This window comes from Serratia ureilytica, from assembly GCF_017309605.1.
GTDB classification, from domain to species: domain Bacteria; phylum Pseudomonadota; class Gammaproteobacteria; order Enterobacterales; family Enterobacteriaceae; genus Serratia; species Serratia ureilytica.
The window spans coordinates 2,794,187-2,908,644 of sequence record NZ_CP071320.1; the positions used below are offsets into that span (position 1 = coordinate 2,794,187).

109 protein-coding genes, 1 other RNA gene and 1 other annotated feature (2 of these 111 running past the window's edge) are annotated in these 114,458 nt (G+C 60.4%); of the genes, 59 read left to right on the forward strand and 51 right to left on the reverse strand.

The annotated features are described in order from the left end of the window. On the forward strand, positions 1-797 hold the 3' portion of the coding sequence (gene ydiK, locus J0X03_RS12995) for an AI-2E family transporter YdiK (protein ID WP_042784360.1). 304 nt of this gene lie to the left of the window's left edge; the window shows 797 of its 1,101 coding nt (coding positions 305-1,101); its start codon lies beyond the left edge, outside the window; its stop codon occupies positions 795-797. Between the two features lie 260 nt (positions 798-1,057). Beyond that, an RNA gene (gene rprA, locus J0X03_RS13000) (antisense sRNA RprA) lies at positions 1,058-1,167 on the forward strand. Between the two features lie 109 nt (positions 1,168-1,276). Here rprA and ppsA read toward each other — a convergent pair. Continuing rightward, positions 1,277-3,655: a phosphoenolpyruvate synthase gene (gene ppsA, locus J0X03_RS13005; protein WP_033642901.1), complete on the reverse strand. Its 2,379-nt coding sequence runs from the start codon at positions 3,653-3,655 to the stop codon at positions 1,277-1,279. Between the two features lie 458 nt (positions 3,656-4,113). Here ppsA and ppsR point away from each other — a divergent pair, with 458 nt between their 5' ends. The 9 genes from ppsR to J0X03_RS13050 all read left to right on the forward strand — a co-directional run bounded on the left by ppsR (position 4,114) and on the right by J0X03_RS13050 (position 13,055). After that, positions 4,114-4,974, forward strand: a complete 861-nt coding sequence (gene ppsR / locus J0X03_RS13010) for a posphoenolpyruvate synthetase regulatory kinase/phosphorylase PpsR (protein ID WP_160880175.1) — start codon at positions 4,114-4,116, stop codon at positions 4,972-4,974. 196 nt (positions 4,975-5,170) lie between these two features. Then, complete coding sequence (locus J0X03_RS13015; protein WP_047576003.1) at positions 5,171-6,217, forward strand: 3-deoxy-7-phosphoheptulonate synthase; 1,047 nt, start codon at positions 5,171-5,173, stop codon at positions 6,215-6,217. 105 nt (positions 6,218-6,322) lie between these two features. Continuing rightward, positions 6,323-6,808: a glutathione peroxidase gene (locus tag J0X03_RS13020; RefSeq protein ID WP_033642898.1), complete on the forward strand. Its 486-nt coding sequence runs from the start codon at positions 6,323-6,325 to the stop codon at positions 6,806-6,808. A 172-nt stretch (positions 6,809-6,980) separates the two neighbouring features. After that, positions 6,981-7,163 carry a hemin uptake protein HemP gene (gene hemP, locus J0X03_RS13025; protein WP_016927944.1) on the forward strand — a complete coding sequence of 61 codons (183 nt, stop codon included), beginning with the start codon at positions 6,981-6,983 and terminating at the stop codon, positions 7,161-7,163. Between the two features lie 94 nt (positions 7,164-7,257). Beyond that, a complete protein-coding gene (locus J0X03_RS13030) occupies positions 7,258-9,342 on the forward strand; it encodes a TonB-dependent hemoglobin/transferrin/lactoferrin family receptor (RefSeq protein ID WP_069100236.1) in 2,085 nt (694 codons plus the stop codon). A 66-nt stretch (positions 9,343-9,408) separates the two neighbouring features. Beyond that, positions 9,409-10,446: a hemin-degrading factor gene (locus J0X03_RS13035; protein ID WP_033642896.1), complete on the forward strand. Its 1,038-nt coding sequence runs from the start codon at positions 9,409-9,411 to the stop codon at positions 10,444-10,446. Beyond that, positions 10,443-11,273 carry a heme/hemin ABC transporter substrate-binding protein gene (locus J0X03_RS13040; RefSeq protein WP_033642895.1) on the forward strand — a complete coding sequence of 277 codons (831 nt, stop codon included), beginning with the start codon at positions 10,443-10,445 and terminating at the stop codon, positions 11,271-11,273. The genes J0X03_RS13035 and J0X03_RS13040 overlap by 4 nt, the downstream gene beginning before the upstream one ends. Continuing rightward, complete coding sequence (locus J0X03_RS13045; protein ID WP_033642894.1) at positions 11,273-12,277, forward strand: FecCD family ABC transporter permease; 1,005 nt, start codon at positions 11,273-11,275, stop codon at positions 12,275-12,277. Before J0X03_RS13040 ends, J0X03_RS13045 begins: the two co-directional genes overlap by 1 nt. After that, a complete protein-coding gene (locus J0X03_RS13050; RefSeq protein WP_033642893.1) occupies positions 12,270-13,055 on the forward strand; it encodes a heme ABC transporter ATP-binding protein in 786 nt (261 codons plus the stop codon). The genes J0X03_RS13045 and J0X03_RS13050 overlap by 8 nt, the downstream gene beginning before the upstream one ends. A gap of 740 nt (positions 13,056-13,795) precedes the next feature. On the opposite strand, the gene J0X03_RS13055 is transcribed toward J0X03_RS13050, so the two are convergent. The 15 genes from J0X03_RS13055 to J0X03_RS13125 form a co-directional block, all read right to left on the reverse strand. Beyond that, on the reverse strand, positions 13,796-15,238 hold the full coding sequence (locus J0X03_RS13055; RefSeq protein ID WP_033642892.1) for a protein adenylyltransferase SelO: 1,443 nt from the start codon (positions 15,236-15,238) through the stop codon (positions 13,796-13,798). 244 nt (positions 15,239-15,482) lie between these two features. Beyond that, positions 15,483-16,214, reverse strand: coding sequence for an EAL domain-containing protein (locus J0X03_RS13060; RefSeq protein WP_033642891.1), 732 nt, complete (start codon positions 16,212-16,214; stop codon positions 15,483-15,485). A 511-nt stretch (positions 16,215-16,725) separates the two neighbouring features. Then, a complete protein-coding gene (gene lplA / locus J0X03_RS13065) occupies positions 16,726-17,739 on the reverse strand; it encodes a lipoate--protein ligase (RefSeq protein WP_033642890.1) in 1,014 nt (337 codons plus the stop codon). Between the two features lie 59 nt (positions 17,740-17,798). Then, positions 17,799-18,263: an NlpC/P60 family protein gene (locus tag J0X03_RS13070; protein WP_016927954.1), complete on the reverse strand. Its 465-nt coding sequence runs from the start codon at positions 18,261-18,263 to the stop codon at positions 17,799-17,801. Between the two features lie 176 nt (positions 18,264-18,439). Beyond that, positions 18,440-18,832 carry a 4-amino-4-deoxy-L-arabinose-phosphoundecaprenol flippase subunit ArnF gene (arnF, locus tag J0X03_RS13075; protein ID WP_033642888.1) on the reverse strand — a complete coding sequence of 131 codons (393 nt, stop codon included), beginning with the start codon at positions 18,830-18,832 and terminating at the stop codon, positions 18,440-18,442. After that, positions 18,829-19,173, reverse strand: coding sequence for a 4-amino-4-deoxy-L-arabinose-phosphoundecaprenol flippase subunit ArnE (arnE, locus tag J0X03_RS13080; protein WP_033642887.1), 345 nt, complete (start codon positions 19,171-19,173; stop codon positions 18,829-18,831). Before arnE ends, arnF begins: the two co-directional genes overlap by 4 nt. After that, on the reverse strand, positions 19,170-20,834 hold the full coding sequence (arnT, locus tag J0X03_RS13085) for a lipid IV(A) 4-amino-4-deoxy-L-arabinosyltransferase (RefSeq protein ID WP_122004172.1): 1,665 nt from the start codon (positions 20,832-20,834) through the stop codon (positions 19,170-19,172). Before arnT ends, arnE begins: the two co-directional genes overlap by 4 nt. Further along, complete coding sequence (arnD, locus tag J0X03_RS13090) at positions 20,831-21,736, reverse strand: 4-deoxy-4-formamido-L-arabinose-phosphoundecaprenol deformylase (RefSeq protein ID WP_033652453.1); 906 nt, start codon at positions 21,734-21,736, stop codon at positions 20,831-20,833. Before arnD ends, arnT begins: the two co-directional genes overlap by 4 nt. Continuing rightward, complete coding sequence (arnA, locus tag J0X03_RS13095) at positions 21,733-23,715, reverse strand: bifunctional UDP-4-amino-4-deoxy-L-arabinose formyltransferase/UDP-glucuronic acid oxidase ArnA (protein ID WP_033644264.1); 1,983 nt, start codon at positions 23,713-23,715, stop codon at positions 21,733-21,735. Before arnA ends, arnD begins: the two co-directional genes overlap by 4 nt. Continuing rightward, positions 23,715-24,695, reverse strand: a complete 981-nt coding sequence (gene arnC, locus J0X03_RS13100) for an undecaprenyl-phosphate 4-deoxy-4-formamido-L-arabinose transferase (RefSeq protein ID WP_033642884.1) — start codon at positions 24,693-24,695, stop codon at positions 23,715-23,717. Before arnC ends, arnA begins: the two co-directional genes overlap by 1 nt. After that, positions 24,682-25,836, reverse strand: a complete 1,155-nt coding sequence (arnB, locus tag J0X03_RS13105) for a UDP-4-amino-4-deoxy-L-arabinose aminotransferase (protein WP_047026209.1) — start codon at positions 25,834-25,836, stop codon at positions 24,682-24,684. Before arnB ends, arnC begins: the two co-directional genes overlap by 14 nt. Before the next feature lie 401 nt (positions 25,837-26,237). Beyond that, complete coding sequence (gene btuD, locus J0X03_RS13110) at positions 26,238-26,993, reverse strand: vitamin B12 ABC transporter ATP-binding protein BtuD (RefSeq protein WP_033642882.1); 756 nt, start codon at positions 26,991-26,993, stop codon at positions 26,238-26,240. Between the two features lie 5 nt (positions 26,994-26,998). After that, the gene (locus J0X03_RS13115) at positions 26,999-27,550 is read right to left on the reverse strand and encodes a glutathione peroxidase (protein ID WP_033642881.1); all 552 of its coding nucleotides are present in this window, start codon (positions 27,548-27,550) and stop codon (positions 26,999-27,001) included. Between the two features lie 45 nt (positions 27,551-27,595). After that, complete coding sequence (gene btuC, locus J0X03_RS13120; protein WP_129993128.1) at positions 27,596-28,603, reverse strand: vitamin B12 ABC transporter permease BtuC; 1,008 nt, start codon at positions 28,601-28,603, stop codon at positions 27,596-27,598. A 179-nt stretch (positions 28,604-28,782) separates the two neighbouring features. Continuing rightward, positions 28,783-29,199: a DUF2502 domain-containing protein gene (locus J0X03_RS13125; protein WP_049271951.1), complete on the reverse strand. Its 417-nt coding sequence runs from the start codon at positions 29,197-29,199 to the stop codon at positions 28,783-28,785. A gap of 232 nt (positions 29,200-29,431) precedes the next feature. Between J0X03_RS13125 and J0X03_RS24260 the strand changes: the two genes are divergently transcribed. Beyond that, positions 29,432-29,563 (forward strand): hypothetical protein, encoded by a 132-nt coding sequence (locus J0X03_RS24260; protein WP_046686953.1) that lies wholly within the window; start codon positions 29,432-29,434, stop codon positions 29,561-29,563. 188 nt (positions 29,564-29,751) lie between these two features. On the opposite strand, the gene ihfA is transcribed toward J0X03_RS24260, so the two are convergent. From ihfA to J0X03_RS13175, 10 genes are all read right to left on the reverse strand, one after another. Continuing rightward, a complete protein-coding gene (ihfA, locus tag J0X03_RS13130) occupies positions 29,752-30,048 on the reverse strand; it encodes an integration host factor subunit alpha (RefSeq protein WP_004931414.1) in 297 nt (98 codons plus the stop codon). A gap of 4 nt (positions 30,049-30,052) precedes the next feature. Next, positions 30,053-32,440 carry a phenylalanine--tRNA ligase subunit beta gene (gene pheT / locus J0X03_RS13135; RefSeq protein WP_089196984.1) on the reverse strand — a complete coding sequence of 796 codons (2,388 nt, stop codon included), beginning with the start codon at positions 32,438-32,440 and terminating at the stop codon, positions 30,053-30,055. Positions 32,441-32,454: 14 nt separating this feature from the next. Continuing rightward, complete coding sequence (gene pheS, locus J0X03_RS13140) at positions 32,455-33,438, reverse strand: phenylalanine--tRNA ligase subunit alpha (protein ID WP_043143373.1); 984 nt, start codon at positions 33,436-33,438, stop codon at positions 32,455-32,457. A gap of 187 nt (positions 33,439-33,625) precedes the next feature. Further along, positions 33,626-33,748 (reverse strand) — a sequence feature (Phe leader region). Further along, complete coding sequence (gene pheM / locus J0X03_RS13145; protein ID WP_121626058.1) at positions 33,700-33,744, reverse strand: pheST operon leader peptide PheM; 45 nt, start codon at positions 33,742-33,744, stop codon at positions 33,700-33,702. It overlaps the preceding feature by 45 nt. A gap of 113 nt (positions 33,749-33,861) precedes the next feature. Next, the gene (rplT, locus tag J0X03_RS13150) at positions 33,862-34,218 is read right to left on the reverse strand and encodes a 50S ribosomal protein L20 (protein WP_004931417.1); all 357 of its coding nucleotides are present in this window, start codon (positions 34,216-34,218) and stop codon (positions 33,862-33,864) included. A 43-nt stretch (positions 34,219-34,261) separates the two neighbouring features. Beyond that, entirely contained in the window at positions 34,262-34,459 is a 198-nt protein-coding gene (rpmI, locus tag J0X03_RS13155) for a 50S ribosomal protein L35 (RefSeq protein WP_004931418.1), read from the reverse strand. A 98-nt stretch (positions 34,460-34,557) separates the two neighbouring features. Next, the gene (gene infC, locus J0X03_RS13160; RefSeq protein ID WP_048233542.1) at positions 34,558-35,109 is read right to left on the reverse strand and encodes a translation initiation factor IF-3; all 552 of its coding nucleotides are present in this window, start codon (positions 35,107-35,109) and stop codon (positions 34,558-34,560) included. Positions 35,110-35,112: 3 nt separating this feature from the next. Continuing rightward, complete coding sequence (thrS, locus tag J0X03_RS13165; protein WP_025159696.1) at positions 35,113-37,041, reverse strand: threonine--tRNA ligase; 1,929 nt, start codon at positions 37,039-37,041, stop codon at positions 35,113-35,115. Between the two features lie 218 nt (positions 37,042-37,259). Then, positions 37,260-37,883: a hypothetical protein gene (locus tag J0X03_RS13170; protein ID WP_160204212.1), complete on the reverse strand. Its 624-nt coding sequence runs from the start codon at positions 37,881-37,883 to the stop codon at positions 37,260-37,262. A gap of 239 nt (positions 37,884-38,122) precedes the next feature. Continuing rightward, positions 38,123-39,172 carry an AAA family ATPase gene (locus J0X03_RS13175; protein ID WP_033642876.1) on the reverse strand — a complete coding sequence of 350 codons (1,050 nt, stop codon included), beginning with the start codon at positions 39,170-39,172 and terminating at the stop codon, positions 38,123-38,125. A 265-nt stretch (positions 39,173-39,437) separates the two neighbouring features. Here J0X03_RS13175 and J0X03_RS13180 point away from each other — a divergent pair, with 265 nt between their 5' ends. Further along, positions 39,438-39,623, forward strand: a complete 186-nt coding sequence (locus J0X03_RS13180) for a hypothetical protein (protein ID WP_052133797.1) — start codon at positions 39,438-39,440, stop codon at positions 39,621-39,623. A 107-nt stretch (positions 39,624-39,730) separates the two neighbouring features. Continuing rightward, positions 39,731-40,417 carry a MarC family NAAT transporter gene (locus J0X03_RS13185; protein WP_046686950.1) on the forward strand — a complete coding sequence of 229 codons (687 nt, stop codon included), beginning with the start codon at positions 39,731-39,733 and terminating at the stop codon, positions 40,415-40,417. A 37-nt stretch (positions 40,418-40,454) separates the two neighbouring features. On the opposite strand, the gene J0X03_RS13190 is transcribed toward J0X03_RS13185, so the two are convergent. The 6 genes from J0X03_RS13190 to J0X03_RS13215 all read right to left on the reverse strand — a co-directional run bounded on the left by J0X03_RS13190 (position 40,455) and on the right by J0X03_RS13215 (position 48,109). After that, positions 40,455-41,588, reverse strand: coding sequence for an ABC transporter substrate-binding protein (locus J0X03_RS13190; protein ID WP_160204211.1), 1,134 nt, complete (start codon positions 41,586-41,588; stop codon positions 40,455-40,457). 150 nt (positions 41,589-41,738) lie between these two features. Then, the gene (locus J0X03_RS13195) at positions 41,739-43,022 is read right to left on the reverse strand and encodes an SLC5/6 family protein (protein ID WP_102948152.1); all 1,284 of its coding nucleotides are present in this window, start codon (positions 43,020-43,022) and stop codon (positions 41,739-41,741) included. Positions 43,023-43,279: 257 nt separating this feature from the next. Then, positions 43,280-44,617, reverse strand: coding sequence for a c-type cytochrome (locus tag J0X03_RS13200; RefSeq protein ID WP_129993130.1), 1,338 nt, complete (start codon positions 44,615-44,617; stop codon positions 43,280-43,282). 12 nt (positions 44,618-44,629) lie between these two features. Next, complete coding sequence (locus tag J0X03_RS13205; RefSeq protein ID WP_004931432.1) at positions 44,630-46,411, reverse strand: GMC family oxidoreductase; 1,782 nt, start codon at positions 46,409-46,411, stop codon at positions 44,630-44,632. A 2-nt stretch (positions 46,412-46,413) separates the two neighbouring features. After that, positions 46,414-47,139, reverse strand: a complete 726-nt coding sequence (locus J0X03_RS13210) for a gluconate 2-dehydrogenase subunit 3 family protein (RefSeq protein WP_160204210.1) — start codon at positions 47,137-47,139, stop codon at positions 46,414-46,416. A gap of 304 nt (positions 47,140-47,443) precedes the next feature. Next, positions 47,444-48,109, reverse strand: coding sequence for a transglycosylase SLT domain-containing protein (locus tag J0X03_RS13215; protein WP_004931439.1), 666 nt, complete (start codon positions 48,107-48,109; stop codon positions 47,444-47,446). Between the two features lie 109 nt (positions 48,110-48,218). Here J0X03_RS13215 and ghoS point away from each other — a divergent pair, with 109 nt between their 5' ends. The 6 genes from ghoS (at position 48,219) to J0X03_RS13245 (ending at position 53,305) form a co-directional block, all read left to right on the forward strand. Then, positions 48,219-48,518 (forward strand): type V toxin-antitoxin system endoribonuclease antitoxin GhoS, encoded by a 300-nt coding sequence (gene ghoS, locus J0X03_RS13220; RefSeq protein WP_033642868.1) that lies wholly within the window; start codon positions 48,219-48,221, stop codon positions 48,516-48,518. A gap of 131 nt (positions 48,519-48,649) precedes the next feature. After that, entirely contained in the window at positions 48,650-49,594 is a 945-nt protein-coding gene (locus J0X03_RS13225) for a metal ABC transporter substrate-binding protein (protein ID WP_033642867.1), read from the forward strand. Further along, entirely contained in the window at positions 49,591-50,481 is an 891-nt protein-coding gene (locus tag J0X03_RS13230; protein WP_033642866.1) for a manganese/iron ABC transporter ATP-binding protein, read from the forward strand. Before J0X03_RS13225 ends, J0X03_RS13230 begins: the two co-directional genes overlap by 4 nt. Then, positions 50,481-51,341, forward strand: a complete 861-nt coding sequence (yfeC, locus tag J0X03_RS13235; RefSeq protein WP_016927980.1) for an iron/manganese ABC transporter permease subunit YfeC — start codon at positions 50,481-50,483, stop codon at positions 51,339-51,341. The genes J0X03_RS13230 and yfeC overlap by 1 nt, the downstream gene beginning before the upstream one ends. Next, a complete protein-coding gene (locus J0X03_RS13240; protein WP_033652467.1) occupies positions 51,341-52,195 on the forward strand; it encodes a metal ABC transporter permease in 855 nt (284 codons plus the stop codon). The genes yfeC and J0X03_RS13240 overlap by 1 nt, the downstream gene beginning before the upstream one ends. A 240-nt stretch (positions 52,196-52,435) precedes the next feature. Beyond that, positions 52,436-53,305, forward strand: coding sequence for a fructosamine kinase family protein (locus J0X03_RS13245; protein ID WP_033642864.1), 870 nt, complete (start codon positions 52,436-52,438; stop codon positions 53,303-53,305). 35 nt (positions 53,306-53,340) lie between these two features. Here J0X03_RS13245 and J0X03_RS13250 read toward each other — a convergent pair whose 3' ends face one another. Next, positions 53,341-53,901 carry a YniB family protein gene (locus tag J0X03_RS13250; protein WP_025302601.1) on the reverse strand — a complete coding sequence of 187 codons (561 nt, stop codon included), beginning with the start codon at positions 53,899-53,901 and terminating at the stop codon, positions 53,341-53,343. Between the two features lie 185 nt (positions 53,902-54,086). Here J0X03_RS13250 and J0X03_RS13255 point away from each other — a divergent pair, with 185 nt between their 5' ends. The 4 genes from J0X03_RS13255 to J0X03_RS13270 all read left to right on the forward strand — a co-directional run bounded on the left by J0X03_RS13255 (position 54,087) and on the right by J0X03_RS13270 (position 58,645). Next, the gene (locus tag J0X03_RS13255) at positions 54,087-55,367 is read left to right on the forward strand and encodes an HdeD family acid-resistance protein (RefSeq protein ID WP_033652468.1); all 1,281 of its coding nucleotides are present in this window, start codon (positions 54,087-54,089) and stop codon (positions 55,365-55,367) included. A 64-nt stretch (positions 55,368-55,431) separates the two neighbouring features. After that, complete coding sequence (gene hxpB / locus J0X03_RS13260) at positions 55,432-56,097, forward strand: hexitol phosphatase HxpB (RefSeq protein ID WP_047026217.1); 666 nt, start codon at positions 55,432-55,434, stop codon at positions 56,095-56,097. A gap of 421 nt (positions 56,098-56,518) precedes the next feature. Then, on the forward strand, positions 56,519-57,067 hold the full coding sequence (locus J0X03_RS13265) for a metal-dependent hydrolase (protein WP_042784339.1): 549 nt from the start codon (positions 56,519-56,521) through the stop codon (positions 57,065-57,067). 186 nt (positions 57,068-57,253) lie between these two features. Continuing rightward, positions 57,254-58,645, forward strand: a complete 1,392-nt coding sequence (locus tag J0X03_RS13270; RefSeq protein ID WP_033652470.1) for an L-cystine transporter — start codon at positions 57,254-57,256, stop codon at positions 58,643-58,645. Between the two features lie 63 nt (positions 58,646-58,708). Here J0X03_RS13270 and phnX read toward each other — a convergent pair whose 3' ends face one another. Together phnX and phnW are read right to left on the reverse strand one after the other, a co-directional pair. Then, positions 58,709-59,518: a phosphonoacetaldehyde hydrolase gene (gene phnX, locus J0X03_RS13275; protein ID WP_047576043.1), complete on the reverse strand. Its 810-nt coding sequence runs from the start codon at positions 59,516-59,518 to the stop codon at positions 58,709-58,711. Between the two features lie 9 nt (positions 59,519-59,527). Further along, entirely contained in the window at positions 59,528-60,631 is a 1,104-nt protein-coding gene (gene phnW, locus J0X03_RS13280; RefSeq protein WP_033652472.1) for a 2-aminoethylphosphonate--pyruvate transaminase, read from the reverse strand. Positions 60,632-60,783: 152 nt separating this feature from the next. Here phnW and phnR point away from each other — a divergent pair, with 152 nt between their 5' ends. From phnR to J0X03_RS13305, 5 genes are all read left to right on the forward strand, one after another. Then, on the forward strand, positions 60,784-61,503 hold the full coding sequence (gene phnR / locus J0X03_RS13285; protein ID WP_047026219.1) for a phosphonate utilization transcriptional regulator PhnR: 720 nt from the start codon (positions 60,784-60,786) through the stop codon (positions 61,501-61,503). 177 nt (positions 61,504-61,680) lie between these two features. Beyond that, entirely contained in the window at positions 61,681-62,691 is a 1,011-nt protein-coding gene (locus tag J0X03_RS13290; RefSeq protein WP_033652475.1) for a 2-aminoethylphosphonate ABC transporter substrate-binding protein, read from the forward strand. Positions 62,692-62,699: 8 nt separating this feature from the next. Further along, on the forward strand, positions 62,700-63,824 hold the full coding sequence (gene phnT / locus J0X03_RS13295) for a 2-aminoethylphosphonate ABC transport system ATP-binding subunit PhnT (RefSeq protein ID WP_230358655.1): 1,125 nt from the start codon (positions 62,700-62,702) through the stop codon (positions 63,822-63,824). A 1-nt stretch (position 63,825) separates the two neighbouring features. Next, a complete protein-coding gene (phnU, locus tag J0X03_RS13300) occupies positions 63,826-64,689 on the forward strand; it encodes a 2-aminoethylphosphonate ABC transporter permease subunit (RefSeq protein WP_042784336.1) in 864 nt (287 codons plus the stop codon). Between the two features lie 2 nt (positions 64,690-64,691). Beyond that, positions 64,692-65,495: an ABC transporter permease gene (locus J0X03_RS13305; RefSeq protein WP_160204208.1), complete on the forward strand. Its 804-nt coding sequence runs from the start codon at positions 64,692-64,694 to the stop codon at positions 65,493-65,495. A gap of 46 nt (positions 65,496-65,541) precedes the next feature. Here J0X03_RS13305 and kdgR read toward each other — a convergent pair whose 3' ends face one another. Then, positions 65,542-66,333 (reverse strand): DNA-binding transcriptional regulator KdgR, encoded by a 792-nt coding sequence (gene kdgR / locus J0X03_RS13310; RefSeq protein ID WP_160204207.1) that lies wholly within the window; start codon positions 66,331-66,333, stop codon positions 65,542-65,544. Between the two features lie 230 nt (positions 66,334-66,563). Between kdgR and J0X03_RS13315 the strand changes: the two genes are divergently transcribed. Then, positions 66,564-67,958 carry an MFS transporter gene (locus J0X03_RS13315; protein WP_033642854.1) on the forward strand — a complete coding sequence of 465 codons (1,395 nt, stop codon included), beginning with the start codon at positions 66,564-66,566 and terminating at the stop codon, positions 67,956-67,958. Positions 67,959-68,067: 109 nt separating this feature from the next. Here the strand turns inward: J0X03_RS13315 and J0X03_RS13320 are convergent, their stop codons facing one another. Further along, entirely contained in the window at positions 68,068-68,775 is a 708-nt protein-coding gene (locus J0X03_RS13320) for a hypothetical protein (RefSeq protein ID WP_033642853.1), read from the reverse strand. 338 nt (positions 68,776-69,113) lie between these two features. Next, positions 69,114-69,992 (reverse strand): protease HtpX, encoded by an 879-nt coding sequence (htpX, locus tag J0X03_RS13325; RefSeq protein WP_033652481.1) that lies wholly within the window; start codon positions 69,990-69,992, stop codon positions 69,114-69,116. 368 nt (positions 69,993-70,360) lie between these two features. Here htpX and J0X03_RS13330 point away from each other — a divergent pair, with 368 nt between their 5' ends. Genes J0X03_RS13330 through J0X03_RS13355 form a run of 6 tightly spaced genes read left to right on the forward strand, consistent with a single transcriptional unit; the run spans position 70,361 to position 76,204 of the window. Then, positions 70,361-71,452 (forward strand): ABC transporter substrate-binding protein, encoded by a 1,092-nt coding sequence (locus J0X03_RS13330; protein ID WP_042784331.1) that lies wholly within the window; start codon positions 70,361-70,363, stop codon positions 71,450-71,452. Positions 71,453-71,454: 2 nt separating this feature from the next. After that, complete coding sequence (locus J0X03_RS13335; protein WP_052133798.1) at positions 71,455-72,495, forward strand: FecCD family ABC transporter permease; 1,041 nt, start codon at positions 71,455-71,457, stop codon at positions 72,493-72,495. Then, on the forward strand, positions 72,492-73,277 hold the full coding sequence (locus J0X03_RS13340; protein WP_047026224.1) for an ABC transporter ATP-binding protein: 786 nt from the start codon (positions 72,492-72,494) through the stop codon (positions 73,275-73,277). Before J0X03_RS13335 ends, J0X03_RS13340 begins: the two co-directional genes overlap by 4 nt. Beyond that, on the forward strand, positions 73,265-74,062 hold the full coding sequence (locus J0X03_RS13345) for a nicotianamine synthase family protein (protein WP_033642848.1): 798 nt from the start codon (positions 73,265-73,267) through the stop codon (positions 74,060-74,062). The genes J0X03_RS13340 and J0X03_RS13345 overlap by 13 nt, the downstream gene beginning before the upstream one ends. Beyond that, positions 74,055-75,362, forward strand: coding sequence for an opine metallophore biosynthesis dehydrogenase (locus J0X03_RS13350; RefSeq protein WP_042784329.1), 1,308 nt, complete (start codon positions 74,055-74,057; stop codon positions 75,360-75,362). Before J0X03_RS13345 ends, J0X03_RS13350 begins: the two co-directional genes overlap by 8 nt. Continuing rightward, on the forward strand, positions 75,359-76,204 hold the full coding sequence (locus J0X03_RS13355) for a DMT family transporter (RefSeq protein ID WP_160204206.1): 846 nt from the start codon (positions 75,359-75,361) through the stop codon (positions 76,202-76,204). Before J0X03_RS13350 ends, J0X03_RS13355 begins: the two co-directional genes overlap by 4 nt. A 66-nt stretch (positions 76,205-76,270) precedes the next feature. Here the strand turns inward: J0X03_RS13355 and prc are convergent, their stop codons facing one another. The 3 genes from prc to J0X03_RS13370 all read right to left on the reverse strand — a co-directional run bounded on the left by prc (position 76,271) and on the right by J0X03_RS13370 (position 79,643). Continuing rightward, positions 76,271-78,319 carry a carboxy terminal-processing peptidase gene (prc, locus tag J0X03_RS13360; RefSeq protein WP_033642845.1) on the reverse strand — a complete coding sequence of 683 codons (2,049 nt, stop codon included), beginning with the start codon at positions 78,317-78,319 and terminating at the stop codon, positions 76,271-76,273. 19 nt (positions 78,320-78,338) lie between these two features. Further along, entirely contained in the window at positions 78,339-79,049 is a 711-nt protein-coding gene (gene proQ / locus J0X03_RS13365; protein ID WP_004931497.1) for an RNA chaperone ProQ, read from the reverse strand. 96 nt (positions 79,050-79,145) lie between these two features. Then, complete coding sequence (locus tag J0X03_RS13370; RefSeq protein ID WP_046686940.1) at positions 79,146-79,643, reverse strand: GAF domain-containing protein; 498 nt, start codon at positions 79,641-79,643, stop codon at positions 79,146-79,148. Between the two features lie 255 nt (positions 79,644-79,898). Between J0X03_RS13370 and yebS the strand changes: the two genes are divergently transcribed. From yebS to J0X03_RS13425, 11 genes are all read left to right on the forward strand, one after another. After that, entirely contained in the window at positions 79,899-81,146 is a 1,248-nt protein-coding gene (yebS, locus tag J0X03_RS13375; protein WP_033644263.1) for a membrane integrity lipid transport subunit YebS, read from the forward strand. Continuing rightward, positions 81,115-83,745, forward strand: a complete 2,631-nt coding sequence (locus tag J0X03_RS13380) for a PqiB family protein (protein WP_033644262.1) — start codon at positions 81,115-81,117, stop codon at positions 83,743-83,745. Before yebS ends, J0X03_RS13380 begins: the two co-directional genes overlap by 32 nt. 102 nt (positions 83,746-83,847) lie before the next feature. Then, positions 83,848-85,284, forward strand: coding sequence for a 16S rRNA (cytosine(1407)-C(5))-methyltransferase RsmF (rsmF, locus tag J0X03_RS13385; protein ID WP_139120317.1), 1,437 nt, complete (start codon positions 83,848-83,850; stop codon positions 85,282-85,284). Positions 85,285-85,549: 265 nt separating this feature from the next. After that, positions 85,550-86,086, forward strand: a complete 537-nt coding sequence (locus J0X03_RS13390; RefSeq protein ID WP_033642841.1) for a Csu type fimbrial protein — start codon at positions 85,550-85,552, stop codon at positions 86,084-86,086. Between the two features lie 272 nt (positions 86,087-86,358). Next, positions 86,359-86,895 (forward strand): Csu type fimbrial protein, encoded by a 537-nt coding sequence (locus J0X03_RS13395; protein WP_046686938.1) that lies wholly within the window; start codon positions 86,359-86,361, stop codon positions 86,893-86,895. Between the two features lie 2 nt (positions 86,896-86,897). After that, complete coding sequence (locus J0X03_RS13400; RefSeq protein ID WP_033642839.1) at positions 86,898-87,401, forward strand: Csu type fimbrial protein; 504 nt, start codon at positions 86,898-86,900, stop codon at positions 87,399-87,401. Beyond that, positions 87,395-87,937, forward strand: coding sequence for a Csu type fimbrial protein (locus J0X03_RS13405; RefSeq protein WP_033642838.1), 543 nt, complete (start codon positions 87,395-87,397; stop codon positions 87,935-87,937). The genes J0X03_RS13400 and J0X03_RS13405 overlap by 7 nt, the downstream gene beginning before the upstream one ends. A 20-nt stretch (positions 87,938-87,957) precedes the next feature. Next, positions 87,958-88,725, forward strand: coding sequence for a fimbrial biogenesis chaperone (locus J0X03_RS13410; protein ID WP_046686936.1), 768 nt, complete (start codon positions 87,958-87,960; stop codon positions 88,723-88,725). A gap of 22 nt (positions 88,726-88,747) precedes the next feature. Beyond that, positions 88,748-91,219, forward strand: coding sequence for a fimbria/pilus outer membrane usher protein (locus J0X03_RS13415; protein WP_408987887.1), 2,472 nt, complete (start codon positions 88,748-88,750; stop codon positions 91,217-91,219). A 16-nt stretch (positions 91,220-91,235) separates the two neighbouring features. Next, entirely contained in the window at positions 91,236-92,171 is a 936-nt protein-coding gene (locus J0X03_RS13420; protein ID WP_169539546.1) for a Csu type fimbrial protein, read from the forward strand. 135 nt (positions 92,172-92,306) lie between these two features. Further along, positions 92,307-92,546, forward strand: a complete 240-nt coding sequence (locus J0X03_RS13425) for a YebV family protein (RefSeq protein ID WP_033642836.1) — start codon at positions 92,307-92,309, stop codon at positions 92,544-92,546. Between the two features lie 55 nt (positions 92,547-92,601). Here J0X03_RS13425 and J0X03_RS13430 read toward each other — a convergent pair whose 3' ends face one another. After that, complete coding sequence (locus J0X03_RS13430; protein ID WP_160204205.1) at positions 92,602-93,201, reverse strand: C39 family peptidase; 600 nt, start codon at positions 93,199-93,201, stop codon at positions 92,602-92,604. 4 nt (positions 93,202-93,205) lie between these two features. Then, positions 93,206-93,598 (reverse strand): ASCH domain-containing protein, encoded by a 393-nt coding sequence (locus J0X03_RS13435; protein ID WP_033638276.1) that lies wholly within the window; start codon positions 93,596-93,598, stop codon positions 93,206-93,208. Between the two features lie 336 nt (positions 93,599-93,934). On the opposite strand from J0X03_RS13435, the gene yniD reads away from it, so the two are divergent. Continuing rightward, positions 93,935-94,027, forward strand: a complete 93-nt coding sequence (gene yniD, locus J0X03_RS24205) for a small membrane protein YniD (protein WP_016928013.1) — start codon at positions 93,935-93,937, stop codon at positions 94,025-94,027. Positions 94,028-94,065: 38 nt separating this feature from the next. On the opposite strand, the gene J0X03_RS13440 is transcribed toward yniD, so the two are convergent. After that, the gene (locus J0X03_RS13440; RefSeq protein ID WP_162997461.1) at positions 94,066-94,218 is read right to left on the reverse strand and encodes a hypothetical protein; all 153 of its coding nucleotides are present in this window, start codon (positions 94,216-94,218) and stop codon (positions 94,066-94,068) included. 159 nt (positions 94,219-94,377) lie between these two features. Between J0X03_RS13440 and J0X03_RS13445 the strand changes: the two genes are divergently transcribed. Further along, positions 94,378-94,587 (forward strand): hypothetical protein, encoded by a 210-nt coding sequence (locus J0X03_RS13445; protein ID WP_033642834.1) that lies wholly within the window; start codon positions 94,378-94,380, stop codon positions 94,585-94,587. A 146-nt stretch (positions 94,588-94,733) separates the two neighbouring features. Here the strand turns inward: J0X03_RS13445 and J0X03_RS13450 are convergent, their stop codons facing one another. Both J0X03_RS13450 and J0X03_RS13455 read right to left on the reverse strand, forming a co-directional pair. Next, positions 94,734-96,152, reverse strand: a complete 1,419-nt coding sequence (locus J0X03_RS13450) for a serralysin family metalloprotease (protein WP_046686934.1) — start codon at positions 96,150-96,152, stop codon at positions 94,734-94,736. 328 nt (positions 96,153-96,480) lie between these two features. Continuing rightward, positions 96,481-97,824 (reverse strand): 2-hydroxycarboxylate transporter family protein, encoded by a 1,344-nt coding sequence (locus J0X03_RS13455; RefSeq protein WP_033642832.1) that lies wholly within the window; start codon positions 97,822-97,824, stop codon positions 96,481-96,483. A 432-nt stretch (positions 97,825-98,256) separates the two neighbouring features. Between J0X03_RS13455 and pckA the strand changes: the two genes are divergently transcribed. Continuing rightward, on the forward strand, positions 98,257-99,876 hold the full coding sequence (pckA, locus tag J0X03_RS13460) for a phosphoenolpyruvate carboxykinase (ATP) (protein WP_033642831.1): 1,620 nt from the start codon (positions 98,257-98,259) through the stop codon (positions 99,874-99,876). A 56-nt stretch (positions 99,877-99,932) separates the two neighbouring features. Here pckA and J0X03_RS13465 read toward each other — a convergent pair whose 3' ends face one another. Further along, complete coding sequence (locus tag J0X03_RS13465; protein ID WP_103101241.1) at positions 99,933-100,577, reverse strand: TetR/AcrR family transcriptional regulator; 645 nt, start codon at positions 100,575-100,577, stop codon at positions 99,933-99,935. A 93-nt stretch (positions 100,578-100,670) separates the two neighbouring features. Between J0X03_RS13465 and J0X03_RS13470 the strand changes: the two genes are divergently transcribed. From J0X03_RS13470 to J0X03_RS13490, 5 genes are all read left to right on the forward strand, one after another. After that, complete coding sequence (locus J0X03_RS13470; protein WP_033642829.1) at positions 100,671-101,369, forward strand: DAPG hydrolase family protein; 699 nt, start codon at positions 100,671-100,673, stop codon at positions 101,367-101,369. Between the two features lie 84 nt (positions 101,370-101,453). Then, positions 101,454-101,840: a GFA family protein gene (locus J0X03_RS13475; RefSeq protein WP_060660804.1), complete on the forward strand. Its 387-nt coding sequence runs from the start codon at positions 101,454-101,456 to the stop codon at positions 101,838-101,840. Between the two features lie 90 nt (positions 101,841-101,930). Continuing rightward, entirely contained in the window at positions 101,931-103,235 is a 1,305-nt protein-coding gene (locus J0X03_RS13480) for an MFS transporter (protein WP_033652105.1), read from the forward strand. Between the two features lie 168 nt (positions 103,236-103,403). Further along, complete coding sequence (locus J0X03_RS13485) at positions 103,404-104,663, forward strand: MFS transporter (protein WP_101453086.1); 1,260 nt, start codon at positions 103,404-103,406, stop codon at positions 104,661-104,663. Then, positions 104,660-106,102, forward strand: a complete 1,443-nt coding sequence (locus J0X03_RS13490; RefSeq protein ID WP_160204204.1) for a glycoside hydrolase family 32 protein — start codon at positions 104,660-104,662, stop codon at positions 106,100-106,102. The genes J0X03_RS13485 and J0X03_RS13490 overlap by 4 nt, the downstream gene beginning before the upstream one ends. Positions 106,103-106,143: 41 nt before the next feature. On the opposite strand, the gene J0X03_RS13495 is transcribed toward J0X03_RS13490, so the two are convergent. The 3 genes from J0X03_RS13495 to J0X03_RS13505 form a co-directional block, all read right to left on the reverse strand. Beyond that, positions 106,144-107,145, reverse strand: coding sequence for a LacI family DNA-binding transcriptional regulator (locus tag J0X03_RS13495; RefSeq protein WP_033652100.1), 1,002 nt, complete (start codon positions 107,143-107,145; stop codon positions 106,144-106,146). 69 nt (positions 107,146-107,214) lie between these two features. Beyond that, positions 107,215-107,778: a HutD/Ves family protein gene (locus J0X03_RS13500; RefSeq protein WP_160204203.1), complete on the reverse strand. Its 564-nt coding sequence runs from the start codon at positions 107,776-107,778 to the stop codon at positions 107,215-107,217. Beyond that, positions 107,778-109,148, reverse strand: coding sequence for a formimidoylglutamate deiminase (locus J0X03_RS13505; protein WP_160204202.1), 1,371 nt, complete (start codon positions 109,146-109,148; stop codon positions 107,778-107,780). Before J0X03_RS13505 ends, J0X03_RS13500 begins: the two co-directional genes overlap by 1 nt. A gap of 180 nt (positions 109,149-109,328) precedes the next feature. Between J0X03_RS13505 and hutC the strand changes: the two genes are divergently transcribed. From hutC to J0X03_RS13525, 4 genes are all read left to right on the forward strand, one after another. Continuing rightward, positions 109,329-110,084 (forward strand): histidine utilization repressor, encoded by a 756-nt coding sequence (gene hutC, locus J0X03_RS13510; RefSeq protein WP_033638258.1) that lies wholly within the window; start codon positions 109,329-109,331, stop codon positions 110,082-110,084. Between the two features lie 157 nt (positions 110,085-110,241). Beyond that, complete coding sequence (hutI, locus tag J0X03_RS13515) at positions 110,242-111,465, forward strand: imidazolonepropionase (RefSeq protein WP_160204201.1); 1,224 nt, start codon at positions 110,242-110,244, stop codon at positions 111,463-111,465. Further along, positions 111,462-112,265, forward strand: a complete 804-nt coding sequence (hutG, locus tag J0X03_RS13520) for an N-formylglutamate deformylase (RefSeq protein ID WP_069100092.1) — start codon at positions 111,462-111,464, stop codon at positions 112,263-112,265. Before hutI ends, hutG begins: the two co-directional genes overlap by 4 nt. 243 nt (positions 112,266-112,508) lie before the next feature. Next, positions 112,509-114,044, forward strand: coding sequence for a serine hydrolase domain-containing protein (locus J0X03_RS13525; RefSeq protein WP_129993141.1), 1,536 nt, complete (start codon positions 112,509-112,511; stop codon positions 114,042-114,044). A 3-nt stretch (positions 114,045-114,047) separates the two neighbouring features. Here J0X03_RS13525 and J0X03_RS13530 read toward each other — a convergent pair whose 3' ends face one another. Further along, positions 114,048-114,458, reverse strand: partial view of a chorismate mutase gene (locus tag J0X03_RS13530; RefSeq protein ID WP_129993142.1) — the 3' portion only. The gene runs 120 nt beyond the window's last position; only the last 411 of its 531 coding nucleotides appear in the window; its start codon lies beyond the right edge, outside the window; the stop codon is at positions 114,048-114,050.

Sequence of the window (114,458 nt, forward strand, 5' to 3'; positions counted from 1 at the left end):
CGCCAGGCAAGCTGCATATTCCCGACCTCGCTTGGCTGCAATCCGTCCCGATGATCGGCGACAAGCTCTATACCAGCTACCATACGCTGGTTAACGCCGGCGGCGCCGCGCTGCTGGCGAAGGTACAGCCATACTTCGGCCAGACCGCCACCTGGTTCGTGGCGCAGGCGGCGCATATCGGCCGCCTGCTGCTGCACTGCGCGCTGATGCTGCTGTTCAGCGCCTTGTTGTACGCGCGCGGCGAACAGGTCGCGCTGGGTATCCGCCACTTTGCGGTACGCCTCGGTTCCGCGCGCGGCGATGCGGCGGTGCTGCTGGGTGGCCAGGCGATCCGCGCGGTCGCGCTGGGCGTGGTAGTGACGGCGCTGGTGCAGTCGGTGCTGGGCGGCATCGGTCTGGCGGTAAGCGGCATTCCGGCCGCCACCCTGTTGACGATGCTGATCTTCATCTGCTGTGTGGCGCAATTGGGGCCGCTGTTGGTGCTGGTGCCGGCCATCATTTGGCTGTACTGGCACGGCGACACCACCTGGGGCACCGTGCTGCTGGTCTGGAGCTGCGTGGTGGCCACGCTGGATAACGTGCTGCGCCCGGTGCTGATCCGCATGGGCGCCGATCTGCCGCTGCTGCTGATCCTGTCCGGCGTTATCGGCGGTTTGCTGGCCTTCGGCATGATCGGCCTGTTCATCGGCCCGGTGGTGTTGGCGGTGTCTTATCGCCTGCTGACCGCCTGGATGGATGAAGCGCCGGAGCCGACCACCGCGCCGGAGCAAGTGATCGAAGAACTGGAAAAACGTTAATCGCCCTCCCTTCCGCCCGCATCGCCGGGCGGAAGAGTTTCCCCTCTCACTACGCCTACCTCATTCGGGTAATATCTTCGCCAAATATAATGCCGTTGTTTATTGATTAAGGCGCGGCAAATGGAAAGGTGCAATGTAAATCCGTGTTTGCTGCAAAATGCAAAAAGAGATAACGCCCGCAAATAAATGGTGATACCGCTATCGATTAGGATGATTCTTAATGACTAGTCGCGTTCAAATATCTAGTATTATGGCCATCTATTGCTTCAAATCACTGATTTTAAAGCAACCTTTCTGAACAATGTAATGCCATACATGTGAATTGCTGTGTGTAGTCTTTGCCCATCTCCTACGATGGGCTTTTTTTTATTCTTTTTTCGCCAAATTGATTATTTAACGCGCCGTTATTTACATTCAGAAATAAAAAGGCCGCAGCGTAAACTGCGGCCGGGTATTAATGCCTTAGCAACGCCGAAGCCTTATTTCTTTTTCGACAAGTTGATCCAGGTCTGCACTACGGTATCCGGATTGAGCGACAGGCTATCGATGCCCTGCTCCATCAACCACTCGGCGAAGTCTTCATGGTCGGACGGCCCCTGGCCGCAGATACCGACGTATTTGCCGTGGCGTTTGGCCGCCTGGATCGCCATCGACAGCAGCGCTTTCACCGCGTCGTTGCGTTCGTCGAACAGTTCCGACACCACGCCGGAGTCGCGATCCAGCCCCAGCGCCAGCTGGGTCATGTCGTTGGAGCCGATGGAGAAGCCGTCGAAGTGCTCAAGGAACTGATCCGCGAGCAGCGCATTGGACGGGATCTCGCACATCATGATCACTTTCAGCCCGTTTTCGCCACGCTTCAGCCCCTGACGCGCCAGCTCGGCCACCACCGCTTCCGCCTGCGCCACGGTGCGCACGAACGGCACCATGATTTCGACGTTGGTCAGCCCCATTTCGTTACGCACGCGTTTCACCGCTTCGCACTCCAGCGCGAAGCAATCGCGGAAGCTGTCGGCCACGTAGCGGCCGGCCCCGCGGAAGCCCAGCATCGGGTTCTCTTCGTGCGGTTCATACTTGTCGCCGCCCACCAGGTTGGCGTACTCGTTGGATTTGAAGTCGGACAGACGCACGATCACGCGCTTCGGCCAGAAGGCGGCGCCCAGCGTCGCGATCCCTTCGGTCAAACGACCGACGTAGAACTCGACCGGGTGGTCATAGCCCTGCATCAACGCGCGAATTTCGTTTTGCAACGCCGGCGTTTGCTGATCGAACTCCAGCAGCGCGCGCGGGTGCACGCCAATCATGCGGTTGATGATGAATTCCAGCCGCGCCAGGCCCACGCCTTCGTTCGGCAAACGCGCGAAGTCGAAAGCGCGATCCGGGTTGCCGACGTTCATCATGATCTTCAGCGGCAGATCCGGCAGTTCGGTCACTTCGGAGCTCTGCACGCTGAAGTCCAGCATGTCGCTGTAAACGAAGCCGGTGTCGCCTTCCGCACAGGATACGGTGACTTTCTGGCCGTCTTTCAGCACGTCGGTGGCGTGGCCACAGCCCACTACCGCCGGAATGCCCAGCTCACGGGCGATGATCGCCGCGTGGCAGGTGCGCCCGCCGCGGTTGGTGACGATCGCAGCGGCCTTCTTCATGATCGGCTCCCAGTCCGGATCGGTCATGTCGGTCACCAGCACGTCGCCCGGCTGGATGCGATCCATTTCGCTGATATCGTGAATCACTTTCACTGGACCGGCGCCGATGCGATGACCGATGGCGCGGCCTTCCACCAGCACCGGGCTGGAGCCGTTCAGCTGATAGCGTTCCATGGTCTGTTCGTTGGAGCGAACGGTCTCCGGGCGCGCCTGCACGATCAGCAGTTTGCCGGTGTGGCCGTCTTTCGCCCACTCGATATCCATCGGGCGGCCGTAATGTTTTTCGATCAGGATCGCTTGATGCGCCAGCGCCTGCACTTCGTCATCGGTCAGCGAGAACCGGCTGCGCTGCGCTTCCGGCACGTCTTCGATGCGCACCTGCTTGCCGTGATCCTGCGACGGCGCGTACACCATGCGGATTTTTTTCGAGCCCAGGTTGCGGCGCACGATCGCCGGCTTGCCTTTTTGCAACGTCGGCTTGTGCACATAGAACTCATCCGGGTTCACCGCGCCCTGCACCACCATCTCACCCAGACCGAAGGCGGAGGTGATGAACACCACCTGATCAAAGCCGGACTCGGTGTCGATGGTGAACATCACGCCCGAGGAGGCCAGATCGGAGCGCACCATGCGCTGTACGCCCGCCGACAGCGCCACGCCGCGGTGGTCGTAGCCCTGGTGCACGCGATAAGAGATAGCGCGGTCATTGAACAACGACGCGAACACGTGCTTGATCGCCACCATCACGGCGTCGATGCCCTGCACGTTGAGGAAGGTTTCCTGCTGGCCGGCAAAGGAGGCGTCCGGCATGTCTTCCGCCGTGGCGGAAGAGCGCACCGCAAAGGAGGCTTCCGGTTCGCCGTCGGCGAGCTGTTGGTAAGCCTGATGAATTTCACGCTCGAACTCGGCGTGGAACGGCGTGTCGATCACCCATTGGCGGATCTGGGCACCGGCCTTGGCCAGTTGTGCAACGTCGTCAACGTCAGTCTGATCCAGTAACTGATAGATGCGCTGGTTAACACCGCTTTGTTCGAGGAAATCGTTAAACGCCTGCGCGGTGGTGGCAAAACCGTTCGGCACGGCCACGCCCAAATCGGAAAGATTGGTGATCATTTCACCGAGGGAAGCGTTTTTGCCGCCGACACGGTCAACGTCGTGCATGCCAAGCTGGTTGTACCAAAGCACATTACGCAAGTCTGGGCCATTGTTGGACATCGAGACAATCCTTATTGCTATCAGTAGGGTAAAGACGGATTTAATTCGCTTGCTTTACGGCGCCGCTAAACGCGGAGCCGAATCAGACTAGCACACTGATCCGGGGAAAATGGAAAGGTGAATCGATCAACCCACTGAAGAAAGTGGTTTTTAAGAGAATGTCCTAACCGGCTGATTTGCCTGGGAACCGTTCCCAAACGCACGAAAAGCTTAGTTCTCAACAAATTACGTTCTTTTTAAACTTCTGTTTTAATGACCGCGCAAACGCTACCGTTTTTGGTGAAAATAACGGCAAACTCGCGCTTCAGGTGGAAAAGCGCCGCTGGGCCGCACTTTTTATGGCCGCTAATCGCGCTTTCCGCCTGCGCCGCCGCATGGCGGTTTATCGCCCCGTCGTCACAATTTTTTCTCTCGCCCCTTTACCGACGGATCGTCTGCGGCCCATGATATTGACAGTGATGACAGCAGGAACACCGTTTTCAGGTAAGGAGCCTCGGGTGGAAAGAAGCGTTTTTTATATTTCGGATGGTACGGCGATCACCGCCGAAGTGCTGGGACACGCGGTGCTGTCGCAGTTCCCGGTCACGGCGACCACCTATACCCTGCCGTTTGTCGAAACCGAGGCCCGCGCACGCGCAGTTCGCCAGCAAATCGATGATATTTACCATGAAACCGGCGTGCGCCCGTTGGTGTTTTACTCCATCATCTCGCCGGAAGTGCGCGATGTGATCGTCCAGAGCCAGGGCTTCTGCCAGGATATCGTGCAGGCGCTGGTCGGCCCGCTGCAGGGCGAACTGGACGTGGAACCGACGCCGGTGCCGAACCGCACCCACGGCCTGACCGCCAGCAACCTCGGCAAGTACGACGCCCGCATCGCCGCCATCGACTATACCCTGGCGCACGATGATGGCATTTCGCTGCGCAACCTCGATCAGGCGCAGGTGATCCTGCTCGGCGTCTCGCGCTGCGGCAAAACCCCCACCAGCCTCTATCTGGCGATGCAGTTCGGCATCCGCGCCGCCAACTACCCGTTTATCGCCGACGATATGGACAATTTGCATCTGCCGGCCTCGCTGAAACCGTTTCAGCATAAATTATTCGGCCTGACCATCGATCCGGAGCGCCTGGCGGCGATCCGTGAAGAGCGGCGCGAAAACAGCCGTTACGCCTCCTTGCGCCAGTGCCGCATGGAAATCGCCGAGGTCGAGGCGCTGTTCCGCAAAAACCAGATCCGCTACCTCAACACCACCAACTATTCGGTCGAAGAGATCTCCACCAAAATCCTCGATATCCTCGGCATGAGCCGCCGCATGTTCTGATCTTTCCCCACGGGGCCATCGCGCCCCGCCGCCTGCCGTTTATTTCAGCAGCAGCTGATTTTTTTGTGCTTTTTTTCGCGGCTTTGATCAACAGAACGCAATCTCTACGGTTGAATTCAGCGCTTTTTGCGTTATTGTGATCGCCATCACTTCCCGGCGCTCCTGCCGCAGAGAAGAACAGTTTCCAGGGAACAACATGCACAAAACAGATGAACTGCGGACCGCGCGCATCGACAGCCTCGTCACGCCGCAAGCGTTGGCGGATAAGCTGCCGATCTCGGCGGCCGTCGCCGATAACGTGACAGCGTCACGTAAACGCATTGAAAAAATCCTTACCGGCGAAGACCGCCGCCTGCTGGTGGTGATCGGCCCCTGCTCCATCCACGATCTCGACGCCGCCGTCGATTACGCCGGCCGGCTGAACACCCTGCGCGAACGCTACCAGGATCGCCTGGAGATCGTGATGCGCACCTACTTCGAAAAACCGCGCACCGTTGTCGGCTGGAAAGGCCTGATCTCCGATCCGGCACTGGACGGCACCTTCCAGGTCAACCGCGGCATCGAAATGGCGCGCCGCCTGCTGCTGGAGGTGAACCAGCTCGGCCTGCCGACCGCCACCGAATTCCTGGACATGGTCGTCGGCCAATACATCGCCGATCTGATCAGCTGGGGCGCCATCGGTGCGCGCACCACCGAAAGCCAGATCCACCGTGAAATGGCCTCGGCGCTCTCCTGCCCGGTCGGCTTCAAAAACGGCACCGACGGCAACACCCGCATCGCCATCGACGCCATTCGCGCGGCGCGTGCCGGGCACATGTTCCTGTCGCCGGACAAACATGGTCAGATGACCATCTACCAGACCAGCGGCAACCCGTACGGCCACATCATCATGCGCGGCGGCAAAACGCCGAACTACCACGCCAGCGATATCGCCGCCGCCTGTGACAGCCTGCGTGAATTCGATCTGCCGGAGCACCTGGTGATCGACTTCAGCCACGGCAACTGCCAGAAGATGCATCGCCGTCAGTTGGAAGTGGCCGACAATGTCTGCCAGCAGATCCGCGCTGGCTCTGCCGCCATCACCGGCGTGATGGCGGAAAGCTTCCTGGTGGAAGGCACGCAGAAAATCGTCGCCGGCCAGCCGCTGACCTATGGCCAGTCGATCACCGATCCTTGCCTGAGCTGGTCCGACAGCGAACAGCTGCTGGCGATGCTGGCGGATGCCATCGATAGCCGCTTCTAGCCTATCGCAGGCCGGGGCCACGCCCCGGCTTTATCTCCCCTGTTTCGCTCATCTATACTGATCGCAATCCTTTAACACCCGCCGCAACGCACTGGGAGCCCCGGCATGATTCACTCTCTGTTATCCATCCCCTGCGTCACGCTGCAGGGCGAGCAAAAAACGCTGGGCGATTTCCCGGCGCGCGCTTACCTGGTGGTCAACACCGCCAGCAAGTGCGGCTTCACCCCGCAATACCGCGGGCTGGAAAATTTGTGGCAATACTATCGCGAACGCGGGTTGATGGTGCTCGGCTTCCCTTGCAACCAGTTTGGTTCTCAGGAGCCGGGCAGTCCGCTTGAGATCGCCAATTTTTGCAGCCTCAACTACGGCGTCAGTTTCCCGCTGTTCAACAAAATAGAGGTCAACGGCCCCGGCGCCCATCCGCTGTTCAACGAACTGAAACGCCTGGCGCCCGGCATTCTGGGCAGCCGCCGCATCAAATGGAATTTCACCAAATTCCTGCTCACCGCCGATGGTCAACGTGTCACGCGCTTTGCGCCGATCACCAAACCTGAGCGTCTGTTCGACCGTATCGAAACCCTGCTGAAATAATCCCCTCTTTTTTACGGGCCGAGCGTGTTCGGCCCGTCGCCGGATGTCCGTTCGGCAAAAAGGTTCCATCGGTAAGAAAATTTTCCTTGATGTAACCTTTCCATCACATGATAATGATTCTCAATTTGATATTAATTACCATTTAATGGTCTGTTTTATAAGCACAAAGATGATGGATACTGCCAACACGCCAACTCCCGCCGCCGCGGCCCCGACCGAGCACAGCGCAAACGCGCCGCCCAGCTACGACAGCGCACAGCTGCTCGGCGCCGACGGCATCGCGTTCATTACCCATCAGGGCCAGCGCTATCAACTGCGGCAGACCAAGGCAGGGAAATTGATCCTGACCAAATAACCACAGCATCCTCAAACGCCAGCCACCCCGATCTTGTGATCCAGGCAGCCAGCAAATCTATTGATATGTTTCATTACATACGGAGAGTTGCACCATGCCTCTGACATTTTCCACCCGGCTGCGTTTTTCCGCGTTGAGTCTGGCGATTGCCTGCGCTCTGCCTACGGTGGCCTTGGCACAAAACACCAGCACGACACCCTCTTCTTCCCCCGCGACGCCGGCCAAAAAAGCCAAAGCCGCTGACGAAACCATGACCGTGGTCGCCACCGGCAATCAGCGCAGCAGCTTTGAAGCGCCGATGATGGTGACGGTCATCGAAGGCAGTTCGCCGGAAAGCCAAACTGCGGGGACCGCTGCCGATATGCTGCGCCGCGTGCCGGGTATTACCGTCACGGGCTCCGGCCGCAGCAATGGGCAGGATCTCATGATGCGCGGTTACGACCGACGCGGCGTGCTGACGCTGGTCGACGGCATCCGCCAGGGCACCGATACCGGCCATATTAACGGCACATTTTTAGATCCTGCGTTGGTGAAGCGCATCGAAATCGTGCGCGGCCCTTCTGCCCTGCTGTACGGCAGCGGCGCGCTGGGTGGCGTAGTGTCTTATGAAACTGTCGACGCCGCCGACCTGCTGTTGCCAGGCCACGACAGCGGGTTCCGCGTCTACGGCACCGCCGGCAGCGGCGATCACAGCTTGGGCATGGGCGCCAGCGCCTACGGCAAGACCGATAACCTCGACGGCCTGCTGTCGTTCGGCACCCGCGACGTCGGCAATCTGCGCCAGGGCAATGGCTTCGATGCCCCCAACGACGAAACCATCAACAACGTGCTGGCCAAAGGCACCTGGAAGATCGACGACAACCAGTCGCTGGGCGGCAACCTTCGTTACTACAACAACAGCGCCCAAGAGCCGAAAAACCCACAAACGCCAGCCAGCTCCGCTGGAAACTTAATGACCGATCGTTCGACGATCCAACGCGACGCGGCTCTGAGTTACAAACTGAAGCCGGTCGGCCAGGATTGGCTGGATGCTGAAGCGAAAGTGTATTACTCGGACGTGAAAATTAACGCGCACGCCAGCGGCAGCGAAGATGAAGCGCGCAAACAAACCACTAAAGGCGCCAAACTCGAAAACCGCACACGCCTGTTTGCAGATACTTTCGCTTCGCACCTGTTGACCTACGGCACCGAGGCTTACAAACAGGAGCAAACGCCGGGCGGAGCGACCGAAAGTTTCCCGCACGCAAAAATCAACTTCGCTTCAGGCTGGCTGCAGGACGAAATCACGCTGCGCGATCTGCCCGTCACCCTGCTCGCCGGCACCCGCTATGACAATTACAAGGGCTCAAGTGACGGCTATGCCGATGTGAATGCGAACAAATGGTCCTCACGCGGCGCAGTCAGCATTACCCCCACCGACTGGCTGATGCTGTTCGGCTCCTATTCTCAGGCGTTCCGCGCACCGACGATGGGTGAGATGTACAACGACTCCAAACACTTCTCCATCCCAATGGGGCCTACCACCATCACCAACTATTGGGTGCCGAACCCTAATTTGAAACCGGAAACCAATGAAACTCAAGAGTACGGATTTGGTCTGCGTTTCGACGATCTGCTGCTCGCCGATGATAGCTTGCAGTTCAAAGCGAGCTATTTCGATACCAAAGCCAAGGATTACATCACAACCGACGTCACCATGGAGCTGGGACGCGGCCCGCGCGGCCCTTACTGCATCAGTTGCACCACCTTCTCGACCAATATCGATCGCGCAAAAATCTGGGGATGGGACGCTACGCTCAGCTATAAAACCTCTTGGTTCGGCTGGGATTTGGCTTATAACCGCACCCGCGGCAAAAATGAAGCGACCGGTGACTGGTTGAGCAGCATCAATCCGGACACCGTCACCAGCTCGCTGGATGTGCCGCTGGGCGAAACCGGTCTGTCCGCCGGTTGGGTCGCCACCTTCGCCGAACGCGCCACCCGCGTGCAGACGGGGACGCCGGAGCAAGGCGGCTACGGGGTTAACGACTTCTATCTGAGCTACAAAGGCCGCGACCGTCTGCAGGGCGTCACCACCACCGTGGTGCTGGGCAACGCCTTCGACAAAGAGTACTACTCGCCGCAGGGCGTCCCGCAGGATGGCCGCAACGCCAAACTGCTGGTCAGCTACCAGTGGTGATCATTTGACTATCTGGCGGACATACGGTGTGTCCGCCATTCGCATCACAGCGCAGGAGAATCCCGCATGAGCAACACCCTGTACGAACGTTACCAACAGGCTAAAATCGACCATCCCGGCAAATACGCCCGCGATCTGGCGGCGATCCTTGGCGTCAGCGAAGCGGAACTGACGCACGCCCGCGTTGGCCACGACGCTCGCCGCCTGCAGGCCGACGCCCGCACGTTGCTGACCGAACTCGAGCAAGTGGGCGTCACCAAGTCCATCACCCGCAACAGCTATGCGGTGCATGAGCAGATGGGCCGCTACCGCAACCAGCACCTCAACGGCCACGCCGGGCTGATCCTCAACCCGCGCGAGCTGGATCTGCGCCTGTTCCTCAACCACTGGACCAGCGTCTTCGCCATGAGCGAAACCAACAAGCGCGGCGTGCGCCACAGCATTCAGTTCTTTGACCCGCAGGGCGATGCGCTGCACAAGGTCTACACCACCGAGGAAACCGATCTGCCGGCCTGGATGGCGCTGGTGGAACGCCACCTGAGCGAAGAAAACCCGGCGCTGGCGCTGCAGCCCGCCGAGGCGGCCACCTCCGATGAAGCCACGCAGGATCAGGCCAAAATCGACGCTGAATGGCGCGCGATGACCGACGTGCACCAGTTCTTCCAGCTGCTGAGCCGCAATAAGCTGACGCGCCAGCAGGCCTTCCGCGCCGTCGGCGACGATCTGGCCTATCAGGTGGACAACAGCGCGCTGTCGCAACTGCTGGAGGCAGCGCAGCAACAGCAAAATGAGATCATGATCTTCGTCGGCAACCGTGGCTGCGTGCAGATCTTCACCGGCCAGATCGAACGCTTGATGCCGCAGGAAGGCTGGATCAACGTGTTCAACCGCCGCTTCACGCTGCACCTGATTGAAAACGCCATCGCCGAAAGCTGGATCACCCGCAAACCGACCAAAGACGGCATCGTCACCAGCCTGGAGCTGTTCGCCGCAGATGGCACGCAGATCGCGCAGCTGTATGGCCAGCGCACCGAAGGCCAACCGGAACAAACCCAGTGGCGCGAGCAGGTCGCCGCGCTCGCCGCCAAGGACATCGCCGCATGAAATCCTCCTTGATCCGCCGCCTGGCGTTGATGGTGACGCTGACGCTGCCGCTCACCGCCGCCGCCGCACAGCGCATCGTCTCGATCGGCGGCGACGTGACGGAAATCGCCTTTGCGCTCGGCGCCGGCGACGACGTGATCGCCCGCGACAGCACCAGCCTGCATCCGGAAGCGGTGAAAAAGCTGCCGGACGTCGGCTACATGCGCCAGCTGAACGCCGAAGGCATTCTGGCGCTGAAACCGACGCTGGTTCTTACGACCGAGCTGGCGCAGCCGGCGCTGGTGCTAAAACAACTGGCGGACAGCGGCGTCAAGGTCGTCAGCGTGCCGGGTGACACCACCCTGCAGGCGGTGCCGCAAAAAATCGCCGCGATCGCCGCCGCGCTGCAGCGTGATGAGCAAGGCAAGCAGTTGAGCGAGCGCTATCAACAGCAGCTGGCGGCGGTCGATACCACTCCGCTGCCGGTCAAGGTGCTGTTTGTGATGAGCCACGGCGGCATTACGCCGATGGCGGCCGGGCAACACACCGCCGCCGACGCGGTGATCGCCGCCGCCGGACTGAAAAACGCCATGCAGGGTTTTGACCGCTACCGTCCGCTGTCGCAGGAAGGCGTCATCGCCAGCGCGCCGGACCTGTTGCTGGTCACCACCGACGGCGTGCGCACCCTCGGCGGCGAACAGCAACTGTGGACGTTGCCGGGTCTGGCGTTGACGCCGGCAGGTAAGCAGCGTCGCGTGCTGATCGTCGATGACATGGCGCTGCTGGGCTTCGGTCTGGAAACGCCGGCGGCGCTGGCCAAACTGCGCCACGCGGCGGAGCAAAAGTAATGCGCTGCCGCACCTCGCCTCAGTTAGCCATCATCGGCCTGCTGGTGCTGCTGACGCTGCTGGCGCTGGTCGCCGCTAACCTGGGCGCGCTGACGCTGTCGTTTGGCACCCTGTGGCGCGAACCCTTCAGCGACGCCGCCTGGCACATCTGGCTGAACATTCGTCTGCCGCGCGTGCTGTTGGCGGTGGTGATCGGCTGTGCGCTGGCGGTATCCGGCGCGGTAATGCAGGGGCTGTTCCGCAATCCGCTGGCGGATCCGAGCCTGCTGGGCATCAGCAGCGGCGGCGCGCTGTTTGTCGCGCTGTTCATCGTGATGCCGCTGGCGTTGCCGGTGACGATCGCGTTGTATGGCCACATGCTGGCGGCGTTCCTCGGCAGCCTGCTGGTATCGCTGTTGATCTACGGCATCAGCCGCAGCGGGCACGGCAATCTGTCGCGGCTGCTGCTGGCGGGCATCGCGATCAACGCCCTGTGTATGGCTGCCATCGGCGTGCTCTCCTACATCAGCAGCGATCAACAGCTGCGCCAATTCTCGCTGTGGATGATGGGCAGCCTCAGCCAGTCGCAATGGCCGACGCTGGCCGTTTCCGCCTCGCTGATCCTGCCCACGGCACTGCTGACGCTGCTGCAGGCGCGTCGTCTGAACCTGTTACAGCTGGGGGACGAAGAGGCACACTACCTCGGGGTGAACGTTCAGCGCGCCAAGCTGCAGCTGCTGCTGTTGAGCGCCCTGTTGATCGGCGCGGCGGTGGCGATGAGCGGCGTGATCGGCTTCGTCGGTCTGGTGGTGCCGCATCTGGTGCGCATGCGCCTCGGCGGGGATCACCGCTGGCTGCTGCCCTGCTCTGCTCTGGGCGGCGCCTGCCTGCTACTGGTCAGCGACACGCTGGCGCGCACGCTGGTGGCGCCGGCCGAAATGCCGGTGGGATTGATGACCAGCCTGATCGGCGGCCCTTACTTCTTGTGGCTGGTGATGCGCCAGCGGGAGCGAACCAGTGGATAACGCCGCCAACCTCACGGCCCGGGAGCTGCGCTACAGCCTCGGTACGCGCCGCTTGATCAACGATGTTTCGCTCAGCCTCGCCGGCGGTGAAATGGTGGCGATTATCGGCCCTAACGGCGCCGGCAAATCGACACTGCTGCGTTTGCTGACCGGCTATTTGACGCCGGACTGCGGCGAATGCCGGCTGCTTGGCCGCCCGCTGGAACACTGGGCGCCGCAGCAGTTGGCCAAAGTCCGAGCCGTGATGCGTCAATACAGCGATCTGGCGTTCCCCTTCAGCGTGGAAGAAGTGGTCAGCATGGGACGCGCGCCGCACGGCAAACGCGACGAGCACCAGGCGATCCAACAGGTGATGGCGCAGACCGATTGCCTGGCGCTGGCGCAGCGCGACTATCGTCAGCTGTCCGGCGGCGAACAGCAGCGGGTGCAACTGGCCCGGGTATTGGCACAGCTGTGGCAGCCGCAGCCGTCCCCCGCCTGGCTGTTCCTCGACGAGCCGACTTCGGCGTTGGATCTTTACCACCAGCAGCATACCCTGCGCCTGCTGCGCTCGTTGACGCGCCAACAGCCGCTGGGCGTCTGCTGTGTGCTGCACGATCTCAATCTGGCGGCGCTGTACGCCGACCGCATCCTGCTGTTGCATCAGGGGCGCCTGGTGGCGAGCGGCACACCGCAGGAAGTGTTGCAGACGGAAATCCTCACCCGCTGGTACCAGGCCGATCTCGGCGTGATTCATCATCCCGAAGTGTCGTTGCCGCAGGTCTATCTGCGCCAATGAAACGTTCAAGGGCGCCATGAGGCGTAATGCCGCTCAGTTAATCCTGAGTGGCATTTTTTTATCCAGCCTCTGGGCGTTCTGTGCAGGGGAATTGCCGTAAATGTCCCGCATTTCTCTGTGGCCAACATGAACGGCAATTGGAGGGGCCGATGGCGCGGCCCCTCCACCCGCGCCTTTGCTTAACACCGTCTGTCCGCTATGCGGATACCCTCGCCGCGTCTGCGTTGTCGGGCGGGTCGGCTGCGACAAACGTCCCTGTTAGTCTCGCCTCAACCGGCCTTCCCTGGCCGGTTGCCCCTGACAACGCCGTCTTGCTCGGCAGCCGGTGATGCGCGCCCAAGGTCAACACCTGAGCTGGCTGCTATCGGGAAATCTGTCGCTTATGAGGTTGTGGTAGAGAAGTTGGAGATGAGCGCGGTGTTGGGCGCCCTTGAAGACGCCGAACGCAGGCATAGCGCATTAGGAGAAACCGCCATGGACGGCGGTTTCAGGTGAGACAGGCAGGGACGCCTGTCGCAACCGGCCTCAATGCGCTATGGCGGAGAGAGGGCAGTTGGCAAAGCCAACCGTCTGACAGGGCAAAGGCGCGGGTTGTCAGGGGCCGCGCCTTCGGCCCCTGGCTCGGTCGAGGTGTGGGAGCCACATGGGGCATCTCACTTTTATCGACCGAAAATTTCACGAACGCCTGCATAAAAACGCTAACTGACCAGCATTACGCCATGAGGCGCCCTTTTTTCATCTCAGCTGGAGCAGGAAATCTCCAGATGTTTGCCCCAGTCCGGCGGCAGCGCGGCGAGATCGTCATACTCCGGCGCATCGTCGAACGGCCGCAGCAAGGCCTGATGCAACCGCTGCAAACGGCCGACGTCGTCTTTCTCCGCATCCTCAATCGCTTGCTGGGCCAGGTAGTTGCGCAGGATCAGCCGTGGGTTCACCGCCTTCATCGCCCGTTGCCGCTCCGCGTCGCTGACCTGCTCCTGCTGCAAACGCTGACGATATTGCTGATACCAGGCGTCGAAGGCCGCGCGGTCGATAAACTCATCGCGCAGCGGCGACTGCGCCTGTTGCTGTTCGGTTTCGCTCAACAGGCGGAACGTGCGGGTATAGTCCCGCCCTTCCTGGGCCATCAGGCTCAACAGGCCGGTCAGCACGTCGTTATCCTGCGCCGTCGGCGTGAAGAAGCCCAGTTTGGCGCGCATCTGTTCGCCATAGGCGCGCATCAACGCCGGTTCATACGCCGCCAACGCCTGCTGCAGCTGTTCGGCAGTCATCAGCCCCGACAAGGTTTGCGCCAGGCGATGCAGGTTCCATAACGCCACCGCCGGCTGATTATCAAAGGCGTAACGCCCTTGATGGTCGGAATGGTTACAGATATAGCCGGGCTGATAGTCATCGAGGAAGCCGTAAGGGCCGTAATCGATGGTGATGCCGAGAATCGACATGTTGTCGGTGTTCATCACGCCGTGGGCGAATCCGACGGTTTGCCAATGGGCGATCAGGCGCGCCGTGCGTTCGACCACGTCGGTAAACCACAACAGGTAACGATCGGCCTGATCCTGCAACTGCGGCCAGTGACGGGCGATGACGAAATCCGCCAGCTGCCGCACCTGCTCCGGCTGTTTGCGGTAATAAAAGTGTTCGAAGTGACCGAAGCGCACATGGCTTTCCGCCACCCGCAGCAGCATCGCGCCGCGTTCCGGCTGCTCGCGGTATACCGGTTGTTGACTGGTGACAATAGTTAACGCACGCGTGGTGGGGATCCCCAGATGGTGCAACGCCTCAGAGGCCAGAAACTCGCGGACAACCGAACGCAGCACCGCGCGGCCATCCCCCATGCGTGAATACGGCGTCAGCCCGGCGCCCTTCAGGTGCCAGTCACGGTGACTGCCGTCCGCCAGGACTTGTTCGCCCAGCAAAATGCCGCGCCCATCGCCCAGTTGCCCGGCCCAGACGCCGAACTGGTGGCCACTGTACACCTGTGCCAACGGCTGCATGCCCGGCAGCAGCGTTTCCCCCGCCCAAATCGGGGTTTTATCCTGAGTAAACCAACTGTCATCCAGCCCCAGCTCGCGCGCCAGCGGCTCACTGTGGTACAGCAGGCGCGCATCCTTGAGCGGCGTCGGGTTCAGGGCGGTGTAAAAACCGGGTAATTGTTGATAGTAAGCGTTATCGAATTGCGGCATAGGCCCTCCGTTTCAGCGTAGTGTAGAGCCTGAACGGGAGGATTAACACCGAAGGAATGCAGGGAGAACGCATCCGCCTGTCACCAGAACGGATGCGGGAGGTTTCTCGTGAGGAAACGCGCTGAACGTCGGCTGACAAACGCGGTTATCAGCAAAACGTGGGGGAATAACGGCGACTGAATCACGCTAAACATCACCCCGTCGCTTATTTACCTCATTGTGTGTAGTTTTTTTGTATCACTTCTTAATTATTGAACTCGCTGGGCATCGCCAGCAAAGCTTGCAGATTATCCACACCAACGCTGGGCCATAAAAAACCTTGCAGGCCTAAAACACCGGCGTATCTGAGTTTATTAAAGTACTCTTTTTTCTCTATTCCTCCGACGATCACGCCTTTACACAACAGGTTGATATTCTTTAACAACGAGTCGATGACCACGTCATACCCCTGATGGGTAAACAGCTGCCAGTAAAAACGCTTGTCTATCTTTACGTAGTCAAACAAACCATCGTACAACGCGGTCAGCGTGGCTTTACCGGAACCGAAATCATCGAGCCACAGCGTAAACAATTCGCTTAATCGCCGCACGCTCGTATTGTTCTTTCCGGCAGAAAGATTCGGAAAACTCTCACTCATTTCAAATGCAATAAAAGGATATTGCCGGATCCTCTGGCACAAGGCCGGATCGGAAAGAATAAGCTCGACGATGGTTTCTTCGATATTGATGGTCAACTGCACGCTGTTACCGGTAAACCAGGCAGCATGCTGCTCCGCCAGTCTCAATTGCTCATTAAATAACTCAATCCTTTGTTCAGGCGCCAATAAATTAATCCCAATTTCGGCCGGCATGGCTAAATCACCGTCGAGACTGTTGAAACGGCTCAACATTTCCACCGCCAACAGCCCGCCCTCCATTGAGTAAACAGGTTGAAAAACATAGCTACTAATAAAGTCAGCTTCGAGTTGGATGTTCATTTTAATGCCACAGGATGAATGGCTAGCGTATCATCGTATATCAATATATTTTATCGATCAATCCTTCTGGGATTAATCGGAAATATCAATGCAAATGCTCGTAAAATATCATTTAATTGATAGATTAAAGCTATACGACAATCGCGAACGGCGCAAAGAAAAGCAGCCGCACTTATGCCAGTTTTCTCGTTCGGCGCGTGATGCGAAAAGATATTTGGCTTAAGTGGAATGGATTTGAGGTCAAATTTGACTTATCTCCTTTGTTTTAATTAAGAAAAATCCTAAATAAAGTAAAATAATCTTTCTGACTTAACGCCAATTTTTCCGGCCGTTAACGATGACTGATTAAATTTAATAACGCATCAATTCCGCCCGTTATTCGCAGCATTGAAAACCTGAAAAAATGCCCACCTTGATTTTCAGAAAATCTGCGCTACGCCCAGCGAAACGTCGCTTTCAGCGATAAAAAAAGGGATGAGCACGCTCATCCCCTCGCAGCCAGACCGCCCGGCTAGCGGATGGTATCGCTCAGCCATTGCCGCAGCTCGGTCAATTCAGCCGCCTGTTGCGGATAGGCCGCCACCAGGCGGTCGCAGCAGGCGGCGACGGGCTCACTGCGGTACGCGCAGCCCACCAGCATGTCCGCCAACCGCTGTAGCGGAGCCGGATTCAGGCTGTCGGTGAATACCTGCGCACGAACAATTGTCCCCTTCTCGACATCGAAGAACAGGTCCACGCCGCCCCAGACGAAGCGTTCATTTAGCAGATGGCTGAACGCCGGCGCCTTGCCGAAATTCCATTCCCAACTGCTCTGTTTGGCGAACTGCGCGGCAAAATCGGGCAGATCGGGGAATACATCCGGCGAAATGATCTCCGGCTCGGCCGTCTCGCCATAGTGGGCGAAGAAGGCCTGCACGATCGCCTCACACACCTGCTCATGGCTGATGCCCGGCAAAAACTCCGCCAGGTTGGCGACGCGTGAACGCACCGAGGTGATGCCCTTGGCCTGCAGTTTTTTGGGATCCGGATTGAGGTAGTCCGCCAGCCGCTCCAGATCGGCATTCAGCAACAGCGTGCCGTGGTGGAAACCGCGATCCTGCGTTTCGCGATAGGCGGAGCCGGATATTTTGCGCGGCCCGTCGGCGGTTTCCATCACCAGGTCATTGCGCCCCGATGCGTCGGCCGTTACGCCCAACTGCCGCAGCGCTTGCAGAATGATGTTCGTAGAGACGCTTTTATCGTACCCCGGCTTGCCGGCCATAAAGGTGAAGCAGGTGTTGCCCAAATCGTGGAATACCGCCCCGCCGCCGCTGCTGCGCCGCGCCAGCCGAATGCCATCCTGTTCCATACGCCGGGTGTTGCACTCTTTCCAGGGGTTCTGCGACTGGCCGATCACCACCGTTTCGGCATTGCGCCACAGGAAGAGGATTTTTTGCGTGGTCATTTCGCGGAAGATGCACTCTTCCACCGCCAGGTTGAACCAGGGATCGTAGGAGTCGGAGATCAGTAAACGCAAACTGTTCATGGCAGGCACCGTTCAAAACACGTGATGCCGCCATGATACACCAAATCAACGGGTTAAGGCTAAATGCGCCGCGCCTGCCAGTACACCCGTTTCCAGTAAACGTTATCGAGCGAGGAGCGGATCACCCCGCGGCTGGTCGAAGCGTGGATAAATTGGTCGTTGGTATCGTAAATGCCGACGTGCAAACCGTTCTCACCGCCGCCGGTTTTGAAAAACACCAGATCGCCCGGCATCAGTTCGTCGCGCGAGACCTTGGTGCCCAGCGAGGTTTGCTCTTCGGTCGAACGGGGCAGCTGCATATCGAAGCGATCGCGGAACGTGCGGTAAACAAAGCCGGAGCAATCCACGCCGCCGCGATCCAGGCCGCCGTAACGGTATGGCGTGCCGTACCACTGGCGCAGTTGTTCATTGAGCTGAGCCACCACCACGATAGAATCCGCCAGGCGGCCGCTGGGTGGCGGCGCATGGCTGCTGCAACCGGCGAGGATTAAACTGGCTAATAAAAACCACACACGCATCCGCATAATATCCCTTCATTGAACACGTTGCCGCATTATGCCATTCGGTACACCACTACACTGCCTGCGAGGCAAAGCCGGCACCACGTAAGGAAAGCGCTATTTCGCGTTAATTTATCTCCCGCACGGGGAAAAAGGCAAGCGCCATGAGGGAGATAATAGCAGGATCGCCGGTTTTGGCCCTATTGCGGCGATTTGGTCTCGGATTTGCTGTTAATCAGCCAGACGCCGAACAGAATAAACAGCGTGCCCAACGTTTTCAGCAGCGTAGCGGATTCGTTAAACCACGGCAGGATCACCGCCGCCAGGTAAACCAGCGCATAGCTGACGCTCAGCAGAGGATAAGCGCGGTTTAACGGCAGATGGCGCAGCGCAAAGAACCAACACAGCATCGACAGCGCATAGCCAAAGATGCCGCCGCCCACCGCCAGCAGCGGCAGCCAGTAGTCGCCGATCAGCGTCAGCGAGACATCGGCGAACGACATCAGCGGGATCTGAACCATGCCCCACTTCATCAGCAACTGCGCCAGCGTCACCAGCAGTACGCTGGCGGCGCCCCAGGCATAGCCCTTCATGAATGCACGCTCATCAGCAGGATCCCCAGCATAATCGACGCCACGCCACACCAATGGCGCGCGGTCGTCGGCTCATGAAACAGCCAGCGCGCGGCCAGCGTCACCATCACGAAGTTAAGGCTGAGCATCGGGTAAGCCAGGCTGAGCGGCAGGCGTTGCAGCACATTGAGCCACACCGCCATGCCCAGCCCCAGCAACAGCACCGCCAGCGCCAGCCAACGCAGCGTCTGCTTGAGCCGCGCCTCGTCCGCCCGTTCCCAGCAGTGCGCCGCCTGCTTCTGGCACAGCTGCCCACCACAGGTGAGCAGACTGACCACTATCACCAACAGAAAACCGATCATGGTTGCTGTTTATACCACATCAGCACCAGACGGTTCATGCGATCCACCTTGTCTGCGGCAGGCAGTTCCTGCGGCAGCGCTTCGCCGCGGGAGAGCTGCAACACCAGCGACACATTCCCCTGCTTGCGCGCCTGCGCCAGCCACTGCGGGAAGTCGGCGTCGCTGATCAGGTGCCCTTTGGCGTCCGGATACTCCAGACCATAGGCCACCTCGCCTTTCTGGCTGTACATCAGCACGTCGCTGCGCTTGAGTTCCCAGGCCAGGCCGGCCGCCAGCCCAACGCTGTCGCTTAGCACGTAACGGCTGTCGCCCAGCTCTGCCATCGTGGCGCGGGCAAAGTTCTGCGGCAGTTTTGAATCGATCACCTGCTGCGGAATCGCGTAACCGATCACCAGGCACAGCAACACCGGGCAAGCGGCCGCCCAGCGCCATTGGCGGCCGTTATCGCGCGCGGAGACCAGCGCGAACAGCAGCCAACCGCCGAACGCGATCAGGCCGAGAACCACTTTCGGCCACTCCTGCGGAGTAAACAGATGCGCTTTCGGCAGCAAACCGGCGCTCAACACCACCAGCGCCACGATGCCAATCAGCCCGAACAAGCCGTTCAGCCAGGCGTTGGCCTTAAACAGCCTGGCGCGCAGCGTGGCGGCATAGTCTTCCGCATAGGCGGTCATCAGCAGCGCCAGCGGCGCCATGCACGGCAGAATATAGGTCGGCAGCTTGCCTTTGGCGATGCTGAAGAAGATCAGCGGCATCATCGCCCAGCTCAGCAGGAAGAACAGCTCCGGGCGCTGCACGCGTTCGCGCCAACCTTTGAGCAGCGCGCCGGGCAGCAGCGCCAGCCACGGCAACACCGCCGCCAGCAGGATCGGCAGGTAATACCAGAATGGCGCCTTGTGCTGGGCGTTATCTTCGGCGAAGCGCTGAATGTGTTCGACCCAGAAGAAGTAATTCCAGAAATCGGGCTCACGTTGCGCGATCGCCAGCGCCCACGGCAGGCTGAGCAATGTGGCGGTCACGATCGCCACCGGGCCGTAGCACAGCAGATCCTTGATGCGACGTTGCTGAATGACAATCGGGATCACCGCGATCACCGGCACCGCCAGCGCCAGGAAGCCCTTGGTCATAAAGCCCATGCCGCAGGCCAAGCCCAGCAAGGCGTAGGCGCCCAGCTTGCCTTTGACCGAGGTGGCTTTCAGCGTCAGGTAATAGCTGACCATCGCCGCCGCCAGCCACAACGAAATCATCGGATCCAGCACACTGTAGGTACCGATGCTGAACACCAGCACCATCGACAGGAACATCAGCATCGCCAGGCTGGCGCGGCGCGCATTGCGCCACATCAGCATCGCCAGCGCGAACACCAGCAGCGCGGTCATGCCGGTGCTGAACACCGAGCCGAACCGCACCGCAAAGTTGTTTTCCCCGAACAGCCACTGGCTGATGTTATTGAACCAGTATCCCGCAACCGGCTTCTCGAAATAGCGCAGCCCCAGCAGGTGCGGCACCACCCAATCGCCGCGTTGCAGCATTTCACGACTGATCTCGGCATAACGCGTTTCATCCGGCTGCCACAGCAGGCGACCGTTAAGCGGGATCAGATAGACCAGAGCAAAAAAAACGGCCAGCAGAATGGCCCAGGATCCTTTTAGCGCCTTCATGTAACGTCCTTCACATCGGTTTGACAGCCCAGCCAACCTTCGCGGCCGGGGAAAGGAGCGCGCTTGATGCGGCCCAACGGCAGTGACGCCAAATCTTGCGGTAACAGCGCGCTCAGCGGGCAGAATTCGATGCCCTGCTGCCGTGCGCGTTGCAATAACTGTTCGAACATCGCCGCTTGCGACATGCCTTCCACTTCGGTGTGAATGGTGTACACCGGTACGCCGCGATCGTTCTCGATGGCGCGCAGAATGTAGTCGTTGAAGTCGGCCATGCTGACTTCGCTGCCGATCACTTCGTCGAAGGTCGGCAACGTCACCGGGATCTGCACCGTACCGTGACGCCCGTCGCTCAGCACCGGACGGAACGGATGGGTGCCGCGGCAATCGCTGTTGTAATGGAAGCCGAAGCGCTGCTTGACCTCCAGCACGCGCGTGTCGGCACGCCACCCTGCTACGGCGGAGCATTTCACCGGCTGGCCGGTGCTGGCGCTCAGGGCATCGACGCCCCGCTGCACCTGTTCGGTCAGCTGCGCCTCGCTCCACTTGCCGACGTTGGCCTGCCATCCCTGGTGATCCCAGGCATGCAGCCCGACTTCATGGCCGGCTTCGGCGGTGCGCTTCATCAGCGGCCCCAGCGCGCGTGAAATGTTGCGCCCCGGCCACGCGGTGCCGGCCAGCAGAATATCCAGGCCGTACAGCGAAGCGGCGTTCGATCGCAGCATTTTCCACAGAAACTTCGGACGCAAAAGGCGCCAAAGATGGCGCCCCATGTTGTCCGGTCCCACGCTGAAGAAGAAGCTGGCCTGAATGTCGTACTTTTCGAACAGGTCCAGCAACTGCGGCACCCCTTCACGGGTGCCGCTGAAGGTATCTACATCAACCCGCAGACCGACTTTCTTCATGCATCGTTCCCTTCCTGAACGGTAGTGCGCAGGAAGTAGTCCAGCGTATCGGCGACGGTTTGCTTCATCTCGATGGTCGGCTGCCAGCCCAGCAGACGGCGCGCGTTTTTGATGCTCGGCGTGCGGTGCTCGACGTCCTGGTAACCTTTACCGTAGTAGCTGCTGCTCTCCACGTCCTTGAAGCCGGCAAACGGCGGGAAGCGGTCGCGCAGCGGGTGGTTGTTGAAGCTTTCCAGCAGCATTTCCGCCAGCTCGCGAATGCTCGCTTCGTTGGTCGGGTTGCCGATGTTGACGATCTGACCGTCGCACAGGCCGTCGCGGTTCTCAATGATGCGGAACAGCGCTTCAATGCCGTCGTTGATGTCGGTGAAGCAACGCTTCTGTGCGCCGCCGTCCATCAGTTTGATCGGCGAACCTTCTACCAGGTTGAGGATCAGCTGGGTGATGGCGCGGGAAGAACCGATGCGCGCGGCGTCCAGGTTATCCAGACGCGGCCCCATCCAGTTGAACGGACGGAACAGCGTGAACTTCAGGCCTTCTTTGGCGCCGTAAGCCCAGATCACCCGATCCAGCAGCTGTTTGGAGACCGAGTAGATCCAGCGTTGTTTGTTGATTGGCCCGACGATCAGACGCGAATGGTCTTCATCGAACTCTTTGTCGTCGCACATGCCGTACACTTCGGAGGTGGACGGGAAGATGATGCGCTTGTTGTATTTCACGCAGTCGCGAACGATCTTCAGGTTCTCTTCGAAGTCCAGCTCGAACACGCGCAGCGGGTTACGGGTGTATTCGATCGGCGTCGCGATCGCCACCAGCGGCAGCACCACGTCGCATTTCTTGATGTGATACTCGATCCACTCGGAGTGGATGCTGATGTCGCCTTCCACGAAGTGGAAGCGCGGGTTGTCGAGGAAGCGGCTGATGGCGTCAGAGCCGATATCCAGACCGTAGATGTCGTAACGATCGTCGCGCAGCAGACGCTCGGTCAGGTGGTTGCCGATGAAACCGTTGACCCCGAGGATCAGCACGCGGGTGCGGCGTTTCATCACGGCGTTAGGCTTGGCGGCCAGACGCACGTCGGTGACGATGCCCATTTCCTGCGCCAGGCGGCTGCCCTGCACGTACAGGCCACTTTCGTTCTGCCCGGCGACGATTTCCAGCGCGCCTTCGCCACAGGCGATGACCAGCGGGGCGGTGCTCAGCACGGTGCCCGGTTGTTTATCGTGTTGGGTATCCAGCACGCGGGAACGCCAGACGATCAGCTTGCGCTGGCCGAGGTAGCTGAATGCCCCCGGGTACGGTTCAGTGACGGCGCGCACCAGGTTGTTGATCTCTTTGGCGGATTTGTGCCACAAGATCTCGCCGTCCGCCGCGGTGCGGCGCCCGAAGTAGCTGGCCTGAGACTCATCCTGCTTGGTGAAGGTGGCGGTGCCGTTCTTCAGCTTCGGCAGTTGCTCTTTCAACACGGCCTGCGCGGCTTCCAGCACTTTTTTGTGCAGCGTCAGCGCGGTGTCGTTGTCGGCGATAGCCACTTTCTGCTGGCCCACAATGTCGCCGGCGTCAGGGCGTTTCACCATTTTGTGCAGGGTGGCGCCGGTTTCGGTTTCGCCATTCACCAACGCCCAGTTCACCGGCGCGCGGCCACGGTAGCGCGGCAGCAGCGAACCATGCAGGTTGAAACCGCCCAACGGGGCCAGCGACAAGATCTCGTCGCTCAGCATGTGACGGTAGTAGAACGAGAAGATCACGTCCGGCTGCAGTTCGCGAATGCGGTCAACCCACAGCGGGTGATTTACGTCTTCCGGCGCATAGACCGGCAGATCCAATTCGGCGCCCAAACGGGCCACGGAGGAGAAGAAGTTGTTCTCACCTGGGTCGTCGGTGTGCGTGAACACAGCCTGCACGTCATAACCCGCCTCAGTCAGCGCTTTCAGACCTGCGCAGCCAATATCATGGTAAGCAAATACAATAGCTTTCATCATTCTTCTTCCTGAGTATTGTGGTCTTGCTGTACGCCGACCACTTTCTGAACAAAATAGCGAGGACGTGCGCGCACGTCGGTATAGATGCGGCCGATGTATTCACCCAGCAGCCCCATGCCGACAAACTGGGCGCCGATAAAGGTGAACAGGACGGCGAAAAGGGTGAACACGCCGCCGGCGGCCCATTCAGGGCCGAGCAGCAGACGCAGCGCAATCAGCACCAGCGCCAACACGAACCCGGACAGCGCCACGATGCTGCCGACCACGCTGAGCAAACGCAGCGGCGTAGTGGTCAGACAGGTGATCAGGTCATACATCAGGTTGATCAGCTTCATCAGGCTGTATTTGGAGTCGCCGAACTCGCGCTCGGCGTGACGCACGTCGATTTCGGTCGTGCGACGGGCGAAGGTATTCGCCAGGATCGGGATGAAGGTGCTGCGCTCATGACAGTGCAGCATCGCCTCAACGATATGACGACGGTAGGCGCGCAGCATGCAGCCGTAGTCCCCCATCGATTTACCGGTGGCGCGTTGAATCATCATGTTGATTACGCGCGAAGCGCTTTTGCGGAACCAGGAGTCCTGACGGTTGGCGCGCACGGTGCCCACCACGTCATAGCCCTCTTCCGCCACGCTGACCAGCCGAGGGATTTCCTCCGGCGGGTTCTGCAGATCGGCGTCAAGGGTAATCACCAGATCGCCGGTCACCTGATTGAAACCGGCCATGATCGCCGAATGTTGGCCATAGTTGCGGTTAAGCAGGACGGCAATCACGTGACTGTCCGGCTTTTCGGCCGCCGCGGTCAGCATGTCAGCGGAGTTGTCGCTGCTGCCATCGTCGACGAGAATGATTTCATAAGGTTGGGATAACTGCTTACAGGCGGCGGTAGTGCGCTCCAGCAACGCAGGCAGGCTTTCCTGCTCGTTGTATACCGGGATGACTATCGACACTTTTTTGATCGGTTCAACGCGAGACACGTAAAGACTCCACAACAGAAGACAAGGCATTGACCACGCGATCCACATCGGCGTCGGTCATATCAGGGAATAGCGGTAAGGTGCACAGCCGCGCCGAGTTCCATTCGGTATTCGGCAACGACAGCTGCGGATAGCGCTCACGGTAGAATTTCTGGGTGTGCGCGGCACGGAAATGCAGCCCGGTGCCGATGCCAACCTCTTTCAGGCGCTCCATCAGCTGGTCGCGATCGAGGCCGCAGCGCTCGGGATCGACGCGCACCATAAACAGGTGCCAGGCGTGGTCATGCGGATAATCCGGCACGCCCAACGGCTGGAACGGAGAGCCTTCCAGCGCGCTCAGGTAGCGCTGCGCCAGCGCCTTACGACGCGCGTTCAGCTCGGCGAAGCGCGACAGTTGCACCACGGCGATCGCCGCGTGAATGTCGGACAGGTTGTATTTGTACCCCGGCTCCACCACTTCGGCCTGCGGTTTGCGGCCAAGCTGCTGGCGATCGAAGGCATCGACGGCCAGGCCGTGGAACTTCAGGCAACGCAGGCGATCCGCCAGCGCATCGTCGTCGGTGGCGATCAGGCCGCCTTCGGCGCAGGTCACGTTCTTAATCGCGTGGAACGAGAAAATCGCCGTGCCGCGCGCGCCGACCCATTCGCCGTTGTAACGCGTGCCGACCGCATGGGCGGCGTCTTCGATTAACGGCAGACCATGGCGTTCGGCCACGGCGCGCAAAGCGTCCATCTGCAGGGGGGCGCCGGCATAATGCACCGGAACAATCGCTTTGGTTTTCGGGGTGATGGCAGCCTCGACGTCGGCGGCGCTGACCATCAAGGTCTCACGGTCAACGTCGATCATCACCGGCGTAGCGCCCAGCAGTTCGATCATGTTGAGGGTGGAAACCCAGGTTTGCGAAGGGGTGATGACTTCATCGCCGGGCCCCACGCCCAGCGCCATCAAAGTGATGTGCATGCCCGCTGTGGCAGAACTGACGGCGATGGCGTGCTTACAGCCGAAGGTGGAACAGAAGTCGCTTTCCAGTTGCTGATTTTGCGGGCCGGTGGTGATCCAACCGGAACGCAACACTTTCTCTACCGCGGCGATTTCTTCGTCGCCGATGGCTGGACGAGAGAAAGGTAAAAATTGATCCATAGTTAACCCCAAACGTATCGGACTGCTTTTGATGACACTGTAAATCCCTTTCGTTTAACGAATATTAAACGCCAGAGAAGAATCGTTTCCGTGGATTAACTGCCAATGTAAGGCCGCAAGCTTAACTAAACCTTAAGACGAGACTTATCATCAGTGGGAGAACTGATAGGAAGGTGCCGTCATCATTAATATAATTTTATTATGTAAATCAAATTCTTATATTTTTTAATAATTATTTACGTATTTTATTTTTGCCGAATCAAGCGTAGCACGTCATCGACGTTTTTCAAGAAAATCGGTATGAAAATGAGAGACCGCACAATATTCGCCGATGCTTATCTGACTATTTATATTCACTATGTTTAGTTTCCGTTTACGTTGCGCCCCGCCGACTGGGTTAATTAAGCCGTGCGGGTCATGATCCAACGCTGGTCCCCTACCCATTGCAGCTGGAAATCCACTTCATAGATTTGCGACAGCAGCGCGGGCGCCATCACCTCACGCGTGACGCCCTGCGCCACCAGCCGGCCGGCATGCAGCAACCAAACCCGATCGGCCTGCTGCAGGGTGTGATTCAGATCGTGCGCGCATACCAGCGCGCTGCGCCCGCTCTGGCAGAATTCGCGCAGAAGGCGATCCAGCGCGACTTTCTGCGCCACGTCCAGGCTGTTGGTCGGCTCATCCAGCAACAACAGTCGGCTGTGCGGATTGACGCTGGGCCACACCTGCAGCAAGACCGCCGCCAGCCGCACCCGTTGCCATTCTCCTCCAGAAAGCTGCGTCAGCATGCGTGACAGCTTATCCACCAGCTTCAACCGCCGGCACAGATAGAGGATGGCATGCTCCACATCGGTTTGCGTCGCCGCCGCAGGCCGGTGCAGCGCCAAATACTGAAACACCGGCATCAGCGACACCGGCGGCTGTTGCTGGCTGAGGTAACCGCGCCGGGATGCCAGTTCGCTCCCCGGATAATCGGAGAGCGCGCGTCCGTCCAGACGAACCTCACCCAGCCCCGGCAGCATGCCCGCCACCCGCGCCAGCAGAGTGCTCTTCCCGGCGCCGTTTGGGCCGATCAGGTGAACCTGCAACCCGCCGTCAATCTGTGCCGAAAAAGGCGCCAGGCGCCCCGCCACCCCAACCTCAACGAGTTGCAGCATTCGCCTTACCCTGCCAGCGCTTGTTTCACCGCCGCCACCAGCGCCGGATCTTCCGGCGTGGTGTCAGGCGAGAAGCGCTGGATCACCGTGCCGTCGCGCGCGATGAGGAATTTCTCGAAGTTCCACAAAATATCGCCGGCGTGCTTCGGCGCACGCCCTTTGCTGGTCATCCGCGCCAGGAATTCGCTGCCCTGCGGCGCGACAGCAGCCGGCTGCGCGGCAATCAGCGCCTGATACAGCGGATGACGGTGTTCGCCGTTCACCTCAATCTTGGCGAACATCGGGAATTGCACGCCGAAAGTGCCGCGGCAAAACGCCAGGATCTCTTCGTTGCTGCCCGGCTCCTGCCCCAGGAATTCATTGGACGGGAACCCCAGCACTTCCAGCCCCCGATCGCGATAGGTTTCGTACAGCGCTTCCAGCCCTTCATATTGCTTTGTCAGGCCGCACTCCGAGGCCACGTTGACCACCAGCAGCACCTTGCCCTGATAGGCTCCCAGCGTGGTAGCCTGATTTTCGATGGTCTGTAACGGCAGGTTATAAATTGGATTGCTCATCGGTTGTCATCCTGTAGTTTTTTAATGGCAGGTGAATGAAGAAAACTACCTTACGCCTTTTGCCCGGGTCAGTAACCAGATAAATAGCGGCGCTCCCAGCGTAGCGGTCACCACGCCGATCGGCAGTTCGGCCGCCAGCAGCGCAACGCGGGCGATCACATCGGCCACCAGCAACACGCCGGCCCCCGCCAGCGCGCAGGCCGGCAACAGATAACGTTGGTCGGTCAGGCCGGTGAGCCGCAAAATATGCGGGATCACCAGCCCGACGAAGCCGATCACCCCGGCGAGCGCCACGCTGACGCCCACCAGCCAGCCGATCGCCAGCACCAGCAGGTTGCGCCACAGATGCAGCGACAGCCCGAGCTGCCGCGCCTGCACCTCGCCCAGCGCCATCAGGTTAAGCGCTCGCCCCTGGCCGCACAGCCACAGCAGCACCGGCAGCAGCGCCAACACCAGCCACTTTTGGCGCCAGTCGACGCCGCCGAAGCCCCCCATCATCCAGTACATCAACTGCCGCAGATCGAGACTGGTGCTGAAATAGACCGCCCAGGTCATCAGCGCGCTGCACACGATGCCCAGCGCCACTCCCACCAGCAACAGCCGCACATTGGTCAGGCGACGCCGGCGAGCGAAGCCCAGCAGCAAGAACGTCATCGCCAGCGCGCCTGCTATCGCGGCGGCGCTCATCAGCGCTACCGGCAGCAGACCGTGGCCCAGCAGCACCGTCAGCACCAGCGCGACGCCGGCGCCGTTCGCCACCCCCAGCAGGCCAGGTTCCGCCAACGGGTTTTCAAACAGCGCCTGCATCACCGCCCCGGCTACCGCCAGGGCGGCGCCGACCAACATCACCGCCAGCGCACGCGGCAATCGCAGTTGCCAGACGAACAGCTGCGCCCGATCGCTGAACCATTCTGACGGCCATATCCATCGATCGCCGGCGCAAAGGCTAAACAGCAATGCCAGCACCACACCCAGCGCCAACAGAATGACCTGGCGTTTATCGCGGTAACGTTGATGTTGCAACAGTAAGGTGAAGGTACGGCTGGTTGGCATGGCGCGGCGATTCCCTGCCGGCCGCTGTCGTGGCCGGATAATTGACGTCTGAGTCAAATATTAGGGGGTTAACGCCGCAAGGGGAAGCCTTGCGTAAGCGATGGCGCAGGAAAGCAGCGGCTGGCTCTGCCCGTCATCGCCAGGATGATGGCAAAACCAGCCGCCGATAAACTCAGGGGTTAACGATGCGGGCCGGCGTTGCCCGGTGGATAAGGCTGACCACGGCCGTCATCGCGCCGGTCATGGTCACCCCGATCGTCATGACGGCGGTCGCGGTCGCGATTATCGCGATCGCCGTGGAACGGATTGCCGCTGCGTTCCGGCTCGCGATGCTCATAGCCACGCGGCGGCGAAGGTTGCCAGCGTCCGCCGTCCCAGTACAAACCGCGCGCATTGCGCTCACCCAGACCGCGGCCCTGGTGCGCATGCCACCACTGCGGTGGACGCCAGTCGTAGCCGTCCCAGTAGTAGCCGCGACGGTCCTGATCCCCCAGATGCAGGGAAACACCCGGCACGTTGATATCGACGGACACATCGGCCTGCGCCGCCAGCGGCAGCAACAGCGGGAAACACACCAGCAACAGGATCTTTTTCATTTTACCTTCTCACTCTATTTTTCTTGCTGCAGTGGTTATATCAGCGTGCTTATTTAACGACTATCTCATCGATGCCTATTTTCAGATCGTTTTCGACGGCCTTACACAATCCCTACACTGTTTGCCGCCGCCTTTAATTATCATAACCACTGACAAGGTTTAACGAATAACTGACGTCTCTCAAGCCGCAAGACAATTATAATTAAATGGATTCCCACCGGAGGATAATAAGATGATTAAACGTATAGGTATGTTGCTGGCCTTTGTGGCCCTGGCCTCAAGCCTCAGCGCCTGCTGCTGGGGGCCGCACTGGGGCGGCGGCCACCGCGGCGACGGCCCAGGCCATTATTACGGCCGTTATTGATTTGATAAATAAGGTCATCAACTAAATAAAATAAGATATAAGAATATTCCGCAATTAACATAAAATAAATTTTCGCCGTGGCGTTTTAATGAATAATGTTAATTCTTACTTAGCCCATTAGGAATAAACTGAATTTTTCCAAAAAAAGAAAAAGGCCGCGCAAGCGGCCTTTTTTGATGTCACGTCATTCACCCTTTCGGGCTGGCGTTTTCTACCCGGCTTTTCAGCTTCTGCCCCGGACGGAAGGTCACCACGCGGCGCGCCGTAATCGGAATGTCTTCGCCGGTCTTCGGGTTACGCCCCGGACGTTGGTTCTTGTCACGCAGATCAAAGTTGCCAAAACCCGACAGTTTTACCTGTTCGCCATTCTCAAGGGCCCGACGGACCTCTTCAAAGAACAGTTCCACCAGGTCTTTGGCGTCCCGTTTGCTAAGCCCAAGCTTCTCAAACAGGTGTTCTGACATTTCAGCTTTAGTAAGCGCCATAGGTTCAATCCCTCAAGGATGCTTGGAATCGCTGTTTTAGAGCCTCTACGCATTTTGCAACGGTAGCGGCTATCTCCTCTTCTTCCAGTGTACGAGCGGTATCCTGCAATACCAGACTGATAGCCAGGCTCTTGTCACCTTCTGCCACGCCCTTGCCACGGTACACGTCAAACAAGTTTACGCCAACTACCTGATTTGCGCCAACTTTCTTACACTCGGCCAAAATATCTTCTGCGGGGACGTTTTCAGCCACCACAATGGCGATATCACGGCGGTTTGCCGGGAAGCGCGAAATCTCCCGCGCCTGAGGCACGGCGCGGCTCGCAAGCTTGTTCCACTCCAGTTCAAACACCACGGTGCGGCCGTTAAGATCCAGTTTACGTTCAAGTTCCGGGTGAACCACACCGATGAAACCAACGCGTTCGCCGTGCAAATAAATCGCCGCACTTTGCCCTGGATGCAGGGCCGGATTGGCTTCCGCCCGGAACTGAATTTCGGATAATTTACCGGTCAGCTCGAGGACAGACTCCAGATCCCCTTTTAAATCATAGAAGTCGACAGGCTTGCGCGCCAGATCCCAATGTTCATCGTGCGTATGGCCGGCGATCACGCCCGCCAGCATGACGTCCTGACGGATACCCAGATCTGCCGCACTATCAGGCACAAAGCGCAGGCCGCTTTCGAACAGGCGCAGGCGCGTCTGCTGACGGTTCTGGTTATACACCACCGCAGACAGCAGGCCGGTCCACAGCGACAGACGCATCGCCGACATTTCGACCGAAATCGGGCTTGGTAGGATCAGCGCTTCTTCATTCGGGTGCAGCAGCGCCTGCACTTTCGGATCGACGAAGCTGTAGGTGATCGCTTCCTGATAACCGTGATCGACCAGCATGGTCTTCACGCGCTTGAGCGTCAGATCGGCTTCGCGATGCTGGGTCATCACCAAATCGGCGCGCACCGGTACATCCGGAATGTTGTCGTAGCCGTAAACGCGCGCCACTTCTTCCACCAGATCCTCTTCAATCTCCATATCGAAACGCCAGCTCGGCGCGACCGCTTGCCAGCTGTCGCCCTGTTCGGTCACCTGGCAACCCAGGCGGCGCAGAATGTCGCTGACCTGCTCGCTCGGCACCACGTGGCCGATCAGGCGATCCAGCTTCTCGCGGCGCAGCGTGATGGTGGCGCGTTTCGGCAGTTCATTCTCGTGAGTCACGTCGATAATCGGGCCAGCCTGGCCGCCGCAGATGTCGAGCAGCAGGCGCGTGGCGCGCTCCATGGCTTTGTACTGCAGCGCCGGATCGACGCCGCGCTCATAGCGGTGAGAAGCATCGGTGTGCAGGCCGTGACGGCGCGCGCGACCGGTGATCGACAGCGGGCTGAAGAAAGCGCACTCCAGCAGCACGTCCTGGGTTTCGCCGTTGACGCCGGAATGCTCGCCGCCGAAGATGCCGCCCATCGCCAATGCTTTTTGATGATCGGCGATCACTAAGGTGTCGGCGTTCAGTTTGGCTTCGTTGCCGTCCAGCAGCGTCAAGGTTTCCCCTTCTTCCGCCATGCGCACCACGATGCCGCCGTCGATGCGACTCAGATCGAAAGCGTGCATCGGCTGGCCAAGTTCCAACAGCACATAGTTGGTGACGTCGACGACGGCATCGATAGAACGGATACCGCAACGACGCAGTTTTTCACGCATCCACAGCGGGCTTAACGCCTTGACGTCGATGCCTTTCACCACGCGGCCCAGATAACGCGGGCACGCCTGTGGCGCGTCAACGCGGATCGGCAGCGTGGCGTCAATCGTCGCGGGCACCGGGCTCATGTCCGGCTCGGTCAGCGCAACCTGGTTCAGTACGCCCACGTCACGCGCGACGCCGATGATGCCCAGGCAGTCGGCGCGGTTCGGGGTGACGCTGATCTCGATGGTGTTGTCGTTCAGTTTCAGATAGTCACGGATGTCGGTGCCGATCGGCGCATCCAGCGGCAGCTCGATAATGCCGTCATGATCGTCAGAAATGCCCAGTTCGGAGAACGAACACAGCATGCCTTCCGAAGGTTCGCCGCGCAGTTTGGCGGCCTTGATTTTGAAATCGCCCGGCAGCACCGCGCCCACGGTGGCGACCGCCACTTTCAGGCCGGTGCGGCAGTTCGGCGCGCCGCAGACGATGTCGAGCAAGCGATCGCCGCCCACGTTAACTTTAGTGACACGCAGTTTATCGGCGTTCGGGTGCTGACCGCACTCGACAACCTCACCCACCACGACGCCGTTAAACGCGCCGGCAACCGGATCCACGCCGTCCACTTCCAAACCGGCCATGGTGATTTGATCGGATAATGCTTCGCTGCTGATGGCCGGGTTTACCCACTCGCGCAACCAGAGTTCACTGAATTTCATGTGATATTCCCGCCTTACTTAAACTGTTTGAGGAAACGCAGATCGTTTTCGAAGAATGCGCGCAGGTCGGTGACGCCGTAACGCAGCATCGTCAGGCGCTCCATGCCCATACCGAAGGCGAAGCCGGAGTAAACTTCCGGATCGATGCCCACGTTGCGCAGTACGTTCGGATGCACCATGCCGCAGCCCAGCACTTCCAGCCATTTACCGTTTTTGCCCATCACGTCCACTTCGGCGGACGGCTCGGTGAACGGGAAGTAGGACGGACGGAAACGAACCTGCAGGTCTTCTTCAAAGAAGTTATTCAGGAAATCGTGCAGCGTGCCCTTCAGGTTGGTGAAGCTGATGTCTTTATCAACGATCAGCCCTTCCATCTGGTGGAACATCGGGGTGTGAGTCTGATCGTAGTCGTTACGATAAACGCGGCCCGGCGCAATGATGCGGATCGGCGGCTGCTGGTTCTTCATGGTGCGGATCTGCACGCCGGAGGTCTGAGTGCGCAGCAGGCGCGTGGCGTCGAACCAGAAAGTATCGTGGTCGGCGCGCGCCGGGTGATGCCCTGGAATGTTCAGCGCGTCGAAGTTATGGTAATCGTCTTCAATCTCCGGGCCGGTAGCGACGGAGAAGCCCAGCTCGCCGAAGAAGGTTTCGATGCGGTCGATGGTGCGGGTCACCGGGTGCAGGCCGCCGTTTTCCATGCGACGGCCCGGCAGGGAGACGTCGATGGTTTCAGCCGCCAGGCGCGCGTTCAGCGCGGCGCTTTCCAGCGCGTTCTTGCGCGCGTTCAGGGCGTCTTGCACCTCTTGCTTGGCCTGGTTGATCACCGCGCCGGCCGCCGGGCGGTCTTCCGCCGGTACGTCGCGCAGAGACTGCATCTGCAAGGTGAAATGACCTTTCTTGCCAAAATATTCGACGCGTACCAAATCTAACGCGGCAACATCCTGGGCATCTTCTACGGCTGCCTTGGCACTGGCAACCAGCTCTGCGAGATGTGGCATTGCTTTCCTCTTCCTCTGGCCGGGATGGCCCTAAGTAATTGTTATCTATTATTCGAACACGCCTTTGAGCAATCTTCAAAGACTTTTCAATGCGTTGTCGGCCGGATGGCTCACCTGCGCGGCACAGGGCCGGCTGAGTACCCGCCGTTCTCACCGCAACGCTTTGCAAGGCGGGACGATGGCCAAAAACAAAAAAGCCTCCACGAGGGAGGCTTAGGCGCTACTTTTCGTTTCTTTTCTTACGCGCAAAGCCTCCTGAAGTCAGGCGCTAAAGTAAAAAAAGAAACGAAAAATAGCTGCGTGCATGATTGCGGTACCTTGTCGATGATTGTCCACCAGTGATATAGCGGCGGGCAATGAAAGTCAATATTTGTCGCTGAAAACAAAGATTAAAAGAGGGAGCAAGCTCCCTCTTCTACTGACTTACGCCAGAGCTGCTTTCGCTTTCTCAACCAGTGCGCCGAAGGCCACTTTGTCGAAGACTGCGATGTCAGCCAGGATCTTACGGTCAATTTCGATCGAGGCTTTTTTCAGGCCGTTGATGAACTTGCTGTAAGACAGACCGTTCTGACGAGCAGCTGCGTTGATACGTGCAATCCACAGCTGACGGAACTGACGCTTACGTTGACGACGGTCACGGTAAGCATACTGACCTGCTTTGATTACTGCCTGGAAGGCAACACGATATACGCGCGAACGGGCACCGTAGTAACCTTTCGCCTGCTTCATGATTTTCTTGTGACGTGCGCGTGCAATTACACCACGTTTTACGCGAGCCATATGCTCTCTCCTAAAGTCTTATTCTAAATTCAAAAAAAATGGCTTATGCGTACGGCAGGCACGCGGTAACCAGGACCAGATCGTTTTTAGACACCATGCCTTTCGGACGCAGGTGACGTTTACGCTTGGTTGCTTTTTTGGTCAGAATATGACGCAGGTTGGCATGTTTACGCTTAAAACCACCGCTGCCGGTTTTTTTGAAGCGCTTGGCTGCACCACGTACAGTTTTAATCTTTGGCATTTTAATTAAATCCACTTCGCATTGTTAAACAACGAATCAGTTGGGCGAATAAAACCCACACAGCGCAAGCGCCGCGCGGGTTCCATTACTTGTAAGCCTTACTGTTTCTTCTTAGGAGCGAGCACCATAATCATCTGGCGGCCTTCGATCTTCGTAGGGAAGGACTCGACCACTGCCAGATCCATATCTTCACACAGGTCTTTACGGACGCGGTTAAGCACTTCCATGCCGATCTGCTGGTGCGCCATCTCACGCCCGCGGAAACGCAGGGTGATTTTGGCTTTATCGCCATCTTCCAGAAAGCGAATCAGGTTGCGTAGTTTGACCTGATAGTCGCCATCATCGGTGCCAGGACGGAATTTGATTTCCTTGACCTGGATAACTTTTTGCTTCTTCTTCTGTTCTTTCGTCGACTTGCTCTTCTCGTAGAGGAATTTGCCGTAATCCATGATTCGGCAAACTGGCGGTTCGGCATTTGGGCTGATTTCTACTAAATCAACGCCCGCTTCCTCAGCTTTTTCAAGAGCTTCATTCAGACTGACAATACCAATCTGCTCGCCATCGACGCCGGTTAGGCGAACTTCTTGCGCGCGAATTTCTCTGTTAATGCGATTAGGACGCGCCGGTTGAACTCGTTTTCCGCCTTTAATACTTTATTCCTCCAGTTGATGAAGACTACGGCTGCGAATCTCTTTCAGCAGCTTGTCTACGACTTCGTTTACGTCCAGGCTTCCCAAGTCTTTGCCACGGCGGGTACGAACGGCAACTTTGCCTGCTTCGACCTCTTTGTCACCGCACACCAACATGTAAGGGACTCGACGTAAAGTATGTTCGCGAATTTTAAAGCCAATCTTCTCATTTCTCAAGTCCGCTTTCACGCGAATACCTGCATCCTGCAGTTTTTTGGTCAATTGCTGGACGTAATCAGACTGGCTGTCGGTGATATTCATCACCACCACCTGCACCGGAGCGATCCAGGTCGGGTAGAACCCGGCATATTCTTCGGTAAGGATACCGATGAAGCGTTCCATGGAGCCCAAAATGGCGCGGTGAATCATTACCGGCACGACGCGATCGTTGTTTTCGCCAACGTACGATGCGCCCAAACGGCCCGGCAAGAAGAAATCGAGCTGCACGGTACCACATTGCCATGCGCGATCCAAACAATCATGCAGGGTAAATTCAATTTTCGGTCCGTAGAAGGCGCCCTCGCCCGGCTGGTACTCGAACGGAATGCCGTTCTCGGTCAGCGCGGCGGCCAGGTCTTCTTCCGCACGGGTCCACATGTCGTCGGTGCCGATGCGTTTTTCCGGGCGAGTGGACAGCTTGACGGCGATTTTGTCGAAGCCGAAAGTGCCGTACACGTCATAGACCATGCGAATGCATTCGTTCACTTCGGCGCGCACCTGCTCTTCGGTACAGAAGATGTGGGCGTCATCCTGCGTGAAGCCGCGCACGCGCATCAGGCCGTGCAGGGAACCCGAAGGCTCGTTGCGGTGGCAGCTGCCGAATTCGCCCATGCGCAGCGGCAAATCGCGGTACGACTTCAGGCCCTGGTTGAAAATCTGCACGTGACCCGGGCAGTTCATCGGCTTGATGCAGTATTCGCGGTTTTCCGACGCGGTGGTGAACATGGCGTCTTTGTAGTTTTCCCAGTGGCCGGTTTTTTCCCACAGCACGCGGTCCATCATGAACGGACCTTTCACTTCCTGGTACTGGTACTCTTTGAGCTTCATGCGCACGAAGGCTTCCAGCTCGCGGAAGATAGTCCAACCGTCGTTGTGCCAGAACACCATGCCCGGCGCTTCTTCCTGCATATGATACAGGTCGAGCTGTTTGCCGATCTTGCGGTGATCGCGCTTGGCCGCTTCTTCCAGGCGTTGCAGGTAGGCGTTCAGCTGCTTCTTGTCTGCCCAGGCGGTACCGTAGATACGCTGCAGCATTTTGTTTTTGCTGTCGCCGCGCCAGTAAGCGCCGGAGGTTTTCTGCAGTTTGAAATGGTGGCAGAAACGCATGTTCGGCACGTGCGGACCGCGGCACATGTCGACGTATTCTTCGTGGTGATACAGGCCCGGACGATCGTCATGGCTGATGTTCTCATCCAGGATCGCCACTTTATAGATTTCGCCGCGCTCAGCGAAGGTGTCGCGGGCTTCTTGCCAGCTGACCTTCTTCTTGATGACGTCGTAATCCTTATCGGCCAACTCGTGCATCCGCTTTTCCAGCAGATCCAGGTCTTCCTGCGTCAGGGTGCGGTCGATATCCACGTCATAATAGAAACCGTTGTCGATCACCGGACCGATCGCCATTTTGGTATCCGGCCACAGCTGCTTGATCGCATGACCCAGCAGGTGCGCACAGGAGTGGCGCATGATTTCCAGACCGTCTTCGTCTTTGATGGTGATGATGGCCAGCTGCGCATCTGATTCGATCAGATCGCCGGCGTCGACCAGCTCGCCGTTGACACGGCCGGCGATACAGGCTTTCGCCAGGCCAGGGCCGATATCGCGCGCGACATCCATCGGGGAAACGGGGTGATCGAAATGACGCTGACTTCCGTCAGGAAGGGTAATAACAGGCATTAATAATTCCTTATCTACAGTGGTGACCCACACGACAGATCACATGCAGTACGAAAATTGGATTTTGGGTTTGGTCAGCCAGGTTTCAGATCTCGCCCACAATTGCCAGATTGAAACCTCACTGGGTATACAGAATGGAACGCATACCTTCTCAGCCGCATTCGGCTAAGCGAATAGTATCACTAAAATTGTTCCGGATAAATAAAGCGCCGCCGCCCTCACGCTTTCGCTCTATCCGGCGCAAACACGCCTTTCAGGTAGCTAAGGGTGGCCAGCAGGCACAGGCCGTAGCCCAGCAGTTCGCATCCCTCTTCCACCATGTTTTTCACCACCCGGTTGTAACCGTCCAGCATCAGCGTTTGCCACAGCGCGCTCATGCCGAACAGGCGTGAAAACACCAGGATGCACAGCAGGCCGGCGCACATCATGCCGTAGCCGGGGTGCGACACGATATAGACCAGGCCGCGCGCCGTAGCCGCAATATGCCTTGCGGCATGCCACAGACAGGCCAAGGCGACCGCCAGCGCGAACCACACCCAGGCGCCGTGCCACAACGCATCGAAAGCGAAGTCCATCTCGCGGATCAGCATGCAGAGAAAGAAGCCGCCAACCAGCAGCCAGGCGGAACGACGCTCGACCTGTCGCCGAGCCGCGGCAAAGAAACCGCCGGAGATGGCGAGCAGCAACAGCTCCTGCGCCGCTTCGGTCAACGAAGTTTCATGCACGAAGTTATGCAGCCAGTGCACATCGATAAACACCAGGCCGACCAATGCCGCCATGAAGGCGGCGGAAAGCGCGAATGCGCCGATTTTCCCCAGTAAAATATGCAGTTCTTGTTTCATAATCACACTCATTATTATTTACAGCGCATCTATGGTATCCACCTGTTCTCAGGGATCGTGGCAATTGATGCCTAATGCCCTGCGCCGCGCGAAAGGTGGTCGTTAATTACGCCGAAACAATAAAAAACCCCGGCACCTGGGCCGGGGTGAGGCCAGTCTTTCCTGGCAGTCACTTCATCGTCGTCAGTATTCCAGGCTCTCATCCCTATATCATCGAGACGCGCAAAGGAGCCTGAAGATTACGCCTGCGCAGGTGATACCGCGATACGGCGGACATTGGTGTTAACGCCCCACAAGCCGGCCAACGCACTGACCACTGCGCCAATCAACAGCGCAAAGAACGACCACAATGCGGCCCGCGACAATTCGTCCGCAGCAGCGGCAGCCTGCTCGCGCGCCTTCTGTTTCAGCTCCACATACTCCTGTTTTGCCTGATTGATTTTTGCTTCGGCGTCATCCAAACGCTGATTAACCAGCTGGGCAGTTTTATTTTTGGCTTCGACCAAATTCTTCACCGTCTGGTCCACTTCCTGCGGCGTCATATCGGTATTTTCCGCCAAGGCCTTTTTCAGGGCGTCTTGATCCACATCTTGCGAGATGGCCTCACCCTGTTTTTTAAGCTTGGCGACCAGTTGATTAATAATGGCGTCGCTATTGTCAGGCTGAAGTGCCAGAGCTTTTACTGCGTCCGCCAAATCAGTTTTGGCCGCATTCAACTGCTGTTGCATGAATTCAGGCTGCAATGATGGGATACCGCTTTTTTTAAGCGCCGTAACCACATCGCCTTGCAGCTGTTCAGGTTCCAAGGTTGTGTCAATGCCCAACTTGTCAAACACTTTACCGCCGGCGTCCGCCAATCCGGATGCCCCTTTGCCAATCGCTGAACCGGCGCCGGAGAGCAAGCTGCCGGAGGTCGAAGCGATAGCGCCCAGCGCATTGCCGGTCGCCTTCACGGCAGACCCGACCAGCATCCCCCCCAGCACCGCCGCCACAATCAGTGAGGTCGCCCATACCAGGAAGCCATGAATAAGTCCGTCATTAGCAGCCAAACGCCCGGCAATAAAAGCGCCGGCGGCCAAACTAATAATGATTGAAACAGCGGACCAAATCACTACGGTGGTACCGGCGCCGTTTATCGGATCGTCTGATGTCGGATCCACGATGGAGAATCCAAGACTGGTGCCTAACGTCGACAGCAACAGTGAAACAGCCAATACGGTGATCACGCCGCCGATGACGCTGCCCCAGGAGATTTTTTTCGCCGCTACCCATTCTTTTGCCACTTCCATAGTAAAACTCCTTTTAAGTTTTCGATTATAAAGAAATGCCAGAAAGCCTTACCATTATAGACTCGCTTCATCGATCAGGCGGTTAAAGGGTGAAAACAGTTAAAAATAATTAATGATAATGACTTCAGACGTGCGTTTACTTTCAGCGGCGCTACGCTGACAGGCCGCCTTAGCGTCACTATTCTTACGCTATCCACCAATGAACAAGGTCTTAGCGCACAACATGAACCGGTTACTCGCAGCCCTCATCGTGGCGTGCGCAGCATTGGCGACGTTATATGGGCTGGTGCATTTTGGCGCACGTTCAGTACCACGAGCGATTGCGGTCAACGAAGCGCCGCTGGGGTGTGAGGATGAACCAGAGCTCGCCGGCGAGTGCAGCGATGACGATGAGTCTCCCGCCGACGAATTTCGCCGGCCGGCGATGCTGAACGCCCGGGCCGACGGTTAATTAACGTTACGAGCTATCCCCATTGCCGCCAGGCACGCGGCAAGCTAGGCTGTTCAGCTCATGGGCCGCCGTTTGGCGGCCTGAACGTTGCACAGGGAGTCTATTTTATGACGGGTATTTTGCAGTTATTCCAGGCCATCGGACTGGGTTTGGTGCTGCTGTTGCCGCTGGCCAACCCGCTGACCACGGTGGCGTTGCTGCTCGGGTTATCCGGCAATATGACGCGCGAAGAGCGTAATCAGCAGTCGCTGATGGCCTCGGTTTATGTGTTCTGCATCATGACGGTGGCGTTTTACGCCGGGCAGGTGGTGATGAACACCTTCGGCATTTCGATCCCCGGCCTGCGCATCGCCGGCGGCCTGATCGTCGCCTTCATCGGTTTTCGCATGCTGTTCCCGCAGCAGAGCCCCGAAGACGCGCCGGAGGTGGAGAGCAAGTCGCACGAGCTGCGCCACAAGACGTCGGCCAACATCGCCTTCGTGCCGCTGGCCATGCCGAGCACCGCCGGGCCGGGCACCATCGCGATGATCATCAGCTCGGCGTCGAGCGTCAAAGCGAACTCGCTGGGTTTTGAACCCTGGGTGTTGGCCGTGGCGCCGGTCGCCATCTTCCTGACGGTCGCGGTGATCCTGTGGGGCTGCCTGCTCAGTTCCGGCGCCATCATGCGGTTGGTCGGGAAAAGCGGCATCGAAGCGATCTCGCGCCTGATGGGCTTCCTGCTGGTCTGTATGGGCGTGCAGTTCATCATCAACGGCGTGCTCGAGATCATCTCCACCTACACACCGGCCGCCTGACGATAAAAAACGGGCGCGATGCTCGCGCCCGTTGCCGTTATTTCCCCGCCGGCGCCTGCGCGCCCAAAATGCCCTTGCCTTCCGGCACTTCGGTAAAGCGACTGAGGATCTCGCTGTAGGTCTTGGCCGGATCCAAATCCGGGAACTGCGCCGGATAGATAAACTTCGCCAGATACTCCAGCCCGACGATGTTGTACGGGTGGTTGTAGAAGTTATGGTAGATGCCGTAGAACCGCCCTTCCTTCACCGCCGACAGCTGCGCGAACCCTGGGCGCTGCTTCATGCGGTTGAAAGCCTCATCCACCTGCTGCTGCGTCACGCCATAGCCGAACGGCACTGCGGCGTTGGTCTTGCTGGCCCACTGTGAGCCGGAAACGATGTAGGCATCCGGTTTCATGCTGATCACTTTTTCCAGCGCCACGTCGCCGGTCGCACCCGGCAGCAGCGCAGAACCGATGTTGCGCGCGCCGACCGCTTCGACCAACGCGCCCCAGCCGACGTGCGCATGGGTGAAGCAGCAGGATTCCAGGCCATTCAGACCGGCCTTGGCTTCGAAGAACACCAACGGTTTGGGTGCCACCGCCTGCGTTTTGGCCAGAATGGCCTGATAATGCTGCTGATAATAATCGGTATATTGCTTGGCTTCGCTTTCACGGTTGAGGGTTTCCCCCAACAGCGTCACGCTTTTCGGCGTGTTTTCCACCGGCTTGAGCATGGTATCGATAAACAACACCGGCACGTTCAGCGCCTTCAGCTTATCCAGCACGCCGGTTTGGCTCAAGGACGGTTTGGAGCGCAGCTGGGCGATCATCAGATCGGGCCGCTTGGCGATCACGCTCTCCAGATTCACTTCGCCTTTATCGCTGAATCCCATGTCGATGATGTTTTTCGCCGCCGGCCATTTGCTCTGCAAGATATCCCAGGTCGCCGCGTCGCTTTTCTTCAGCAGGTTATTCCAGGCCACCAGCCGGCCGAACGGGTTGGCGCGATCGAGCAGCGCCAGCGTGAGAATGTCGCGCCCGTCCTGCACCACGATGCGTTTCGGCTCCTGCGGGAGGGTGACCGTCTGGCCGGAGGTGTCGGTCAGGGTCAACGGATAGGTAGTGGCCATCGCCGGAGAGGCGAGTAAGGCGGCGCAAACCAGCGCCGGCAAAGTGATTCGACGGTGCACGAAAGACTCCTTAGTCATGAATACATTCAGGAAATACTAATGAGAATGGCTTGCATTATCAAAGATAACGCCCGGCATGCCGGCGATTAATTGCAAAGGGATGTGTAAAGGAAGGATAAGAGGCGCGCCGGAGCCGGCGCGCCCAGGGGATCACATCAGGCCGTAGATCAGCGCCGAGAGCGCGATCAGGCCCATCACCAGCACGAAGACGTTGCTCGCCGCGCGATATTGGCGCATGGCCGGCACCGCACGCACGGCGTACATCGGCAGGATGAACAGGATCGCCGCAATCAGCGGGCCGCTGATGGTTTCGATGATATGCAGCGCGCTGGGGTTCCACACCGTCGCCGCCCAGGTGAGCAGGAACAGCGACACCGCCGAGATGCGGTGCGTCATGCGCGAGCTGAGCGGCTTGCCGACCGCGCGCGTGACGCCGTCGATCAGGCTGGTCGCCCCTTCCGTCACCCCCAGCGAGGTGCCGAGATAGGATTTGGCCATCGCCAGCATCGCCATCACCGGGCCAAGGTAGGCGATCAGCGGGTTGGAGAACTTGTTGGCCAGCGTGGTCAGCACCGTGATGTTCTGCTCTTTCGCCTGCAGCATGTCTTCATGAGACAAGCTCAGCACGCAACTGAACACGAAGAACAGCACGGTAACGCAGATCAGCACATAGCTGTAGCGCATGATGCGCGCACAGCGGCGTTCCGCCTTGTCGCCGTACAGGCTCTTCTGGGTCGAGGCGAAGGAAGAGATGATCGGCGCATGGCTGAAGGAAAACACCATCACCGGCACGGCCAGCCACAGCGAATGCCACAACCCCGGCGTGTCGAAGCGGGTGGCGGCCAGGCCATGCACGAAGTTGGCGGTATTCCAGCTCGGCATCAGATAGAGCGAAATGCCCATCAGGAATACCAGCAGCGGGAACACCAGCATGCCCATCGCCGCCACGATGCTGTCTTTGCCGCGCAGCAGCACCAGATTGAGCACCACCACCACGGCCAGGCTCAGCCAGAGGCGCGGTAGCGGCGCCACGTGAAACTGATGGATCAGGAAGCTGTCCAGCGCGTTGGTGATCGAAATGCTGTACACCAGCACGATCGGGAAGAACGCCATCAGATACAGCACCATGATGATTTTGCCGGCCAGCACGCCGAAGTGTTCCACCACCACATCGTGAATGTTGCCGTCGCGGCTGGAGCCGGAAAGCACGAAGCGACTGAGCGCGCGGTGCGGCAAATAGGTCAGCGGGAAAGCGAACAGCGCCATCAACAGCAGCACCAACGGGCCGTTCAGGCCGGCGTTGATCGGCAAGAACAACGTGCCGGCGCCCACCGCAGTCGCATAAAGACCGAACATCCAGACGGTGTCGGTTTTGTTCCATTTGGCAGGCTGAGCGGCCGTCAGCGTGCCTGAATCGGGAGAAATCGTACTCATGAGACAGTCTACCTTAATCTGCGGCGCCAACGATTGCGCCTAACGGGATATCCTTCTCCGCGAATTTTTTAATAGTAATCAGTGAATTAAAGCGATATTTCATACTTACGCCTGATGAAAGGACGGCAAAGGATAATGAAAAATCCGCTGCGGGTCTATGTTTTATCGGCCGAACGAACGATTTGCGAACAGGAAATGCTGAAAAAAACGGCGCAGGCAGGAAAAACTAAGGGCCCCTTGCGGAGCCCTTAAGCGGTTTACTTCTTCGCGTCCGGATGGTCCGGCACCTCGGCGCTGCCCATCTCCTTCTCGTCGCGGATCATCGAGCGGTCTTTACGCACGTCGGCCACGTCGGAGGCACTCACCGGTTTGGCGCTGTTGCCCCAACTGGTGCGGATGAAGTTCACCACGTCCGCCACCTGCTGATCGTTCAAACGCCAGCCAAACGGCGGCATGGTGATGTTGGACACCGCGCCCTGCACCGCCGGCGTGGTGTTACCGGTCAACACGATGTGGATCAGCGAGGTCGCGTCCTCGGTCTGTACCACCGGATTGCCCTTCAGCGATGGGAAGGCGCGCTTGTAGCCCACCCCGTCGGTGCGGTGGCAGGCCGCGCAGTTATCGACATACAGCGCCGCGCCGGGCTTGCTGTCGTCGCCGCGCCACAGATCCTTGGCCACGCTGTCTTCAACCGGCGCCGCCTGCTGCTTGCCGTCTTTCGGCGGCAGCGATTTCAGGTAGCGCGCGATGGCGGTCAGATCGTCGTCGCTCAGGTATTGCAGGCTGTGCTCCACGACGTCGCTCATGCCGCCGAACACGATGGCTTTGTCGTTACGGCCGGTTTTCAGGAACTCGGTCAGCTCGGCTTCGCTCCAGCTGCCCAGGCCGTCCTTGCGGTCACCGCGCAGGCTGGAAGCCACCCACCCGTCGATCGGCGCGTTGCTCCCGGACAGGTAGTCGTCGCTTTCGCTGTTGCTCAACGCTTTCTCCTGCATGGTGATGCTGCGCGGGGTATGGCAGGCGCCGCAGTGGCCCAGGCCTTCCACCAGGTAGCGGCCGCGCTCAATCACCGGATCGGCCTTGGCGTCGGCGACAAAATCCGCCGGCGACGGCGCAAACATGCCGCGCCAGATGCTCAGCGGCCAGCGCATCGACAGCGGCCACGGGATGTCGGAGTCCTTGTTGGCCTGCTCCACCGGCTGCACGCCGTGCATGAAATAGGCATACATGGCGCGCATGTCGTCCTCTTTCACCAGCGCGAACGACGGGTACGGCATCGCCGGGTACAGGGTGCTGCCGTTTTTGGCTACGCCCTTACGCACCGCGTTGTCGAAATCCTCGAAGCTGTAATCGCCGATGCCGGTTTTCTTGTCCGGCGTAATGTTGGTCGAGTAGATGGTGCCGATCGGCGTCTCCATCGCCAGGCCGCCGGCGAAGGTCTTGCCGTTCTTGCCATCGGTATGGCAGGCCACACAGTCACCGGCGCGCGCCAGGTACTCGCCGCGCTTGATCAGCTCGCTGCTGACGGTGGCGTCCTGCGCCCAAACGGAGAAACTCACTGCACTGAGAACCAGTGCCGGTACAAATGCTTTCATCGTTCGCCGTCCTTATGCCTGCACCAATGGGCCTGGGTTTTTCAGATACTGCTCGCGAATGGCGCGGGCAGACCAATAAGCCAGCGCCGCCACGGTGCCGGTCGGGTTGTAGCCCAGCCCTTGCGGGAAGGCCGATGCGCCGATCGAGAACACGTTGTGCACATCCCAGCTCTGCAGATAGCGGTTGACCGCGCTGGTCTTCGGATCTTCCCCCATCACCGCACCGCCGTTCATGTGGGTGGTCTGGTAGCTGGTGGTATCGAAGTGGCTGTTGGCGTTTTTCGGGCTGCCGGCGATCAGTTTCGGGTTCATCGCCTTGGCGATCGGCGCCATCTTGTCGTACATGAACTGCGCCATCTTGATGTCGTTTTCCTGCCAGTCGAACGTCATGCGCAGCAGCGGCTGGCCGAACACGTTCTTGTAGTTGGGATCGAGATCCAGATAGTTGTTGCGGTACGACTGGTGCGCGCCGTGGGCGTCCATCGAGACGTGGTGGGTGTAGGCATCCGCCACCGCCGCTTTCCACTTGCTGCCCCAGGCCGGGGTGCCCGGAGGGGTCGGCAGGCCGGAGATCGGCTTGGTGCCCGCCTGGTTGACCCAGAACGGCGAACCGCCGACGAAGCCTTCTTTGGCGTGATCGAAGTTGTCGGCGTTGAAGTCATCCACGCCCACGCCGTTGCCGCCGGCGCCGATGAACGGGTTGGTGAAGACGTCTTTATCAAAGAACGCCTTGATGGTGGTCATGTTCTGGTAGGCGAAGTTGCGCCCGACCACGCCTTCGCCGGTCACCGGATCGTAAGGCTTGCCGATGCCGGACAGCAGCATCAGGTGCACGTTGTGGAACTGGAACGCGCCCAGGATCACCAGGTCGGCCGGCTGTTCAATCTCGCGGCCCTGCGCATCGACGTAGTTCACGCCGGTGGCGCGGGACTTGTCATCGGTCAGGTTGACCTTCAGCACGTTGGCGTTGGTGCGCAGCTCGAAGCGTTTCTCCATGCGCAGCGCCGGCAAGATGTTGACGTTCGGCGAGGCTTTGGAATACATGTAGCAGGCGTAGCCGCTGCAGAAACCGCAGAAGTTGCATGGGCCCATCTGCGCGCCGTACGGGTTGGTGTAAGAGTCCGAGGTGTTGGCGGACGGCAGGTTGTAAGGGTGGTAACCCACCTCCAGCGCCGCTTTCTCGAACAGCTGGGCGGAGTAGGTGTTTTTCTGCGCCGGCAGCGGGAAGTCGTCGGAGCGATCCGGCGCAAAGCGGTTACCGCCCTTCTGCGCTACTTTCTGCCCTTTGATGGTCCAGGCGGTGCCGGAGGTGCCGAACACTTTCTCCGCTTTGTCGAAGAACGGTTCCAGCTCGTCGTAGGTCACGCCGAAGTCCTGGATGGTCATGTCCTTCGGAATGAAGTTTTTGCCGTAGCGTTCTTCATAATGGCTGCGCATGCGCAGTTCGATCGGATCGACGCGGAAATGTACGCCCGACCAGTGCAGACCGGCGCCGCCGACGCCGGTGCCCGGCAGGAACGCCGCCAGCTGGCGGTAAGGCACCGCGGTCTGGCTGCTGTTGTGGCGAATGGTGACGGTGCTTTTCGACAGATCCTGGAACAGCTTGCGTCGAATGTTATAGGTCAGCTCGTCGATCACCTGCGGATAAGACCCGTCCGGGTAGGTGTCGCGCATCGGGCCGCGCTCCAGCGCCACCACGTTGAGGCCGGCCTCGGTCAGCTCTTTGGCCATGATCGCGCCCACCCAGCCGAAGCCGACGATCACCGCGTCTACTTTTTTCATTACCGTTGCCATGGTTAGCCCCTCTCCCCACGAATCGAGACCGGCGGGAAGGGATAACGCTCCCCTCGCTCAACCCAGTCCATAAAATCGGCGCGCGCGCCCGGAAAATTAATCAGCTTCCAGCCAACCATGTCTTTGTTGCCGCCATGGATCGGATCGCTGAAGAAACCTTCACGGGTGTTTTGCAGCAGATAGGAGAAGAACAGTTTCGACGGCAGTTGCTGGAACTCCGCCTCGCCGGACTCGAACTTTTGCAGCAGGGCGTCTTGCTGCGCGCCATCCAGTTCGGCGAAAGGCTTGCCGGCGGTTTTCTTGCTGTAGGCGTCGGCGTCATGGATGCCGAGGTTGTAGATTTGCTTGGGCACCAGCGGCAGCTGGTAGCCCATTTCCTTCGGCACATCGGGGTTGAACGGCCCCTGCATGTACCAGATGGAACCGGTGGCGTACGGCGTGTTCATCTGGCGATCGATAAACTCCGGCACGCCGGCTTCCAGCGCGCCAGGGCCGCGTTCGTCGGCCGGGATCAGGCGCGCGACGGCGGTCTTGATGAAGGCCCACTCTTCCGGGGTGAAAAAGGTCGGTTGGTAATCGTTCTGCGTTGAAGTGTTCGAGGCAGCGACCGCTGGTGCTGGGGCCGTCAGCGCGCCAACGCCGCTGCCACCAATTACCGCCGCAGGAATTAAGGTCATCGATTTCAACAAGAAATCGCGCCGCGAATTGTTGGTTTTATGATTCGACATGTCACATTCCATCCAAAGATAGTCACAACTATTTAACCGCAACCTTGCGATCGATACGGGTTTTTAAAATAATTTGTTACTTATTTGTCTATTTATTGAAGGTCAGAATGCGAGCAAAAGCAAAAATGTTACCGGTAACTTATTGAATGAACGTAAAGATTTATCTGCTAACGTAAATTTAACTTTTTGTGCGGTTTTTCTGATAAGCGATGAGGAAATAACGAAAAATGAGAGGCGGGTCGCGCTAAAAACTGACGCCGAAAACAAAATCGGCCGCGTTCGGCGGCCGATTCAAAGGATGGGATTACTGCGACATCGCCTGATAAGCGGTGGTAACTTTCCATAAATAGCGCGGCGCCTGCGGTGCCGGGTGCTTTTTCTGGATGTGCTGATAAAACTCATCCGGACTCATCTGATTGATGCGATTAACCGCCACGCGCTTGTCCGAGGAGAAAGTGCGCAACATAGCGCCCGCCCCGTTCACATACGAAACGATGGTGGCGTAACGCAAAGTCTGTGGGTTGTTGATCCCGGCTAGCTGCTGGCTTTGAAGAATATTGATATAGGCCGTTCCCAGATCAATATTGACCGCCGGATCCTTCAGCTCACGCGAGCTGGGTTGCCCGCTTCGTCCTTTCATGCGATAGGCGTCGCGGCCGGCGGTAGAAGCCTTCAGCTGCATCAATCCCACTGCGTTCGAGGTGCTGACCACGTTCGGGTTAAACCCGGACTCCACCTGAATAATCGCTTTAATCAGCGTTTCGTCGACGCCGTAGTTGCTGGCGGCCTGACGAATGTAATCGTTATAAGCAACCGGGGTGCCTGTGCGGTTTACCGGTGCCTGCGGAGGGGGTTTTAACCAACCGCCGCGCGTTGTGCCACTGCCTGAAATATTGCTCGCCGTTTGCGGGTCTTTGGCGCACCCCGACAAAAGCAAAATTGCCGTAAGGCAACCTATTTTTGTTTTCACAGAATCCCTCACTCCTTTCAATGAGTTGCGTAGCATATACAACTTGTAAGGACACCTGCAGTAATTTTTTGGACTAATCTCAAGCTATCCATATACCAAGAGGTGATTTATGAGTCAATCTGCAACAAGCTGCTTTGTGGTGACTTTTCGCTATCAGGAAGCGGGACTGACCGACCTGGCCAAGCTGACCGGGCAATTGACCCGTGAAGGTTTTGTCACGTCGGTGACAGACGAAAATGGCGTTCATCATGAACTCGGCAGCAACAGTTTTGCGTTCATAACCGTTCTGGATCAAGAGGATGTGCAGCGTCTGGCGCAGGGGTTCGGGCAGTTGGCGTTGGGAAAACAGCCGGAGGTGGCGATCTGCACCTGTAAGGACTACCTTCAGCGGTTACATACTGATACATAAAATGCTATAACTCCCCGGACGGAATTATTTTTCAGTTGGAGAAATAGCCCCGCCGGCGGTGGGCAAGTGACGCTTGACTTCGCTTCAATTGATATTGATAATCATTTTCATTTGAACCAGGAGACGTCATCATGCCATTGATAACTTGCGCTTTTCGTCGCAGTCGCCCTCCCCGCGCTGCCGCACTGTTACGCCCCTTCACGCTCGCCTGTTTGCTGCTCGGTGCCGCTCTGGTCAGCCAACCCGCGCTGGCGGAAAAAAAGCTGCGCGTGGTGACCACTTTCACCATCATTCAGGATATCGCCCAGAACGTGGCGGGTGACGCCGCCGTCGTGGAATCCATCACCAAACCGGGCGCCGAGATCCACGATTACCAGCCCACCCCGCGCGATATCGTCAAAGCGCAGCACGCCGACCTGATCCTGTGGAACGGCATGAACCTGGAACGCTGGTTCCAGCGCTTCTTCGAGAACATCAAGCAGGTGCCGGCGGCGGTCGTGACCGAAGGCATCACCCCGCTGCCGATCCGTGAAGGGCCCTATAACGGCAACCCGAACCCGCATGCCTGGATGTCACCGAGCAACGCGCTGGTATATATCGAAAACATCCGCAAAGCGCTGGTGGCGCACGATCCGGCCAATGCGGAAACCTACAACCGCAACGCCAAGGCCTACGCAGAGAAAATCGGCGCGCTGGACGCTCCGCTGCGCGAACGCCTGGCGCGCATTCCGGCCGCGCAGCGTTGGCTGGTGACCAGTGAAGGCGCCTTCAGCTACCTGGCACAGGACTATCAGCTGAAAGAAGTCTATCTGTGGCCGATCAACGCCGATGAGCAAGGCTCGCCGCAACAGGTCCGCCGGGTGATCGACGCGGTGCGCGCCCACCATATTCCGGTGGTGTTCAGCGAGAGCACCATTTCCGACAAGCCGGCCAGGCAGGTGGCGAAAGAGACCGGCGCCAAATACGGCGGCGTGTTGTACGTGGACTCGCTGTCCACCCGCGATGGCCCGGTGCCGACCTATATCGATCTGCTTAACACCACCGTGCAAACCATCGCCAAAGGATTCGATCAATGACCCATGAGCTGTTTGTCCGCCCTGAATTGAGCGTGGACGACGTCACCGTGACCTACAACAACGGGCACACCGCCATTCATAACGCCAGTTTTACCCTGAGCGGCGGTTCTATCTGCGCGCTGGTGGGCGTTAACGGCAGCGGTAAATCGACGCTGTTCAAAAGCATCATGGGGCTGGTCAAGCCCACCAGCGGCCGGGTGTCGCTGAGCGACAAACCGGTGGCGGACGCGCTGAAAAAGAACCTGATCGCCTACGTGCCGCAAACCGAAGACGTCGACTGGAACTTCCCGGTGCTGGTGGAAGACGTGGTGATGATGGGCCGCTACGGCAAGATGAATTTCCTGCGCATTCCGTCGCGCGAGGATCGCTTGCGGGTCGACAAGGCGCTGGAGCGCGTCGGCCTCAGCGAGCTGCGCGGCCGGCAGATCGGCGAACTCTCCGGCGGTCAGAAAAAGCGCGTGTTTCTGGCGCGCGCCCTGGCGCAACAGGGCACGGTGCTGCTGCTGGATGAGCCTTTCACCGGCGTGGATGTGAAAACCGAGAATGCCATTATCGATCTGCTGCGCTCGCTGCGCGACGAGGGGCATTTAATCCTGGTTTCCACCCATAACCTCGGCAGCGTGCCGGAGTTCTGCGATCGGGTGATCCTCATCAACCGCACGGTGTTGGCCGCCGGCCCGACCGAAACCACCTTCACCCAGAGCAATCTGGAGCTGGCGTTCGGCGGCGTGCTGCGCCATATCAACCTCTCCGGCCCGGATCTGCACGACGACAACGATCCGCGCACCGTCACGGTGTTGACCGACGATGAACGCCCGGCGGTGTTCTATGGCCACACCAAGAGCGATCCGCCTGCCAACAGTCAGGCCAGGGAGAAACAATCCTGATGCTGGACCTTCTGCTGCAACCTTTCAGTTATAACTACATGGTGAAGGCCATCTGGGTCAGCGCCATCGTCGGCGCCGCCTGCGCGTTTCTGTCCGCCTACCTGATGCTGAAAGGGTGGTCGCTGATGGGCGATGCGCTGTCGCACTCGGTGGTGCCCGGCGTGGCCGGCGCCTATGCCCTCGGCCTGCCCTACGCCGCCGGCGCCTTCTTCACCGGCATGCTGGCGGCGCTGGCGATGACGCTGGTGCGCCACATCACCCGGCTGCGCGAAGACGCCATCATCGGCTTTATCTTCTCCACCTTCTTTGCCGTCGGCCTGCTGATCGTGTCGCTCAACCCCACCTCGGTCAACGTACAGTCGATCATCTTCGGCAATATCCTCGGCATCGCCGACGAAGACGTGCTGCAGGTGGAGATCATCATCGGCGTTTCGCTGCTGATCCTATGCCTGGTGTGGAAAGATCTGCTGGCGGTGTTCTTTGACGAAAGCCACGCCGTGTCGATCGGCCTGTCGCCGCTGAAGCTGAAGATCCTGTTCTTCACCCTGCTCAGCGCCTGCACCGTCGCCGCACTGCAAACCGTCGGCGCCATTTTGGTGATCGCCATGGTGATCACGCCGGGCGCCACCGCCTATCTGCTGACCGACCGCTTCAGCCGGCTGGTGATCATCGCTATCATCATCGGCGCATTGACCAGCGGCATCGGCGCCTACCTGAGTTTCTTCCTCGACGGCGCCACCGGCGGGGTGATCGTCACCCTGCAAACGCTGGTGTTCCTGGCGGCGTTCTGCTTCGCGCCGAAACACGGCCTGCTGGCGGCAAAACGTCGCGTAGCACAGTCACCAACCGGAGGCCGCTGATGGACACACTCTACCAACTGCTCAGCGAACCCTTCGCCTACCCGTTCATGCAGCGGGCGATCGTCGCCGCCATCGTCACCGGCGTGGTATGCGCCGTACTCTCCTGCTATCTGGTGCTCAAGGGCTGGTCGCTGATGGGCGACGCCATCTCGCACGCCGTCTTGCCCGGCATCGTAGTGGCGTTCGTCATCGGCATTCCGCTGGCGATCGGCGCCTTCCTCTCCGGCATCTTCTGCGCGGTGGCCACCGGCTACCTGAAAGAGAACAGCCGGGTGAAAGAAGACACGGTGATGGGCATCGTTTTCTCCGGCATGTTCGCCTTCGGCCTGGTGCTGTTCTCGCGCATCGACACCGACCAGCACCTGAGCCACATACTGTTCGGCAACATGCTGGGCATCACCGACGGCGAGCTGAAGCAAACCCTGCTGATCGCCGGCCTCACCCTGGCGGTGGTGTTGCTTAAACGCAAAGACTTCATGCTCTACTGTTTCGATCCGCACCATGCGCGGGTGATTGGCCTGCCGGTCAAGCTGCTGCACTACGGGCTGCTGTGTCTGCTGGCGATGACCATCGTCGCCTCGCTGCAGGCTGTGGGGGTGATCCTGGTGATCGCCATGCTGATCGCCCCCGGCATCATCGCCTTTATGCTGTGCCGCCGCTTCGATCGCATGCTGATGGTGGCGACGGTGGTGTCGGTGTTCTCTTGCGTGCTCGGCACGCTGATCAGTTTCCACATCGACGGCGCAACCGGGCCCTGCATCGTCATTGTACAGGCCGTGCTGTTCGTTATCGCCTTACTGTACGGTAAACTGCGTCCGTTACAGCGTAACCAAACCGCCCTGGGCGACAGTTAAACGCCCTCCTCTGATGCGGCGGCGCTCTCCGCCGCATCCTATTTCCTCTGCCCCCTTATCCGTTGTCATCAAGTTGCAACCGGTATTGCGCTTAAATTAATCAATAGGGTATATACTGTGAGCTGGCGGGATGCTGAAAAAATCGCCGCCTTTGACGCCGGCTGTGCGCCGCGTCGTGTTTTCACCACGGGAAAGACGCTAACCTAATGAATTATCAGGCAGCACAGAGGGGGAAATACCATGTGGCAAGCCGTTAGCCGTCTGTTAAGTGAACATCTTGGCAGCGCAGAGATACGCGAAAGGATTGAACTGCCCGGGGGCGACATTCACCCGGCGTGGCGCGTGAGTTACGGTGACAACGAGGTGTTCGTGAAATGCGACGCCCGTGAACAACTGCCGATATTCACCGCCGAGGCCGATCAGCTGGCGCTGCTGGCGCGCAGCAAAAGCGTGCGGGTGCCGGAAGTGTACGGCGTCGGCAGCGATCGCGACTACAGCTTCCTGCTGCTGGAGTATCAGCAGTTGAAACCCCTCGACGCCCATGGCGCCTACTGCCTGGGGCAACAACTGGCGCATCTGCACCAGTGGAGCGAGCAACCGCAGTTCGGTCTCGACTTCGACAGCGATCTGACCACCACCCCGCAACCCAACGCCTGGCAACGCCGCTGGTCGGAATTCTTCGCCGAGCAGCGCATCGGCTGGCAGCTGCAGCTGGCGGCGGAAAAAGGCATGACCTTCGGCGACATCGACGACATCGTCGATCGGGTGTATCTGCGCTTGCAGCACCACCAGCCGCAGCCTTCCCTGCTGCACGGCAACCTGTGGCCGGGCAACTGCGCGATGACCGCCAACGGGCCGATACTGTTCGATCCGGCCAGCTACTGGGGTGACAGAGAGTGCGATTTGGCGATGCTGCCGCTGTATCCGGAGCTGCCGCCGCAGATCTACGACGGCTATCAGAGCGTGTGGCCGCTGGGGGCCGGATTTATCGAACGCCAGCCGCTGTATCAGCTGTACTACCTGCTCAACCGCAGCAATCTGTTCGGCGGCCAGCATTTGGTGGCAGCCCAACGCGCGGTGGAGGCGCTGTTGCAGCCCGAAGCGTCATAACGTTCCGGGGCGCCGAGCGGCGCCCCGTTCATGGTTCAGGCCGCGCCGGCCAACTGCCCCAACAGGCGGATCACGAACCAGGCGATCACCGCAATCACGATCGGCAGGATGTACAGCGGGAAGTACTGCAGGAAGATGGTGTGGTGCGGCAGCGTAATGCGCTCCTCAAGCTGTTGGCGCGTGTGCCCTTCGCTGCCCTTGGCCTGCTCCAGGATCATCTGGTCTTCCAACCCTTCGCGGATGAATTTGACCTGACGCGACATGCGCGCGCCGGAAGCCTGCAGCGCCAGCCCGACGAAGATCAGAATATAGATGATGATGAACATCAGATTGGCGCCGCTGAACAGGCTTTTATCCACGTCGGGCACCGGTGAGTTGTACCAGAAAAGGTTCAGGAACGGCGTGTTGAAACGCACCATGTCCACCATCACGTGAACGAAATCCAGCATCACCGCGTTGATGCCCTTGGTTTTTTCACTGTGCTGATAGATAAAACCCAGCACGGAAATCAGCGTCGACAGCAACGCCGGGATAAAAACCACCCATCCGAGAATGCGTTTCAAAATGGCGAGACGCCCGGCCTGTTGATACGTCATGTGTTCCCCTTGTTAGCGACGTAACCGAATCGGCTAAGTCTACCTGCTGTTGGCGAAACTCGCCCACCGTTTTCTTCACTCCCGCTGTGCTACAAGCTTAGCCGAATTAGTCGAAATCAAAAACTTAACCGCGCCGGCACACTATCATTGAAGAGATAACGTTATCCATTCGGGCAGAGGCCGCCATGATTCGACTGATTATCTTATTGCTGGGCGCGCAGGCGCTGCACGGTCAGCGCCGTCTGCTGGTGCTGTTCGGTTGGCTGTGGATAGCCGCAGGGGCGCTGATGCTGTTCGACATCCTGCAGGATGGCCGGTCGGTGCTGGCGCTGGATGCGCTGGCGGTCATCCTGGCGCTGGAGGGGTTGGTGGCGGTATCCGCCGCGCTGGTGATCGGCTCTTCGGCCAGCAGGCCAGTGCTGCTGAAAGGATTGGGTTTTGTCTTTATGGCCTTTTTAATGCTGGACGTGCCCGCAGACGATAACATCGTCGCCACCGTGGTGTTTGGCAGCGCGCTGCTGCTTGACGGCGCCGTGCGCATCGCCTCCTCCACGGTGATTCAACACAGTCGATGGAAAGGCGTGGCGCTGGCGGGCAGCGGCGAGATCCTGCTTTCGTTGATGATTTTTGTCGGCTGGCCGGCGCCGCATCGGATGACGGTTCCCTTTTGCCTCGGCGTGATGATGGTGCTTTCCGGCTGGGCCTTATTGCGTATCGCCCGGAGACTGACAACCTTCTCTCTGAATCAGCACCCCGCGCGGCAGCCACCGCACCCGGAGGATGAGACTGCGCCGCTCACGGTGTATGTCTGGACACCGATTGGTGCGGCTAAAGATCCGCGCCGGCGTTATATCGTCGACCGATACATCGCGGCGGTCGACGGCGGCGGCAATATCTCCACCGGTCACGCCGCCCTGGCGCTCGCGCCGGATGTGTATATCAGTCACTATCCGCTCAACGACATCAGCCATTCCGTTCAGGATTTCCGCCAGTTGTTGCATGCCGGCGAACAGAACAACGTCGACGGACGTTTCCTGCCCGACCTGGCGGGCGAGATCGCCGCCTGGTGCCCCCCGGACAAGAAAATTCAATTCTACCGCTATAACCCGGCGGCGCTGCGCGCATTCTGGCTGCGTTATCGGCAGGACGCCACCTACAATCTGACCCGGCGCAACTGCTCCACCACGGTCATCGGCGCGCTCGACAGCGCGTTGGAAGGCGTGCTGGGCGATAAACATCTGTGGCGCCGCTTTCTGTTGCTGGTGCTCGATCCCAACCTGTGGATGCTGGCGGTACTGCGCAGCCGCGGCGAAAGCATGACCTGGACGCCGGGTTTGGTGCTGGACTACGCACGCATGTTGCAACAGGTCACCGAGCGTCAACACCAGCGCTGGTGGCTAAAATTGCGCGAGGTGTGGAATATCCTGCGTTTTGGCAAAAGCCAAACGCGCAGGCAAAGGTTTTAGTCTCGTCACCGGCGATGATAAAGTGTCGGGCACATTCACCCGCGCCGGCAGGAGTTAACCGTTAATGGCTTATTCGCAACGCATTGAAACCGCAATTTTTGATATGGACGGCTTGTTGATCGACTCGGAACCGCTGTGGCTGCAGGCTGAGTTGGATATCTTCGGCGCGCTGGGTTTGGATCTGTCCGACCGTCACAAGCTGCCGGACACGCTGGGGCTGCGCATCGATCTGGTGGTGAAGATGTGGTATCAGGCGATGCCGTGGCAAGGGGTTTCGCTTGATGAGGTGTCGGCGCGGATTATCGAGCGCGCCATCGAGCTGGTGCACGAGACGCGCCCGCTGCTGCCGGGCGTTCAGCAGGCGCTGGAGCTGTGTCGCAGCCAGGGGCTGAACATCGGTCTCGCCTCCGCCTCGCCGCTGCACATGCAACGGCAAGTGCTGAAGATGTTCGAGCTTGAGGATTACTTCGATCAGCTGGTTTCCGCCGAAGACCTGCCGTACAGCAAGCCGCACCCGGAGGTCTACCTGATCGCCGCCGAACGCCTGGGCAGCGATCCGCTGCGCTGCATCACGCTGGAAGACTCGTTTAACGGCATGATCGCCACCAAGGCCGCACGCATGCGCTCCATCGTGATCCCGGCAGCCGAATACCGTCACGATCCGCGCTGGGCGCTGGCGGACCACAAGCTGGACACCCTGGAACAGCTCACCCCCGCCCACTTTGCCTGACCTGCGGCGCCGGCCATCGGCGCCCTGGGTTTGCCGCTCTGCGTCATAAAAGGGATCCGCACCGCAAAATAAACGAAACACCGTTTCATTTTATTGAATTGGCATGACGTTTCCATTATGCTGTATGGCAGGGAAAGCGACGGCCCGCGGCGCGTTGTCACTGCCACGCAGCGCGGTTCAAGGCCGCCGCTTCCTCCCGCCACACGCTGAGCAACCGTCTTTTTTCTCACCGCCATACGCCCCCCATCGCCCGCTTTTTGTTCTCGCCCGTCAAAATCGATGCTTTGTTACCCATTGCCGTAACAAGCCGTTGTAAAACAGGGAAAAATAAACAATTGGTTACAGGGTAACTGCTTCCACTACTGGGAATTTTCCCATATACTGGATAAATTAACAGTTTACCAGTCGGAATCGCAACAGCATGACCGCGGAAGGACACCTTATATTCTCTGTCGCTTGCGCGATCTTCGCCAAGAAGGCGGAAGTGACGCCAGAGCTGGCTACCGGCGACTGGTGGCACATCATACCCGCCGCGCTGCTGACCTCACTGCTGCCGGACATCGATCACCCCAAGTCGGTGCTGGGCCAGCGTCTGCGCTGGATCGCCATTCCCATCGCCCGCGCCTTCGGCCACCGCGGTTTCACCCACAGCCTGCTGGCGATCGCCGGCGGCATGGTGCTGTTTCAGCTTGATGTGCCGCGCAGTTGGCCGATCCCGGCCGACGCGCTGCACGCCATGATCATCGGTTACTTCAGCCATCTGCTGGCCGACATGCTCACCCCCGCCGGTGTGCCGCTGCTGTGGCCGTGCCGCTGGCGTTTTCGCCTGCCGCTGCTCAACTCGCAAAAAGGCAATCAGTTGGAGCGCGTGCTGTGCCTCTGCCTGGTGGCGTTTGCCATCTGCTGGCAAGGTGATTTCACCCTCCCGGTGCAATCCTACGTAGAGCAAATCAGAAATATTAGACTCTGATCACAAAAAATCGCTCAACTCATCACCCATGCGTATATAAAATGAACAAAATCACACAAAAAGCTATATTAAATTCCATTTGGATATAAGTGAGCCCCTCGGCAAACTGTTACGATATTTACATCGCGACACACCTAATGGTGCGTAGTCGTTTTTATATAAGAAAGATTATTGGAGATATTGGGGATGAATCTTCCGCTCGTGATTAACGTGCTGGTGTTTGTCGCGCTCCTTTTGCTGCTGGCGCAAACCCGCCACAAGCAATGGAGCCTGGCGAAAAAAGTGCTGGTCGGCCTGGTGGTCGGCGTGGTGTTCGGTCTGGGGCTGCAGCTGGTGTACGGCGCCGACAACCCGGTACTGAAAGAATCCATCAGTTGGTTCAACATTGTCGGCAACGGCTATGTGCAACTGCTGCAAATGATCGTCATGCCGCTGGTCTTCGCCTCTATCCTGAGCGCGGTCGCCAAATTGCATAACGCCTCTTCGCTGGGCAAAATCAGCGTTCTGACTATCGGCACATTGCTGTTCACCACGCTGATCTCGGCGCTGGTGGGCGTGCTGGTCACCAACCTGTTCGGCCTGACCGCCGAAGGCCTGGTGCAGGGGGCGCAGGAAAGCGCGCGCCTGACGGCGATCCAGACCAACTACGTGGGTAAACTGGCCGATCTGACCGTGCCGCAGATGGTGCTGTCGTTCATCCCGAAAAACCCGTTCGCCGATCTGACCGGCGCCAGCCCGACCTCGATCATCAGCGTGGTGATTTTCGCCACCTTCCTCGGCGTGGCGGCGCTGCAGCTGCTGAAAGACGACAAGCCGAAAGGCGAGCGCGTGCTGGTGGCTATCGATACCCTGCAGGCCTGGGTGATGAAGCTGGTGCGTCTGGTCATGAAGCTGACGCCGTACGGCGTGCTGGCGCTGATGACCAAAGTGGTCGCCGGCTCCAACATTCACGACATCGTCAAGCTCGGCAGCTTCGTGGTGGCCTCCTATATCGGTCTGGCCATCATGTTCGTGGTACACGCCATCCTGCTGGCCTTCACCGGCGTGAACCCGCTGAAGTTCTTCCGCAAGGTGTGGCCGGTAATCACCTTCGCCTTCACCAGCCGCTCCAGCGCCGCCAGCATTCCATTGAACGTGGAAGCGCAGACTCGCCGCCTGGGCGTGCCGGAATCCATCGCCAGCTTCTCGGCGTCGTTCGGTGCCACCATCGGCCAGAACGGCTGTGCGGGCCTCTACCCGGCGATGCTGGCGGTGATGGTTGCGCCGACCGTCGGCATCAACCCGCTGGATCCGGTGTGGATCGCCACCCTGGTCGGCATCGTCACCCTCAGCTCCGCCGGTGTGGCGGGCGTGGGCGGCGGCGCCACCTTCGCCGCGCTGATCGTGCTGCCGGCGATGGGCCTGCCGGTGACGCTGGTCGCGCTGCTGATCTCGGTCGAACCGCTGATCGACATGGGCCGTACCGCGCTGAACGTCAACGGTTCCATGGCGGCGGGCACCATCACCAGCCAACTGATGAAGCAAACCGACAAAGCCGTGATGGACAGCGAAGACGAAGTCGAATTGGCTCACCGTTAACGCCTTCCGCGAACGAAAAAACCGGGGATGATCCCCGGTTTTTTTATGCCCTGCGTTCGGTCGTTACGGCCGCTCGCCGTTCGCCAGCCGCCGGTTGATATCAGCGATCACACCCGGCAATTGCGCCAGCGTATCTATCACATAGTGCGCGCCCGCCGCGTACAGCTTATCGGCGGCGGCCGTGCGACGGCGCTCGATCTCCCCTTGCGGCATTTGGCGATACTCCTGCCAGGTCGCGCCAAACTCGTTGCCGGACAGCGCCAGCCCAACGCTCCACATCCCGGCGTTCAGCCCTTCGGCAATGCCAGGCACCGCGTCATCCACCTTCACGCAATGCGCCACCGCATCGATGCCCAGCGCAATCACGTTTTGCAACGCCATCCACGGCCCCGGTCGCCCGCCGGCCGCGAGATCGTCGGTGGCGACCCAGTAATCCGGCGCGTAGCCGCGCTGCGCTGCGGCAGGCGCCAGCACCGCCATCACCGCGCGCGGATAACCGGAGCAGGAGCCGATTTTGATGCCCTGTTCACGCAGAGCGGCAATCACCTGCGGCACGCCCTCGATGGGATCGGCGAAGTCGACCACTTTGGCGATTTGCAGCGGCATAAACGCCTGATACAGCGCGTCGATGTCTTGATGGCTCATCGAGCGGCCCAGCTTCTGTCGCCAGCGCGCGTCGACCGCCGGCAGTTTGCCCAGCGCCTCGATGTGCTGCCATTTGCCGAGCCCCATCGGAATGCGCGCTTCCGCCAGGCTGATGTCGATATCGAAAGTGCGTTTGAACGCCTCGACGAAAATCTGCGTCGGCGCAAAGGAGCCGAAATCCACCGTGGTGCCGGCCCAGTCGAGGATCACTGCGTTGATCTGTTTCATGGTCAATCCTTATTGATTCCAGTACATCGCCTGCCCGACGGCCGCCAGCAAACGTTCGATATCCTGCGGATAAATTTCGCCGATGTTGCCGATGCGGAAGCAGTCGCTCTGCGACACTTTGCCGGGATAAATCACGAAGCCCTGCTGCTTCAGGCGCTGATAAAACTCGGCGAAGCGGTAAGTGTCGGCCTTCGGCGAATAGAACGCCGTGATGATCGGCGAATGCAGCGCATCGTCCAGCAGGGTCTCAAAGCCCAGTTCACGCATGCCCGCCACCAGCCGACGCTGATTGGCGTGATAGCGGTCGTGACGCGCGGCAATGCCGCCCTCTTGTTCCAGCTCTTTCAGCGCCTGTGCGAAGGCCAGCACGGTGTGAGTGGGCGACGTAAAGCGCCATTTGCCGGCCTGGTCTTCCATACAGCGCCACTGGGCATACAAATCCAGCGACAGCGAGCGCGAACGGCCGGCGCATTTCTCCAGTTCGCTGCGGCGGGCGATGACGAAAGCAAAGCCCGGCACGCCCTGAATGCATTTGTTGGCGGAGCTGATCAGAAAATCGATGCCCAGCGCGTCCACATCCAGCGGGATGCCGCCGAAGCTGCTCATCGCATCGACGATAAAGGTCTTGCCGTTGCGCGCCGCCAGACCGGCGACCTTCTGCAGCGGGTTGAGCATGCCGGTGGTCGTTTCACAGTGCACCATGGCGATATGGCTGATGCGCGCATCGCTTTTCAGCACCGCCTCCATCGCCGCCACGTCCGGTTCGTTCACCTCGCCGCAGTCGAACGCGTGGTGGTCGATATCCATCAGCCGCGCCATTTCGATCATCCGCGCCCCGTAGGCACCGTTGTTGACGATCAGCAGCTTGTCGTGCGGGCCGATGACCGTGCCCAGCACGCCCTCTACCGCAAAGCTGCCGCTGCCCTGCAACAGCACCGAGGTATAGCCGGCGGACGGCGTCGCCAGCGCCACCAACCGTTGGCGAATGCGCTGCACCACCCCGAGGTTGTAATCTTCATCCCAGGTGCAGCTGTCATACAGCATCGCCTCTTTCACCGTTTTCGACGTGGTCAACGGGCCGGGGGTCAACAGCAGGTAGTTACGGTCGGACATGTTATTCACCTATTGGTCTATACCAGATTACGCTGATTGTGGCGGCAAATTCCTTCCCAGGTCAAACGGCAAAGCGCGGTGAAACAAAAAATTCATCTGGCTATGTATAATAAGCGGGCCGGAATGCCAGGCCGATGCCATAGCGAGATGAAATGAAAGAACATCCGGGCGATATGCCCCACTATCTGCAGATCAAGGATCAGCTTCAGGCGCGCATCACCCGCGGCGCGCTGCAGGCCGGCGACAAGCTGCCTTCGGAGCGCGAGCTGTGCGCCATCTTCTCCACCACCCGCGTCACCATCCGCGAGAGCCTGGCGCAGTTGGAAGCCACCGGCGCCATCTACCGCGCCGATCGTCGCGGCTGGTTCGTCACGCCGGAGCGGCTGTGGCTGGATCCGACGCAAAACACCAACTTCCACCGTCTCTGTCAGGAGCAAGGGCGCACGCCACGCACCGCGCTGCTGTCCGGCGAAAAAACCACGGTGCCGCTCGACGTGATGCAGCCGCTGGCGCTCGAACCGTTCGATCAGGTGTATCTGCTGCGCCGGGTGCGCTATGCCGACGGCCGCGCCATCTGCTATTGCGAGAACCACTGCCTGCCGCAACGGGTGCCGGCACTGCTCAGCCACGATCTCAACGGCAGCCTGACCGAGGTTTATCAGCAGCATTACGATTTGATTTACAGCAACATGCACCTGTCGTTCTACCCGACCGCCCTGCCTTATCGCGCCGCCAACGCGCTGGGTGCCATGGTCGGCCTGCCCGCGTTGCTGCTGCGCCGCTTGAATTACGATCAGCACGGCCGCATTCTCGATTTCGATATCGAATACTGGCGCCACGACAGCCTGCGCATCGAAGTCGATACGCTTTAACCCCCTGCCCAACGGGGCCTGCGCACGCAGGCCCGCCTTTCTCTCCCGCGTCGTCCTCCCCGTTCCCGGCAATGATATTTTGCTGATTTCATTTGTTTGTCATATTCGCCGATTAGCGTGGCCGCATATCTGGTGTATACCAGTTTCGCATTAACCCGTAACAGTGAGGCTGAAGCTATGAAACTTTCTCGACTGGTCGTGATGACCGCCATCGCACTCGGCTCCGCGCCGCTCTGGGCCGCCGAGGCGGTGGTGACCGTCTACTCCGCCGATGGTCTGCACGACGGCGATCACAGCTGGTATCAAACGCAGTTCGACGCCTTCACCCAGGCGACCGGCGTCAAGGTGCAGTACGTCGAAGGCGGCTCCGGCGCCATCGTGGAACGCCTGTCGAAAGAGCGCAGCAACCCGCAGGCCGACGTGCTCGTGACGCTGCCGCCGTTCATTCAACGCGCGGCGGCGGAAAAACTGCTGCAGGACTTTACCCCGCAGGCTGCCGCGCAAATCGCCGATGCGCAGCCACAGTTCGTGCCGCTGGTGAACAACTACCTGAGCTTCATCTATAACGCCAAACTGCTGCCGCAGGCGCCCGCCAGCTACCAACAGCTGCTGGACGCGCAGTTCCGCAATAAGCTGCAGTACTCCACGCCGGGCCAGGCGGGCGACGGCACTGCGGTGATGCTGCAGGCGTTCCACAGCTTCGGCGGCAAAGACGCCGGTTTCGACTACCTCGGCAAACTGCAAAGCAACAACGTCGGCCCTTCCGCCTCCACCGGCAAGCTGACCGCGCTGGTCAATAAAGGGGAGCTGCTGGTGGCCAACGGCGATCTGCAGATGAACCTGGCGCAGATGCGCAGCAACCCGAACGTGAAGGTGTTCTGGCCGGCCGGGCCGGACGGCAAGCGCAGCACGCTGGTGCTGCCTTACTACATCGGCCTGGTGCAAGGCGCGCCGCAAAGCGCCAACGGCAAAAAGCTGATCGATTTCCTGCTGAGCAAAGAGGCGCAGAGCAGCGTCAGCGCCATTTCCTACGGCATGCCGGTGCGTAAAGACGTGACCCCGACCGACGATAACTTCAGGCAGTCGCAGGCTGCGCTGCAGGGCGTGGATATCTGGGCGCCGGACTGGAATCAGGTGGTGAGCAGCCTGTCCGCCGATATTTCCCGCTGGCACAAGGTGACAGAATGACGCTGACCATGCCTTCCCTTCTCGCTTCCCGCGCTGAGGCGCGGGATAACAGCCGGGACATCGCCGGGCCGTCGGGCATTCAGCTCGACCGCGTCAGCGTGTCGTACCGCGGTACCGAAGTGCTGAAACCCCTGACGCTCACCATCGCGCCCGGCGAAGTGCTGGCGCTGATCGGCCCCTCCGGCTCGGGCAAAACCACCGTACTGCGAGCGATTGCCGGTTTCGTGCAGCCGTCCGCCGGACGCATCGCCATCGGCGATATCGATGTCACCGACGTGCCGCCCTATGAACGCGGCCTGGGCATGGTGGTGCAGAACTATGCGCTGTTTCCGCATATGCGCGTCGAAGACAATGTGGCGTTCGGCCTGCGCGCCCAGGGCAAGCCGCGCGGCCTGACCGCCGAGCGCGTCGAAGAAGCGTTGGCCATCGTCGGCATGTCCGCCTACGCCAGGCGCTATCCCAGCCAGCTTTCCGGCGGCCAGCAACAGCGGGTGGCGATCGCCCGCGCCATTGCGGTGCGCCCCAAAGTGCTGTTGCTGGATGAACCGCTGTCGGCGCTGGACGCGCAAATCCGCCACAGCATGGTGGAAGAGATCGCCCGCCTGCACCGCGAGCTGCCGGATCTGACCATCCTGTACGTCACCCACGATCAGGGCGAAGCGCTGACGCTGGCGGACAAGATCGGCATCATGCGCGACGGCCACCTGATCGCCCACGGCGAAACCCGCGCGTTGTACCACCATCCGACGAACCGCTTCGCCGCCGAGTTTCTCGGCCGCGCCAACCTGCTGCCGGCCACCGCGCTGGAGACCACCACCGGGCAAGGCATGACCACCGTCAGCTGCGCCGGCAAAGTGATCGGCTGTTTCACCTACGGCGCACAACGCGGCTTCGACAAGCTGCTGTGCATCCGGCCGCAGCATATTGCGCTCGATGCCGACGCCCAGCGTAGCAACTGCCTTATCGGCACGCTGCGCGGTATTCATTGGCAGGGTGAACTGACGCACCTGCAGTTCGACGCGCAAGGCCACCCGCTGCGCGTGGTCACCACCCATCGCAGCCGGATGCCGCAGATCGGCGAACGGGTGCCGCTCTATTTCGCCCCCGACGATGCGGTACTGATCGAGGACTGACATGACCGACTCTACGCTTATTCGCCCGGCCCAGCGGCTGCGTTTGCCGCGCCGCCTGTGGATCCTGTTGCCGCTGCTAGCGCTGGCGACGCTGTTTTTCTACCCGCTGGCGTTGATCGTCAAACAGGCGTTTACCGACGACCAAGGGCTGTTCAGCGCCGCTGCGCTGCAGCAGGCGTTCGAATCACGCCGCTTTGTCGGCGCCCTTCTCAACACGCTGCAGATCGCGCTGCTGGCGACGCTGGGCTGCCTGGTGCTCGGCACCCTGCTGTCGCTGCTGCTGGTGTTCACGCCGTTCCCCGGCAGCCGTCTGATCGCCCGGGTGATCGATACCTTTATCGCCATGCCGACCTTCCTCATCACGCTGGCCTTCACGTTCATCTACGGTTCCGCCGGCCTGCTGAACGGCACGCTGATGGCGACCTTTGGTTTCACCCTGCCGCCGGTGGATTTTCTTTACTCCATTTGGGGGGTGATCCTGGCGGAAATCACCGTGTTTACCCCGCTGGTGATGCGCCCACTGATGGCGGCGCTGTCGCAGATCGACCGCAGCCAGCTCGAGGCCGCCAGCATCCTCGGCGCCCGGCCGGGACGGGTGGTGCGCCAGGTGATTTTACCGGCCGCGCTGCCGGCCTTGCTGGCCGGCGGCAGCCTGTGTTTGTTGTTGACCACCAATGAGTTCGGCATCGTGCTGTTTATCGGCGCCAAGGGCGTCACCACGCTGCCGATGATGGTCTACGCCAAAGCGATTTTGGAATCGGACTACGCCGTCGCCTGCGCGATCGCCGTCGTGAATATCGCGCTGTCGCTCGGGCTGTTCTCCCTTTACCGCTACGCCGCGGCGCGCGCCGGGCTGAGGAACTGACGATGTTGATTTGGTCTCGCACCGGACGCACCCTGACCTGCACACTGGCGGTCACGCTGTTCGCCCTGTTCTTCTGCCTGCCGCTGGCGGTGATCCTGATGTCCAGCCTCAGTGAACAGTGGAGCGGCGTGCTGCCGAGCGGCTTCACCCTCAGCCACTTCCGCCAGGCGTTCAGCGGCGCCTCCTGGGACGCGCTGGTCGCCAGCCTGGCTATCGGTTTCAGCGCCAGCCTATTCGCGTTGTTGTGCGGCACCTGGGCGGCGTTGGCGCTGCGCCACGTGCCTGAACGCGGCCAACGGCTGCTGGGCACGCTGTTTTTCATTCCCAGCGCGGTGCCTTCGGTCTCTATCGGTTTGGGGATGCTGGTGGCGTTCAGCCAGGGGCCGCTGCAGATGAACGGCACCTTCCTGATCGTGCCCGCCGCCCACTTCGTGCTGATTTCCGCCTTCACCTTCGGCAACGTGATGGCCGGGCTGACCCGGCTTTCGAGCGACTACGAAAACGTCGCCGCCAGCCTGGGCGCTTCGCCGCTGTTTCGCCTGCGCCACGTCACCCTGCCGATGATCGCTCCCTATATGATCTCCGCCTTTGCCCTCAGCCTGTCGCTGTCAATGGGGGAGCTGGGCGCGACTATGATGATCTACCCGCCGAGCTGGACGACGCTGCCGGTCACTATCTTCAGCCTGACCGATCGCGGCAGCATCGCCAACGGCGCGACGTTGACCATGATCCTGGTGGTGGCCACGTTGCTGCTGATGTTAGTGCTGGAGCGGATTGCGCAGCGGCTGACGCCGGGCGCAAAATAACAAAAAGGCGCTGCCATGGCAGCGCCTGATTCTTAGAAGCGAAGGGTCAGAACGGATAGTCGTAATAGCCCTGTTGTTCGGAAATGCGTCGGGCGGCGACGTGCAGCAACGCCACATACTCCTCCCGCGCCGCGTCGGAAAAGCGCAGCGTCGGGAAAGAAATGCTCAGCCCGGCGATCGCCACCCCGAACCGATCGAAGACCGGTACCGCAATGCAGCGGATCCCCGCTTCTTGCTCTTCGGCATCTTCGCCGTATCCCTGCGCACGCACCCGATCCAGCACCGGCAACAGTTCGGCGGCGCTGGTCAGGGTATGCTCGGTGCTGCGGGTAAATTCAATCTGCGACAGGATCTGCGCCACCTCATCCCGATCGCGCCAGGCCAGCAGCACCTTGCCGATGGCGGTGCTGTGCAGCGGGTTGCGGCGACCGATGCGCGAATACATGCGCAGGTTGTACATCGCGTCGATCTTGTGGATGTAGACGATGCCATCCTCGTCCAGGGCGCCGAGGTGGATGGTTTCACGGGTATGATTCGACAGCTCGCGCATCTGCACGTCGGCGCTGCGGATCAGATCGACGTTCTGCAACGATTTGGCGCCCAGTTCGAACAGCTTGAGCGTCAGCGCATACTTTTCCGTCTCGCCCTCCTGTGAAACGTAACCCAGCGCTTTCATGGTCTGCAGAAACCGGTAGACGGTGCTTTTAGACATCATCACCCGCTGGGACAGTTCGGTAATGCCGATCTCGCGCTCATCGCCGAGCGCCTGCAAAATGCCGAACACTTTCATCACGGATGAGACGGCATCCGGTTGCTTGTCTGAATCTGCGTTAGCCATGGCGAATACCCTACTTAACGGTTTTGTTTCAGGAAATTTAAACAAGGGTTTCAGTATAATCGGAACAGATCGCGACGCGCAACGCAGCTGAAGGCTAAGCGATTGAAGCCAAATGAATAACCGCCTGCCGCTCACCGCCGTTTACAATTAAGCGGACAAGGGGCATGCAATCGCAGGCGAATATGATTAGCATGATAATACTCTCCTGAATAAATACCGCTGAGACCTGCATGCGTCCTTGTTCCGACGGCCTCCCCGTCCCGCAACGCTATGGGGCGATCCTCGCCATCGCCCTCGGCATTACCGTATCCGTGCTCGACGGCGCGATAGCCAACGTGGCGCTGCCCACCATCGCGCGCGATCTCAACGCCAGTCCGGCCAGTTCCATCTGGGTGGTTAACGCCTATCAACTGGCGATCACCGTCTCTTTGCTGTCGCTGGCGTCGCTCGGCGATCTGGTCGGCTATCGCCGCATCTATCAGGCTGGATTGCTGGTGTTCAGCATCACCTCACTGTTCTGCGCCCTGTCCGACTCGCTGCTCACCCTGACCATCGCCCGCGTGCTGCAGGGCTTTGGCGCCGCCGCCATCATGAGCGTCAACACCGCGCTGATCCGCATCATCTACCCGCAGCGTTTTCTCGGCCGCGGCATGGGCATCAACTCGCTGATCGTCGCCTGCTCCTCGGCGGCCGGGCCGACGGTGGCGGCCGCTATCCTGTCGGTCGCGTCCTGGCAATGGCTGTTCGCCATCAACCTGCCGATCGGCATCGTCGCGCTGCTGCTGGGGATGAAATTCCTGCCGGCCAACGGCCAAAAAAGCGATAACCGCCGTTTCGATCCCACCAGCGCCGTGCTGAACGCGCTGACCTTCGGCCTGCTGATCACCGCCATCAGCGGCTTCGCCCAGGGCCAGAGCCTGACGCTGATCTTCAGCGAGATCGCCGCGCTGCTGGCGATTGGCGCGCTGTTCGTGCGCCGCCAGCTGCGCCAGGAATTTCCGTTGCTGCCGGTCGATCTGCTGCGCATTCCGATCTTCGCCCTGTCGATGGGCACCTCAATCTGCTCGTTTGCCGCGCAAATGCTGGCGATGGTGTCGCTGCCGTTCTTCTTGCAAAGCGCATTGGGCCGCGACGAGGTGGCGACCGGGCTGCTGCTGACGCCGTGGCCGCTGGCGATCGTGGTGATGGCCCCGATCGCCGGCCGGTTGGTGGAACGCGTGCATGCCGGCCTGCTGGGCTGCATCGGGCTGGCGGTGTTCGCGCTCGGGCTGTTCTCGCTGGCGCTGCTGCCCGCGGCGCCGTCGAATATGGACATCATCTGGCGCATGGTGCTGTGCGGCGCCGGTTTCGGCCTGTTCCAGTCACCCAACAACCACACCATCATCTCCGCCGCACCGCGCAACCGCAGCGGCGGCGCCAGCGGCATGCTGGGCACTGCCCGTCTGCTGGGACAAACCTCGGGAGCCGCCCTGGTGGCGCTGATGTTCAACCTGTTCCCAGCCTCCGGCACCCACGCTTCACTGATCCTGGCTGGGGTGTTCGCCACCCTGGCGGCGGCCGTCAGCAGCCTGCGCATCACTCAACCGACGACGCAAACGGCGCAGCCCAGCCGCGAGGTGAAATAGCGCACATAAAAGAGCCGAGCCCTCATCGATTGTAAAACCGACGGGGCCAGCACTGGCGGCCGGGCCGGGCCGCGTCGGGTGCGGTGCCGGGAGCATGGCAGGCCAGGCGTCAGTCGCCGCACCTCAACGGGCTGCGGCCTTGTCGTAAACAGGCTAAATAGGCGTCGTCATCCGGATACCAGCCAACAAGGCGTTGGCCGTCGTTATCCATCCCCTCGAAGGCCTTGAGCAGGCCGGGGGCGAACATGCGCTTTATCAGATCTTCGGACTGCGCGCTGTCGATGCGGCAGTCGCAGCGCGTTTCTCCGTCAACCTGAACGAAGTTCTGCAACGAAGCGAGACATCGCGCGTCGAGATCGCCATGAACATGGATAAACTCCCCCGTTTCTACCAGGGTGAGCGCGGTCAGGTCTCCCCCCACCACGAACGCGCCGTCGTTTCCTGAGCTGCAATAGGCATGGCGTATGCGGACATCGTCACGCACGACCAGCCCGCCCCAGCAAATCAGCGTATCCGCCTGCAGCCGCCCCAGCACGACAATGCCGCCGTCCTCTCGCTGCGGTGACACCGCCAGGCATCCCTCCACGATCACATCGCCGTCCACGATCAGGTAATCGTAATCGTGGCCGTCGTGCTCGTCGGGGAAAAACGCCGGCAGGCGCAGATCGCCTGAATGCCAGCGAATAACCGGCGGTTCATCATCGTCATCATGCCGGTTCAACAATTCCGCAACCGCATCGGCGACACCGCCAGCCAATGCGGCCAGGCGCGCCGACACCTCATCACCGTTGAGTAAGGGAAGGTGGTTGATTTTCATAGGGCCTCAGGGACAAATGTCATTGTGCCAAAGCATATAACATGCGCTTACAAAGCCAAACAGGCGGTCGTGACCGGGCCCGATGCGGCTTGCCCTCTCACCGGGTGATCTGGCACCGCGCCTGCCCAGGCTGAGAGGCCGAAAGACGCGGTTTGCAGGTGGGCTTCAGGGACTTCGGGCGCTGCTGCACGGCATTAACGCCCGCAAACTTCGGTGAAGCGCTCACCCCATTCATTGCCGAATTTCATTGTTGAATCCGTCGCCGCCGCCGAAATAGCGGTTCAGGCATGCCATAAAAAAACCCCGGCAAGCCGGGGTTTTTCATTTCATTCAGCCGATTACTTCAGGTACTGACCGGTGCGCAGCGCTTCGATGCGCTTGTCGAGCGGCGGGTGCGACATGAACAGCTCGCTGAACGACTTGGATTTGCCGTTGATGCAGAACGCCATCATGCTGCCCGCTTCCTGCGGTTCATAGCTGGTTTTCAGACGCTGCAAGGCGGCGATCATCTTCTCGCGGCCCACCAGTTTGGCGGAACCGGCGTCGGCATAGAATTCGCGGTGACGCGAGAACCACATGGTGATGATGCTCGCCAGGATGCCGAACACCAGTTCCAGCACCATCGACACGGCGAAGTAAATCATCGGGTTGCCGTTGCCTTCCCCTTCACCGTCGCGGTTGCCCAGGAAGCCGGCGGCAACCTGTGCGATCAGGCGCGAAATGAAGATGACGAAGGTGTTCACAATCCCCTGGATCAGGGTCATGGTCACCATATCGCCGTTGGCGACGTGGCTGATTTCGTGCGCGATAACCGCTTCCGCTTCGTCGCGGCTCATGCTCTGCAGCAGGCCAGTGCTGACGGCGACCAGCGAAGCGTCGCGCCGTGCGCCGGTGGCGAAGGCGTTGATGTCCGGCGCGTGGTAGATAGCGACCTGCGGCATGGCGATGCCCGCCTGCTGCGATTGACGGCGCACCGTTTCCAGCAGCCAGTTTTCGGTTTCGTTACGCGGCTGTTCAATCACTTCCCCGCCCACGGAGCGCAGCGCCATCCATTTGGACATCAGCAACGACACGAAAGCGCCGCCGAAGCCGAACAGACCGGCCATGATCATCAGGCCCTGAACGCTACTGGATTGGATTCCTGTCAGGCTGAGCACCAGCCCGAAAACCAACATCACCGCCAGGTTGGTGAGCAGGAACAGAGCTATACGCATCATAAAATGTTTACTTCCTCATAAATGTTAACAAAACACTGTCCAGATACCCTGGATCGTATGGGCATTCGTCACAGTTTCAAGAGTTGCGCGCCATTAACCTACTAAAAATACGAAACTTTACAAAAACGACGCACGACCGGGATTTGGCAAATTGTAAACGATTGTTGCGCAAGGCGGAGGGATTTTGCAGAAAAATTTCTTTGCCCGCACGCCATGACAACGAGAACCGTTATCCTCACGCTTTATAGGCCAATATCCGCTCAGCGCGTTTCATCATGCCCCGCCTGATTCAGCGGCGACGAAAGTTTGAATCTCGCGATTAATTGTTACATTATAACATCACAATTAATCGTAAAGGGATGTCAATCATGTTATCGCGTATCGTCTGGATGCTGGCGACGTGGCTGCTTTTCTGCCAGGTCGCGCACGCTGAAATTCACCTCACCGACGTTGAAGGACGCCAGGTTACCCTGGCCGCCCCCGCACAGCGCGCCTATATCGGCTTTTACTACGAAGACTTTCTGGCGGTGAACGGCCCGGAGAGTTATCAACAGGTCGTCGCCTTCTCCAAAAGCGACTGGGCGTTGCGCGCCAGCCAATGGACGCGCTATCAGGCGGCGCTGCCACGGCTCGCTCAGCTGGTCGATGTCGGTTCGCTCTATAACCAGAGCTTCGATTTTGAACGCCTGCTGACCACGCGACCAGACCTGCTGATCCTGGCGAAGTGGCAGCTCGACGGCTTCGCCAACTACCTGCCGGTGCTGCAACAGCTCAACATTCCTTACATCGTCGTCGACTTCAATCAGGGCGTTGAAGTCAAGCTCGCCAGCATCCGGTTAATGGGCCAGGCGATGGGCCACGCCGAGCGAGCGGAACGGCTGGCCGACGAATATCGCCAAAGTCTCGAGGATACCCGGCGGCGCATCCGCCAGGCGCAGCTGCCGCCGCCGGTCACCTACATTGAGCTGGGGGACAAGGGCCCCGGCGAGTACGGCAGCAGCTATGGCGCATCGATCTGGGGGCCGCTGCTGCAGCTGGCCGGCGCCGACAATATCGCCGCCGGCGTCGTCGGCAGCCCTTCCCCCTTGCGCGCCGACTATGTCCTGACCCAACGGCCCGAGGTGATTTTTCTCGCCGGTGGCGACTGGGAAAACATGCCGAACGCCGTGCCGATGGGCTACGGCACGCAGGCAGCCCCCCTACAGACGCGCCTGACGCAATACGCCCGGCGGGCGGGATGGCCGCAACTGCCGGCGGTAAAAAATCAGCGTCTTTATGCGCTTTACCATGGCGGCGCGCGCACGATTTACGATTTTATCTTTGTCCAGTATCTGGCAAAAGCGCTCTATCCCGCCGCGTTTACCGATGTTGATCCCGCGCGCAATCTGGCGCAGTTCTACCATCAATATTTGCCGATAGAGGCGGACGGCGTCTTCTTGCAACGCTGGCAAGGAGAATAACCGTGGCCCACACAGGACGTGCGTTTTTGCGACGGCGCAGGCTGCGCCGCGGGCTATTGACGCTGGCGCTGCTCGGCGCGCTGCTGGCGGCGACCGCCATCGATCTCACCGTCGGCGCCGCGCAACTTGGCCTCACGGATATCGTGCGGATGCTTTGGCCCGGCTCTGCCCCCGGCAACGCACTGCATCAGGCGGTTTTTTGGTCGATTCGCTTGCCGATGACGCTCACCGCCTTGGTGGTCGGCGCCAGCCTGGCGCTGGCGGGCCTGCTGATGCAGACCGTGCTGGCCAATCCCCTCGCCAGCCCCTATACGCTGGGGATCTCTGCCGCGGCGGGGTTCGGCGCGGCGCTGGCGATCCTCACCGGCTTCAGCCTGGGCGGCGCGTTGGCGCTGGGCACGCCGCTGCTGGCTTCGCTGATGGCGCTGTTGGCTTGCGTGCCTATCTATCTGCTGGGACAACGCCGCGGCATGACGCCGCAAATATTAGTGTTGAGCGGCATCGTGGTGCTGTTTTTCTTTCAGTCGCTGCAATCGCTGCTGCTGTTTCTGGCCTCGCCGGAAGCCATGCAGCAAATTGTCTTTTGGCTGTTCGGCAGCCTGCTCAAAGCCAATATGCACGGCGTGGCGATCACCGGCGTCGTGTTGCTGTGCGCGCTGTTCGTCAGTCTGCGGCTCGCCTGGCGGCTGACGGCGCTGTCCGCCGGCGAAGAGCAGGCCCAGGGGCTGGGCATCAATGTCAGCGCCTTGCGCAAGCTGGCCTTTCTGCTGGCGACCTTGCTGACGGCCGCCTCGGTCTCGTTTGTCGGCACCATCGGGTTCGTCGGGCTGATCGCCCCGCATTTCGCCCGCTTTCTGGTGGGTGAGGATCAGCGCTACCTGATCTGCATTTCCGCCCTCTGCGGCAGCCTGCTGCTGCTGTGCGCCTCGATCGTCGCCAAGCTGGTGATGCCGAACGGCGTGGTGCCCATCGGCATCGTTATCGCCCTGATCGGCGTGCCGGTGCTGTTTTACTTCGTCACTCGACAGGTTAAACGCCCATGACTCAACTGACCCTCACCCGCGTCGGCGTCTCGCTGCATCGCCGCTCGCTATTGGCAGACGTTTCATTGAGCTGGCCGGAGGCGCAGCTCGGCGGCATCATCGGCCCCAACGGCGCCGGCAAATCGACGCTGCTGAAAGCGATTAACCGCATGGTGCCGTGCAGCGGCGAGATCGCTTACCGCGAGCGCCCTCTCGATCCGAAAACCAGCCGTATCGCCTATGTGCCGCAGCTTAATCGCTGCGATTCGGCATTGACCGCTTTTGACATGGTGCTGCTGGGCAAGGTACGCCAGTTGAGCTGGCGCATCAGCGCCGCCCAGACCGATGCGGTCGAGCAGGCGCTTACGGAATGCGGCATTTCCGCGCTCGCCGATCGCCCCTTCAACCGTCTCAGCGGCGGCCAGCGACAGTTGGTGATGCTGGCTCAGGCCTTCGTCTCTCAGCCGCAGATCATTTTGCTCGACGAACCCACCAGCGCGCTGGATATCCACCACCAGCTGCGCGTGCTCAATCAGATCGCCGACTACGGCCGGCGCCACCGCTGCATCACGCTGCTGGTGATCCACGATCTGGGATTGGCGCTGCGCTATTGCCACTCACTCACGCTGCTCGCGCACGGACGCGTCGTTTGCCACGGCGATACCCATCAGATGATGGGACATCCGATGGTGTCTCGCGTATTTGGCGTCGGCATCGAAAACGGCGTCAGCCCGCAGGGCTACCCCTATCTGCTGCCGACACAGCTGTTACACGCACACGGAGAATCCCCATGTACACTCTGACCAAGGCGGACATGCTGGCGCAACTCGCCGGCTTGCAACAGGAAATTCACCAGCTTCACCGTTCCGCCCGGCAAGATCGGCGCCATTTTTCCCTGCTGGAACGTCGTTTCAGCCGCCTGCAGGCCTTTAACGACGAACCGCAGCTGCAGGCCTATCGTCAAAAGCTGGAAAACGACCGTTTGATAACGGCGCAGATCACCCAACTGCGGGCGACGGCCAACGCCGCGTTGTGCGACTACGAGAAGCATCGCGTCTCGGCGCTGTGCCGGGAACCGGCGCAAACCAACGCCTACCTGAACAGTTTCGACCGCGCGCTGCAGTTGGAGATCGCGGCCGCCGACATTAAACCCGGCGAACGGGTGCTGCTGGTGGGCAGCGGCGCATTGCCCACCACGGCGCTGGCGCTGGTCGCCAGGCTCTCCGCCACCGTCATTTGCTACGATTGCGATCCGGCGGCCCAGCGTTTTGCCCGCCGGCTTACGCGCCACTTGGGGCTGGTGCAGCAGATGCCCTGCATCGACAAGCTGAACGGCCTGACGCGCAACGATATCGATCACATCATCATCGCCTCCCTGGTGGCGGACAAGCAGGGTTTGCTGAAGGCGCTGCGGCCTTTGCTGCCCCAGTGTGGCAAATTGCTGGTGCGCTATGGCAATGGCCTCAAGTCGATCTTCAACTGCCCTTACCACCACCAGGCCGCCGGCTCGCCCTGGCGCGTCAGCGGTAAACCGCTCACCACCCCGCTGTACGATCTGTTGATTTTGGAGCCTCACCGCCATGAATAATGCCTTTCCCACCCTGATCCTCGGCGCCGGCCCGGCGGCGATCCAACTGGCTGCGGACATCAAGACCGCGGGCAATGCGCGCATCGGCCTGTACAACCGCACCAGCGAAAAAGGGCGCCGCCTGAAGCAACATCTGGCGCACACGCCCTGCCTGTGGCTGACGGGCGCCGGTAAGGCGCAGCGCACCCAAGACGATGCGCAGGTGACGATTGACCGCTATTGCGATGATCTGGCGCTCGTCGGCGGCGACTGGCGCAGACTGATCCTTGCCGTCCCCGCCGATCAATACCATGACGTGCTGCGACAGGTGCCATGGGCGGCGTTGCCCCAACTGCGCTCACTGATCCTGCTCTCTCCCTCCATCGGCTCCGGCTTGATGGCGCAAAGCCTGCTGCAGGAGGCCGGGCAATCCCACGTCGAGGTCATCAGCCTGTCGAGCTACTACGCCGACACCAAATACCAGAACGCCGAACAGCCTTACCGCGCCTACACCAAGGCGTTCAAGCAGCGAATTTATCTGGCCGGCGCAGGCGCAAGGTCAGACTGCGCCGAACTCGACTGGCTTTGCTCGCTGCTGGCGCGTCACGGCATTGACGCCCAACGCTGCAACAGCCTGCTCGCCGCCGAGCGCTTCAGCATCACCAATTATGTTCATCCTCCGCTGGCGCTGGCCGAAACCACGCTGCAGGCGATATTCCAGCCGCAGGCGCCGATCCAGTACCTGTATAAAACCCACCCCGAGGGCCCCATCTGTCCCGAGGCGATCGCCGACATGCTGGCGCTCTCGCAGGATTACCAGCAGTTGCTCAACCGGCTCGGCATCGAGGCCATTAACCTGCTGCGCTTTTTGAATGACGACAACTACCCGGTTCCGCCCCGTATGGTGAGCCGCCGCTGGATTGACCAATTCCCGCAGCTCGCGCCGACGGAGCAATGCTATGCGCTGTTTACGCGTTATACCGCGCTGCTGGTCGACCCCTATTCCGAGCCGGACGCGCAGGGCCGCTACTATGATTTTTCCGCCGTCAGGGTCGCCCGCGTCTTCCAGGATGCCCAGGGGCGCTGGCGCCTGCCGCGCGTGCCGCAAGAGGACGTGCGCAAACTGCGCGTCCTGGTCTTGCTGGCGCAGCGGCTTGACGTCGAGATGCCCGCCGCCCAGCGTCTGTTGGCCCGCTTTCAGCAGGCGCTGCAGCACTTCGTCACCCGGATCGGCGCCGAGCATTGCCATCGCTCGTTGCTGGACGATACCTGCGACGAGCAGGCGGACATCATTTACCGACAATGGCGGAGGCAAGCATGAATCAGGGTGCGCTACTGGCCATTTTTGCCTCATTGATTTTCAGCGTCATGAACGCGCTGGTTAAAACCATCTCCGATGCTATTCCCACCGGTGAAATCGTGTTCTTTCGCAGCAGCATCGGCTGTGTGCTGGTTCTGCTGCTGATGTACCGCCACCGCATCACCTTCAGCCGCGTAGACCGGCCGCTGCTGGTGTTGCGCGGCACCATGGGCGGGCTGTATCTCATTTGTTATTTTTACAGCATCGCCCATCTGACGCTGGCCGACGCCAGCATGCTGGCCTATCTGTCGCCGTTTTTCTCCATTTTGCTCTCCTTGCTGGTGCTGCGTGAACGGGTCAGCGCCTGCACCGCGTTTTGGCTGGCGATGGTCATCATCGGCGCCGTGCTGCTGGTGCGGCCGTGGCACTTCTCGGCCTATACCCTGGCGTCGCTGGTCGGCGTGATGAGCGCGGTGTTCGCCTCGATCGCCTATCTGTCGGTCAACAAACTCAGTAAGCGCCACCACAACTACGAGATCGTGTTCTACTTCCTGTTCATCGCAACGCTGATCTCGCTGCCGCTGATGTGGAACGCGTTCGTTTGGCCCAACGCCTATCAGTTCGCCATTCTGCTCGCCATCGCCCTGGTGTCGCTGTTGGGGCAGGTCGTCTTAACCCAGGCCTTCTCTTCCGATAACCTGATCGTGGTCTCGGTGGTGCGCTATATCGGCATCGTGTTCAACATCGCCTGGGGTTGGCTGTTCTGGCATGAGATCCCGCTGCTGCTGTCGCTGTTCGGCTGTCTGCTGGTGGTGGTTTCCTGCATTCAGCTCGGGCTGCGTCACCGTAAGAAACCGGCTTAAGCCGGGCTTGCCGCAACCAAAAAAAACGCACCCGAGGGTGCGTTTTTCACAGGCAAAGCCGTGGCCTTATTTGGCCGGCGTCGGCTGCTGAGCAGGCTGATCCTTTTCCAGATGAGCCAGGTCCAGCGCGATATGCACGGTTTCATCCAGGTACGGATCCGGCTCCTGGTAATCCTTCGGCAGATCGTCGAGCGATTTCAGCGGCTTCTTGCCCGCACGTTCCAGACGCTCGTTGATGCGTTTCAGACGGGTCGCGTCGTCATCGTGATTCTCTTTCTCGCGTACCGCCAGATTGAGGGACACGATGTTGCGTTTATCCTTCAGCGCCTTGTAATGCGCGATATCCTGCGCGATGTACTGGAACTCCGGATTTTGCGCGATGCGCTGCTGGTGATCTTTCAGCAGCTCCGGCTCGAACGGCGCCATATCGCCGGTCTTGCTGTAGGTCGCCGCATTGATGCTGTCCCACGGCATGGCGTTGTCTTCAAACGCTTCGCCGGTTTCCGCCGGATCGACGCCGGTCGGCATCAGAATGTCCGGCGTCACGCCCTTGCGCTGGGTGCTGCCGCCATTAACGCGGTAGAACTTCTGAATGGTGTACTGCACGGAACCGAGCGCCGGCCACTCAGGGCGCAGCATCTGATCGTAGATACGGTTCAGCGAACGGTACTGCTGCACGGTACCTTTACCGAAGGTCGGCTCGCCGACAATCAGCGCGCGGCCGTAATCCTGCATCGCCGCCGCGAAAATTTCGGAGGCGGAGGCGCTGAAGCGATCGACCAGCACCACCAGCGGGCCTTTATAGTAGGTCACGCCGTCGGTGTCGGCGTCTTCGCGCACTTTGCCGTTGTTGTCGCGCACCTGCACCACCGGGCCGCTCGGAATGAACAGGCCGGACAGCGACACCGCTTCGGTCAGCGCGCCGCCGCCGTTGGTGCGCAGATCGATGATCACGCTCTTGACGTTCTGCTTGGCCATCTTCTGCAGCTGCACTTTCACGTCATCGGTCAGACCGACATAGAAGCCGGGGATGTCGAACACCGCCACCTTCTCTTTGCCGACGGTCTTGATGGTCATTTTCACCGCGCGGTCTTCCAGACGGATGCGCTCGCGGGTCAAGGTGACCACGCGGGTTTTGGTGCCCTTGCCGGCCGGCAGGATCTCAAGGCGCACCTTGCTGCCCTTCGGCCCTTTGATCAACGACACCACGTCGTCCAGGCGCCAGCCGATCACGTCCACCATCGGTTTGCCGGCCTGGCCGACGCCGACGATGCGATCGCCCACGGTGATCGCTTTGCTCTTCGCCGCCGGACCTCCCGGCACCATCGAGTTGATCAGGGTGTAGTCGTCATCCATCTGCAGCACCGCGCCGATGCCTTCCAGCGACAGGCTCATCTCGGTGTTGAACTGCTCGGTGTTGCGCGGAGACAGATAGTTGGTGTGCGGGTCGATTTCATGCGCAAAGGCATTCATCGCCAGCTGGAAGACGTCTTCGCTGTTGCTTTGCGTCAGGCGCTTGATGGCGAACTGATAGCGCTTGGTCAGCGTGTCGCGGATTTCTTTGTCGGTCTTGCCGGTCAGCTTGAGGTTCAGCTCGTCATACGTGACTTTCGCATCCCACAGGCTATCCAGCTCGGCCTTGTCTTTCGGCCACGGCGCTTTGCTGCGGTCGAGATCGATAGTGCCGTTGCCGGTGAAGTTCATCGGCTTGTCCAGCAACGACAACGCATAGGTGTAACGCTCAAAGCGGCGTTTCTGCGCCAGATTGAACAGCGCGTAGAAGGTGTCCAGCTTGCCGGTTTTCAGCTCTTCGCCAACCTGATTGCGTTTGCCGGCGAACTGCGCCACGTCGGAGGCCAGCAACACGTTATGGTTGTAGTCCAGCATGTTCAGGTAGCGATCGAAGATCTTGCCTGAAAATTCCGCATCGAGGGCGAACTGGCGGTAATGAGAGCGAGTGAAGCGCGAGGTGACGCGCTCACTCACCGTAGCGTGCTGGGGTTCCTGTTGCAGTTGGGGCAGTTGGCCGATGCGGATGTTGGCTGTTTCCGCGCCGTAACTGACACCCGCCCACAGCAGCCCTGCAATCGCTGTTAATCTGACGAATTTGTTCATGCCTGGGTTGGCCTCCGTATCAGAACTGCAAGTGTTCTGCGCGCACAATCATCGCCAGACCGGAAGAGAGCTGCACACGTACGCCATCTTTAGCGATTTCGAGTACGGTAGCATCCATCGCGCTCTTGCCTGCTCTGACTTTGATTTCCTGGCCAATTTGCAGTTTAGAGATATCCGTGACTGGCGCATAACGCGGCTGGCTTTCCTCTTTGGCTGCACGAGGTTGGCGAGCGGGCTGTGGGCGAGTTTGTGGGCGCGGCTTGCGGTTTTCCGGCGCGGCTCCGCCTTCGCGACGCGCAGCGGGCTTTTTACCGGCTGGACGCGGACGGCGCGGAGCGGCATCGGCGGATTCGCCGGCGGCTTCACGTTTTTTGGCGTTTTGTTCGGCACGCTGTGCCTGAACGCGCGCTTTGGCTTCTTCAAGCTGCTGGCGAGCATGATCGACATGCTGCTGCTCCAGTTCACCGCACGGATTGCCGTCCAGATCGACGCGCTGCGCGCCCACCTTGACGCCGTACAGGTAACGCCAGCTTGAGGTGTATAGGCGCAGGGCAGAACGCAATTGCGTTTTGCTGAGATTCTCTTCCCCCTGCACGCGCTCTACCAAATCCTGAAAAATACCGATTTTCAGCGGACGAGCTTCGCCTTCGGCGCTAAAGCAGAGCGGAAAACGCTCGGCAAGAAAAGCAATGACTTCTTTACTAGAGTTCAACTTAGGTTGATTTTCCATGAAATTTCCTGATTACAACGGTATTGCCAACAAGCCACAGGCATGAACAGGCGTCATTATAATGACGCCATCGGTAATTGCCACGTTAACCGTCGATCAACTTGCCGCCACAGTCACATATTTCGCACTGTCACACTGTTCCAGTTGCTCACAAAGCCCCGCCACCACTGCTTTCAGGCCCACTTCGTCCTGTTCGTCGAAGCGTTGATAAACCGTGCTATCGATATCCAAAACGCCGATCGCTCGGCCGCCAACCACCAGCGGCAGCACGATTTCCGCGTTACTGGCCGCATCGCAGGCGATATGGCCCGGAAACGCATGCACGTCGCCGACGCGCTGCACGCGATTTTCCGCCACCGCCGTGCCGCACACGCCCTTGCCCACCGGAATGCGCACGCAGGCGATCTTGCCCTGGAACGGCCCCAGCACCAGTTGGTCGCCATCCATCAGATAGAAACCGACCCAGTTCACGTCATCCAGACGCTCGTTGAGCAACGCGCTGGCGTTGGACAGCGCCGCGATAAAGTTGGTTTCCCCGCCGAGCAACGCGCTCAGGTCACGTTTTAATTCCGCGTAGAATTGTTCTTTTGTCATGTGTTAACCATTGAAACAGTGAAGATGGCCAGAAGCCCAAAGCTTAGGCCCTATAAAATAAGCATTAAATGCGTATAGCCACAAGGTTAATCATCTGTTGCTTCACAAAACCCCGTCGCTCGGGGTATGTTTGCCGCTCAGAATCCCGGTTTACCTCGTTTTACCGTCCGGCGCCCGATCGCCGGTGACGCGGCCGGTTTATTTTTCAGCTACGCTGACAGTTCCGGCGGGCTCAAGGGCAGCTACTTGTCAAAAATGAAAATACACGCGATCACCGCCCCCCTTTCCAAAGCGCGCCACCAACGCTGCTGCGAGTGCGACCTGCTGTTTGTGCTGCCGCCGCTCAGCGGCAATCAGGCCGCTTATTGTCCGCGCTGTAACGCCAAGGTGGTGAGCGGCCGCGACTGGTCGATGACGCGCCTGACCGCCATGGCGATCGCCATGCTGCTGCTGATGCCGTTCGCCTTCACCGAACCGCTGATCAGCATTCGTCTGCTCGGCACGCGCATCGACGCCAGTTTGCTGGAGGGCATCTGGCAGATGAGCCGCCAGGGCGATCCGCTCACCGCCAGCATGGTGGCGTTTTGCACCATCGGCGCCCCGCTGACGCTGGTGCTGTCGCTGCTGTACCTGCGTTTCGGCCATGCGCTCGGCATGAACCTGCGCCCGGTGCTGCTGATGCTGGAGCGGCTCAAAGAGTGGGTGATGCTGGACATTTATCTGATCGGCATGGCGGTGGCGGCGATCAAAGTGCAGGATTACGCCGACATCCAGCCCGGCAGCGCGCTGATCGCTTACCTTTCGCTCACGGTGCTAAGCATCCTGACGCTGATACACGTCAATCTGGAGCAGCTGTGGGAGCGCTACTATCCGCAGGAACAGCCGGAAGGCCCGCCGACGGCGCTGCACATTTGTCTGTCCTGCCACTATACCGGCTATCCCGACGCGCGCGGCCGCTGCCCGCGTTGCCATGTGCCGATGTGCCATCGCCAGCCCTACAGCCTGCAGAAAACCTGGGCGGCGCTGATCGCGGCGATGATCCTGCTGATACCGGCCAACCTGCTGCCGATTTCCATCATTTACGCCAACGGCACGCGGCTGGAAGACACCATTTTCTCCGGCGTGGTCTCATTGGCCACCTCCGGCAACGTGCCGATCGCCGCCATCGTGTTCATCGCCAGCGTGCTGGTGCCCTTCACCAAGGTGATCGTGCTGATCGTGCTGTTACTGAGCATCCACTTCAAAACCTCGCACAGCCTGAAGACGCGCATTCGTCTGCTGCGCCTGGTCACCTGGATCGGCCGTTGGTCGATGCTCGATCTGTTCGTTATCGCCTTGATGATGTCGCTGGTAAATCGCGATCAACTGTTATCTTTTACTATGGGACCGGCCGCGTTTTACTTTGGCTCGGCGGTCATTTTGACTATTCTTGCCGTTGAGTGGCTGGATAGCCGATTGATTTGGGATGCACATGCAACAGGAAACGCCGACTACACCGACTGAAGCGCGGGTCAAGAACAAACGCCGCATTTCACCGTTCTGGTTACTGCCGTTCATCGCCCTGCTGATCGCCGGGTGGCTGGTCTATAACAATTTCCAGGAGCGCGGCACCACCGTCACCATCGATTTCCAATCGGCGGCGGGCATCGTCGCCGGCCGCACGCCGGTGCGCTACCAGGGCGTTGAGGTCGGCACGGTGCAAAAAATCAGCCTGAGCAAAGATCTGCGCAGCATCGTGGTGGAAGCCAGCATCAAAAGCGATCTGGAAGACTCGCTGCGCGAAGGCACCCAGTTCTGGCTGGTGACGCCCAAGGCCTCGCTGGCCGGGGTTTCCGGGCTCGATGCGCTGGTCGGCGGCAACTATATCGGCATGATGCCCGGCAGCGGCAAGGAGCAAACCCACTTCACCGCGCTCGATACCCAGCCGAAGTACCGCCTGAACACCGGCGAGCTGATGATTCACCTGCATGCCGACGATCTGGGTTCGCTCAACAGCGGCTCGCTGGTCTATTACCGTAAAATCCCGGTCGGCAAGGTGTATGACTACACCATCAGCGAAGGCAACAAGGGCGTAACCATCGACGTGCTGATCGACCGCCGCTTCGCCAACCTGGTGAAGAGCAACAGCCGCTTCTGGAATGTCTCCGGCTTCAAGGGCGATTTCAGCCTGTCCGGCGCCACGGTGCAGATGGAGAGCCTGGCGGCGCTGGTCAACGGCGCCATCGCCTTCGATTCGCCGGCCGATGGCCAGCAGGCCAAGGGCGATCAGAACTATACCCTTTACCCGGACCTGGCCCACAGCCAGCGCGGCGTCAATATTCTGCTGGATCTGCCGAGCGGCAACAATTTGAGTGAAAACCGCACGCCGCTGATGTACCAGGGGCTGCAGGTCGGCACCCTGACCAAGCTGACGTTGCAACAGGACAGCAAAGTCATCGGTGAACTGACCATCGATCCTTCGGTGGTCGATCTGATGCGCAGCGGCACCCGCATCGTGATGCGCAGCCCGCGCATCAGCCTCAACGACGCCAAGCTCAGCCAACTGCTGACCGGCACCACGCTGGAACTGGTGCCGGGTGAAGGCGAACCGCAGCAGCGTTTCAACGTGCTGGACAGCAGCGAAACGCTGTTGCAACAGCCGGGCGTGTTGACCGTCACGCTGACGGCGCCGCAAAGCTACGGCATCGACGTCGGGCAACCGCTGGTGGTGCACGGCGTGAAAGTCGGCCAAATCCTGAGCCGCACCTTGACCGCCGGCGGCGTGGTGTTCACCGCCGCCGTTGATGCGCAATATCGCGGCCTGCTGCACAAAGACAGCAAATTCGTGGTCAACAGCCGCCTCGACGTCAAGCTGGGAATAGACGGCATGGAAGTGCTCGGCGCCAGCGCGCAGGAGTGGGTAGACGGCGGCGTGCGCATTATCCCCGGCAGCAAAGGGGAGCCTGGCGGCCAGTATCCGCTGTACGCCAACAGCGAAAAAGCCGAGGAAGGCATCGTCGGCAACGCCCCTTCCACCACCCTGACCCTCAGCGCCACCAGCCTGCCGGACGTGCAGGCCGGCTCAGTGGTGCTGTATCGTAAATTCCAGGTGGGCGAGATCGTTAACGTTCGGCCGAAGGCCAACGAGTTTGAGGTGGATGTCTACATCAGCCCGGAATACCGTAAGTTGCTGACCCGTGAAAGCATCTTCTGGGCCGAAGGCGGCGCCAAGGTGCAGCTCAACGGCAGCGGCCTGACGGTGCAGGCTTCGCCGCTCAACCGCGCGCTGAAAGGCGCCATCAGCTTCGACAACCTGCAGGGCGTGACGCTGAACAAAGGCGCCAACCGCGTACTGTACGCCAGCGAAACCGCCGCCCGCGCGGTGGGCAGCCAAATCACGCTGAAAACCTATGACGCCAGCAAGCTGTCGGCGGGCATGCCGCTGCGTTACCTCGGCATCGACGTCGGCCAGGTGGAGTCGCTGCAGCTGGCGCCGGAGCGCAACGAAGTGTTGGCCAAAGCGGTGCTGTATCCGGAATACGTGCAGACCTTCGCGCGCCTCGGCAGCCGCTTCTCGATCGTGTCGCCGGAGATCTCCGCCGCCGGCGTCAGCAACCTCGATACCCTGCTCCAGCCTTATATCAACGTGGAGCCGGGCCGCGGGCGCGAGCTGCGCACCTTCGAACTGCAGCAGGCCAGCATCACCGACTCGCGCTATCTGGACGGCCTGAGCGTCGTGCTCGACGCGGCCGAAACCGGCTCGCTGCAGATCGGCACGCCGGTGCTGTTCCGCGGCGTGGAGGTCGGCACCATCACCGGCTTCTACCTCGGCGCCATGTCCGATCGGGTGCACGTCGCGCTGCGCATCAGCAAGAAGTACCAGCATCTGGTGCGCAACAACAGCGTGTTCTGGCTGGCGTCGGGTTACAACCTGCAGTTCGGCCTGACCGGCGGCGTAATCAAGAGTGGCACCTTCCAGCAATTCATCCGCGGCGGCATCGCCTTCGCCACGCCGCCAACCATTCCGCTGGCGCCGAAAGCGACACCGAACAAGCACTTCCTGCTGAATCCGGAAGAGCCGAAGGACTGGAAAACCTGGGGCACCGCCATTCCGCGCGATTAACTTTCGCGTTTTCCTCAGGGCCCGGCAATGCCGGGCCCTGTTTTTTTCCGCTTTATGATAAACTCTCGCCCTTGTCTTTATTGCACCCTGAGAGTTCGCCCCGTGGCCAAATCCACCGCCGTTTTTCTGCCCCCCGCTTTCCTCGACGCCACCCGCGCCATCATGCCCGCCGAGCTGGCGATGGACGATTTTATCGCCGCTTGCCAGCGCCCGCTGCGCCGTAGCCTGCGCGTCAACACGCTGAAGATCGGCGTCGCCGACTTCCTGGCGCTGGTGCGGGAGTACGACTGGCGATTGGAACCCATTCCCTGGTGCGCGGAAGGTTTCTGGATCGAGCGCGACGATGAAGAGCTGCGATTGGGCAGCGCCGCCGAACACCTGAGCGGTCTGTTCTATATTCAGGAGGCCAGCTCGATGCTGCCGGTCAGCGCGCTGTTCTCGGGCGACGCGGCGCCTACTCGAGTGCTGGACGTGGCGGCGGCGCCGGGCTCCAAAACCACCCAGATCGCCGCGTTGATGGATAATCAGGGCGGCATCGTCGCCAACGAATACTCCGCCAGCCGGGTGAAAGTGCTGCACGCCAATATCAGCCGCTGCGGCGTGAAGAATACGGCGCTGACCCACTTCGATGGCCGGGTGTTCGGCGCCGCGCTGCCGGAGAGTTTTGACGCCATTCTGCTCGACGCCCCCTGCTCCGGCGAAGGCGTAGTGCGCAAAGATCCGGACGCCATGAGCAACTGGTCGCCGGAAAGCGTCGCCGAGATCGCCGCCACCCAGCGCGAGCTGATCGACAGCGCGTTTCATGCGCTGGCGCCGGGCGGCGTGATGGTTTATTCCACCTGCACCCTCAATGCGCAGGAAAATCAGCAGGTGGTGCGCTGGCTGCTGGACACCTATGGCGACGCGGTCAGCGTCGAGCCGCTGGGTGAGCTGTTCCCCGGCGCCGACAAGGCGTTGACCGCCGAGGGCTTCCTGCACGTCTTCCCGCAGATTTACGACAGCGAAGGGTTTTTCGTCGCCCGCCTGCGTAAAAAACACGCCGTGGCGCCGTTAGCAAAGCCGACCTATAAAGTCGGTAAATTCCCATTCAGCCCGCTGTCCGGCAAAGAGGCGGCGCTGGTCGCCCAAGCCGCCGCGGCATCCGGCTTAACCTGGGGCGATGACAGCCGGCTGTGGGAGCGCGACAAGGAAATCTGGCTCTTCCCGGCCGAGCTGGAGCCGCTGTTCGGCAAAGTGCGCTTCTCGCGTATCGGCCTCAAGCTGGCGGAGCGCTTCCCGAAAGGTTTCCGTTGGCAGCACGAAGCGGCGATCGCTCTCGCGGGCGCCGACGGCAAACAGCATTTCGAGCTGGACGCCGCGCTGGCCCAGGAGTGGTATCACGGCCGCGATCTCTACCCTGAGCAGCCGCCGGCGGGCGACGAGTGCATCGTCACCTATCAGGGGCAACCGCTGGGCATCGCCAAACGCATCGGCAGCCGCATCAAGAACAACCTGCCGCGCGAGCTGGTGCGCGACGGCGCGCTGGATTTTCACCTGTAATCGCCCTGGCGCCGGGGAGCCGCTTTCCCCGGCGATAAATAAAGATAATAATATTCCCATCGTCATTCGTTATTATTCTAATCATTTCACCATCACGTTATTTCACCCACGCACGCTTGCCCTGTGCCAATTAAAAAGTTTTGACCTTTGATAAAGACAATTTCACGTTCTTATCCTATTAATTTAAATGTAAGTAAATAAATGCGTGCAACTCAGCTCTGGGTGGCGTTTTTGCGGACTTTCTCTGACATGGCAAGGAATCATGATGAAAAAAACTCTGCTGGTTTTGCTCTCGTTAACACCTCTGCTGTGCATCAGTGGCGCAGCCAACGCAGCGGGCACCATTCAGGGCACGCTGGGCGTGACAATGACCATCGGCGCCGGGTGCGTGGTCACCGGCGGCAACAGTTCCGGCACCACCAACGACTTTGGTTCCATCAGTTTCGGCACCTACTCGTCGCTGGCTAACGTCATCACCGCCAGCGCCACCGGCAGCGGCGGCACCGGCACCTTGGGGCTGAACTGCACCACCGGCACCAACTACACCGTGGCGCTGGACAACGGCCTCAACGCCTCCGGCAGCCAGCGGCGCATGGCCAGCGGCGTGCCCGCCTACATCAGCTATAACCTCTACCAGGACAGCGCCCACGCCGTGCCGTGGAACAGCACTACCGGCGTGCTGACCGGCACCGGCACCGGCTCGGCGGTCCCGCTGATCGTCTACGGTCTGGTGCCCGCTGCGGGCACCACCCCGGCCGCCGGCGTGTACAACGATACCGTCACCATGACCGTAACCTGGTGATGCCTGCCGACACGGGGCGCCACCACGGCGCTCCGTTATTCATTAATATAATAATATTCCCATCCACCCTCTCGTTATCTCAAACACGATTCCCCTGATGTGTTTACGCTGCACGCAACCTGCGATCTCGCTTAAAAATAAATAAATTTTTTAATCTTTAGGCAAGACATTCTCCCGTTCTTATTCTATTAATTAATCTGTAAATAGATTAATGCATTTGACTCATTTTTCGGGCTTTTTGGCAGGCTTCTCTACTACGGCAAGGAACCATGATGAAAAAGACTCTGGCGGCATTAACCTCGGCAGCGGCCCTGCTGTGCACCTCTGGCGCCGCCTTTGCGGCAGGCACCATTCAGGGCACGCTGGGCGTCACTTTAACCATCGGCGCCGGCTGCGTCGTTACCGGCGGCAACAGCTCCGGCACCACCAACAACTTCGGCTCCATCAGCTTCGGCACCTACTCGTCGCTGGCTAACGTCATCACCGCCAGCGCCACCGGCAGCGGCGGCACCGGTACCCTGGGGCTGAACTGCACCACCGGCACCAACTACACCGTGGCGCTGGACAACGGCCTCAACGCCTCCGGCAGCCAGCGGCGCATGGCCAGCAGCGTGCCCGCTTACATCAGCTATAACCTCTACCAGGACAGCGCCCACGCCGTGCCGTGGAACAGCACCACCGGTGTGCTGACCGGCACCGGCACCGGCTCGGCGGTCCCGTTGATCGTCTATGGTCTGGTGCCCGCCGCGGGCACCACCCCGGCGGCAGGCGCGTACAGCGATACCGTCACCATGACCGTCACCTGGTAAGCATGACGCGCCTGGCCGTCACCTGCATGCTGCTGTCGTTGGCAGGCGCTTGCCGCGCCGACGTCAGCACTGCGACGGTCGGCGTCAGCGCCACCTTGGTCAAATCCTGTGTCGCAGGCACCACCAGCGGCGGCAACACCACGTTCGGCACCTTTAACTTCGGCACGGTTTACTTCCTTAATACGGCGATAAAAGTGACCGGCCAGGCGAACGCCGGCGCACTGCAGATCAACTGCAACAACGGCACCAGTTACACGGTGCTGCTCAGCGGCGGACAGAGCGGCAATACCGCTTCGCGCTATCTGCAAAGCGCGGCGGGCGCCCGCGTGAACTACAACCTGTATACCAGCGCCAGCTACGCCACCGTCTGGGATAACGTCACCGGCGTGACGCAGACCGCCACCGGTCAAAGCGTCTGGCTGCCGGTGTACGGCATGATTCCGGTGCAGGCGACGCCGGCGACGGGCACTTATACGGACACGGTACAGGTGACGATAAATTGGTGATTAACGGAACGCTGCGCACCCTGCTGCTGACGGCGCTGTTTGGCGCTCCGGCGGCACATGCCGATACCGTCAGCCAGGGCTTCACGGTCAATGCTTCGATCATCAAAGGCTGCGTGCTCGGCAGCGGCGTCACCAACGTTACCTCGTTCGGCAGCATGAGCTTCGGCCAGGTGGCGTCTTTAAGCAGCCCGATAAAAATTGTCTCGAGCGCCGGCGCCGGCTCAATCCTTATCCGCTGCAACCCCGGGCTCAGCGTCACCCTGGGATTGAACGTCGGCAATAACGTGACCGGCTCCATCGCCGGCGGGCGCAAGCTGTTGAACTCGGTCACCTCGGAAACGCTGATTTACCAGCTCTACCAGGATGCCAACTACGCCGTTTTGTGGGGAGACGGCGGCAACGGCGGCGCCGCCCAAACCGTCTCCTCCACCGGCAGTACGCAGGAAATAAAAATCTACGCCAGTTTAATGGCGAGCAGCACCTTGCCCACCAGCGGCACCTACAACGATACGGTCTTAGTGACGGTGAGTTATTGAGCTTTTAAAAGGATCACATTATGCGTACTACTCTGCTTCGCCTGCCTCTGCTGGCAGGATTGTTGTTAGCCGGCCAGCCGCAGGCCTTCGCCGCCGCCTCCATTCTGATTTGGCCCATCGATCCGGTTATTGAAGACAACCAGCAGGCGACGGCCCTGTGGCTGGAAAACCGCGACAGCAAGCCGGTTTACATGCAAATTCGCGTGCTGGGCTGGCAACAAACCGGCGGTAAGGACGATTACCGCAACCAGAGCGAGGTGCTCGCCAGCCCGCCGGTCGCCACCATTCTCCCCGGCAAACGCCAACTGATTCGCCTGATCAAGCAGACGCCGGCCGCCGCCGGACAAGAGCGGGCTTACCGCATCCTGGTCGATGAAGTGCCGATCAAAGATAAAGATGGCGCAGCGCCCGACAAAGGCGCGCAGATGGGGCTGAAATTCCAGATGCGTTATTCGGTGCCGCTGTTCGTCAGCGGCAAAGGCGTCTGGACCAAGCAAGACTTCGAACACCCGCGCGACTACGCCACCGCCAACCAGCCGAAGCTCAGCTACCGGCTGCTGCAACAAAACAGCCAGCGCTGGCTCGACGTGCGCAATGACGGCATCGTGCATGCTCGCCTGTCGCAGGTCAGCATTCAGGGCAAGCCGCTCAACAACGGGCTGCTGGGCTATGTGCTGCCGGGTTCGCAAATGCGTTTCGCCCTGCCGCCGTCGGGCAGTTTTGCCGCCGGCAAGCTGCAGGCGATGGTCAACGACAATAAACAGCCCGTAACCCTCCCGTCTTACTGAGCCCGAGGCGCAGGTGATGCGGATGTCGCCATCGCCCTCACGCGGCATGCAGCTCAAGCCGCTGGCCCTGGCCGTACTCTGTATGGCGGTAGAACTGTGCCCGCCGCCTGCCGCCGCCGACGATTTGCCACCGCCGCCCCGCGCCGTCAGCATGCCGGATACCACGCTGTATCTGGAGCCGGTGGTGAACGGCCGCCCGACCGGCAAAGTCGTGCCGGTCGCCTACCGCGGCGGCCATTACTATTTAACGCCTCAGCAGCTGATCGATGCCGGCCTGCCGGTGACGGACAAACAGGTGAAAGAGATCGCCGTCGATCAACTGGATAAGGTCGACGTCACCTACAGCGGCGAAACGCAGCAGTTGCTGATCTCGGTGCCCAACGATTGGCTCCCCAGGCAAACCCTCGGTGACGCCAACCCGGAGCAGCGGCTGCCGGCGCAAAGCAGCCTGGGCTTCTTGCTGAATTACGACGCCTACGTCAGCCAAAGCGGCGGGCGCGGCAATCCGGGCTATTTTTCCGCCTGGAGCGAACAGCGCCTGTTCGACGGCTTCGGCGTTATCGCCAACACCGGCATTTTCCGCAGCAGCTTCAACGGCGAGACCGCCGCGCAGCAGAACAATCGCTATATCCGCTACGACAGCAGTTGGCGCTACAGCGACGACGACACCATGCTCAGCTACACCGCCGGCGATCTCACGACCGGCTCGCTGCCCTGGACCAGTTCGGTGCGCGTCGGCGGTCTGCAGGTAGCGCGTAATTTCGCCACGCGGCCGGATCTCATTACCTACCCGCTGCCGCAGTTCTCCGGCCAGGCCGCCGTGCCGAGCAGCGTCGATCTGTACATCAACAGCTATAAAAACACCTCCGCCAACGTGAATCCCGGCCCGTTCACCCTGAATACCGTGCCCTACATCAACGGCGCCGGTCAGGCGACGGTGGTGACGACCGATGCGCTCGGCCGCCAGATCAGCACGACGGTGCCGTTCTATGTCGCCAGTTCGCTGCTGCAGGCCGGGTTGAGCGATTTCAGCCTGTCGGCAGGCGCGCTGCGCCAAAACTACGGTTACCGATCCGCGGACTACGGCCAGTGGGTGGCCAGCGGCAGCGGGCGTTACGGCGTCACGGACTGGCTCACGATCGAAGGGCGGGCGGAAGGTGCGGCGGAGTTGGCGGTCACCGGCGCCGGCGCCGGCATGCGCATCGGGCAGTTAGGGGTGCTCAACGCCTCCTACAGCTACAGCCAGGCGGGCCGCGACGCTTTCAACGCCCCTCCGGTCACGCCGCGGTATTACGATCCGGTCACCGGCCAACCGGTGCAGCAACCGGATGCCGGTCCGGTCTATCAGTACGCCGGCCGCCACGGCGATCAAACCAGCCTGAGCTACACCTACAGCAATCAGTATTTCAGCCTCAACGCTCAACGGGTGCTGCGCAGCGCGGACTTTGGCGATCTTTCCACCTATAAGAGCAGCTATCGGCTGAGCCGCCGCACCGATCAGCTGACCGGCAGCATCGGCCTGAGCCGCTTCGGCAGCCTGGGCGCCGGTTATTTCGACGTGCGCGACGCCATCGGCCAGCGCACTCGCCTGGTCAACCTGTCGTACAGCCTGACGCTGTGGCGCAACATCAGCCTGTACGCCTCGGCAAACCGCGATATTGGCGGTGACGGTTACAGCTCTCAGCTGCAGATCAGCATTCCGTTCGATACCTGGGGCACCGCCAACGTCAGCACCGCCCGCGACGCCGGCAACCGCTGGAGCGAACGCGTGGCTTACAGCCGCGCCGCGCCGACCGACGGCGGTTTCGGTTGGAATCTGGCCTATGCCGGCGGCCAGGGCAGCAACAGCGATTATCGTCAGGCGGATGTGACCTGGCGCACCTCGCTGTTGGAAACCCGCGCCGGGCTGTATGGCAACCGTAACGACTACACCCGCTGGGGCGAAGTCAGCGGTTCTCTGGTGGCGATGAACGGCGGCGTTTATGCCACCAACACCATCAACGATGCCTTCGCGCTGGTATCGACCGACGGCTACGCCGGCATTCCGGTCAGCTACGAGAACCAGCGCATCGGCGTCACCAACGACAAAGGTTATCTGCTGGTGCCCACCGTCACCTCGTATTACCACGCCAAGTTCCAAATCGACCCGCTCAATTTACCGGCGGACGTTAACCTGCCGGCGGTCGAAAAAACCGTCGCCATCCGCGATCACAGCGGCTACCTGGTCGAATTCCCCGTCCAGCGCCTGTCCGCCGCCGACGTGGAGCTGGTCGATGCGCAAGGCAAACCGCTGGCCAACGGCAGCCAGGTGGCGGTGCTCGGCGGCAATCAACAAAGCTACGTCGGGTGGGATGGCATGACCTATATCGATCCGGTGCAGCAACACAACCGGTTAAGCGTAATCCCGGCCGACGGCGGCCCGCCGTGCCAGGTCAGTTTCAGCCTGGCCAACCCGCAGGGGCTGCAACGCGTCGGCCCTCTCGTCTGCCAGTAACACACGGAGAAGAAGAATGATGTCTCGGCAAGTGAAAATCTTTTTGGCGGCGCTGCTGTTGATGTGTGGACAACGCGCGCTGGCGGACTGCGCCACCACCAACGGCACGGTTACCCTGCCCAGCAGCAACTCCTTCGCCGTCTACAACGGCCAGATAAGCGCCCAAGGCACTGCGGGGCTGAACTGCACCGGGCTCGGGCTCAATTTGCTGACGCAAAACACCGTCACGGTCAAGATCGCTTCCACCACCAACAACATGGCTCTGCTGAACGGCAACGGCTCAGGCGATAAAATTTCTTATTTGATCTACCCGGATTCGAACTACCAGTACCCGTATAGCGTCGGCCAGACCATCGATTACAGCTCGCTGAATCTGCTGTCGCTGATCCTGATCTCTTCCAACGTCAACTTTCCGGTGTATATCAAAACCGTCGTCGGCGCGAACGTCAGCGCCGGCACCTATACCGATACCATCAACCTGGTGTGGAACTACCATATCTGCGGCCTGGGCCTGATAGGGCTTTGCATCTGGTGGGACGGCACCAATCAACCCAGCACCGTGACCGTCACCGCGGTCATCACCAAGAGTTGCCTGATCAACACCGCCAACAACGTCAACTTCGGCAGCATGGCCTTAGTGGGGCAATTCAATCCGATCAACCAAAGCATCACGCTGACCTGCACCAAATCCCAGTCTTACAGCTCCTATTTCACCAACGGCAACAATCCGATCACCGGCTGGCGGCGAATGATCAGCGGCACCAGCAACTTCCTGCAGTATCAGATCTATTTGCCCAATACCAGTACCGTGTGGAGCAGCACCAACGCGCAAAGCGGCACCGGCACAGGCCTGGCGCAAAGCATCCCCTTTACCGCCGCCGTCAACCCGGCGCAGACCGAAGTGCCGGTCGGCACCTATCAGGATAACGTCAGCTATGTCGTGACTTACTAGCGCAGCCGCTAGCCGCCCGGCACGAATGTTGCCAGAATGTATTTTTTATGTGGCATTTTTTGCTCATTTGGCTATGCTCATACCGATGACCTGACTGGTCTAACCTCCTACCACATCATTGAGCAAGGAGTTCCCATGAGCAAAACCGTCGTAAAAATTGGCAGCTTCGAGGTCGATGACGCGCATCTTCACGCCACCGCCGACCGTGCAGGCACCCTGAGCATCCCCTGCAAGTCCGATCCGGATCTGTGCATGCAGCTCGACGGCTGGGATGAACACACCAGCATTCCGGCCATCCTCAACGGCAAGCAGTCGCTGCTGTACAAGCAACACTACGATCGACACACGGACGCCTGGGTGATGCGGGTGGCATGAAAATGCATCCAGTCGGCTGACGACGCGCTGCTTTCATCAGAAACAGCGCGTTTTTTTATGCGATGGCGATGCCGCGGCCGGCAAAGAAGTGGGCGAAGCGGTTGAGTGACAGCTGTACTCGCTCGCGCGTCGCCGGGCTGTCGTCCGAAGGATTATGGAAGGTCACGCTTTGCGGATCGGCGGCGGTGATCAACACCAGATGCCCGCCCCGCTGCGGCGGTATGCTCTCGGGCCGGCGAATGGCGGGATGCACCGAGGCGATAAAGTAGCGGCATTCATGAAGCAGCGCCGGCACATCGGCGGCCGCCAACCCCACCTTCACCTCCGCCTGCAGCGCGAACTGCTCGCGCACATACTCGACGAACGGCGCGTAAATCAGTCCTTTTATCCGCTCGTTCTCACGCACATAGGCGCCATAAGGCAGGCTGCGGCGCGCCAGTTCCAGCAGCGGCGGCGCTGCGCCGTCGCGGTGGCTCAGCACCATTTTCAGGCAGGCCATGCCGCACACGTGGTTGGCCCACTCGACGTACTCCGCCCGATCGCGGGCGCCGCTGCGCGCCCAATTCTCGTCTTGCGCCAGCGTCGCGCGGCCGGCGATCAGATCGGCGGCCATCTCCGGGCTCGCCCACTGGCACTCGTAGGGAACGGCGCGCATCAGTTTAGAACTTGTCGACGACTTTGAAATTCATCAGCACCAGCGTCATGTCCGGCGAGAACAGATCGTACTCTTCGAAGAAGCGCTGCAGCTCTTTGCGCCAATGCGCCAGCGAACGATCGCCCTCGCCTTCGGCAAAGGCGTGCGCTTCATCGACCTGATCGTACGTTTTCATTTCCACCGCGGTCAGCTCAACCGCGCAGACCGGCTCTCCCTTGCCGTCCACCACCAGGAACCGATCGCCGGCCTGTGGGATGCCCTCGCCGTCCAGGTTGGAGCAGGTCGCCGTTTTGGTGCCGTTCAAAATCAATTGCACCACTTCATCGGCCTGCTGTTCGGTATCACCGAACGCCCAGCGCTCAAGGTGCTCGTATTTCTGTGGAATTGCCGTCGCCATGATTATACCTTTTGGAAAAATGCCTCAATGCAGACAGGATAGTACAACGTATTGGCGGCCGTCTGCATCCGTCACAAGCACGACTGCGCGTTACGCCAGCGCCGTCTTTACGAGTTTTTACCGTTCTTCGCTGTGCCTTCAGCGCTACCGGGCGCATACTGTGAACATTATTCACTCAATGGCAACGCCAGGCGGCAACATGCGGCAAGACGATTTCGATGCTGACGATACCTTCAGCGATTTACTCAACAGCGTCGCGTTGGCGACGCTGTTGCTCATCGCCATCGCCGGCGGATGGTATTTCAGTTAAGAGAGGGCGACGTGGCGACAAAACGCATGGGCAACAAGCTCAGTAAAATGGTGGTGGTGCTGCTGCTGATCTGCCTGGCGTTGCTGCTGTTGCGTTGGGCGGCGATAGCGTTCGGTTAATCCCATAAAACGACGCCGGCCAACCGCCGGCGCCCTGCTCACCGCCGCGGCGCCGCGGTCGGCTCCAGTAACTCGCGCAAATAGGCCAGACGCGCTTCCCCCTGTGGCAACCAGCGACGGCACAGCCAATGTTGCGTTTCACCCGTGCGGCTGAGGCGGTAGTACTCCGCGAAGGTTTCGACCCAGTTCATGATGTGTTCTCCTGCTTTTCGACACCGCAAGTATTGAGCGCAAAAACCAGAAGAAATACTGATGGCTTGTTTTTTATGCTTCCTGTTTTTGGCCGTCGGTAGCGAAGCCGCAGTTCAACTGCTACATTGGGCGAAAATCAACCCACCGAGGTGTAGGCCATGACGTTCTCGGAACAGGAGATTAAACCCGTATGGGATGAAGTCGCGCGCCTGATCGGCGACAGCGTGATGCAGCTGCGCCATCGCGGCGAGGCGCTGTCGGTGGAAACGCTGGAGAAACATCTGGCGCGGCAGCTGGCCGAGAGCAACGACATCGAACGGCGTATCCTGCTCGGCGCCGCCATCAACATGCTGAAAGGCGGAAAATGAATCGCCAACCGAAAAGGTTGGCGATCCGACAGAAGCCCGAGGTATGCAAGCCCGGCCTTCTGCGCGCTACTATGTCACGCTAATATGACGTAATTAATAGGAATTGTCGGGTTTTTGCCCAAAACGCCCTATTTTTGTTGCCTGCCTTACGCCAACACGAAATCGCCGGCATCCAGCGGCTGCCCCACCACTTTCACCAGGAAATCGTTGCCGTCAAAGGCGCCGCCCAGGTTGATCGCCACATCGCTGACGTGATTTTGCGCATCGTAGCTCAGCTTCGCCTCGCCCGCCTTGCCGCTGAACTGATCGACGAAGCGGATGCCGTCGGCGCTGCCGGTGTTGAACAGCGTCAAATCGATCTTGTCCTCGCCGCGCACGAAGTCGCGGATCCAATCCGGCGCCGCCGCCGTCGACTCATCCGCCGCGAAGTAGACGAAGGTGTCCTTGCCGGCGCCGCCCCACAGCTGATCCGCCCCTTTGCCGCCGTACAACACATCATCGCCCGCGCCGCCCTTGAGCACGTTATCGGCGGCGTTCCCGACCAGCACATCGTTACCCGACCCGCCGATGGCGTTTTCAATCGTTACGCCCGCCGCGATCGACACGTTGCCTTTCAGGCCGCCGACGTCCGAGAACGCCTTTTCATTCAGGTTGATGCGCTGATTTTGGCCGAAGCCGGAGAAGTCGAAGGTGTCGTTGCCGCCGGCATCCCAGGCGGTGAAGATTATCTTGTCCTGCGCGCCGGTGGCGGTGAGGAAGTCGCGATCGGTGTTGGAATTGAAACCGTAAACCGTGTCGCCGGTGCGGGTGTTCATGTTGGCGCCGTAGAAATGCTGGATCGCCGTGATGTCATTGAGCAACGGCCCGGAAGAGTACGCGCCTTTAAAGTCCTGCCCGGTGTTGCTTTCGCTGAAATAGCTCATCAGGCTGTGGGCGCGGCTGTCTTCGAAGTAGGTCGCGTCTTTAGCGTAGGTGATGCTGACGCCCGGCGCGGCGTTATAGTCGCCCGGGTGCTGCAACCCCAGCGCATGACCGATCTCATGGGTGAAGGTCTGGCGGCCGTACTCGTTTTCATGGATCTGGTTGTTGACGAAGGTGTGGTTCTTGGCGTTATACCAGGTTTGACCGGCGACCGAAGGCGATGAATCCGGGTTATACGCAAAGGCATAGGAGCCGCGCGAGCTGTAATCGAACAGACCGAATTTGATGTTGGCGGCGGCGGTGTTGCTGGTCTCGGTGAAGGTGATGTTGGCCACGTCGGACCATGACTGCAGCGCCAGTTTGGCCTGCTCGCGCTGTTCCGCGTTAAAGCTGCTGAAGCCGCTGATGCTCATGCTCGACATATTGCCCGGCGCCTTTTCCCAGAAGCTGTAGGTCAGGGAGACCGGCTTTTCGGTCACGCCCTTGTCGTGCCAACTGCGATCGCCGCGCACCAGTTCCAGGCCGGCATTCTCGAACGTTTTCGACGGATGAAGCACGGTAATGGTGTCGTCTTCATCGGGTTTATAAGCGCCCAGCAGGGCTAATACGCCTTCGGCTTTAACGGATGCATTGCTTGATGACATAACCTTATCTCCATATTCGTCAATTCAATCGGGGTGATGCCCCAACTGGCGGATTGCCTGAACGGCAGCGGCCCGGTGTTGAATCAATACGGGGATATCGGTAATGCGCTGGCGCCTTCCATCGGCACTCTGAATGAGAACGATAATCCCTTAAGAGAAGAGAATAGACACATTTTACCGAGAACAGATTTTTCTTATCAAAAGTGTGACAGGGATTTTCCGCCATACGAATGATTTTCAAGGTAATAATCAGCATTATCACGATATCGAAAAAAGTATAAAAAAACCGGGGCAATCCAACCCCGGCTATCCATAACACACTCTGGACTCAGACTAACCAACCGAGCAACAGCGTCGCGCCAATGACCGTGGAAGCGCCGCCGATGCGCGTAGCGATTTGGGCGAACGGCATCAGCCCCATGCGGTTGGACGCCGACAGGATCGCCACGTCGCCGGTGCCGCCCAGGCCGCTGTGACAGCAGGTGACGATCGCCGCTTCCACCGGGAACATCTTCAGGTAAGGCGCAATCAGGAAACTGACCAACCCCATCGACAGCACCACCGAGCCGCAGACCACCACATAGCCGACCGAGAACACCGCAACCACGCTTTCCAGCGGCACGTACAGCATGCCCAGACCGATCATCAGCGGCCACACCAACGCGGTGGAGACGAACTTATAGAAACTGTGCGCGCCGGTCTCCATCGAGGCCGGGATCACCCGGCAGTATTTGCACAGCACCGCGAACAGGATCATCAGCACCGGGCCAGGGATATGCACGATATGCTCGAACAGGCCGCCGACGATAAAGAAGGCGCAGATCACCAGCAGCCCGCCGCCCATCAGTTGGAAATCGACGTTGCCGCTTTGTTCCTTGATGGCGAACATCGCGTTCTCCTGCGCCGAACGGATCAGCATGCCGTCGCCGCTCAGCGCCTTGCGCTGCATGCCGATGCGCGCCAGCACCCCGGCGGTCACGATGGCGAAGATATTACCCAGCACCGCCGCCGGCGCCAGCTGCGCGACGTAGACGTCCGGCGTCGATCCCAGGATCGCCGAATAGGCCAGCGACAGCGGTAAAATGCCCTCGCCGATGCCGCCGCCGATGATCGGCACGATGATAAAGAAGAAGGTGTGATAGAAGGTGAAGCCGAACAGTTTCCCCACCAGCAGCCCGGTGATCACCGCCGTGACCGTGCCCACCACCAGCGGCACGAACATGCGAATCATCCCCTGGATCAGGATCACCCGGTTCATGCCGAGAATGCTGCCGACCACCAGACTGGCGATGACGAAATAAAGCAGGTTGGCGTCTTTCATCAGCAGATGGACGGTGCCCATGACGTTGGGCTGGAACACGTTGAAGTAGACCAGCACCGACGGCACCATCAAACACAGAATGGCCGGCCCGCCGATATCACGCAGCACGGGAATGCTTTTACCCAACTGCGCCAACGCAAAGCCCAGCGTCATTATCACCGCCAGGCCGCCGATCATATTCTTCGGCAGGAAGTTGGCGTAGGCGGAAATCGCCACGATGGCGCAAATCGTGATAAACAACGCGATCGGCACCGCACCGATATCTATTTGACGAAGTTGATTAATTAATCCTGATGATTCGGACGATGCCGTATTTTTATCACAGGCTATTTCTGCATTTATCTGTTTCATTATTCACCCTGCTGACAAGCGTACAGTACGGTTAGATTCACCTGGCGCAATAATCCCGCCATAGCCAAGTGAAAACAACTAATTACAAAAATCCTATTGCGGATTTCGCTTTTTCTAATAAGAAATAAAACAGTAGACAGCACTGACAATATGATAAAAAATAAAAATGCAAAACTAAATTACGCTGAGGGAATTCAATATTGTGACCCTCCGCCAAGGTTGGTTTTAATTAATTATCGTCAGCATTTTGTAATTAAAGTAATCAGGCTTAAATTCGCTGCTATGCTATAGGAGGGCGAAAAAGCCCCCTGCTTTATTAATAAAGAACCGGAAACGCCATTAGCTGAATCCGGTCAGCTTGATCCGAACCTTAATCCTGCGCGCGGCACCGCACGGGAAAAAGGCATAATATGACTCATAAGGAAGTAGAATATGTCTTCACGCGCTGTTACCCCACAAACCCTCGCTCGCTACGGCATCCATCAGGCCGCCGACATCGTCTATAACCCCAGCTATGAATTGCTGTTCGCCGAAGAGACCCGCGCCGACCTGCCGCCGCTGGAACGCGGCACCCTCACCCAACTGGGGGCGGTCAACGTCGCGACCGGCGAATTTACTGGCCGTTCGCCGAAAGACAAATACATCGTGCGCGACGACACCACGCGCGACACCGTCTGGTGGTCCGACAACGGTACCGGCAAGAACGACAACCAGCCGCTGTCGCCGGAAGTCTGGCAGCATCTGAAGACGCTGGTGGGCAACCAGCTCTCCGGCAAGCGTCTGTTCGTGGTGGATGCCTTCTGCGGCGCCAACGCCGATACGCGCCTGAAGGTGCGCTTCATCACCGAGGTGGCCTGGCAGGCGCACTTCGTGAAAAACATGTTTATCCGCCCAAGCGACGCCGAGCTGGCGGACTTTGAGCCGGACTTCGTGGTGTTGAACGGCGCCAAATGCACCAACCCGGACTGGCAACAGCAAGGGCTGCACTCGGAAAACTTCGTCGCTTTCAACCTGACCGAGCGCATGCAGCTGATCGGCGGCACCTGGTACGGCGGCGAGATGAAGAAAGGCCTGTTCTCGATCATGAACTATCTGCTGCCGCTGAAGGGCATCGCCTCGATGCACTGCTCGGCCAACGTCGGCGAGCAAGGCGACGTCGCGGTGTTCTTTGGCCTGTCCGGCACCGGCAAAACTACCCTCTCCACCGATCCGAAACGCCAGCTGATCGGCGATGACGAGCACGGCTGGGACGACGACGGCGTGTTCAACTTCGAAGGCGGCTGCTACGCCAAAACCATCAAGCTGTCGCCGCAGGCGGAGCCGGAAATCTATCAGGCGATCCGCCGCGATGCGCTGCTCGAAAACGTCACCGTGCGGGCCGACGGCAGCATCGACTTCGACGACGCCAGCAAAACCGAGAACACCCGCGTCTCTTACCCGATTTATCACATCGAGAACATCGTCAAACCGGTGTCCAAAGCCGGCCACGCGCGCAAGATCATCTTCCTGACCGCCGACGCCTTCGGCGTGCTGCCGCCGGTGTCGCGCCTGACGCCGGAGCAGACCCAATACCACTTCCTGTCCGGCTTCACCGCCAAGCTGGCCGGCACCGAGCGCGGCATCACCGCCCCGACGCCGACCTTCTCCGCCTGCTTCGGTGCCGCGTTCCTGACGCTGCACCCGACGCAATACGCTGAAGTGCTGGTGAAACGCATGGAGGCCGCCGGCGCCCAGGCTTACCTGGTCAACACCGGCTGGAACGGCAGCGGCAAGCGTATCTCGATCAAAGATACGCGCGGCATCATCGACGCCATCTTGAATGGCGACATTGAGCAGGCCGACACCTTCACGCTGCCGATCTTCGGGCTGGCAGTGCCGACCGCGCTGCCGGGCGTCGATCCGTCGATCCTCGATCCGCGCAAAACCTACGCCGACGAATCGCTGTGGCAGGAGAAAGCGCAGGATCTGGCGCAGCGCTTTATCGATAACTTCGCCAAATATACCGTCACCCAGGCGGGCGAAAAGCTGGTGAACGCCGGGCCGAAGCTGTAACGCAGACGTTTAGCATCCTGCTGTTTAAGGGCCGAACTTTCGGCCCTTTCTTGTTTTCATCCTTCCGCCAGCAAACCCGGCATCACCAGCGCCACCGCCGCCGCGATGCGCTCGTCGATCGCGCTGCCGGGCGGCAACAGCCCCAGCGTCATCTGCCGCAGCGGTTCGGCGATGGCCATCGCCAACAGCAGATCGCTGGTTTGCGCCCAGTCGCGCTCACGCAGCCACCCGCACTGCTGCTGGCGCCGCAGCCAGTCCGCCACCGTCGCCCGTCCGCGCAGAATGCCGTTGCGCTGATAGCTGTCCAGCAGCGCCTCGCGCCGCGGAAACTCGCTTTGCAGCAGCCGAAACATCCCCACCGCTTCGGCGCTCAATACCTGCTGCGCCACCGCCTTCAGCCCTTTTTCCAACAGCGGCGCCACCGCCTCCCACCGCCCGGCATCCTGGGCGAAGGCCGGCTGAAACGCATCGGTCCAGCCGCTCACCGCCTGCGCCACCAGTTCGTCGCGATTGGCCGCAAAGCGATACAGGGTTTTTTTAGCCACCCCGGCGCGTTTCGCCACCGCATCCACCGTTGCCGCGGCATAGCCGCCGTCGAGCAACAGCGCCAGCGTCGCCTGCGCCAGCGCGGCGCGCAGCGCCGTTTCCGGCGTGGCCGGCCGGCCGCGAGCACGCAGCGGTTCTTCATTCGGGTTCGCCATATTTATTCCTCACAAGCATTGACAGACTCAGCATAGCGGCATAGCTTTATTTTGGAAACACAATTCGTTTCCAAAATAAAACAGGAATCCATTATGACACATCCTTCCCTGCTGGCGCCGTGGGGCGTTAACGATATCAACGAGTTGCTCAAACCTGAACCGCTGCGGCTGGAGATGGGGCTGAGTCGCAGCGCCGACGGTTTGCTGACCGTCGCGGTCCGTACAGATCTGCACGGCTGCAAGGGGCGCATGCTGGACTGGTGGTTCACCTTCTTTGAGAACACGCAGCACATCAACTGGTGGCACCCGCACGATCACGTTGAACATCGCGGCTGGGACCGCCATTGGAAAAAAGGGGAAAGCTACGTCGGCGCCAGCATCGAAGCGGTCGAATGGCTGGCGGAGCTGCCACCGGTCGCGGCGCGCCTCAAATTCCACGCCGCCGAGGACTTCTTCGCGCCGCAACCGCTGCGCCAGGCGCGTGACGCGCAGGCGCTCTCCGCCGCCGTGTGCGCGCGCATCGGCTTCGGCGACCAGGTGGCGTTGGATGACAACGGCGATCCCTGCGACGGCGAGATGCTGCATCTGGCGCGCGATACGCCCTACGGGTGCGTGCTGCGCAGCCGTTTCCTGCTGGGTAAAGCCTGCGCCAACGCCCACGACGAAGTCTCGGACGACATCGGGTTTAACCTGATGCGCCACTGCTACAACGAGTTCAGCTATCTGGCGCAGTTCCTGCCGTCGCTGTACTACGCCGAAAACGGCCGCGAGCCGGCGCCGTTGCTCTGGTAATGCATCAGCGGGGACCTGTTAATTTTTCGCGATATCGCTATAGTGATTTTCATCGTTTTCCCCTGCGCTCATGACGGAGACATCATGGAAAATCCCTGCTATAGCGGCGGCTGCCTGTGCGGGCATATTCGCTTTCAGGCACGCGGCCTGCCTGGCAATCCGCACAGCTGTTCCTGCGATTTTTGCCGCCGCCACTCCGGCGCGCCGACGCTCTGCTGGGTCGAATTTCCGCGTCAGGCCATCGAGTGGAACGGCCCGGGCGGCATGCCCACACTCTACCGTTCTTCACCCTATTCCAGCCGCGCCTTTTGCCCGCGCTGCGGCAGCACGCTGGGGGCGATCGACGACGAGCCGACGGTGGCGCTGGCCACCGGCAGCTTCGATCGGGCCAATCTGCCGGAGCTGCGCCCGACCTCACATGCGTTCACCGATGTTTGCCCCGAATGGTGGCGTATCGACGGCATGCGCTGAGCGCCTCACAGTTCCCGCTGAAATCAATTGATTGTTTTGTCGTATAAATTTAGAACTGACGAACAATAATTCAAATGTATGGGAACGGGGATGAATCAACAGACTCTCGACGCGCGCCGCTCGCGTCAGGCGTTGCTGGCCGGCTCGGTCGGCAACTTTATCGAATGGTATGAGTTCGGGGTATACGGTTTTCTGGCCACCGTTATCGCCGCCAATTTTTTCACGCTGCAGGGTGAAAATGAAATCACCAGCCTGATCCTCACCTACGCCGCCTTCGCGCTGGCATTTTTCTGCCGGCCGATCGGCGCGGTGATCTTCGGCCGTATCGGCGATCGCATCGGCCGTCGTCCGACGCTGATTGCGGTCCTGCTGCTGATGACGCTGGCGACGGCGTTGATCGGCGTCATGCCGACTTATGCCTCGATCGGCGTCGCCGCCCCGCTGCTGCTGACGCTGCTGCGTATGTTCCAGGGGCTGTTCGCCGGCGGCGAATTCGGCGGCGCCGTGTCGCTGATGACCGAGTTCGCCCCAAAGGGCAAGCGCGGGCTGTTCGGCGCATGGCAATCGCTGACCGTCGCGCTCGGCCTGTTGGCCGGCGCCGGGCTGGTGGCGCTGCTGGCCGCGCTGCTGAGCGTGCAGCAGTTGCATGACTGGGGCTGGCGCATTCCCTTCCTGCTGGCGCTGCCGATGGGCGCCGTGGCGCTGTGGCTGCGGCTCAAGCTTGAGGAAACGCCGACGTTTACTCAGGCGCAGCAACATGCGGAACACGCTATCACCCCACCGGAAGTGAAGCTGGGCGGCGTGGTGAAAACCATTCTGGTCGGCATCGGCCGCATGATGGGCTGGTCGGCCGCCGGCTATACCTTCCTGGTGGTGATGCCTTCCTATTTGCAAACCTCGCTGCACGCCACCTTCCAGCAAGCGCTAGTGGCGACGGTGCTGGCCAACGTCGGTTTCGCCCTGACCATCCTGCCGGCGGGCATCATCAGCGACAGGCTGGGACGAAAAACGGTGATGCTGACGGCGGTGGCGGCGGTGATCCTGTTCACCTTCCCGCTGCTGCACCTGTTGCAGGATGCGCAGAGCTCACTGTGGATCAAAGGGCTGGCGGTCATGATCGCCGGCGCCGTGGTCGGCCTGCTGGCCGGTCCCGGCCCGGCGATGCTGGCGGAGATGTTCCCGACCCGGGTGCGCTATACCGGCCTGGGGCTGGCTTACTCGCTGTCCAATGCGGTGTTTTCCGGCTCGGCCGGGCTGATTATCACCGGCCTCATCAAACAGACCGGCAATATCGACATTCCCGCCTACTATGTGGTCGCCACGTCGGTGGTCAGCCTGTTTGCGCTGATGACGCTGCGCCGCGACGATCATCTGCGCTCGCTGAACGAACGTTAATCCTCCGGGGGCGCATCGCCCCCATTCCAACTCGTGATAATGATCACAACGCAATAATGTTAACGTTAACTTTTGTGATTAACATCGCATGAGTGATAACTGACAGCTTCATCCATCCGCGAGTTAACGTTAACAATAGAGCTAACTTCACTCACCGGGGCCCTACCCATGAACCGCGAAACGAAAAAATATTACGTGCTGCTCAGCGGCCTGCTGTTCTTCTTTTTCTTCACCTGGTCTTCCAGCTTTTCGCTGATCTCGCTGTGGCTGAATCAAAAGATCGGGTTGAAAGGCGCCGAGACCGGCCTGATCTTCTCCGCCATCTCGCTGGTGGCGCTGTGCGCACAGCCGTTGTACGGCTTTATTCAGGACAAACTTGGGCTGCGCAAACACCTGCTGCAGTTTCTCGGCGTGATGCTGCTGCTGACCGGCCCGTTCTTTATCTACATTTATGCCCCGCTGCTGGCGAGCAGCCTGCCGCTCGGCGCTTTGGTCGGCGGGGTGTTCATCGGCGCGACCTTCTTCGCCGGCATCGGCGCGCTGGAATCTTATACCGAGCGCGTCAGCCGCATCAGCGGTTTCGAGTTCGGCCGCGCCCGCATGTGGGGCTCGCTCGGCTGGGCCAGCGCCACCTTTGTGGCCGGTTTTATCTTCAATATCAATCCGAACATCAATTTCTGGCTGGCCTCCGCCGCCGCCGTGGTGTTCCTGTTGCTGCTCAGCCAGGTGCGCGAGCTGAAGCCGAACGCCATGGCCGGCCTGGCGTTCGGCAAACCGGAGAACCTGCGGCTGCAGGACGCGCTGGCGCTGCTGCGCATGCCGGGCTTCTGGGCGCTGGTGGTGTTTGTGCTGGGGATCAGCGTATACAACGTTTTCGATCAGCAATTTTCGGTCTACTTCGCTTCACAGTTCGCTTCTCGCGCACAGGGCAACGAGATGTACGGTTTTCTCAACTCGCTGCAGGTCTTCCTCGAAGCCGGCGGCATGTTCCTGGCGCCGCTGCTGGTGAACCGCATCGGCGCCAAGCAGGGGCTGTTGCTGGCGGGCAGCGTGATGGCGCTGCGCATGTTCGGTTCCGGGTTGGTCAGCGGCGCCCTGATGATCTCCGCCATGAAACTGCTGCACGCCGTAGAGTTGCCAATCCTGCTGATCGCTATCTTCAAATACATCGCCAGCCGCTTCGACAGCCGACTCTCCTCCACGCTGTACCTGGTGGGCTTTCAGTTCATCACCCAGGTGATGGCCAGCTTCCTGTCGCCGCTGGCGGGCTACGGTTATGACCGCATCGGCTTTGCCGATACCTATCTGCTGATGGGCTGCGCGGTCGCCGCCACCACGCTTGTCTCCTGCTTCCTGCTGCGCGGCGAACGCTCCGCCACGGCAACGCCCTTTCCATCCGCCATTAAATCAAGTGAGTCTGTCCAATGAACACTGCTTTAGCTCAAGCCGACCATGCGGTCGAAGCCCTGTGCGCAGAGCGCCGAGACGATTATTATCCGCAGTTCCATCTCGCACCGGCCGCCGGCTGGATCAACGATCCCAACGGCCTGATCTGTATTGACGGCGTCTATCATGCGTTCTTCCAACATCATCCCCATAGCGAGCACTGGGGGCCCATGCACTGGGGGCATGCGACCAGCCGCGATCTGATACGCTGGCAGCACCAGCCCATCGCCCTGGCGCCCGATGCGCCCTATGACCAAGACGGTTGTTTTTCCGGCTGCGCCGTGGATGACAACGGCGTGCTGACGCTGCTTTACACCGGCCACGTGTGGTTGGGCGAACCCGGTGACGACAGCCAGGTGCGGGAAGTGCAATGTCTGGCCACCAGCGAAGACGGCATACGCTTCGTCAAACACGGGCCGGTGCTGGCCCCGCCGGACGGCATTCAGCATTTTCGCGATCCGAAAGTCTGGTGCGAGAACGGCGAATGGTGGCTGGTGGTCGGCGCCAAAGAAAACGGCCTGGGCCAGGTGCGCCTGTACCGCTCTGCCGACCTGCGCGCCTGGCGTTTCGATCGGGTGCTGGCCGGCGCGCAAACGGCGCATCAGGGCTATATGTGGGAATGCCCGGATTTCTTCCCGCTGGGGGAGCAACACCTGCTGCTGTTTTCGCCGCAGGGGCTGGCGGCGCAGGGCTACCGCTACCGCAATCGCTTCCAGAGCGGCTATCTGCTCGGCCATTGGCGGCCGGACGGCGACTTTACGGTAACGCAGCCCTTCTGCGAGCTGGATGTCGGCCACGATTTCTATGCGCCGCAGACCTTCACCGCCGCCGACGGCCGTCGGCTGCTGTTTGCCTGGATGGATATGTGGGAATCACCGATGCCCAGCAAAGCGCACCGCTGGGCCGGCGCCCTCACCCTGCCACGCGAGCTGACACTGGCCGCCGACGGCAGCGTCCGCATGAATCCGGCTCGTGAACTGGCGGCGTTGCGCCGAGGATCGCAGACGTTGTCGGCGCAGACGCTGACCAATCAGCATCTGCCGCTGACGAACGATATGCAGGAGCTCATCCTGACGTTGAGACCGGCCGACAGCGACGCCGAGCGGTACGGTCTGGCCATTGGGAGTGCGGCGCGGCTGTTCGTCGACAATCAGTCACACCGATTGGTGCTGGAGCGTTTTAATGAACACCCGGCGCTGTGCACCTGCCGCAGTGTGCCGCTGCCGGAGGGTGACATTCTGTCGCTGCGGATCTTTATCGATCGCTCCTCACTGGAGATCTTCGTTAATCAGGGGCAGGCCTGCCTGACCAGCCGCATCTATCCGACGGCGGGCGATCGCCGCCTCAGCCTGTTCGCCGAAGGCGGCCAGGCGCTGTTCGAGCCCATCACGGGATGGCAGTTGGCAAGCATCTGGGGGTAATGGGAATGAGCACCGGGCGCGTAGCGACGCCCCCGGTGCGTTTACAGCGAACCACGTTCCAGCAGCGGGCAAGGCACTTTCACCGTATCACGCTGTTCCCGCCGCTCAATCACATGCAGCGCCGCAAGACGACCCAGTTCATAATGCGGCAGCTGCACCGTCGTCAATGCCGGCAGGAACAGCTCGCCGGTGCCGACCATATTGTCGTAGCCCAGCACCGCCACCTGCTGCGGTATCCGCCATCCTTGCGCCAGCAATACCTGATACGCCAGAAACGCTATCCGATCGTTCCCACACACCACGACATCGCAATCGCGCCGGCCGGCGGAAAAATGCCGCTCCAGCAACGCTACGCAGTCGCGATAGCTTTGATCGCCGGCGCTCAGATCGAGATGATACTGCCGCAGCTGTTCAACATCGCGCCCCGCTTCGCGCCAGGCGCGTTCCAGACCGCGGCGGCGCAGCCCCGCCGCCAGCGTATCCGCCGGTAAATGAATGCACAAAGGCGCGCGATAGCCTTTGGCGATCAGCGTGCGCGTCGCGTCATACTGCCCTTGCTCATCATCAGGAATGTAGCTGGCGATCGAATGCGCCGGGCTGACGCAGTTGGCCAACACCAGCTTTTTGTCCAGCAGTTTGGCCGGCAGCGTCACCTCACGCAGTCCCATCGTGGTGAAGATCACCCCATCCGGCCGATGCGCCAGCAGCAGATCGACGGTCTGTTCGGCGTTGTCGTCGGCGAACAGGTTGACGACGAAGCTGTTCCAGCCGCGCTCGCGCGCGGTTTTCTCAATCGACAGGATCATTTCCACCGAGAACGGCGTCGTGGCGGTGTCCAGCGCCAGCACGCCGAGCGTCTGCACGCGATTTCCGTCACCGCGAATACGCCGCGCCGACAGATCCGGCACATAGTCCAACCGATCGATAGCTTGTTTGACGCGGCGGTAGGTTTCCGGCCGCAGCTTGCCGGGATCATTGATGGCGCGGGACACCGTCATCAACGAGACTCCGGCAAGTTTTGCGACGTCTTTCAGCGAAGCCATGCGCCCTTCTTTATGATTAATGGGAAAAAGTGAATAATCCCATAACCGGGCGCAGGACTCTACTCTGCGTTAACGGGGTGTGATGTCCGCCCACAGGATAGCGCTGCCGGCCCTTAACGGCGCCACGTCGCTCCCCGCCGCCGATGCCGTCCACCAGACGCCCTCGCGCGCGCTCAGTTCGCCGCCCCCCGGCAGCGACCAGAGCCCGCTCAGCACATACAGCACCCCCGCCCGCCCCGGCGGCAAGGTTAGCGGCTCGGCGCTGCGTTGCACCTGCGCCGCTAGCCGGCCGCGGCGCGTCATGATGTTGAAATCCTGACTGGCGCCGCCCAGCAGCGTCGCTTCCAGCGCCACGTCGCCGGAAAAGGCGAACGGCTCCCCGATACGCGCCAACTGATGGTCGATATGCCCGGCGCTGAACAGCCGCACGCCGTCGCCTTCCAGCAGCGTGATCGAACGGTCAATGCCCGCAAAGGCGGAAAACGGCCCGTCCTGCGCGATGGTGGCGATGCTGGCGCGCCAGTCGAAATCCGGCTCGCCCGGCGGCCAACTGACGATTTCACGGGTTTCCCCGCCGCCGTTGCGCCACGGGCTGACCGGCAGCCCAGCGAAATTAAAACGGGTCAGGCTCATCACGCCTCCTGCTGAAAGGTTTTCAGCACCTGCAGGAACTCGGCGCTGCTCTGCTGCTGCAGCGCGTGCCGCCCCTGCTCGATCACCTGTCGGCCGCCGACGAACACGTCGCGAATTTGCTCTTTGCCGCCGGCGAACAGCCAGCGGTTGAGGATCGAGGCATCCGGCGCCGCCGCCAAATACGGATCGTCGCCGTCCAGCACCAGCCAGTCGGCGCGATAGCCGCTCTGCAACCGGCCGATCGGCGCGCCGCACGCCTGCGCGCCGCCTTGCAGCGCCTGGTGATACAGCACATCGCCCACCGCCGACTGTTCCGGCGTCGTCAGACGGTTGCGGCGCTGATCGCGCAGCCGCTGGCCGTATTCGAACCAGCGCAGCTCTTCCACCACGTTGAGCGAAACGTGGCTGTCGGAACCGATGCCCCAGCGCCCCTGCTGCTGCAGGTAAGCGTCGCCGGGGAAAATGCCGTCGCCGAGGTTGGCTTCGGTGGTCAGGCACAGGCCGGCCACCGCGCGGCTGCGCGCCAGCGCTTCCAGCTCATCGCGATCCAGATGGGTGGCATGCACCAGACACCAGCGCTGATCGACCGGCAGATGGTCATACAGCCAGGCCACCGGGCGCTGCCCGCTCCACGCCAGGCAGTCGTTCACCTCTTTTTGCTGCTCGGCGATATGAATATGCACCGGCAAAGTGCGATCCGACGCGGCCAAAATCTGCTGCATCTGGCCCAGCTCCACCGCACGCAGCGAATGGAAGCACAGCCCCTGATTCTGCAACGGGCGATCCGCCAGCTGACGGGCAATCACCTGCTGCTGTTGCAGATAGCTTTCGGTGTCCTGGATAAACCGTTTCTGCCCCGGCTGGGCCGGCTGGGCGCCGAAACCGGCGTAGCTGTACAGCACCGGCAGCATCGTCATGCCGATGCCGGCCTGATGCGCGGCCGCGCTGAGGCGGCCGGTCATTTCACCGCGATCGGCGTAAGGCTTGCCATCGGCGTCGTGATGCAGGTAGTGGAATTCGGCCACCTGGGTATATCCGCCCTTGAGCATTTCGATATACAGTTGACGGGCGACCACCTCCACCTGCTCCGGCGTCAGGCGCTGCACCAGCCGATACATCAGATCGCGCCAGGTCCAGAAGCTGTCCTGCGGGTTGCCCGCCACTTCCGCCAACCCGGCCATCGCGCGCTGAAAGGCGTGGGAGTGCAGGTTCGGCATGCCCGGCACCGCATCGCCGTGCAGCCGGGTGCAGCCTTGCGGTTCAGCGTTGGCGGTAACTTGAGTCAGATAACCTTGCGCATCGACGTCCAGCCGGACGTTATGCGCCCAGCCCTCAGGGAGCAAAGCGCGTGGGGCAAAATAAGCAGGCATGGCAGTATTCCACGGTTAATGTAACGGCGAATAAGGCGCGGCGATGGCGCGTCTTCAGGAATTTTTGGCGGTCGCCGGCAAGTTTCTGGCGCGACGGCCACTAGTTGTATATACATATACATACGCCGACATCAACAGTAAACTGGTGTTATTATTTTTTTATTTGACGAGGTTAACGTCGTGGCTGAACAACAGACCGTGTTACAACTGGCGGCTGCAATGAGCGATGCCCCCGCCCCGATCTACCAACGGGTCAAACAGGCGATCGTGAATCAAATCCGTGCGGGGCACTGGCAACCGCACCAGCGCGTGCCCTCCGAAAGTGAACTGGTGGCGGAACTGGGCGTCAGCCGCATGACCATCAACCGCGCGCTGCGCGAGCTGACCAGCGAAGGTTTTCTGATCCGCATGCAGGGCGTCGGCACCTTCGTCGCCGAAGCCAAGGCGCACACCGCGCTGCTGGAAGTGCACAACATCGCCGATGAGATAGCCGCGCGCGGTCATCGCCACAGCAGCAAGATCCTCGAGCTGAAGGCCCGAGCGGCCAGCGAGGAAGAGGCGACGGCGCTCGGCATTCACCCCGGCCAACGGCTGTTCTACTCGCAGATCGTGCATTACGAAAACGACGTGCCGGTGCAGGTGGAAGACCGCTGCGTCAACCCGCTGGTGGCGCCGGATTACCTGAAGCAGGATTTCGACCGCGTCACGCCTTACACCTATCTGACGCAGGCCGCGCCGCTGACCGCCGGCGAACACATCGTCGAAGCGGTGATCCCGACCCGACGTGAACGCGAGCTGCTGCAGCTGGAAGACCACGAACCCGGCCTGCTGATCCACCGCCGCACCTGGTCCGGCAAAACCGTGGTGACCTCGGCCCGGCTGCTGTACCCCGGCAGCCGCTATCAACTGTTCGGCCGCTTCACCAGCGAAGTCTGATCCCCGTCGGGCGCGCCCTGCGCCCGCATCTCCGCGGTCGATCACATCCTGATAACAAAATCTCTCCCGCCTCTTGTGACATCCCGGTGAATGCGTTAGGTTGTTTTTAATTGTATATACAACCATGTGGGAGCTGCGGCTCCGGCGGAGGAAAGCAATGACGTCTGAGATTCACTGTGACAGCCTGTGGCACGGCGCCGATATCGTCACCATGCGCGACGGCAAATATCACACCCTGACCGACGGCGCGATCGCCGTGCGCGACGGCAAGATCGTCTGGATTGGCGAACATGCGGCGCTGCCGCCCGGCCTGATCGCGGACGAAACGGTGAAATTCGACGGCGGCATCGTCACCCCCGGCTTTGTTGATTGCCACACGCACCTGGTGTTCGGCGGCAACCGCAGCGGCGAATTCGAACAGCGGCTGAACGGCGTAAGCTACGCCGACATCGCCGCGCAGGGCGGCGGCATCATCTCCACCGTGAAAGCCACCCGCGAAGCCGACGAAGCGCTGCTGCTGGAACAGGCGCTGTTCCGCCTGCGTCCGCTGCTGGCGGAAGGCGTCACCTGCGTGGAGATCAAATCCGGTTACGGCCTCAGCCTGGAAAGCGAGCTGAAAACGCTGCGCGTGGCGCGCAAACTGGGCGAGCTGCTGCCGGTCGAGGTGAAAACCACCTGTCTGGCGGCCCATGCGCTGCCGCCGGAATACGCCAACCGCGCCGACGACTACATCAATCTGGTCTGCGATACCATCATCCCGCAGGCCGCCGCCGCCGGCCTGGCGGATGCGGTTGACGCCTTCTGCGAACATCTGGCGTTCTCACCGGCGCAGGTGGAGCGAGTCTTCGCCGCCGCCGAAGCCGCCGGTTTGCCGGTCAAACTGCACGCCGAACAGCTCTCCGCCCTCGGCGGCAGCACGCTGGCGGCGCGCCATCACGCGCTCTCCGCCGACCATCTCGAATACGCCACCGAACAAGATGCCCGCGCCATGGGCGACGCCGGCACCGTGGCGGTGCTGCTGCCCGGCGCCTACTACCTGCTGCGCGAAACCCAGTGCCCGCCGGTGGAGCTGTTCCGCAAGCACCATGTGGCGATGGCGATCGCCAGCGATGCCAACCCCGGCACCTCGCCGGCGCTGTCGCTGCGCCTGATGATCAACATGGCCTGCACGCTGTTCCGCCTGACGCCGGAAGAAGCGCTGGCGGGCGTTACGACCCACGCCGCCAAAGCGTTGGGGCTGCAACACAGCCACGGCACGCTGGAAACCGGCAAGGTGGCGGACTTCGTTCACTGGCCGCTGTCGCGGCCGGCGGAACTGGCTTATTGGTTGGGCGGCCAGCTGCCCTGTACGGTGATTTTCCGAGGAGAAGTACGTCAATGACCATTCGCGATCCTTTTAGCTTCCAGACCGGCAGCCTGCCGCTGCTGATCAGCATCCCGCACGCCGGCACGCAACTGACGCCGGCGGTCGAGGCCGGGTTGACCGACGACGCCCGCCCGCTGCCCGATACCGACTGGCACATTCCGCAGCTGTACGACTTCGCCCGGGCGATGGGCGCCAGCGTGCTGGTCGGCAACTATTCGCGCTTCGTCATCGATCTGAACCGCCCGGCGGACGACAAACCGCTGTACACCACCGCCACCACCGGTCTGTATCCCGACGTGCTGTTCGACGGCCGCCCAAGCTTCCTGCCGGGCAAAACGCCGACGGACACAGAACGCGCCGGCTATCTGCAGCAAATTTGGCAACCTTATCATCAGCAGCTGCAGAACGAGCTGGCGCGCCTCAAAGCGCGGCACGGCTATGCGTTGCTGTTCGACGCGCACTCCATCGCCTCGGTGATCCCGCGGCTGTTCGACGGCAAACTGCCGGATCTCAACCTCGGCACCAACGGCGGCGAAAGCTGCGCCCAGGCGCTGAGCGATCGGCTGGTCGCCTGCTGCGAGCAGCAACAGCAGTACACCCACGTGCTGAACGGCCGCTTCAAGGGCGGTTACATCACCCGCGCCTACGGTCAACCGCAGCAGCAACAGCATGCGATCCAGCTCGAGCTGGCGCAGGTCAACTACATGTCCGAACAGTATCCTTTCGCGTTCGAACCACAGCGCGCCGCCTCGCTGCAGCGCCTGCTCAAGCAGATGGTTGAAAGCCTGTTGGACGGTGCCGCCAGGCTGAACTGATCCCCCTTTACAGGCGCCGCCGGGCGCCTGTTTTTCTCCTGCCTTTAACCGCAACGCCAGCGGCAATCTGCGCGCTATATCAAAGTTTCGCGTGATTCCCCGCTAACTGGTCCAAACAGCGCACAAAACAGCGGCCGACGAAAAACGCACTGCGCCACAATCAGCCCAAAAGCCCGTGTTCATCGTCAGCACCGGGCGGCCTGTGGCCAACTGGCCCGTTTCGAATATCTCTCTGGAGGCCCTATGTCTGTAACACCGTTAAACTGGCGCGCTGCCGGCGCCGTCGCCGAACAACTGCTGGCCGGCTGGCAACGGCGTGGCGAACCCGGCGGCGCCATCACCCTGTTTGACGCCGAACAACTCCGCGCCACCGCCTGCGCCGGCCTGGCCGATCTGGCGCAGAACACCCCCTTCACCGCCGACAGCGTGGTGCGCTATGCCTCAGTGACCAAGCATATCTTCGCCGCGCTGGCGCTGAACGCCACCGATCGCGCCGTTCGGCTGGAACAACGCCTGGGTGAACTGCTCCCCGCCCTGCAGCCTGCGCTGGCGGACGTCACCGTCGGCCAGGCGCTGGACATGACCGGCGGCCTGCCTGACGTGCGCGAGACGCTCGGCCTACTCGGCATCTCGCTGCATGCCGTCAGCGAGGCGCAGCCGGTGATGCAGTTTGTCGAGGGGCTGGAAAGGTTGAACTATGAGGCCGGCAGCGAGATCGCCTACAGCAATACCGGCTATCGGCTGCTGGAGGCCGCGCTGCGCAGCAAAGGGTATGATTTCGACCAGTTGGTGCAACGGCATATCGCCCAGCCGCTGCAGGTGCAGATGCGGGCGCCGGAAAGCTGGTTCGACGTGGTGCCGGGGTTGGTGCCGGGTTACTGGCGGGCGCCGCAGGGCTGGCAACACGCCAGCGCCGGCCTGCACCTTTCCGCCTCCGGCTGCCTGACCGGCAGCGTCAACGCCCTCACCCGCTGGCTGCAAACGCTGTTGGCGGACCAAGGCCCCGGTCAGGGCGTGCTGGCGCAACTCAGCGCGCCGCGCCGCCTCAATCAGGGCCAACTCAGCGCCTATGGCCTGGGGCTGGCGCGCACGCCGCTGGGCCGCCGCAGCCTGCTGGGCCACGGCGGCTCCCACGCCGGTTACAAAACCTATTTCCTGCTGGCGCCCGACCGTCAGGCCGGCGTCGCGCTGGTGGCCAACCGCGAAGATTGCGACAGTTTCGGCATGGCTTTGCAGGTGATGGCAGCGCTGCTGGGCGAACCTTTGCCGCAGCGCAGCACGGCGATCCCCGACGGTCTCTACGCCACGCTGGCGGAGCCGCACTGGCTGGAGGTCAAAGACGGCAACCTGGCCTATCTGGGCAGCGATGAACCGCTGTATCAAGGGGAGGACGGGTACGCGGTGTCGCTATCCGCTCATATGCCCATCAGGCTGAAGTGGACCGGCGAAGCGGTAGAGGGCGAGGTTGGACACGTGGCGCGCCGTTTCCTGCCGGTCACGGCCAACGGCGACTGCCTGAAGCATGTGCAGGGGCTGTGGTACCACCCGCACTATCGCACCGCCTTTGAAATTAGCGGCAATCGGGTGCATATCGGCGTCGGCCCGGCGGCGCAGACCGGCACGCTCAGCCCGCTGGGCCAGGGCCGCATGCTGGTGGAGTGCCAGGACGGCCCGTGGTTGAAACGCTTTTGCCTCTATTTCCGCGGTTACAACGTGGATCTCATCGCCAACCGCAGCCGGATGCTGACCTTCCGCCGCAGCACCGTCGGCCGCGACTGACGATCAGCGCGCGCTGTCGGCTTTGACCGCCAGCAGCGCATCCGCCAGCCGCCGCTTGTCGGCGGCGCTGAGATTCACCTGTTCCACGGACGCCATAAACGCCGCCCGATCCGCCGCGTCAAGCGGGCCGGCGCGCAGCCGCGCCGCCAAACGCTGCAGTATCCGGCTGCTCAATTGCCCGATCTCCACCCGCACCTGCGCCAGCGGGCGCGGCTGCCAATCGCTTTCCGGGCTCGCCAACCAGTCGGCGCGATAGCGGTACTGAATCGCCTTGGCGGCGTCCATCTGCGCGGTGATAAAAGGCCGTACCGACGCCGGCTCCAGCCCCAAACGCCCCGCTTCCGCCTGCGCGTTGGCCAACACCTTCGCCTCCTGCGCCAGATCTTCGATCGGCAAATGCTGCTGCGCCTTGTA

Excerpts from the sequence above, each read along its gene's own strand:
- ppsA (WP_033642901.1), bottom strand. The coding sequence starts at position 3,655 with ATGTCCAACAATGGCCCAGACTTGCGTAATGTGCTTTGGTACAACCAG.
- ppsR (WP_160880175.1), top strand. The coding sequence starts at position 4,114 with ATGACAGCAGGAACACCGTTTTCAGGTAAGGAGCCTCGGGTGGAAAGA.
- J0X03_RS13015 (WP_047576003.1), top strand. The coding sequence starts at position 5,171 with ATGCACAAAACAGATGAACTGCGGACCGCGCGCATCGACAGCCTCGTC.
- J0X03_RS13020 (WP_033642898.1), top strand. The coding sequence starts at position 6,323 with ATGATTCACTCTCTGTTATCCATCCCCTGCGTCACGCTGCAGGGCGAG.
- hemP (WP_016927944.1), top strand. The coding sequence starts at position 6,981 with ATGGATACTGCCAACACGCCAACTCCCGCCGCCGCGGCCCCGACCGAG.
- J0X03_RS13030 (WP_069100236.1), top strand. The coding sequence starts at position 7,258 with ATGCCTCTGACATTTTCCACCCGGCTGCGTTTTTCCGCGTTGAGTCTG.
- J0X03_RS13035 (WP_033642896.1), top strand. The coding sequence starts at position 9,409 with ATGAGCAACACCCTGTACGAACGTTACCAACAGGCTAAAATCGACCAT.
- J0X03_RS13040 (WP_033642895.1), top strand. The coding sequence starts at position 10,443 with ATGAAATCCTCCTTGATCCGCCGCCTGGCGTTGATGGTGACGCTGACG.
- J0X03_RS13045 (WP_033642894.1), top strand. The coding sequence starts at position 11,273 with ATGCGCTGCCGCACCTCGCCTCAGTTAGCCATCATCGGCCTGCTGGTG.
- J0X03_RS13055 (WP_033642892.1), bottom strand. The coding sequence starts at position 15,238 with ATGCCGCAATTCGATAACGCTTACTATCAACAATTACCCGGTTTTTAC.
- J0X03_RS13060 (WP_033642891.1), bottom strand. The coding sequence starts at position 16,214 with ATGAACATCCAACTCGAAGCTGACTTTATTAGTAGCTATGTTTTTCAA.
- lplA (WP_033642890.1), bottom strand. The coding sequence starts at position 17,739 with ATGAACAGTTTGCGTTTACTGATCTCCGACTCCTACGATCCCTGGTTC.
- J0X03_RS13070 (WP_016927954.1), bottom strand. The coding sequence starts at position 18,263 with ATGCGGATGCGTGTGTGGTTTTTATTAGCCAGTTTAATCCTCGCCGGT.
- arnF (WP_033642888.1), bottom strand. The coding sequence starts at position 18,832 with ATGAAGGGCTATGCCTGGGGCGCCGCCAGCGTACTGCTGGTGACGCTG.
- arnE (WP_033642887.1), bottom strand. The coding sequence starts at position 19,173 with ATGATCGGTTTTCTGTTGGTGATAGTGGTCAGTCTGCTCACCTGTGGT.
- arnT (WP_122004172.1), bottom strand. The coding sequence starts at position 20,834 with ATGAAGGCGCTAAAAGGATCCTGGGCCATTCTGCTGGCCGTTTTTTTT.
- arnD (WP_033652453.1), bottom strand. The coding sequence starts at position 21,736 with ATGAAGAAAGTCGGTCTGCGGGTTGATGTAGATACCTTCAGCGGCACC.
- arnA (WP_033644264.1), bottom strand. The coding sequence starts at position 23,715 with ATGAAAGCTATTGTATTTGCTTACCATGATATTGGCTGCGCAGGTCTG.
- arnB (WP_047026209.1), bottom strand. The coding sequence starts at position 25,836 with ATGGATCAATTTTTACCTTTCTCTCGTCCAGCCATCGGCGACGAAGAA.
- btuD (WP_033642882.1), bottom strand. The coding sequence starts at position 26,993 with ATGCTGCAACTCGTTGAGGTTGGGGTGGCGGGGCGCCTGGCGCCTTTT.
- J0X03_RS13115 (WP_033642881.1), bottom strand. The coding sequence starts at position 27,550 with ATGAGCAATCCAATTTATAACCTGCCGTTACAGACCATCGAAAATCAG.
- btuC (WP_129993128.1), bottom strand. The coding sequence starts at position 28,603 with ATGCCAACCAGCCGTACCTTCACCTTACTGTTGCAACATCAACGTTAC.
- J0X03_RS13125 (WP_049271951.1), bottom strand. The coding sequence starts at position 29,199 with ATGAAAAAGATCCTGTTGCTGGTGTGTTTCCCGCTGTTGCTGCCGCTG.
- J0X03_RS24260 (WP_046686953.1), top strand. The coding sequence starts at position 29,432 with ATGATTAAACGTATAGGTATGTTGCTGGCCTTTGTGGCCCTGGCCTCA.
- ihfA (WP_004931414.1), bottom strand. The coding sequence starts at position 30,048 with ATGGCGCTTACTAAAGCTGAAATGTCAGAACACCTGTTTGAGAAGCTT.
- pheT (WP_089196984.1), bottom strand. The coding sequence starts at position 32,440 with ATGAAATTCAGTGAACTCTGGTTGCGCGAGTGGGTAAACCCGGCCATC.
- pheS (WP_043143373.1), bottom strand. The coding sequence starts at position 33,438 with ATGCCACATCTCGCAGAGCTGGTTGCCAGTGCCAAGGCAGCCGTAGAA.
- rplT (WP_004931417.1), bottom strand. The coding sequence starts at position 34,218 with ATGGCTCGCGTAAAACGTGGTGTAATTGCACGCGCACGTCACAAGAAA.
- rpmI (WP_004931418.1), bottom strand. The coding sequence starts at position 34,459 with ATGCCAAAGATTAAAACTGTACGTGGTGCAGCCAAGCGCTTCAAAAAA.
- thrS (WP_025159696.1), bottom strand. The coding sequence starts at position 37,041 with ATGCCTGTTATTACCCTTCCTGACGGAAGTCAGCGTCATTTCGATCAC.
- J0X03_RS13170 (WP_160204212.1), bottom strand. The coding sequence starts at position 37,883 with ATGAAACAAGAACTGCATATTTTACTGGGGAAAATCGGCGCATTCGCG.
- J0X03_RS13175 (WP_033642876.1), bottom strand. The coding sequence starts at position 39,172 with ATGGAAGTGGCAAAAGAATGGGTAGCGGCGAAAAAAATCTCCTGGGGC.
- J0X03_RS13185 (WP_046686950.1), top strand. The coding sequence starts at position 39,731 with ATGACGGGTATTTTGCAGTTATTCCAGGCCATCGGACTGGGTTTGGTG.
- J0X03_RS13195 (WP_102948152.1), bottom strand. The coding sequence starts at position 43,022 with ATGAGTACGATTTCTCCCGATTCAGGCACGCTGACGGCCGCTCAGCCT.
- J0X03_RS13200 (WP_129993130.1), bottom strand. The coding sequence starts at position 44,617 with ATGAAAGCATTTGTACCGGCACTGGTTCTCAGTGCAGTGAGTTTCTCC.
- J0X03_RS13205 (WP_004931432.1), bottom strand. The coding sequence starts at position 46,411 with ATGGCAACGGTAATGAAAAAAGTAGACGCGGTGATCGTCGGCTTCGGC.
- J0X03_RS13210 (WP_160204210.1), bottom strand. The coding sequence starts at position 47,139 with ATGTCGAATCATAAAACCAACAATTCGCGGCGCGATTTCTTGTTGAAA.
- ghoS (WP_033642868.1), top strand. The coding sequence starts at position 48,219 with ATGAGTCAATCTGCAACAAGCTGCTTTGTGGTGACTTTTCGCTATCAG.
- J0X03_RS13225 (WP_033642867.1), top strand. The coding sequence starts at position 48,650 with ATGCCATTGATAACTTGCGCTTTTCGTCGCAGTCGCCCTCCCCGCGCT.
- J0X03_RS13230 (WP_033642866.1), top strand. The coding sequence starts at position 49,591 with ATGACCCATGAGCTGTTTGTCCGCCCTGAATTGAGCGTGGACGACGTC.
- yfeC (WP_016927980.1), top strand. The coding sequence starts at position 50,481 with ATGCTGGACCTTCTGCTGCAACCTTTCAGTTATAACTACATGGTGAAG.
- J0X03_RS13240 (WP_033652467.1), top strand. The coding sequence starts at position 51,341 with ATGGACACACTCTACCAACTGCTCAGCGAACCCTTCGCCTACCCGTTC.
- J0X03_RS13245 (WP_033642864.1), top strand. The coding sequence starts at position 52,436 with ATGTGGCAAGCCGTTAGCCGTCTGTTAAGTGAACATCTTGGCAGCGCA.
- J0X03_RS13250 (WP_025302601.1), bottom strand. The coding sequence starts at position 53,901 with ATGACGTATCAACAGGCCGGGCGTCTCGCCATTTTGAAACGCATTCTC.
- J0X03_RS13255 (WP_033652468.1), top strand. The coding sequence starts at position 54,087 with ATGATTCGACTGATTATCTTATTGCTGGGCGCGCAGGCGCTGCACGGT.
- hxpB (WP_047026217.1), top strand. The coding sequence starts at position 55,432 with ATGGCTTATTCGCAACGCATTGAAACCGCAATTTTTGATATGGACGGC.
- J0X03_RS13265 (WP_042784339.1), top strand. The coding sequence starts at position 56,519 with ATGACCGCGGAAGGACACCTTATATTCTCTGTCGCTTGCGCGATCTTC.
- J0X03_RS13270 (WP_033652470.1), top strand. The coding sequence starts at position 57,254 with ATGAATCTTCCGCTCGTGATTAACGTGCTGGTGTTTGTCGCGCTCCTT.
- phnX (WP_047576043.1), bottom strand. The coding sequence starts at position 59,518 with ATGAAACAGATCAACGCAGTGATCCTCGACTGGGCCGGCACCACGGTG.
- phnW (WP_033652472.1), bottom strand. The coding sequence starts at position 60,631 with ATGTCCGACCGTAACTACCTGCTGTTGACCCCCGGCCCGTTGACCACG.
- phnR (WP_047026219.1), top strand. The coding sequence starts at position 60,784 with ATGAAAGAACATCCGGGCGATATGCCCCACTATCTGCAGATCAAGGAT.
- J0X03_RS13290 (WP_033652475.1), top strand. The coding sequence starts at position 61,681 with ATGAAACTTTCTCGACTGGTCGTGATGACCGCCATCGCACTCGGCTCC.
- phnT (WP_230358655.1), top strand. The coding sequence starts at position 62,700 with ATGCCTTCCCTTCTCGCTTCCCGCGCTGAGGCGCGGGATAACAGCCGG.
- phnU (WP_042784336.1), top strand. The coding sequence starts at position 63,826 with ATGACCGACTCTACGCTTATTCGCCCGGCCCAGCGGCTGCGTTTGCCG.
- J0X03_RS13305 (WP_160204208.1), top strand. The coding sequence starts at position 64,692 with ATGTTGATTTGGTCTCGCACCGGACGCACCCTGACCTGCACACTGGCG.
- kdgR (WP_160204207.1), bottom strand. The coding sequence starts at position 66,333 with ATGGCTAACGCAGATTCAGACAAGCAACCGGATGCCGTCTCATCCGTG.
- J0X03_RS13315 (WP_033642854.1), top strand. The coding sequence starts at position 66,564 with ATGCGTCCTTGTTCCGACGGCCTCCCCGTCCCGCAACGCTATGGGGCG.
- J0X03_RS13320 (WP_033642853.1), bottom strand. The coding sequence starts at position 68,775 with ATGAAAATCAACCACCTTCCCTTACTCAACGGTGATGAGGTGTCGGCG.
- htpX (WP_033652481.1), bottom strand. The coding sequence starts at position 69,992 with ATGATGCGTATAGCTCTGTTCCTGCTCACCAACCTGGCGGTGATGTTG.
- J0X03_RS13330 (WP_042784331.1), top strand. The coding sequence starts at position 70,361 with ATGTTATCGCGTATCGTCTGGATGCTGGCGACGTGGCTGCTTTTCTGC.
- J0X03_RS13340 (WP_047026224.1), top strand. The coding sequence starts at position 72,492 with ATGACTCAACTGACCCTCACCCGCGTCGGCGTCTCGCTGCATCGCCGC.
- J0X03_RS13345 (WP_033642848.1), top strand. The coding sequence starts at position 73,265 with ATGTACACTCTGACCAAGGCGGACATGCTGGCGCAACTCGCCGGCTTG.
- J0X03_RS13350 (WP_042784329.1), top strand. The coding sequence starts at position 74,055 with ATGAATAATGCCTTTCCCACCCTGATCCTCGGCGCCGGCCCGGCGGCG.
- J0X03_RS13355 (WP_160204206.1), top strand. The coding sequence starts at position 75,359 with ATGAATCAGGGTGCGCTACTGGCCATTTTTGCCTCATTGATTTTCAGC.
- prc (WP_033642845.1), bottom strand. The coding sequence starts at position 78,319 with ATGAACAAATTCGTCAGATTAACAGCGATTGCAGGGCTGCTGTGGGCG.
- proQ (WP_004931497.1), bottom strand. The coding sequence starts at position 79,049 with ATGGAAAATCAACCTAAGTTGAACTCTAGTAAAGAAGTCATTGCTTTT.
- J0X03_RS13370 (WP_046686940.1), bottom strand. The coding sequence starts at position 79,643 with ATGACAAAAGAACAATTCTACGCGGAATTAAAACGTGACCTGAGCGCG.
- yebS (WP_033644263.1), top strand. The coding sequence starts at position 79,899 with ATGAAAATACACGCGATCACCGCCCCCCTTTCCAAAGCGCGCCACCAA.
- J0X03_RS13380 (WP_033644262.1), top strand. The coding sequence starts at position 81,115 with ATGCAACAGGAAACGCCGACTACACCGACTGAAGCGCGGGTCAAGAAC.
- J0X03_RS13390 (WP_033642841.1), top strand. The coding sequence starts at position 85,550 with ATGAAAAAAACTCTGCTGGTTTTGCTCTCGTTAACACCTCTGCTGTGC.
- J0X03_RS13395 (WP_046686938.1), top strand. The coding sequence starts at position 86,359 with ATGAAAAAGACTCTGGCGGCATTAACCTCGGCAGCGGCCCTGCTGTGC.
- J0X03_RS13400 (WP_033642839.1), top strand. The coding sequence starts at position 86,898 with ATGACGCGCCTGGCCGTCACCTGCATGCTGCTGTCGTTGGCAGGCGCT.
- J0X03_RS13410 (WP_046686936.1), top strand. The coding sequence starts at position 87,958 with ATGCGTACTACTCTGCTTCGCCTGCCTCTGCTGGCAGGATTGTTGTTA.
- J0X03_RS13415 (WP_408987887.1), top strand. The coding sequence starts at position 88,748 with ATGTCGCCATCGCCCTCACGCGGCATGCAGCTCAAGCCGCTGGCCCTG.
- J0X03_RS13420 (WP_169539546.1), top strand. The coding sequence starts at position 91,236 with ATGATGTCTCGGCAAGTGAAAATCTTTTTGGCGGCGCTGCTGTTGATG.
- J0X03_RS13425 (WP_033642836.1), top strand. The coding sequence starts at position 92,307 with ATGAGCAAAACCGTCGTAAAAATTGGCAGCTTCGAGGTCGATGACGCG.
- J0X03_RS13430 (WP_160204205.1), bottom strand. The coding sequence starts at position 93,201 with ATGCGCGCCGTTCCCTACGAGTGCCAGTGGGCGAGCCCGGAGATGGCC.
- J0X03_RS13435 (WP_033638276.1), bottom strand. The coding sequence starts at position 93,598 with ATGGCGACGGCAATTCCACAGAAATACGAGCACCTTGAGCGCTGGGCG.
- yniD (WP_016928013.1), top strand. The coding sequence starts at position 93,935 with ATGGGCAACAAGCTCAGTAAAATGGTGGTGGTGCTGCTGCTGATCTGC.
- J0X03_RS13440 (WP_162997461.1), bottom strand. The coding sequence starts at position 94,218 with ATGAACTGGGTCGAAACCTTCGCGGAGTACTACCGCCTCAGCCGCACG.
- J0X03_RS13445 (WP_033642834.1), top strand. The coding sequence starts at position 94,378 with ATGACGTTCTCGGAACAGGAGATTAAACCCGTATGGGATGAAGTCGCG.
- J0X03_RS13450 (WP_046686934.1), bottom strand. The coding sequence starts at position 96,152 with ATGTCATCAAGCAATGCATCCGTTAAAGCCGAAGGCGTATTAGCCCTG.
- J0X03_RS13455 (WP_033642832.1), bottom strand. The coding sequence starts at position 97,824 with ATGAAACAGATAAATGCAGAAATAGCCTGTGATAAAAATACGGCATCG.
- pckA (WP_033642831.1), top strand. The coding sequence starts at position 98,257 with ATGTCTTCACGCGCTGTTACCCCACAAACCCTCGCTCGCTACGGCATC.
- J0X03_RS13465 (WP_103101241.1), bottom strand. The coding sequence starts at position 100,577 with ATGGCGAACCCGAATGAAGAACCGCTGCGTGCTCGCGGCCGGCCGGCC.
- J0X03_RS13470 (WP_033642829.1), top strand. The coding sequence starts at position 100,671 with ATGACACATCCTTCCCTGCTGGCGCCGTGGGGCGTTAACGATATCAAC.
- J0X03_RS13475 (WP_060660804.1), top strand. The coding sequence starts at position 101,454 with ATGGAAAATCCCTGCTATAGCGGCGGCTGCCTGTGCGGGCATATTCGC.
- J0X03_RS13480 (WP_033652105.1), top strand. The coding sequence starts at position 101,931 with ATGAATCAACAGACTCTCGACGCGCGCCGCTCGCGTCAGGCGTTGCTG.
- J0X03_RS13485 (WP_101453086.1), top strand. The coding sequence starts at position 103,404 with ATGAACCGCGAAACGAAAAAATATTACGTGCTGCTCAGCGGCCTGCTG.
- J0X03_RS13490 (WP_160204204.1), top strand. The coding sequence starts at position 104,660 with ATGAACACTGCTTTAGCTCAAGCCGACCATGCGGTCGAAGCCCTGTGC.
- J0X03_RS13495 (WP_033652100.1), bottom strand. The coding sequence starts at position 107,145 with ATGGCTTCGCTGAAAGACGTCGCAAAACTTGCCGGAGTCTCGTTGATG.
- J0X03_RS13500 (WP_160204203.1), bottom strand. The coding sequence starts at position 107,778 with ATGAGCCTGACCCGTTTTAATTTCGCTGGGCTGCCGGTCAGCCCGTGG.
- J0X03_RS13505 (WP_160204202.1), bottom strand. The coding sequence starts at position 109,148 with ATGCCTGCTTATTTTGCCCCACGCGCTTTGCTCCCTGAGGGCTGGGCG.
- hutI (WP_160204201.1), top strand. The coding sequence starts at position 110,242 with ATGACGTCTGAGATTCACTGTGACAGCCTGTGGCACGGCGCCGATATC.
- hutG (WP_069100092.1), top strand. The coding sequence starts at position 111,462 with ATGACCATTCGCGATCCTTTTAGCTTCCAGACCGGCAGCCTGCCGCTG.
- J0X03_RS13525 (WP_129993141.1), top strand. The coding sequence starts at position 112,509 with ATGTCTGTAACACCGTTAAACTGGCGCGCTGCCGGCGCCGTCGCCGAA.